The organism is Pseudoalteromonas sp. APC 3358, assembly GCF_030408075.1.
Classification (GTDB): domain Bacteria; phylum Pseudomonadota; class Gammaproteobacteria; order Enterobacterales; family Alteromonadaceae; genus Pseudoalteromonas; species Pseudoalteromonas arctica.
Genome location: NZ_JASDCE010000001.1, coordinates 1 through 115343 on the forward strand (window position 1 = coordinate 1; position 115343 = coordinate 115343).

Below are 115343 nucleotides of genomic sequence, written 5' to 3' on the forward strand. Positions count from 1 at the left end.
TTGAGTTTATGGCGCAAAGTGGGTTCGATACCTACATTGCGGATAACCAATTTAGAAAACGAAATCCGCTGTTTAAAGCCAGCGAAACATACGAAACTGAGCAAGAAAAGCGCCGACTAAAACGCAGTAAAGGCAAGCCTCGGTTATTTACCTCAGACGATTTTCATTATGATGAAGCAACCCAAACATGCCGCTGCCCAGCAGGTAATGATATGTGGCGAAGCGGAGTTAATGTAAACAGCCATAACCAACAATACACACGATTCTGCGGTTACTTAAAAGATTGCAAAGTATGTCCACTACAACAGCAATGTATGCGAAAACCACCGATAGAAAGAGGACGACAAGTACAGTTTATAAATAATAAATCACGCAAAAAGCTGAGCTATGTAGACAAAATGAAAGTAAAAATAGACAGCCCCATAGGTCGACGACAATATAGCAAAAGACTTGGCTGTATTGAGCCAGTGTTCGGGAACATTACAGTGAATAAAGGCATGAATAAATTGACCTTACGGGGTCAAACGAAAGTGAATGCGCAATGGCAACTGTATTGCCTTGTTCATAATATAGAAAAGCTGCAAAACACGATGCATTAAGAAGGGTAAGCCCTCTTACTCTAAATAAAAGCCACTCAAACACCCGTAATCCCTTCCAAAACGCCAATTAAAACAATATCAAACACTTCTATATTCTGCGTAAAAATACAGTAATCAATTGAACCAAAATAGGAACTCAGCTATGGTTTGTTTATCAATAAAAACAAATTTAAAAACGAGTTAATCTACAGGCTCGTTACGAACGTCCGGAGATGGCACAAAGCGGACTATCCCTAAGTCCACTCATTTAACTCCCAGCTATAAAACCCTTACTCAAAACTGATACCTTGTTTTAAAAGGTACTCCACTGCTGCATCAGTATGGGGCTTAAATGCCTTCCAACGGCCTATTGCTTTATTATTAAGTGGTTGGCGTACTTGCACTTTGCTAGCCGTAGAAACTGGTGCGGTGTTTAAGTGAAAATCTATACACTGGGGTTGCCAATCTAAGTTACAAAAGCTGACTAACTCTTTAATTTGTTGCTCGGGCTGTGCGACTAATTCTTCGTATTTTACTAATTTTATATTGCTGTGCAGGGCGCTGAAGTGCTGCATTAGTTTGTAAAAACGGCTGTAAAATTTTGCAGTGTCGAGTAAATCGAGCGAGTAAGCATAGTAGGGGTTATTAATGGTAAATAATTGGCGATAGTTGCCAATACAGGTATCCATTGGATCGCGCAGCATACAAATAATTTTAGCGTTTGGCAGTGCTTTGGTTATTAAATCGATATAAAAAAAGTTAAACGGGAGCTTATCAATAAAGTGTTTATGGCTGCCTGTTATTACGCGTGTTGCGTTTAAATAGGTTGACCCAAGCTGATTAAAATCAAGCTCGTAGGCTTTACTGAGCGTTTGAGTGTCGAGTACATGAGGTGTTTGTGTTTGGCTTAGCTTTTTAACGCTTAGGCCAAAGTCTTGTAATTCACCGGCTGATTGCACGTCGCTGTGGCTCGATAAAATACGCTCAACTAATGTGGTGCCAGAGCGGGGCATACCTAATACAAAAATAGGTTCGGCCGTTGGGTTACCTTGTGTTAGCGCTTGTTTGTGCTGTTCACTTAAGAGTTTAATATGTTCAAATAACTCAGTTGAACTTTTATGATCAAACGGCTGCACAGCACGTTTTGCTACTTTACCTTGCTCTAACGCGTTAAAAGCGTCTGAAAATTCACCAATATCTTGATACTCTTTTGCTAAAGCATGGCCAATATGCAGTTTTGCATCGGGGTGCGTTACTTGCTCAAATACGTTTTTTAAGCGCTCAATATGGTTGTTTTGCTTACTTACTTTAGTTAAATCACTTAATGCAAAATGACTTTGATGATGCAGCGGGTTAAGCGCTATGGCATTTTCAAAAGCGTGTTGGGCTTTATCGAATAATCCTAAAAACTTAGCGCTTACACCGTAGTTATAATAAAACGGTGGTTGAGCTTTGTTAGCTGCTGTAGCCAGTTTAATAGCGCACTCAAAGTAGTTAAGTGCGTGTTCGTGAATGCCTGCTTGAGTAAGTGCAACGCCGAGTGTGTCGGCATCAAGTGCTTTAGTTATTTGCTTTAATGGCACTGATAGCGCGGTATTTTTTGCTTTTTGTAATTCGCCAGTAAGTGCGTAACATTTAGCAAGTTGCGCGGTGTATTCAATACTTTGGCCAAGGGTAAGGGCTTTTTCGATGAGCTTTATTGCTTTGTGTATTTGCCCAACAGTTAAATTAACCATAGCTAACAAAAAATACCCATCAGCAAAGTCTGGTTTGAGTGTAACTAACTCCACTAGGGCTTTGTGTGCTTGCTCTATTTTACCTTGGTTTAGGGAGTGTATTGCGCTTTGATGAAGTTGCTTTAAATTTGGCTGCATGGTTTTGGTAATTATTATTTTGTAAAAGAAAATAAAAAGGCTCAAATAAATTTGAGCCTTAAAACAGTATTTAAAAAGTGAGACTGTTTAAAAGTCGCTTAAATTATATTTCAAATTTGTAGTTAAATTTAACACCTACCGTAAGCGGGCGATTAATGTAATGGCCGTAGTTACGTTGTATGTCGGCGCCATTAGCTGATGTTATATCGGCATCTGAACGACGAACGGATGTAACCGCGTATTTGTTGAATAGGTTATCAACATATAGCGTAGTTGACCATGCATCAGCCGTTAATTTAGCTGATATATTACTTAAGCTGTAACCTGGTAGTGTTTCGCCGTTATCGCGAAGTCCTACTCTTGAAAGCACGTCGCTTTGCGCGGTTAAACCGTAGTTAATATCAAGCGTTTTGTCGTTAAACACATCTGTTTGATAGTTTACACCCATCGAAAATTGGTTTTCAGGTGAACCAGGTAAACGGTCGCCGTCTTCTGCGCCACCGGTACCATCGGCATTAAACAAAAATGGTGCGTCTGATGTTAGTTCTGCTTTTGTGTAAGCGTACGTAGCGTAAACTGAAAACGAGTCAGATAAAATTGCACGAGTCGAAATTTCTACCCCTTTTGCATTAGCGCTGCCTGCGTTTGAAAGGTACGTTAACTGACCTATATCTGTAGCGCCAGTGATTTGCGCATCATCCCAATCTACGTTAAATAACGCGGCGTTAAAGTGTAGTTGGCTTCTAAACCATGTACTTTTAAAGCCTAGCTCGTAGTTTGTTGTGGTGTCGGCTTCATATAATAATTCGTCAGGTTTACCACAACCTGTTTGTTGATCCTCAACAATTGGATCAGGACAAGACACTAAACCGTTTGAGCCGCCAATTCTAAAGCCTTCACTTACTGTTACGTAACCCATTACTGAGTCAGTGAACTGGTATTTAGCATTAAATTTAAATAAGTTACCGTTATCGCCTGCTTCGTCTTTTTCGTATGCAACGGTGGTTACATCAGGATCTACTCCACCATACAATGTATTTGCTAGCGGGAAGTCAAAAGCCGCTTGCGACTCTATATCGTATTTGTAAAAACGGGCACCAATGGTCACATCTAATTTGTCGGTAACTTGGTAGCCAACTTCACCAAATAGTGCAGATTCAGTGACGGTACTTTTTGTAAGCTCTAAGTACTCTAATGAGTCAGGTCTTAGCTGCTCGCCACCAAAGTTATCGATAGCGAATTGGTCAAACCCAGGCGTAAACTCTCGGCTTGACGCTTCGGTTTCTGTTTTGTTGTAAAAGCCACCCACAATCCAGTTAAAGTCGCTGTCGCCTTGCGACACTAAGCGAATTTCTTGAGTGAAGGTATCTTCTTCGTCTATTTCACGGGTAAACGTTGAAAACGAAGGAAATTCTTCATAGCCGTAATCAAGACGAATAAGTAAGTCTGTTTGGTCGCGTTGGCCGTCGGCATCAAAGCTTGAAATACCGGTTGCCGATACGAGCTCTGCAAAACCTAGGTCGGCTTTTAGTTCAAGGCTTAGTAATTGATCTTTTTTCTCGCGAGGCTCTTCAAAGCGATAAGCCGATTCGTATTTACCTATTACATCGCTTAAGCCGTTGTTTGCATTAAGGCTGTTGTAATGAACAATCGAGCGGCCTTCGCTGTCTTGGTTTTGGTAAAAGTAGTTAAGCGTACCTTCAAACGATTCATTTGGTTTAAAGCGTACAGAAATACGACCTGTAGTGGTGGTTTCGCCGTTGGCGTCTTTTACATTTTTAAGGTTGTTATTAACTGCTGAGCTATCGCTCCAATCTGGATCTGGCAGTGATACGCCTGGCTCGCGTACTACGTAGCCGTAATCGATAAAACCAGGGTCTTCATATACATTTAAGCTGGCGCGAACTGCTAATTTATCTTCGATAATAGGAAGGTTAAATATAAAACCGCCTTCGCCACCTAAAGAGTCACTTTCTTTTGTTTGAAATAGGTCGCCGTATACTTCAAGCGATGTAAAATCAAGCTCAGGCTGTTTAAGCATGTAGCGAATTGCACCGCCTAATGTGCCTGCACCATAAAGGGTGCCTTGTGGCCCAATTAATACTTCAACACGCTCAATATCTACTAGGCGCATATCTACCGAAACTGGAATTTCGTTAATGTAAGTAGATACCGTGCCACCATCTGACGATGGACCAGAAGAGTTTGTATTTAAACCACGAACAATAATAGGCGAGCCTGAGCGGCCACCTTGATCGGTAATTGTTAAACCAGGTACCCAGCGTGCTACATCCGCAAGCTCATTGATATTTTGATCTTTCATAATATCTGCATCAAGGGCTGTAATATTTAGCGGTGCATTTTGCACAGAGCCGCTGCGCCTTGTTGCTGTAACTTCGATTACTTCGAGTGATTTGTTTTTAGCTGCAACTTCTTCTTGAGCAAGTGCAGCATTAGGCAATAAAAATACGCTAGAAACAGCGCTCGAAATAGCCAAGGTTAACAAGCTTGGTTTAAACATAAAAAGTGATCCCCAGTTCAAATGTTTTACATTAGTAAATTAAGTTAAGCAGTTTATCAGGGAGTGAAGTAGCTTGGAATATTTAAATTGAATTTTAATTCACTTTTGTAGAATAAATATGGTTAGTATGTAGGGTTTTTATTTAGTTAATAGGCAATACAAGCAATAGCTTAGTGCTATTAGGTACAGTTAGGTTAAAAATCACACCCTTGTTTAAAGGTAAATAGTCATTCATTTTTTAAAGATGGCTTTATGACGCGCTCGTTAAACAAATTATTACATTAAAATTGATAGTTTATAATGTCATTAGTTATGCTTTTATCAGCACTATTAAAGTATGTTTTTATCCCCATTAAGAGTGGTAGTCGTATTTATAAGTAACTGTGTAAGTTATTGAGTGAGCGTGTTTGATTGCCGCTTCGTATACTCTTTTTTGTTTTGTCCGCACTTTTTTGTGCGTGTTTTTAAGGATTAACAATGAGCCAACTATTTTCGCCTTTATCACTTGGGCAAGTAACGTTAGATAACCGTATTATTATTGCACCAATGTGCCAGTACTCAGCAAACAATGGCGCTGCTAGCGATTGGCACACTATTCATTTGGGCCAATTGAGTTTGAGTGGTGCAGGATTGCTAATTTTAGAAGCAACAGCAGTAAACCCAGAAGGGCGTATTAGCTACGGCGATTTAGGGCTTTGGAATAATGAAACCCAGCAAGCACTGGGCAAAAGCCTGAAAGCAGTAAGGCAATACAGCTCTATGCCTATTGGTATTCAGTTAGCGCATGCTGGGCGTAAAGCCTCTACAGGTAAGCCGTGGGAAGATATTGGCGCTATTGCACCTGATGACGTTAATGGCTGGCAAACCGTGGCACCTTCGGCAGTTGCGTACGACGATAGCAGCCCAGTGCCAAAAGCAATGAGCCAAGACGACATAGACTCATTAATTAAAGACTTTGTCAGTGCAGCTAAACGCGCTGATGAACTCGGCCTTGATTTAATCGAGCTACATGGTGCGCATGGTTACCTGTTACACCAGTTTTTGTCGCCACTTTCAAACAAGCGCGATGACAACTACGGTGGTAGCCTAGAAAACAGAATGCGTTTATTGCTTGATGTGTTTAAAGCGGTAAGAGCGGTATTTCCTAGTGAAAAAGCGGTAGGTGTACGTATTTCGGCAACTGATTGGGTTGAAGGCGGCTGGGATTTAGATCAATCGATAGTGCTTAGTAAAGCGCTTGATGAACTCGGCTGTGACTTTATTCATGTAAGTACTGCGGGTTTAAGTCCTGAGCAACAAATACCAGTAAAACCTAATTTTCAGGTACCGTTTGCAACAGCCATAAAAGAAGCGGTTAAAATGCCTGTTATAGCGGTGGGTTTAATTACACAGGCGCAGCAAGCCGAAGATATTATTAGTGAGCAGCAAGCCGATGGTGTAGCGCTGGCGCGTGGCATTTTATATAACCCGCATTGGCCGTGGCATGCAGCTGCAGAGCTTGGCGCTACAGTAACTGCACCTAAACAGTATTTACGCTCAAGCCCACATGGGCAGCCATCACCAATTAAGTAAAACGAAGTTTTTTGTAAAAACCCAACCCGCGTTTGCTGGTTGGGTTTTATTATTTTTATAAAGTAGAGACACACATGACCCAACCAGGCGTTTCACCACAACCACTTAGCAATACACTCGTTACTATTATTGCTTTGTGTTGCGGTCTTATTGTTGCCAATATTTACTACGCTCAACCTATTATTGAGTTGCTTGCCCCAGAAGTTGGATTAAGTGCGCACAGTGCTAGCCTTATCGTATCGCTTACACAAATAGGCTACGCTTTGGGGTTGTTTTTTTTAGTGCCATTAGCTGACTTAATTGAAAATAAGCGTTTAATGCTTATTACTTTAGCTGTGTCGTTTTTGAGTTTAGTGGGGACGGCACTTGCTGATTCACCTAATGTAATGCTTATTTTATGTTTAATGATAGGTATGAGCTCGGTTTCTGTTCAGGTGCTTATTCCGCTTGCTGCGCATTTATCGTCAGACGAGAAGCGCGGACAGGTTCTTGGCAATATTATGGCGGGTCTGTTGCTAGGTATTTTGCTGGCAAGACCTATATCGAGTTTAATAGCCGATCACTTTGGTTGGCGTGCTGTATTTTACTTTGCAGCAGGGTGTATGGTGTTTATTGCAGGCGTAATTTATTTTGCTATTCCAAGCAGGCAACCTACCCATAAAACAACGTATTTTAAGTTATTAAAATCGCTTAAACAGTTAATGATTAGCCAACCAGTGCTGCGCCAACGTTCACTTTTTCAAGCATTAATGTTTGCATCGTTCAGTTTATTTTGGACGAGCGTACCGGTTGTGCTTGCCCGTGAGTATGGTTTATCGCAATCAGAAATAGCATTGTTTGCATTAGTGGGTGCGGCAGGTGCTGTAGCTGCCCCCATTGTTGGTCGTTTAGCCGATAAAGGCTATACGCATCAGTTATCGTTACTGGCCAAAGTAATTGCAGCAGTGTGCTTTTTACCAAGCTTATTTGAGCTACCTTACGGCATTATAGTATTGGCATTAACCGGTGTGTTTATTGATTTTGCTGTGCAGGCCAATATGGTATTGGGTCAACGTGCAGTGTATGCACTAGAGCCGCAAAGCCGTGCGCGTTTAAACGCTATTTACATGACGAGTATATTTGTAGGTGGCGCAGTAGGCTCGCTTATTGCCAGCCCATTATATGAAGCGGGCGGGTGGACAGGTATTGCTCTGGTCGCGACGGGCATGCCGCTTATTTCGTTGATTGGCTATTTGGTTACAACTAAAAAGCAAAGTAAGGCTGTGAGTTAAAAAATTACTGGATACAACACAATAAAGTCACCATGTTGCGTGGTGACTTTATTTAGGTTGTTAAGGTTAGTTTGGTAGTTAATTAAGTAGCCTGTTTTTTTGCGTTTGAAAAAGAGCTACCAACAGATGCAATAATAACAAGTAAAATAGCGAGCCACTGCCATAAAGTAAGTAACTCACCCAGTATAATAAACCCTGCGAGCGAAGCTATTGCAGGCTCTAAACTCATCATTACGCTAAACCCTTGTGAAGGCATGTTACGCAGTGCAACCATTTCAAGTGTGTAAGGCAGTGCGCTTGATAAAATAGCAATACCAATACCCAGTGGGATAATTTCCCACGTAAACGCGGCGCTTTGCAGAATGCCGCCGTAAGGTACTAGCACTATAGCGGCAACGGTCATACCCAACGCAACAGTTGCTCCACCAGAGCTTTGTGTGCCCGTTTTTTTACCAAATAATATATAACCTGCCCAACATGCACCGGCGCCAAGCGCAAGCGCTACACCCAATGGATCAAGGCTGTCTTGGCCGCTCATATCAGGAAGCAGAAGCAAAATACCGGCAATAGCACAGGCAACCCAAAATAAGTCACGTTTGCGGCGTGATGAAAATAAGGCAACAGCAAGCGGGCCTGTAAATTCAAGCGCTACACCAATGCCTAGTGGAATGCGTTCAATGGCGTAATAAAACAAAATGTTCATGCCGCCTAAACTTAAACCATACACAATTATAGGAATACGATTACCAGAAGTAGGTAAGTGTTTCCAAGGTTTAAACACTAAGCAAAGTATAAAGGCAGAAAAACCAAGCCTAAGGGCAGTTGTACCTTCAGGGCCAACAATAGGAAAAAGCTGCTTTGCAAATGACGCGCCCGTTTGAATGGTCATCATAGCAAGCAGTACACACACGATAGCCAGTAAATAACTTTTTGAAGATGCTTGCATTTTTATCCTTGAGTTGAGTAACTCTATCAATTAGTTATGTAATGCAGGGAGTATAAAAGCTAAACCCGCCCGATATTAATGGCGGCATAGTATCTTTTTTTAAATTTATAGGTAAGTGTTTGCGACCAAAAATAGCGCAATTAAAAGTATATTTAATAGGGCAGGTAAATAAAGTAAGAGGTAAAGTTAGCAAACAGGCGTTTGCTAACTTTAATCAGTTGGTTAAAAGGCCTTAGTGAGCACTTTTATTAACTAAGCCATCAAGCGAGTAGAGGCCTCGTTTTTCATCATTTTTGCGTTTAATTTCTTCAAGTGCGCGCGATTCTACAGCGTCAAATAAAGCATTAATTAAGCGGTTAAAATGTTTGTGCATTGCACTGCGCGCTGCATTTGCATCATGCGACTTTAGAGCTGTATAAATAGCGGTGTGTTCGTCCATAACGCACTCGTTATTGTTTTTACACACACTGCCATAGTCAGCAACAATTTGTGGGTTTGTTAAACGTAAATCCCACAAGTTAGACACTGCAAATTCAAGTGCTTTATTGCGTGTTGCTCTAGCTATAATTTCGTGGAACTCACGGTCGGCTTGCTCAACATAAAGGCCTTTTTCCATGGCAATTAATGTTTTATTTAGTTGCTCTAGTTCTTCTTCTGTAATGCTTTGAGCAGCTAAAGCGGCAATTTCGCCTTCAATTAATGCGCGAGCTTGAGTAAGTTCAAATGCACTGATCTCTTTTGATTTTATAGATGCATTTTTTTGTTCTACTACGTAAACACCAGAGCCGGTTTTAACTTCAACTCGGCCACGTACTTCTAATGCGATAATAGCTTCTCTAATGGTAGGGCGACTTACATCAAACATTTCTGCCAGTTCACGTTCAGGTGGTAAACGACTCCCAGCAGAAAATTCGCCTTGATTTATTAAAGACTCAATTTTATCAACTATGCGCCAAAATAAGCGACGATTACCCATACTTTACCTTCATTACCTTAAGGAATAATGGCCTCTGGGGCCTAAAAGTCAAAACCAACTGTTAATACCAGAGGTTACCTCAAAATTCACTATTATGTCAAAATTCTAACGCGATGTTATGGTTAAAAACCACTATACACCAATGGTTGTATTCTTGTATTACCAATTTAGTTTAAAATAATGCAATTGGCTAGCTTGATTGGTAATGTTTTTATGTGTTAGGTTAGTTTTAAGGTTATTGAATAATAAATATTGGTAATAATCCGAATTTGGGTTGTTAGTGTTAAGTTTGCTGTAGAAGTATTTGATTGCCCATGGATGGGGATCGCTATTTTTAAATGTGTTTGTAAAGTGTGTTTTGTAAAATGTGTCGTTGTACGAGAGCTATTTAAGCTTTCTTCTGGGCGTTAACTGTCGTTGGTTAACGCCCATATTTTATTTAGTTAGTCGTTAGGGTACACAACCCCAAGCTGTTTGCGAGCTTCATCAAGTACGCTCATTACGTTACTGGCTAAAATATGTGTATTAACGGGTGACTCAAGAATATTTTGCTTCACTAATGCCATAAAATGTTCAACTTCGTATTTCATAAAGTGCTCATCAAACGGCTGGGATATAATCTCTACCTCACCATTATTAGCAATAAACTCCACCTTTTTGAGTTGCGATACGGCTTCTATACGTATGCGTCCAAGTTCGCCTTGTATTTCGGTTATGTTGTCGCCTTGCGATATTTTAGAGTAACTAATAACGGCTTGTTTATCTGCGTAGTTTAGTAATACATCGCCCGCACCATCTACACCTGTATCAAGTAATACGCCACTGGCACTTACGCTTTGCGGCGCTCCCCAAAGTGCAATTAATAAATACAGTGGGTAAATCCCTAAATCAACTAAAGCACCATTAGCAAACTCGGGCAAAAACGTATTTGGACGTTCGCCATTTTTATACTTATCGTAACGCGATGAATATTGACTGTACTGGCCAATATATTTACGTGGTGTGCCAATTTTTACCATTGCCTGTTGCAGCCGTACAAAGTTAGGCAAGTGAGTGGTCATCATGGCTTCCATGTAAAGGCGCTGATGTTTTTTTGCTGTAGTAATAATGCTTGCAAGCTCTTTAGAATTGGCTGCTGATGGTTTTTCGCCAAGGACATGTTTACCCGCTTCTAGGCACATAACGGCATATTGCTTATGTAAGCTGTTAGGGGCGGCTATGTAGACAGCATCAACATTTTGATCTTGGCATACTTGCTCGATTGAGGTGAAAATTTTTGCTTGTGCATTTTGTGGGTGTTTGGCTAAAAATGCTTCGCCGCTTGATACTGCGCGCGAGCACACCCCATATAAATTAAAATCGTTTAACGTATTTGCAGCGGCTAACAGTGTGTCGCTAATAAAATTGGTGCCAACAATAACAAAGTTCATGCTCACTCCTTAGCTTAAATAAAAATAATAATAAGAGTGTTTAGTTTAACATTTTTTTAGTCCTATATGCTCGAGGAGAACATCCAAACCAGCGTTTAACATTAACACTTAGCGTTGCTTGCTCCTGATACCCTAAAAGCTCAGATATGGTTGATATTGTAAATTGGTTTTGCGCTAAATAGTGTGCAGCTAAAGCGCGACGAGTGGCATCTTTAAGTTTTACAAAGCTCGTATTATGTTTGATAAGTTCTCGATGCAGAGTACGCGGGTGCATACCCAGCGCAGCTGAAATAGTTTGGTTACTACATTGATAAATAGGAAGCATAGGCCTAATTAGTGCACTAACTTGGTTGGGCAATGGTTGTGTGTGTTCTTTGTTTTTTGCCAAGAAGCTTAGCGCCGCTTGTACTTTATTTAGTTCAGGGTGATCAAGCTCAAGAGTTAAATCACTTTTTGAGATTACAATACCAGCGCTGTTGCGATGCTCTATAACGTTACAACCAAAGTAAGTGTTATAGGCACGAGTATTAGTACTTAATTTTTTTGGCAAAAATATATTAATTGGTTTGCAGCGGTTATTACTCAGCTTTTTAATAACAGCCAATGCTAAACCAATGGTTAGCTCAATCACTTGGTTAATGTTCGGTAATGGTTTTAAATTAATTTCGAATGATAAAAACAAGCTTTTATCATTCTCTAAAGGGTGCGAGTTTAAGCTAAGTGCAGGGCTGTGCAAGTGAAGGTATTTAATAACCCAATTAAGTGCATCACCTAAATTAGTACTACTTTTAGCTGCTATTGCAATATGCCCTAAAATATCAAAATTTTGTCTACTTGCGAGCTTAAGGCCAAAACTAGAACAATTGAACTTACAAGCACAGTATTCTAATAGCTCAGCGTAATCTCGATAAGGTAAATATTGGTTATCGAGATTTTTAAAGTCAACGTTATTAATATTATAGTTTTGCATTATTTCATGCGGATCGCCGCCAAATTCGCTAATTAGGGTATCTATACCTTGTAATGACGTGGCTCTGATTAGGCTGCTCATGGTTAACCTCAAATAAATGATGTCTAAAAATATCAAGTTTTGTTGAGTTTTTCTATGCACTATTACTGTTAAAGCCGTTTAAAACTTTTATTAAGGTACACCATGAACAATACAACATTTGATTACATTGTGATTGGCGCAGGTAGTGGCGGCTGCGTTATGGCATCGCGATTGTCTGAGGATAAAAATGTAAGTGTGTGCTTAATTGAAGCTGGCGGCAGTGATAAAAGTGTATTTGTGCAAATGCCAGCAGGCATAGCAGCGAGTGTGCCTTATGGCATAAATAGCTGGCATTACAATACCGTGCCACAAAAAGAGCTTAATAACCGGTGTGGTTTTGTGCCGCGTGGCAAAGTATTGGGTGGCTCAAGCTCGACTAATGCGATGGTTTACATAAGAGGTAATAAGTACGATTACGACCAATGGGCGGCTAATGGCAATACGGGATGGAATTTTGATAGTTTACTTCCGTACTTTATTAAAGCTGAGAACAATAAAGCGTTTATAAATAATGAGCTGCACGGCACTTACGGCCCCTTACATGTACAAGAGCTAAATAACCCAAGCGATGTAAACCAATACTTTTTAAATGCCTGTGCTGAGCAGGGCGTTAATTTAAGCGACGATATAAATGGCAAAGAGCAAAGTGGTGCACGTTTATCGCAGGTAACTCAGCACAATGGCGAGCGTTGTAGTGCAGCAAAAGCATATTTAACACCGCATTTAAACCGCCCGAATTTAACGGTATTAACCCATAGCCACGTTAATAAAATAAATATAACCAATAAGATAGCGCAAGGCGTGCAAATAGAGCGTAATAAAGAGGTTATTAATTTACGTGCTAAAAAAGAGGTAATACTTAGTGCTGGCGCTATTAATTCGCCGCAAATATTAATGCTTTCAGGTATTGGCCCAAAAGAGCAGTTAAGTGCACATAACATTAGGGTTCAGCACGTACTTGAAGGTGTTGGCGCTAATTTACAAGATCATTTAACGGTAGTGCCACTTTATAAATCAAAAACAAATAAAGGCACATTTGGTATAAGCCCGCTAGGCATTGCCAGCATTATAAAAGGCTGTGTTAACTGGTTTAGTAAACGACAAGGGCGATTAACCAGTAACTTTGCAGAGTCGCACGCGTTTATTAAATTATTTGAAGGCTCGCCAGCTCCCGATGTGCAACTAGAGTTTGTAATTGGGCTGGTGGACGATCATAGTCGTAAATTACACACTGGGCATGGTTACAGTATACACAGCAGTATTATGCGCCCCAAAAGCCGAGGTACTATTACATTAGCTGATAACAACCCACGTAGTGCTCCACTTATTGACCCTAATTACTTAAGCCATCCAGATGATTTAACTGTAATGCTTGCAGGCCTTAGAAAAACACTCACTATTATGCAAAGCAAAGCTTTTGATAACATACGCGGTAAAATGCTCTATCCGCTTGATATAAATAATGATGATCAGCTAATTGAGTTTATACGCCAAACTGCAGATACCGAATATCACCCAGTCGGGACATGTAAAATGGGGCAGGACTCAATGGCAGTGGTGGATACTAATTTGCGAGTACACGGGGTAAGTAACTTACGCGTAGTCGATGCGTCGATTATGCCTACCATTATTACCGGCAACACAAATGCACCGGTAATTGCGATTGCTGAAAAAGCAGCTGATTTAATTAAACACGAAAAGGTGTAATTAAATAAACTGTAGTAGGGCTATTTATTAGCTATAAAACTCATTTAGCCATTGTTGCCAATCGCTTTCAAGATGTAGCATTTGCTGATGCTTTTTAGCGTTTAGATGCTTGGTTTCGTCCTCGCTTGCCATATAGGGCCCAACGCGGCAAAGGGGGCAATGGTTAGATGTTAAGTATGCAGGTTTGGTAAGACGTGAGCTTAATTCGCTAGTATGTGTATCAATACTTTTTGGGCTGAAAACGTAAGTTATGCCGCTGGTGTCTTTTACGTGTTTGTCGCGGTCAACATTACGAATTTTATAACCTTCAAAATGGCTAATATCAAATGGGATTTGGCCTAAATAATCAGCGTTTAAACCGTTATTTAAACTCCCTTCTATATTCCATTCTCGATAAGGTTTTACATCCTTTGAAGTGATGTAACACAGCATTGGACCATTTTTATCAAGCGCGTATTCGTTAGCGTATTTAATAAATTGATGCAGCAAAGCGCGGTTTAATACGTTCATACTGGTTTGTCGCGTGTTGTTTTCAAATGCTTCACGGCCAACAAACGCAGGTATAAGCGGAAACTGAAAAATAACCACGTCAAAGCTGTGCTGGTTTTCACTTAGAGTTTGCCAACACGCGGGATTTGTTACATCAAAACTATTAAGTACCTCAACGTTATGCGCTTTTAGGTTACCAATTGCATTGTGCTGGTACTTTTGCTCAATAGTAGTTTGGTCATCGTAAGTGGATGCAAGCAAAGCTTTTGGCGATAGATGAGTGTAAATAGCGTTCGAAAACGATAAATCGCCATCGCCTACGGTGAGTATTCGCCATTGAGGATTTAAATACATATTTTATTTAGCGTTTATGTTTGTAGCAGTATTATTTATATCGCTATTTGTTTGTGAGTCTTTTGCTAGTAAACGATGAAACGCAAGTCTGGTTTTTAACCCTTCAATTGCGATTTGTTTAATAATAAGATTAAAGGTAATTAAAATGGCAAAGGCAATATGAATAGGGCCGTGAGTAAATCCTGCATCTGTATCGTATAGTGTTAAACCAAATAGCAAAAATAAGACGACTAAAAATATTTCGAGTAATTGACTTGAATAAAAGCTTAAACGACCTTCGCTTTTATGATCTTTTTTAATGCGTATAGCACAAAAAAATGGGATCACTTTGATTTTAAATGCAGCGTTTTTTTCTACGTAGTTTTCGCCAAGTTCGTCGAGTTGTTGGCGTAGTTGGTCAATCATGGTGTGTCCTCAAATAGCAGTGCGCGGATATTACCTTATTACCACACAATATTTAAGTTTACAGCTGCTATTTAACCTGAACTCTGGTTAATAAATTCGCTAACGCATTGAATTATGGTGATATTTAAATTTATTTTCTCTAGCCAGAGATTTTCTGTGAGAACAAGGCGAATTTACGCGTCAATAGCGGGCCTATTGCAAGTAAATTCAACGCAGTTAGCGCTGAAAATAGCTGCTTGAGATAGATTTATTATCCAGAGCTCAGGTTACTTAGGGTAAATACTCATACCAATAGTAAGGATATGACACACAAACACAACAGAGGTAAGTACTACACGCATTTTTTGATAATCTTTATGATAGGTTTGCCATTGCGGCGTGGCTTTTTCAAATATAAGTACTAACCAAAAACTAGCACCTAGCCAAGCCAGTGCCCACTCTACAGGTAAAAATGATAAAAATGGAACTGGGATAACAGGTAATATCGCTTTAATTGCATTGCTATAGCTTTGCTCTCCGGCGCGCCACAAGCTACCTGCCATAAATGCTAAAATGGCGATACTGTAAAAAGTAAAAAACTCTAAGTTAAGGCTATTACTGCCAAACATAAGCGGCCAACCCACACACCCTAAAAACGGGATTAAGCCTAAGTAACCTAGTTGTATGTGGTTAACAAATTTTTCCATTACGGTGTGCCTTATATTTAATGACTTATTTGAAGCGCGGCTATTGTAGCAGTATTGGGATTAGCGATCTTAATAATTCGCCAGCTTTACAATCCTAAAAATGGTTACGGTAAAAGGTGTTATAAAGTTCAATCCAAAAAATCGATTGTTTTAATCTAAACAATCAATTTTATTTAATTCCTCATTAGCCGTATTGTACTTATCAAGCCAACGCGACAGGCCACTTTAATTGGCAGCGTTGATTACTTTGTAAATACTTTAAATATAGATGAGGAAATACCATGAGCACTTCATTAATCAATACTAAATTACAACCATTCAATGCAACCGCTTACCACAACGGTGACTTTGTAGAATTGTCTGAAAAAGATGTTCTAGGTAAATGGTCAATCTTCTTCTTTTACCCAGCAGACTTTACATTTGTATGTCCTACTGAACTTGGTGATGTTGCAGATTATTACGCACAACTTCAAGAAATGGGCGTAGAAGTTTACTCAGTATCTACTGACACTCACTTCACTCACAAAGCATGGCACGATACGTCAGACACAATTGGTAAAATTACTTACCCAATGATTGGCGACCCAACAGGACGTATTACTCGTAGCTTTGGCGTAATGATTGAAGAAGAAGGCTTAGCACTTCGCGGTACATTTGTAATGAACCCAGAAGGCGAAATTAAAATTATCGAAACTCACGATTTAGGTATTGGCCGTAGCGCTAAAGAACTTGTTCGTAAAGTACAAGCTGCACAATACATTGCAACTCACGACGGTGAAGTTTGTCCTGCATCTTGGCAGCCAGGTGAAGACACACTTGCACCTTCACTAGATTTAGTTGGTAAAATCTAAGTATAGATTTATTCCTACTATAAGGGCAGGTAACTGCCCTTAAATCAACGAACATCCGTTTGTTGGTGCCTCCTATATCAATATACTTGTTTAAGCACATGCATTATTTGGCATGGGAGGCTTGCTGTTTAAATTTTCCTAAAAGGGTTAAGCCATGTTAGATAACAACATAAAAAATCAATTAAAAAGCCATTTTGAATCGCTTACTCAACCTGTTGAGCTGCTTATTGCCTTGGATGACAGCAAAAAATCAGCAGAAGTAGAAAGCTTAGCGAACGATTTAGCCTCACTGAGCGATAAATTTACGGTAATGAACAACCCAGATACAAGCGCACGTCGCCCGTCAATGGTTGTACATTCACCTATTAAAAACACTCATATTACGTTTGCAGGCGTACCTATGGGCCACGAATTCACAAGTTTAGTGTTAGCTCTTTTACATACTGGCGGACACGCAAGTAAAGCTAAAAGCGAAGACATTGAACAAATACAATCGCTTACTCAAGAACTTAACTTTGAAGTATATATAAGTTTAAGTTGCCAAACGTGCCCGCAAGTAGTCCAAGCACTTAATACTATGGCAGCGACAAACAGCAATATTAAAGCGACCATGATTGATGGCGCATTATTTCAAGATGAAGTAGAAGAGCGAAATATTTTAGCTGTACCGGCTGTATATTTAAATGGCGAACCATTTAGCCAAGGTGCACTAAGCCTTACCGACATACTCAATAAAGTAGATAGCAAAGGGGCACAGCGCCAAGCTGAATCGCTAAGTAAAAAAGATAAATTTGATGTACTTGTAATTGGTGGCGGGCCTGCGGGCGCATCGGCTGCGATTTACTCAGCACGAAAAGGGTTAAATACAGGTATTGTTGCCGACAGATTTGGTGGACAAGTTGCAGATACATTAGCAATAGAAAACTTTATTTCGATTAAGGCGACTGAAGGGCCAAAATTGGTTGCCCAGCTTGAAGAACACGTTAAAGAATACGATGTAGATGTAATGCATAATCAGCGGGCAGCGGCACTTGGTTATAACAATGGCTACGAAATTACACTAGAAAATGGCGCAGTACTTAAAGCTAAGTCGCTCGTACTTGCCACTGGTGCACGCTGGCGCGAAATGAACGTACCAGGGGAGCAAGAATATCGCGGCCATGGTGTGGCATATTGCCCACATTGTGATGGCCCTTTATTTAAAGGTAAACCTGTTGCCGTAATTGGCGGTGGTAATTCGGGTATAGAAGCAGCAATCGATTTAGCTAATATTGTGCAAAGTGTTACGGTACTTGAATTTGCAGACACACTACGTGCTGATGAAGTGCTTATTCGTAAAGCTAAAAGCATGGCTAATATTACCATTATCAAAAGTGCACAAACTACCGAAGTACTTGGTGATGGTAAAAAAGTAACTGGCTTAATGTACACAGATAGAGTGTCGGGAGAGAGCAAAGAGCTTGAACTTGCCGGTATATTTGTACAAATAGGCTTAATACCAAATACCGAATGGTTAAAAGACAGCGACCTTGAATTAAGCAAATTTGGTGAAATACTGATTGATGCTAAAGGCGCAACGTCACTACCAGGAATTTACGGCGCGGGGGATGCAACCAATACTCCGTTTAAACAAATTATTATTGCAATGGGCAGCGGTGCAACAGCAAGTTTAGGTGCATTTGATTATTTAATTCGTCACTCTGAAGAAGCTGATCAAAGCGCTGCTTAATGTAATTAGTAAAAACTCTCTTGATATAACAGCAAGGCTACACCCATAGCTGTTTGTTAACCCAAGCCGCCCTTCTCCAAAGGCGGCTTTTTTAATGCTTAAGAATTAGCACACGATTTAATCGCACCCACCACCAGAATCACCGCCGCTACAATTTGTATGAGAATGCGATGAGTTACTGCTAGAGGAAACTGATGAGTCACTGCCAGTATAAGCTGATGATCCACGTGATGGCTTAGCACTGATAAATGTAACTAACAGCAATACGCCTGATACGATAACTATTGTTATTGATGAGCTCCATTGCCCAGTGGAAACGCCTTTAAATACTGCAACAATAAGTACTGTTAGTAATATAGTTCTAATTATGTTTTTCATTTTATGTTCTTATTTTTTACCAGTGGCAGTGCAGTAAAAATTAGCTGATTTTTACGGTATGCTCAAGCGCATTAATAACCGCTTTTTCAAGTATGGGTAGTTTAAACGGTTTTGATATAAACATATCCATACCGGCTTGTTTGCAGGCAAGTTTGTCTTGTGATGAAGTATTAGCAGTTATAGCCACTATGTAGGTTTCTTCATGCGAGCAGATGTTTTCTGATCTAAGCTGCTTTGTTGCCTCAAATCCATCGAGTATGGGCATTATGCAGTCCATAAAAATAAGGTCATAATGCTTTTGGCGACATTTTAATACAGCATCTTGGCCATCAACTGCTGAGTCTGCTTTAATATTAAGCTTGCCTAAAGAGGCATGAAGTACTAACCGATTGATGTCGTTATCATCGACTACAAGCACTGATAGTTCACTGCCGTTGATATCTAACGTTGATTTAAGGCTTTCTTGTTTTTGTTCTGTCCCTTTCTCAATAGGAATATTTACTAAAAACGTAGTGCCTTTATTAGGTGTACTTTTTACCTTTATTTTTCCGCCCATATATTCAACAAGCTCTTTTACTATTGCAAGGCCAAGGCCTGTTCCACCTTTTGAATTCTTAGCATCTACTTCTTGAGAAAAAGGAGAAAACAGTGATTCTAAAAAGTTTTTACTCATTCCTCGGCCTGTATCAGACACTTCAATATTTAAACTTAGCTTATTTTTTATTTTAGAAAGGCTGGTGTTTAATGTAACTGAACCATTTTCAGTAAATTTAAGTGCATTACTCAGTAAATTAGAAGCAATCTGGCTAAGGCGTGTGTTGTCGCTAAACGCCCAGCAGTTGTCATTAATTGTATTATTTACTTGTAGCGTTACATGCGTGTTTTTAAATAGAGGTGTATACAAAGAAGTTAAATCGGTAAAAATTGTTTTTAGTAAAAAGTCAGTAGGTTCAAGCTTTAGCTCACCATGATTAATTTTAGAAAAATCGAGCACTTCGTTAATAATACTAAGTAAAATATCGGCGCTTCTAAGTCCTATTTTAATTTTTTCAGCGCGAACTTCTTCACTGTGTTCATCAACTAATGTGGTTAGCATACCTGTAATGCCATTCAGTGGGGTTCTTAATTCGTGGCTGATTTTAGCAAATAGCATGCTTCTGTCTTCAAGTAAACGCTCTGCTTGAGCTTGCTTTTGTTTAAGCTCTTCTCGGAGCATTACTGACTCGGTTACATCTTGGCAGGTGCCAAATAATCGGACACATCGGCCTTCATCAAATTCGGCCTCACCAAAGGTAGCCACCCATAAATGTTTATTTTTAGCGGTTACTATTTCTAGTTCTAGATTCCATTTTTTGCCTTTTTCTATGGCTAATTCTACCGCGCGAGTAATGCCTTCACGACTTGGACCTTCTTTATAAAACTCGACTGCAGAATTCATTTGCGGTTGAAATTGTTCATCCACCTCATGTATGAGGTATGTTTGCTCGCTCCAGGTAATTTTATCGGAGATTAGATCAACCTCCCACGTACCTATATTTGCAACGTGTTCTAACTTTAATAAAGTATTACTATTTTTTATGAGTTGTTCTTTAGCTTGGGTGCGAGCAAATTCCGAACCAAGCCATTGTGCAAATAACTCAATATAATCATAGGCTGCATCATTAAAAGCTGGAGAGCTGTTTATGGATGAAAAGTTAACGGTACCAAATATTTTTTCACCAATTTTTATTGGCGCGCCAATATAAGACTCTAACTGAAAGTTTATATAACAGGGGTGGTTTGCAATTGCGCTTTGAGATGCTTTATGAAAGGCAAGTGCAGAGCCTGCAGCGAGCGTATGTACGCAATAGGTGCCTTGTAATTCAAACACGGTACCGGGTAAAAGTGAGTTGTCAGGGGTTTTGGCATATAAAACGGTGTAGCTGTTTTCATCTACTTTACTAATAATACCTAGTTCAAGGTCAAATACTTCTAACCCAAACACTAAGAGCTTATTAATTTTACTTTCAAAATCAAGAGATTGATTAGAAACTATATCGTGAAAACATCGTAAAAAATTCAAAAGAAAACACCCCGTAAGCTTTTGTTCAATTTATATAATACATAGGCCAATTAGGGCATTGGTATTAGTTTAAAATCCAGTTTAGCAGTTTTAATTACTAATAACTAAAATTGATACGTATTAAATTTTATAACCTTATGTTTTTATGAACTAAGTTAGTGGTTTATTAATAGTAGTAGGGCCTGTTGACCTTTCAGGATTAAAATTTGTTCAATCTAGGGGCGATTTAATCGCGGCGCGAGGTTTGTAACCTAGTGGGCTCGATAACTGCTCCTGCGTTATTCTACTGGCTTACATCCATGTAAGAATAAGTAAAAACCGAGCAACAAAGAGTAAATTGTCCCTAGGCAGAACCCAAAGGGCAGCGCATGTTTGGCATTTATGCTGCGTTATCGCCTATTTATGGGGAATAACCACACTACATAGGCTCTACCTTGCCTAAATACCAAACAGTCTGCTGCAAATTTAACCTCGAAAGATAAGCAGGCCCTTGTATATAGCGCAGCATGCCGCCGAGCATATAATACTCAGCGGTATACTTTTAATACGTTGAATTTGGGGTATATTGCGGGTTGATATCGCCGCCTACTTCCTCTGGGTCAACATCGTTAATAAGCAGTGTTTCACGTACAGCTTCAATGTGATCAAGCACGCTTTGGTAGCGCTCGCCATATTCATACTTTGTCACCTCAATCGCTTTAGGCATGTAAGTAAAAGCTATTTTTAGGGCGTGGAGTGCTTCTTCGTTTATTTTTTCGCTCATAATATTCTCTTATGTGTAGGCTATAGTTAGTAAAATAACACCAAATACGATTCGGTAAAGACCAAAACTAACAAAAGTGAAATTTTCTAGAAAGCGTATGAATAGTTTAATAGTAAAATAAGCAACTATAAAAGACGTTAAAAAACCCACAGCAAGGGCAGTTAGGTCATCTAAGCTAAACAGTTGGTAATGTTTAAGTAAGTCGTACCCTGAGGCTGCTGCAAGTACAGGTAAACCAAGTAAAAATGAAAATTCAGCGCTGGCTTTTCGGTTTAAACCACACAACATGGCACCAACAATAGAACTTCCAGCACGACTAGTCCCTGGAATTAACGCAAATACTTGTGCTACGCCAATCCAAAGAGCTTGTTTATAAGTAACTTGGGTTACATCGGTAGTTGTGCAGTGAGTCTCTTTATAACTGCGCTCTAATAGTAAAAAAATCACACCGCCTACAATAAACATAACACCTACTACTGGTACGCTAAACAGTGTTTTTATTACATCACTAAATATAAAACCAATAATACCCAAAGGAATAAATGCAATGGCAACTTTCACCCATAAATTGAAATGTTTAGGGCTAAACTTGTCTTTATAGTTGGCTAGTACCGCTAAAATGGCGGCAAGCTGGATAATTACTTCGAAGGCGAGGTTAGCATCTGTTGATTCAATGCCTAACCACTTTGACGCTACAATTAAGTGCCCAGTTGATGATATGGGTAAAAATTCTGTTATACCTTCAATAATACCTAAAATAATCGCGTTAATTATATCCACGGTTTATTGCTTCCTGAAAAATTAAAAAGCCCGAACTCGGCTTAACTGAAATGACGCATTACTGCGTACCTAAATTGCGAGGCGTAGCATAAAAGCTCTTAAGGTAAACCAACAGTGTTTTTAGACTTAATTTGTTTAATAAATTGCATTAAGTATTAAATGCACAATATAATAGCAATTGTTATCATTTGCATGTGCTGTTTTGTATATGTTTGGGCAAATTTATTGAGCGAATAATGAATAATAAAAAAACGTTTACAGCTACACGGCGAAGGCACTTAATTGCGTGTGTATTAGCGCTAGTTACAGCGGTAATAATGATTCCGGGTATGACAACCTATTTACCGTTTCAAATGAATGAACAAATATTACTGCCTATTTTACTCTTTCCTATTATTTGGACTGCGTTGTTTATTTATGCGTATTTGGCGCAAAAAGTATGGCAACCTTTTGTAGTAATGATTGCATTGTGTGTATTACATGGTTTATTGAGTTTTTGGGCGTTAACGCAGGGGCAGGGATGAAGTCGATTACTTTAAAAAAGCTATTTTTATTACATAGCTGGGTAGGAATTATTACTGCGGTACTGCTATTTATTGTTGCATTTAGTGGGGCGTTAGCAGTTCTGTCGCGACCTGAGTTAAAAATATGGGCTAATCCAGAACTACAATCTAGCCAATACGTTGCCAGCGCGCAAATTAACCGACTAGTAAACGAATACCATAAAAAAGTACCTAGTGAATTTGGCGAAAACATTCATGTGTTTTTACCAAGTGGGCATAACTTTCATTTGTTAACGTTGGTATTTGAATCTCACCATGGCGATGAAAATTACGACCAAGAGGTGGCCAGAGTATTTCAATTTCATCCCGATACGTTGACGCTGGAAAATACTTACTATGGGCCTAGTAAAGAGTTTTACGCCAATAAAAAAACGGATGCGCCAACTTATATAGGTGAGTTTCATGCAGATTTGCATTTAGGGCGACCAATTGGGTTAATACTCACTGGGTTTTTAGGTTTAACGCTTTTAGTAAGTGCAGTGACAGGCTTGTTTATTCATCGCAAATTGATAAAAGAGCTCTTTACGTTTAGGCGAGATAAAGGGTTAGATATTGCAGTAAGCGATGCTCATAAGGTTATAGGTATTTGGGGCAGCGTATTTAATATTGTGATTGGTTTTACCGGATCATTTTTAGGGCTCGCGACCATTATTTTACTACCAGCAGCTGCGTTTGTGAGCTTTGGTGGCGATCAAGATAAGTTAATAGAAACGTTTACCGCTATTCCTGAGCCTGTAGTTAGCCACATTAAGCAACCTACAAAAATAGACACTATTTTAGAGCATGCTCATAGTCGTTACCCTGAAGCAATAATTAGGGATGTCACAATAATGGCGCATAACGATGCGAATGCGCAGGTATATTTGCGTTTGTTAGGTGGCGAGGCTGTTGCTTCTCAGTTACTGCATTATCAGGGCAATGGTGAGTTTGTGCAGTCGATGAGTAGTTTTGGTGACATTTCAGGTGTTTCGATAAAAGTAATTGAGTTGATGTTTCCGCTGCACTTTGGGAACTTTGCAGGAGTGTTTGTAAAATTACTTTGGGTATTGCTTGGCTTAAGTACTGCGCTTTTACCTATTTCGGGCATGATGATGTGGCTAACAAAGCGCACACGTGGCAGTAGCCCTTCACTGAGTATGCAGGCATATGCACGCTGGAATCGTTTTATTATTGGCAGTTGTGGCGGTTTGGTATTAGCAAGCTTTGTGCTATTTCCTGTGCAAGTTTTACTTAATTATAGCGTTGTTGGTGTGGCGCAAAATAGCTTTTTTGGACCCGTGTTCTTTTATACGTGGTTGGCATGGTTACTATTAAGTGTATTGCCCATAGGTTATAAAAACTATTTTAAGCTGACACTTTTACTATGCGGCGCTTCGCTTGCTTTGGTGCTGCCACTTAATATTTTACTTGGCGTTAGCAATGTTATTAACCTTAATTGCTCGCTTGTCGCGGTAGTAGATATAAGCTTTATGGTGGTGGGTATCGTGTGTATGTTTGTTGCCTTAAAAATAAAAAACACACAAAAATTACAAATTGAGGTACAACCCGCATGAACGAGCTACTAATTACAATTGCGATGGTAAGTTTATTATTAATGATGCTCAACCTACGAAAAAACACACTTACATTAGCGACTAAAACATTTTTAAGTGCACTGCTATTTGGTTTAGCGCTGATATGTTTTATGAGTGTTTACGGTATTTTAGGCGGTGCAATATGCACCGTTGTGGGAGCTATGTTAGCTGGTTTACTAACCGCAGTTATTGCGGGTAAAGCACCGCAATTATTAGGTTAAATAATGCAGTTATTTAGCTAAAAAGGCCTTAGCAGTATCAACTCCCATGTTGTAACCACTATTAAGTATTTCAAACTTTTTAGTGGTACGCCCAACTTTAAAATTAGCCGGTGGTGCAATGATATTGATTTTGCAGTCATTTGGTGGATCTATAATAAAATCGATAGACTTATTATAAAAATCAGCCCTATTTAAGGTCGTTTGAATTAATGCGGGATAGTTTTTATACATTTTTTTAGTAAGCCAAGGTGCCTTACTTGGTTTTTTACGATAGCCTAAACATTGAGACAAAATAACGGTGATTTCGCGTGCACCCATTTCGTAAGCTTTTATAACCGGAATTGAATCAGCAACACCGCCATCGGTCATCGCTATGTCATTAATAATAGGGTAGTCACGATATGCAATGGGTATAGCGCATGATGCTTTTAATTGATGCACCATATCGGCGCTGGTGGCTTTTAAATAGTGTGCTTTGCCTGATTCGATTGCCGTAGATACAATATAAAACTCGTGTGGAGTTTGCTCAAAGACCTCCGTATGAAGGCGTATTTCGCGAATTGTTTCTTGCCATAACCAATCTAAATCAAATAAATGACCACCTTTAATAAAGCGCGCTAAATTAATAAATTCAGGACGGCATGAGTAGTCAGTAATCACTTTATAATTTCGCATTGGTTGTTTGCATAAAAATGCGGCTATATTAGTTGCCCCGGCTGAAACACCAAAATAGCGTTCAAACGGCTGATATTGCTGTTTTAAAAACTCATCAAGCACACCTGCGGCAAATATACCGCGCATTGCACCGCCTTCAACGACGAGTGTGTTTTTATTATTGTTGTTCATGGTCAATCCTTTTTATTAAATTTGATGTTATCAACTCAGTCTAAAAAATGCGATAGAGATTACTGAAGGTATTGATAAATTAAAGCCAGGTACACATCGCGAAATCAACTGTTTTCTGGTAAGGTTTGGGTTACAAGGCTTTGTTAATAATAAAGAATAAGTATTTATGTTTGACCCTAACGTAACCATTTTTGAAAGCACACAGAATCAGCTTGCAGAAAGTCCTCTTTGGCACCCTATGCTGAATACTTTTTTTTGGGTCGACATAAATAAAAAATTACTTTTAAGCAAAAAAATACACAGCGAAAGCCAACTAAAAACAGTTAATATGCCTGATACACTCAGTGCAATAGCGTGGATTGATGAGCAGCACTTGTTGCTAGGTACAAGTACTGGTTTATACAAATACCATATTAATTCGAGCACTCGCCACCTTATTCTTAATATTGAAAATACACAACTAAATAGGCGTTCAAACGACGGCCGCGCTGATCCATGGGGTGGTTTTTGGTTAAGTACAATGGACGTAAATGCTAAAAAAGGTGACGGTAAGATATACCGTTATTATAAACACCAGCTTAAAGCCGTTGTAAGTGGTTTGAGTATCCCAAATGGATTGTGCTTTGATAAGCCACGTTTACGCGGTTATTACTGCGACTCTTTAACGAGTTGTATTTATGTATTAGATTTGGATGAGCAAACTGGCGAACCTTGCTCTGAGCCACGTGTTTTTTATCAATTTAATAATACTGATGTTGACCCCGATGGCTGCGTAACCGACCAATTAGGTAATTTGTGGCTAGCTGTGTGGGGAATGGGGTGTGTTATATGTTTATCCCCAGACGGTGAGCTAATTAAAACAATAAAGCTTTGTGCAATAAAACCGACATGCACTTCATTTGGTGGTGAAAATGCTGAATTGTTACTTGTGACATCGGCATTTGATGAATCGATTAATAATACTGTTACTGAACAAGGCGCTGTATTTCAAATCTCAGGCATAAAAAACGGGCAGTTTGAGCCGCCCGTTTTACTGTAATTTATTATACACAGTGCTTGTTTTAAAGTGATGGTTAGCTTTTAGGCTTAACCCACATAACACCCACTTCTTTTTTGGTTACTAAAACCTCAGTACCGGCGCTAATTGGTTGCTCACTTTTGAGTTTCCAGCTAATACCTGAATATTGATGGGTAGTTAAACCTTGCTCTGTTACATCGCTAGTAAGTACAAAAGTAAGTTCAGCAAAATCACTATTCACTTGCTTCTTATCTACGCGATTTTGCATTTGTTTTAATGGTTTCCAAAGTGCAACGGCTAAGCCAGCTGTAACAACTGCATTACTCCAAAGGGCTGTTGCTAATGAGTCAGGTAAAATACCAAAACTCATTAATAATCCTGTAAGGAATAACGATAATCCAAAAAACAACAAAATAAATGTAGAAAGGCCAAGTACTGCTACTTCTATTATTAAAGCAACAATACCAAGTACCATAAGTGTTTGCGGTAAATTTTGCGTAATAAAATCCATACAAACCTCTTTATTTAGTTATTAACCCAAATGCTTTTTATTTAAGCTATTAATGATTGCCATACCTTGGGCAACCATTGAGCTTGCATCTGTCGCGTTGTCTGGCAGTAATACAATTGATGATTCACGAGCAATCGCTTCTTTAGCCGCGATTGCTTTAGTTGCTAAATCTAACTGAATTGCTTTTTGACCTTGCTCTGTATCTGCAGCTTCACCTATTTTAATAAGTGCATTTGCTTGTGCTTCTGCAACCGTAGTAATAGCTGTTGCTTCACCTTCAGCGCGTAAAATTTGCTCGGCTTTGTCGGCTTCAGCAGCAAGTACTTGTGCTTGTTTTTTACCTTCAGCAACGTTGATATTTGCTTGGCGATCACCTTCTGACTCTAAAATTTGAGCTCGTTTAACACGCTCAGCTTTCATTTGTGCTTCCATCGCTTCCATAATAGAGTTAGGCGGCACAATATCTTTAATTTCGTAGCGAAGTACTTGAATACCCCAAGGCTCAGATGCCTGGTTTATAGCTGCAACAATGTTGGTATTAAGTAAATCACGCTCTTCAAATGTTTTATCAAGCTCCATTTTACCTAATTCTGAACGCATTGTTGTTTGTGAAAGTTGTACAACTGCAAACGTATAGTCGTCAACGCCATACGTTGCTTTGTACGGGTCTAGTACTCTAAAGTACAGTACGCCATCAACTATAAGTGAGATGTTATCTTTAGTGATAGCTGACTGCGATGGTACATCTTGAGCTTGTTCTTTTAAGCTACGATCAGCCGAGATTCTATCAATAAATGGAATAATAAAGTTAAGGCCGGCTTCTTTAGTTGATTGGTATTTACCAAAACGTTCGATTAACCAGGCGCGGTTTTGTGGTACAAATTTAACGCTACTTTTTAAAAGCACGATAACAAAAACAAGTAAAAAAGCCTCAACAGTAAAAACCATATCGAGAATTTGTGTGACTGGATCCATTTAAACATTCCTTATAATAATTAAACGCTGAGTGGTTGTATTGTTTATAATTTCAGCGTGTATAGATTATCACTACAGCGAACTTTTAACCACTAAAACTCACTGTAACGCGCCGACTTAGTCGGTTTTTTTAAAACTGGCTATTTTATTTCTGCCTGTTTCTTTTGCGTTATAAAGGGCTATGTCGGCGTTAGTTATAACTTCTTTAGGTGTTGTTTTTTGATTGGGTATAAGGCTATAAAATCCGATACTCAAAGTGAGGTAATTACTAGCACTTGAAAAATTATGTTCAATTGCGAGTTCTGCGATTTTTTCCTGAATAAGAACAGCAAACCTTTGACAATGATCTGTGTCGACTGCAGGTAAAATTATCGCAAATTCTTCACCACCGAAACGAGCGGCTAAATCACCTTCACGTTTACAAAGATCATGCAGCGCTTTGGCAACTTGTTTTAACACTTCGTCACCTAGCTGATGCCCATAGTTATCGTTATAACGCTTAAAAAAATCAATATCACACATTATTAAACTAATGGGTTCTTTATTACGTGCGCCGCGCTTAATTTCGCATTTTAAAGTTTGATCAAAACAGCGTCGGTTAGCAATGTTTGTAAGGCCATCAGTATTAACTTGTTTGTTAAGTTTATGATTGGCATTAATGAGTTGCTGCTGAGCTTGTTGTAGCTCTTGCTTGTAATTTAAATTTTTGAAAGCATTAGCAAGCATTTCACCTACTAACCTTAAGCGAATAAGGTCTAAATCAGTCCAGTTTCGCTTTTGAACAACGCAATCACAGCCTATAAAGCCAACGAGCTCTTTGTCATAACGTAGACCAATGCAAAGTACTGATTTTATTTTTTGTCGCTGGAAAATTGTTTTTTCGCTCATTGCTTGAATGGGTAACGACGTTACATCGTTAACTCTAAATAAGTGAGTACGTGCCATCAAACTAAAAAAATATGGGAGATCGCTTTTCGGAAGGTTTTGTAAGTCCTCTTTAAATGCTTGTATATCATTATTGACCCATTCGTGGGTGTTATTTATGGTTTTACCATCCTCGGCAAACTTAAAAAGATAACTTCTATCTGCGTGGCAAACGGTACCAATAGCTTTTAATGCGTAGTTGATATGCTTATCAACGTCGTCGTTTTGAATATCAATTAAGTCAGTTGATATGTTCGAAATAATATTATCAAAATCATATTGTTCATCTACATTATTATTCAATACATCGATTATAATAATGGAGCTTGAGTTAGGTAATTTTGCAAATTTTACATTGAGTAGCAATTTAGATACCTGTTTTGATAAAACAAACTGGCATTGGTTATTTGCAGTGAAATAATCAAAGAATAGCTCCTCGACTAATAGTTCTTTTTTACTGTGATGATTGGTTAAAGTGATGTGTGAAAAATCAATTTTATTAAAATGTGATTTATTTCTTAAGCCAAACAAGTCCTGTGCTTGGCTGTTAACTTTAAATATATTTTCATTGGCATCATAAAGTAATACACAAAACGGCAGTAACTCCAAGTTTCGCCATATTTCATTTGATAGGTTATTACTCACTCAACTCTCCATGTGTTTAAGCCACAATTAAATTGTTATCTATTGTATTTTTATTGTTTTTACTTGGGCGTGTTAATCGTCCTTAGATCGAGCTCAAAAGGCAGCGCATGTTTGGTATTTATGCTGCGTTATCGCCTATTTATGGGGAATAGCCACACTACATAGGCTCTGCCTTGCCTCAAAACCAAAAATACTGGTGTAAATTCAACCACCGAAGTTCAACAAGCCCTACTAATTATTAGCACATTTTTTTTGATTTACTAAGTTTTTAGTGCGTTTGAGGGCAGTACGTATTATAATTGATACTGTATATCATTACCCTTTTCTACTCTAAGCCATCTTTGGTTTATTTGCACTTTAAGTATAGGTTATTCAAGCATTTCATGACAGAAATCACTACACACCAAGCTTCTCGTCGTCGGTTACTTATTGCGCTAGCAATTACGTGTTCGTTTATGGTAATTCAGGTTATAGGTGCTTATTATTCTAATTCGCTTGCTGTACTTGCCGATGCGGGACATTTGTTTGTTCACAATAGCTCGTTATTCATCGCACTGATTGCATCAAGTCTCGCTATTCATTTTGCTAAAACTTATAACGATGGTCATCAAAGAGCCGAGCTTTTGGGTGGTCTGGTGAACGGATTTTTATACCTAGCAATCAGTTTAATTATTTTGTATGAAGGTGGTGAGCGCTATATACACCAGCATGAAGGAAATGAGCTGGCTATTAATAGTTATTTAATGTCGGTTATTGCTGCTATTGGTTTTTTGTTTCATGGTGCTGCTGCATGGGTTTTATATAAAGGCCGCAAAGCGAGTATTAATGTTTACGCGGTATTTTTACATTCATTCTTTGATTTGATTTCTACCGTATCGACATTTGTGGCTGGTATTCTTATATATTTTACGGGCTGGGTTGTTATCGATATTTTATCGAGCATGTTAATCGCCTCTTTCGTGTTGTTTACCGGTGTTAAGGTCATTATTAGTTGTATAAAAGGTTTACGCTTAAATAAGGCCAAACTTCCTAAAGTTGCAGATATTGAAAGTGAGATTACAGATATGGAGCATGTTCACAATGTCCATAACGTCACTGTAACGCGTAAATATAAGGGTGTAGTAGTCGGGGCGCACGTTGTACTTAAAGAGCATTGTACAATTGAAAAACACGATGAAGCATGTCGTATGAAGGTAGAACAACTGTTAGCTGAAAAATTTAATGTACGCAATAGTGTATTACAAATAGAAAGCCACGAATGCCATCACATCCATTAGTAGCATTTAATTAATATAAAAGCGTGTAAATAATGATTAGCACGCTTTTAATGTTTTAAATCAAATCAAATCAAATCAAATCAATGATATTGCTAAAACAATCGCTTTTACGTAAGTCTTTAGCATCCATTGGCCTTGCAAAGTAATAACCTTGCAGTACAGTACACCCAACCTCGGCTAAAAAGATCATCTGTTCGCGCGTTTCTACTCCTTCTGCAATACAGTAAAGATCTAGGTTTTCGGCCAATAAAAGAATGGTCTTAATAATTGACTCATCCCCTTTATCTATACCAATACTGTTTACAAAGCTTTGATCTATTTTAATAACATTAATAGGAAATTGGCTCAAATAGGTGAGTGACGAGTAACCAGTACCAAAATCATCAAGTAGTAATTTAAACCCAGCAGCTTTTAAGTTTTGTAGCTGCTTGGCTGCTTTGAGTTTATCTTCTAGTAAAATACTCTCTGTTATTTCAAGTCTTAATTGTCTTGGATGAACTTGAGAGTCCGCTAATATGGACATTAACCGCTGGGTTATGTTTGTTTTTAAAATGTGTTTAGGAGATAAGTTTAAAGATATATAAAACAATGGGTTTGCGCTGAGTATAGGTGCAATTTCAATAAGAGCTCGTTGCAATGCTTGCTCAGTAAGGAGTTCTATTAAACCAGTTTCTTCTGCTACCGGTATAAAAAGTGCTGGGGATACCAACTGTCCTTGATTTTTCCAGCGCATGAGTAACTCCACGCCATTTATTGTTTTTTCTTCTATGTCGATAATGGGCTGATAGTGATTAAAAAATCGGTTGTCTTTTACTGCATCTTTTAAATCATTTTCGAGCAGTAACTTTTGTTTTATCAGCTCATTCATTTCATCGCTAAAAAACTTAAAGTCGTTTCTCCCGCCTTGTTTAGCGTGCATCATCGCAACATCGGCATTACGGATAAGTATATCGGTGGTTACAGCATCAAATGGGTATAGAGCTACGCCAATACTTGCTGAAATATTAATAGAGAAGTCTTCAATAATTACTTTATTAGCTAACTCATTACTAATTTTTCTTACTGTATCGCGAAGAGACTGAAGCGATTTTATATTTTGAATCAGCACTAAAAATTCATCACCACTTTGACGGCCAAGTTTTGCGTTTACGCCAAGCATACCGTTTACTCTTTGGGTAATATTACAAAGTAGCTTATCGCCAACTGCGTGGCCAAAAGAGTCGTTAACAGGTTTGAACTTATCTAAATCAATAAATAATAATGCGCATTGTGTATTACTTTCATTGGCATGTTTAATCGCGTCTTCAATATTTTTATACATTAAACTACGATTAGGTAGATGCGTTAGAGGATCAAAATTAGCCAAATAGCGCAGTTCGTTTTCTGCACGTTTTTGCTCAGTTAAATCTGTAATAACAACCACGTAGTAGCTTGCAGTATCTTTTGTTACGGCTGTGGCGCTTATATGTATTGGATGTTCGTTACTTTTTGCTGTTTTTATATAAGCATCACTTTGCCAGTTTTCTGTAGCTTTTAATTTTTTTAAAATATTTGCAAACTCTCTACACTTATCTTTACCAATGGCCCTAATAAATAATTTTGGGCTAATTTTAGTGGCTGCTTGTTCACTTGAAAACGTTTCAATAAAACTGTTGTTCGCAGAAAATGGCATTAAATGCTTATCGAGTATAAGTAACCAGTCGTTTATTTGGCTAAACGCTTCACCTAGAATTTTTGCTTGTTGCTCATTAGCCCGTTGCTCAGTGATATTGGTATATATGCCAGAAACATATAGCGGCTCATTTGTTTGAGGATCGTATATAACTTGTCCTGTATCTTGATACCATAACCAATGCCCATTTTTATGCTGTAGACGATAAGTTGCTTGCCAGTTTTGTTGTTTTTTGTACTTGAAGTAGTTTTCCCATTGGTTTTCAAAACGACGTCGGTCATCTGGGTGTATTAGCGCTAAAAATTGATCTATATGCACGCGTACAGGCAAGCCTGTATAGCCTAATTCACTTCCTCTGAGCGTACTTACGGAAGCATCTTTAAAATTATAATCCCACACGCCACTTTTGTTATTTTTAAGCGCGAGTTCTGTTTGCTTTTGCGAACGAATAGTCGCTCTATGGGCTTGTTCAATTGCAACTTGGCGGCTGCGGTATTGCCAAAAAATGAAAAACAACACGGCAATTATTAAAACTATATAGGCGACAATAGCAAAGGGCGACTTCCATGGTGCGTAGGCTACGTTGATATTGAGTGTGGCAGGTTCGCTTGTAACAATACCATCGCGATTATGTGCTGATATTTTTAGCGAATAACTACCGGGTTGAAGTTTTGTGAAAAACACTTGGTTAGATTGTAAGTCTTCATATGTAAGGGACGTTGGCCCTGAAAGAATTACCTTATAATACGCTTTGTCTATATTGGGGTAAGAAAAGTTAGAAAAACTAACTGTAAGGCCCATGTCTTCATAACTGAGATCAAGTGGTTGGCTAAGGTATTTATGAGGGTAATAATCGAGCTCTTTGGTAAAAAGGTTTATATCGGTAATCGCTACATTATTTTTTTTAAATAATTCTTTTTCATCAAAGTCTAAAGGGTTAAACAGTAGAGCTCCGGCATTGCTACCAAAAATTAACCGGTCATCATTTAATGTTGTTGCTGCTATAGGAGTAAATTGGTTTATATTCAACCCGTCTTTTACTGAATAACTCACCACATTGAGTGTATCTAGGTTTATTTGATATAAACCATTGTCGGTACTTGCCCATAAAAAACCATTTTCATCAGGAAGTAACGAATAGATAGAGTCAGTATTAAATGAATTTTTTAATCCTATGTAGTGTTTTCTCTCATAAGTAACTGGGTCAACACCAAGCAAGCCTTCCTGGGTGGTTGCCAACCATAAAATATTTCGTTTTGAGTCTAAGTAAAAATTTTCTACAGTGTAAAAAATATCTTCTTTAGGATTAAAAGACTGGAATATAGTAGTTAAGGTTTTAGTTTTTTCGTTGTACCTAAAAAAACTTTTTGATGTGCCAAGTACAAACTCTTCAGGATGTGTGTCGAGGGGTTTATAAAAAGCATAAGAAAATAAAGGGTCAACTTGCTCTTTGAGTCCTTTAATAATTCTTGTTTTTCCGGTTGTTTCATTAAAAATATAAAAGTTATCATCAGAAATGAATGCATATTTATTTGCAGCAACTTGGGCAAAACCAAATAAGTTGAGCTGGTTAATTACATTATTGTCTGTGTCTTTATTTTCAATAATTTTACCCATTTGCTTATCGAAAAGTTTAAAACCATCATAAGTAACAAGCCAAAGAAATTGATCGTTTCCAATTGAAGACGCAAAAATATCAAATACCGCAGATGCTCCGTATATTGCTTTTGAGTCGGTCGAGCTCAAATATACTTCACTTTTATTTGTTGCTTTGTCGTAGCGCGCAATTCCATCTTCTGTTCCTAGCCATATAATATTATTTTTATCTTGGTAGGTGGCATGAACAGTATTGTTACCGGGTAAAAAAATGTGTTTAAACCGTCGGGTTTTAATTGGCCAGGTAAACACGCCTTGGGTTCTAGATGCGAGCCAAAGCACGCCGGACTTATCAATCATTAGATCGTTGATTGAGTTTTCATTAATATTAAACTTACTTTTTTCATAATTTAATATGAACTCTAACTCTTTGGTTTCGCGGTGATAACTAAATAATCCACTTTCGGTTGCTACAAACTCGCCGTAAACAGTATTGGCATAATCCCATATATTATAATCAGGAATTAATGTTGTAACATTTGCTGCAGATATATTTTTGCTATTATCAAATGCTAATTGATACATACCTTCGACAGTACCAACAAGTAATCCTAATTCATTATCAACACTTAAAAATTTGACGTTTATATTATCTATCGTATTTTTTTCAGGGGGATGAAGAGGGATTTTTACAAGTTCTGAATTATCTATATTTGCAGTGTATAAACCATCATTTGTACCAATATATAAAGTGTTTTTATATATCGTTAATGACCTAATGTAGTCCCTTTTATTTGGGAGTGCTAGCTTAAGTGTAAAGTGTTTACTCGTCTCATCAAATGTATATATTTGACCATCTATGGCGAAGTAAAAAGTATCTTGTTGCTGAGTCATTGCGGAGATTGGAGAAAACATCTTTTTTTCTTTATCTATTTGACCAGAATAGATTTTTTCGGTTTTTAAAGTGAGGGGATCTATTATATACGCACCAGAAAGATCAGTTGAAACGATAATCTTTCCGTCTTCGGCTTTAAATAATGCATAAATATAGTGTTTATCTAAGCCAAAGCCACCATTAAAAGTTTTTACTTTATAACCATCAAAACGGTTTAAACCCTGTTGGGTTGCTATCCATATGAAGCCAATGTCATCTTCTTGCGACTGCAAAACGTAACTTTGCGAGAGACCTTCGTCAGTAGAAATTCGTTGTAATTGTTGAGCATAGTTTTGTGATGCAAAAGTGCTTTGGATGCATAGTAAAAAAACAATGGTGATATGAAAAAAAAGTTTGCTCAAACGCACTTATAAACACTCTCAGTGGAGGATAGGATGATACTTAGCTAGATAGTAAATATAGCATAAGTTTTTATTTTTTAATTACAAATAATATACGTAAAGTTAAAAGCTCTATTTTCAAATAGTGAGCTAATCTATATAGATAACAGTTAATATTCATAAGGAGAGTATAGTGGTTTTATCTAATATTGATGCAAAAAATAGCGTGTTATTAATAATAGACTTACAAGCGTTGCTTGCTCCTGCAATTAAAGACTTTCCGAATATTTTAAAAAGTACATTGCAGTTAACGCAGGCGGGTATTATTCACGGCGTCCCAGTCTTAATAACCGAGCAATATGTCAAGGGGTTGGGCGAGACTAATCAGCAAATTAAAAATACGTTACCTAATGCTACGTATTTTCATAAAACGTACTTTAGTGCGTGTGCAGAGCCTGGCTTTGTTGATAAGTTAAAAAGCTATGGTAAAAAGCAAGTTGTTGTTGTTGGCACTGAAGCGCATGTGTGTGTTTTACAAACATGCTTAGATTTAATAGAAAATGGTTTTGAAGTTATTATCGTACACGACGGAGTTGGCTCGAGAAATCCGCAACATAAAAATTTGGCGATTGAACAGCTACGCCAAGCTGGTTCGGTAATTTCATGCGCTGAAATAGTTATTTTTCAATGGACAAAAAAAGCAGCAACGCCTACGTTTAAAAAAATACTGCCTATAATTAAGTAGACGGCATGTATATAATGTAAATTAAATGTATTATTTTTTGATGTGTCGGTAGTTTATTATTGTGTTCAGTAAACTGAAACTCGTTTTGATACGTATATTGCAGACTGCTTTATAAAACAACAATGCAAACAACAATTTTAAGGTTCTTATGTCTAGTATTGGCCGGTTATTTACAATTATTTTTAGTCTTTTGTTTGTCGAATCTATCGCTATTGGCTTGTATTTCGACACATTAGCGCAGGCCTTTATGATAGGTTTGCCATTGTGTTTATTACCTATATGGCTTTTAAACACACAAGGGGATAGTCCTGTTACCCCGCATGTGGTAGCTGCCGCTATAATGATGTTTTCTTTTTTGCATATTCAACAAACTTTTGGGTTGATTGAAGTCCATTTTGAAATATTTATTTTAATGCCCATGTTAATTGTTTTTGTACAGTGGCGAGTGTTTATTACTACAATTGTATTTGTAGCTGTTCATCATTTATCTTTTTATTATTTACAAACTCAAAATACAGGATTTTATGTATTTGACCCTGATAGGCTTGCTTTTACTACGGTGCTTATTCATGCTGGATACGCAATAGTTGAAGTGTTAGTTGCAGGCTACATTGCCGTAATGTTGCAACGCGAACGTCGTGCGGGCCTATCTTTAAGTTATGCGACAGAGCAAATCATGCAAGACCCTGAAAATATTAAACTCTCTCTTCGTGCTGATGACACTAAAAGTGAGGCTGTAGCAGGGTTTAACACGTTACTAGATTACTTATCTGATGTTATTAAGCAGGTACAAACTCAATCAGAATCACTGCAAAAAAACTCACAAGAGCTTATTCATGTTCATGATCAGTTGGCGGGTGGCGCAGTACAGCGTACACAACAAACTGATGATATTGCTAATTCTGGTGCTCAAGTTGCTAATGGTTTTAAACTTGTAGAAGAAGAAAGTGAGGTGCTTAAGCGTCAAGTAGACCATATCACACAAGCTGCGAGCGATGCATTAAAAGAAGTACTTCAAACAGATGCTAAGAGTAGAGAGCTGTTAACACTACTTAACCATACCGAAGAAAAAATAAACCACTTAGTGGCAGCGGGCGATGTTATTTCAGGTCTTCTTAATGAGATATCAGGTATTGCCGAGCAAACTAACTTACTTGCTTTAAATGCCGCTATTGAAGCTGCCCGTGCAGGCGAACATGGTCGAGGTTTTGCTGTTGTTGCTGATGAGGTAAGATCTTTGGCTAACCATAGTAAAGCAACAACAGATAAAATTAGTCTAACATTAAAAGATCTTGTTAATAATAGTAAAACGTCAACACAATCAATGAGTCAGTGTGTGAATTTTGTAGTCGATTTAACAAGTATTAGTGCTGCAATGAAAGAGAATATTTCAGCAATGAGCGAGCAAATAGCCGCAGTATCTTCAAGCTCTGACTCAGTTGCACAAGTTGTAGCTGAGCAGGCAGGTAATACTGAATTAATAGCAAGCAGTACTGATACTATGCGCCAAAATCAGTACCAAGATACGCAAATAGTGCAGCAGTTAACCGCTAAGGTGCAGTTAATCGATGTAAGTATTGATGTGTTAGAGCAAAGCATTGCCAAGTTTAAATAAATCTAACACTTTCGTATTTTCGCTTATAGCTACATGGCTTATTTGTGTTGTTGCAGGGTTAGTTTATTTTCAATTAGAGCAGCTTAAACCGTTTGATAGCTCAAAAGTTTTATTGCAAAAACACTGGTTTAATAACTTTAAAAAGCAATTGGATTGGGTTGATACTGGTGAGCCGTCTTTAGTGCTTATAACAGAAAAAAAATGCGGGTGTACTATACAAGCTAAGCCGCATATTTCATCGTTAACCTCTTTTGCTGCCAATAAAGCTATGAAGGTTGTACAAGTTGAATTAACACCAAAGCTTAAACACGTTATTCCGGCAACGCCTGCCGCCGTTATTATTAATAAAGGTGGTGAGTTTGTGTATGCAGGGCCGCTCTCTGAAGGATTAGCTTGTGCGCAAGGAAGTGGTTTTGTTGAAACTGCGGTCACTAATTTAGCTGCAGGTTTTAATTCCAACCTTTTAATTACGCAAACCAAGGGATGTTACTGTGTAAATAATGCATAAATAACGTATCGATAAACTAAAGCTCGCACTTAAATCAACAGTTGCGAGCTTTAACATTGATTAAATTGTAACTAAGCCATAAATACCTAATGACACAAACACACAAGCAGCAATAGCACGTACGGTGTTTAGAGATATTCTTTTTAGTAATGCATTTCCGGCGTATATAACAGGCACGTTAGCAATTAGCATACCTAACGTGGTTCCTACTGTTACCCAAAACACAGACTGATATTGTGCGCCTAATAGTACGGTGGCTATTTGTGTTTTATCACCAATTTCTGCAATAAAAAATAATACAAAAGCGACTAAGAAAGCCCCGTAGCTATCGTATTTACTACTTACAGCTTCGTCTTTGTCTGGAACTAATAGCCAAAGGCCAACAACAATAAAGCTGATGTTTACAAGCCAAGGTAAATATTCAGAAGAAAAACTATTACTTAACCACTGCCCAAACCATGCTGATAAACCATGATTGAGTAAGGTTGCGGCTAAAATACCAAGAATAAGCGCGCCTTTATTACGAAAACGGGCGGCTAACAGGAGCGATAAAAGCTGGGTTTTATCGCCTATTTCGGCAAGTGTGACAGTGACGGTTGAGGTTAAAAAAACTTCCATTATTGATTCTTACAGGCGGGAATACTAAACCAAGGCAAACAACTATCTCCCGCCATGAGGATAGTGTCTACCTAGGTCTCGCCGATAACGCTTGCTACAACATTACAAACTTACCATGCACATGAGGTGCAATTATGTTGATAAGTTTACTCATTACTGAGCGGGCTACTCCCCTAAGAGGCGGGCATTATTCCATAACTTTATTTTTAGGTAAATATAGTTAAGAGAACAAATACCATATTCTAATAAATAATTTATATTTATTAGTGAGGAAGCTATTGATAACAATTGTCGTTTAGATTAGTATGCATCTATTGATTGTAATTAACACGGTTTGTATTGATGTATATTTGTCTTTGTCACGGTGTGACCGATAAAAAAATTGAGCAAACAATTGACGATGGTGCAACGACCATGCGTGAATTAACTAAAGAGCTTAAAGTAGGCAGCCAATGCGGTAAGTGTTGTGGTTGTACTAAAAAGATCCTTAATCGCAGACTTATTCAGATTGCTGATGTAACGGATCAAGTTGCTTAATTACATATAAAAACTTAGATATAAAAAAAGCAGCTTTTTAGCTGCTTTTTTTATGCTTGTTACTATTTACAGTTGAGACTGCAAGTAGTTTTTAATACCCGTATTTTTAATAAGTAATTGTTGGGTTTCTAACCAATCAATTTGCTCTTCTTGTTCATTTAAAATGTGATCAAGGGCTTCTCGGGTAATATAATCTTTTTTGTTTTCAGCCAGTTTAACTGCGCTACGTAACTCATCAATAGTATCGAGTTCAAAACCCATATTAGCTGCAATCATTTCTTCGCTGTTTTCACCAATACGTAATCGGCCTAAATCTTGAAGATTTGGTAAGCCTTCTAAAAACAAAATACGTTCGATTAAACGATCGGCGTTTTTCATTTTTTGAATTGATACTTTGTAATCTGCTTTGTCTAGTTGAGTGAAACCAAAATCTTTAAACATGCGTGCATGTAAAAAGTATTGGTTAATACCAACAAGCTCATTAGCGAGTACTTTATTAAGCGCTGCAATAACGTCTTTATCGCCTTTCATAATATGCTCCTACTAAGCCATTTGTGCTTGATGATAATTTTCAGAACCAATCTTATCAATTAAGCCAAGTTGTTGCTCTAACCAGTAAACATGGTCTTCTTCGGTATCAAATAACAGTTTTTCTAAAATGCTACGAGATTGATAATCTTGTTGTTCTTCACATATTGCGATGACGTCTTTAACACACGCAACTACTTCAAGCTCTAGTGTTAAATCGTTTTGCATCATGCTTTTTACATCGTTACCGATAAGTAAATCACGGCGCTTAGTCATATTTGGTACACCTTCTAAAAACAAGATGCGCTTAATAAGCCAGTCTGCGTGATCTTTTTCTTCTTCCATCTCGTGGTTAAGGCGTTCGTATAGTTTGTTTAAACCCCAGTCGTCATACATGCGCGAGTGTATAAAATACTGATCGATTGCTGCTAATTCGTTAGCTAACAATGTATTAAACGCATCGATTACTTTTTGATTACCTTTCATGATAAATCGCCTTAACTATTTCAATTGTATGCAGTGTAGTACAAATAGCCTATATTGCAAGTTTTCTCTATAAAAATCATTGCGTTACTATTGGTTTTGATTCTTATTTAAGTTTGCGTTACTGCTTGGTTTATGGACAGTTTTTTATTTGCATTAGCATCTAATACAAGATCATGATTGATAGGAAAAAGCGAGACGTTTATTTATGCGGGATTTGTTGAGCATATAGGCATGCAGGGCATGCCTATAACGTGCGCTTATTTGTTAAAATTGATATTTAGCACCCAGCGTTGCGGTTGTGCCTAATCCTTTAATGTTATATCCACCGTAGGTGTAAGCCTGTGCGCGGGCAGGGTAGTAATCACTATTGAATAGGTTTTCTATTCCAAAATACCCACTCCATTGAGCGTTAACATTGTATTGGCCACTTAAGTTGAATGTGTTGTAGCTACTAACAGGGCCCTGATCGCCAGAGTATTGGCCCTGTGCATTTTTATCAAAGCGCTTTCTGTCGCCTACATATAAAAAGCTCATTGCAAGCGATAGCTCGTCATTTGTTTGCCACGTTACATTCGCTGTTGCTTTAGGTGGGCTAATTTGGCTTGCGCCTAGATAGTCATCAGCTTCGGTGTTTTTACCTTCTACGTAACTATATGTGGCGCTTAACTTAAGGTCTTGGGTAATAGTGTAATTAACTAACCCTTCGTAACCCCATATTTCTTGTGGTGCACGCACAGGTTCGTAAACTCCCGTTACTTCATTATACTCATTACTAGTACCAAGCTCTGAGGTACTTCTGTAAAGAGCAAATTCAAAACGTACGTTTTCAAACTGTGAGGTAAAACCAACTTCGTAATTGTCGATTATTGAGGCTTGTGTTTGAATAAGTGCAATGTCGTCAACGGTTGCAGCGCGAAGTAAGCGACCAATATCAGAAATATCAGAGCCCTGTGAGTAGCTAAAAAACGGGCTAAAGGCATCTGTTAAGTTATATTTAATACCGGCGTTATAAGTTGTTGCATCGTAATTAATGGTGTCGCCACGCACATTTAATGGTACTGAACATTGCGATGCGGTTTTGCAAAGTTTTAGCGTTTGGTAGTCACTTACGCTCAAATCAATGCTTTCTTTTCTTACACCCGCTTTTACAATAATGTCGTCGTTTATTACCCATTTGGTTTGTAAAAAGCCTGCGACACTTTCCATGTCCATTTCTGGCACCCACACACGGCCATCTACTAAAGGTTGCGATGTTTTATCGTTTAAGGCATCAATACCGTAGATTAGGGTGGCTGTTACGTTTTCAAAATCAAACTGACTATTAAATGTAGCTCTGGCACCTTGCTTGTCTGATTTAATAACCGATTGACCACCGGTATAACCTTCATCAAGATTGGCTAAAGCGGTTGAGAAAAAGAATACGTTTTCTATATTTTGTTTATACAGATCGAGGGTCATTTGTGTGTTTTCAAACAGCGCGTAATCAACATATTTTAGGGTTATATTTTCGTTGCCTTCTGGGCCTTGCGGCTTACCTTGTTTTTGAAGCTCTAAGGGGACGTGTATAGCGTATGTTTTTTCCCCTATATTGCCATCGCCAGTAACATCGCCTAAATCAGTTTTTTGCTGTGAGCTGTAAAAGTTATAGCTAAACTGCAGTTGCTTTTCGTCGTCAAAATCATAAGTTAGTTTGGTAAAATAGTTTTGAGTTTCAGAATCAGATAAACCATATTGCAAGCCTAAAATATCGCCCTCTGCATCGCGTTGTACGCCGTTTTCTTCATAGCTTGCCGTTAGCAGGTAGCTTAGTTGGTCGAGCTTACCGTTTACTGCGGCTGATACTCTACCGCCGCCACTTTCTGCTAATTTAACAGCGCTAAAGCGGCTTGAAATACTTATTTCACCTTCCGGTTTACCATCACTGCGAGCCTGTTTTGTTATGTAGTTAATAATGCCACCTGAGGCACCATTACCATAAATAGACGTTGCGCCTTTTATGACTTCAATGCGCGCTATGGCACTTGCATCAAGCGTTTTTACGCCTAAAGAACCATTACGAAGAGGTGTTGATTGCGGTACACCATCAATCATTATTAATGGCGCACGGCCGCGTAGTGTTTGCCCTGAATTACTTGAACTGCCAGTATCTGGGGCAAGGCCAGGAACCATTTGCGCGAGTAAGCTCCCCAATTCTGAGCTTACTTTTAAATGCTGTTGTATTTGTTGCTGATTTATAACGGTAATCGAGGCAGGTACTTCGTCAATGTTCTCTGATATGCGGCTGCCAGATACAATGACATGCTCTAACTGATCAGAAGTGTATTCATTTTTATTATTTTCATTTGCTAACGTGTTAGTACTTATTGCAATAGCAATAAGGCAAAGCGAAGTTTTTAACATAGAGTGTCTTAGTTGATAACAATTTACGTAATGGTAATTATTATCAACTAATGACGCAAGTGTTAATGAGATTTATTTCCATTTATGGCGTTTTAACCAAAAATATACACCGCTTACAATAAAAAATGCGAGTGAAAGGGCTATTAATAACCATAAAAACTGCACAATAGGACCTGCAAAATCACCAATGTGAAACTTATACTTAAAGTTCCATGCTTGTGTTGTGAAGTTGGTTTTACTGGCGTCAAATGAGTTTAATACTTTACCAGTAAATGGGTTAATCCAAACCCAGCTGTAAGCGTGGCTTTCGCCAGGGTTTTGCATTCTCAGTGCAATTGCTTCGTCATCTTTTTTAGGTAAGTAAATTCTATATACTTTACCATCTGGAAATACGTTCTCTGCATTTTTAATTGCTTGATTGTAGTTTAACGCAGTTTGAGAAGGGGCTATTATTTTTGGCGCTTCAGGTCTTTGTTCTACTTTATTAAACGTTACAAATTCTAATACAGATTGAGTTTGTGTTTTCCAGTTAAATGCCATACCAGTAAAGGCAATAAGCATAAGGGGTATAAAAAAGTAAACACCAAGCACTGTATGTAATTGATACATGAGCACTCTAAATTTGGCTTTTGGTTTTATAGCTAAACGTTTAACTCTGTTTTTGGGCTTTACCCATAAATAAAAGCCGAGTAATACATTTATTAAAAGTAGCAATGCACATACCGACATCCAATTTCGAAAGGTTTTTTCACTCTTACTGTTTTCAAACAACAGCCAGCGATGCAATCCCATCGCAAACCCATAAATAGTATCTGTTGATTCATACACGTTTAGTACACTCCCTGAGTAGGGATCAACACTGGCGTAGTGTTTATTGGCTAACCTAAACTGCCATGCGGCGCTCGGTGTTTGCTCGGGCATAAAAAAAGTGATTTTTTGCTTAGTTTGACCTTGTACATTTTGTATAAGTTCATCGTAAGGCATTAAATTTTCTTGTGGTGTTACTTGCCATTTTGCGGGTTCTATTAAGTGCTGTATGTCTTTTGCATAAATCATAACAGCACCGGTTAAGCTCACTATTAATAAAAATAGTCCGCTAATAAGGGCAAGGCCTAAATGAATTCTACGTAACCAAAGTTTCAAAAACGGTATCTCATTATGAGTTAATGGCAATATTGTAAATGATAATACGAGCTGTTTTCAATTAAATAGTTATGTATTTGGTTTAGCTTGTTATTAAGAACATTAAATTGGGCTTTAATTTGCGATTGGTCGGATCTCTATTATGCAATTTTCGATATTAAAATTGTCGTGTAAAAAGCTTTTTATTGTTGGCAAATTAATTAAGTGCTGAGTGCTAATAACAAGCTCACAATAATTTTCTTTATCATCTAGTTGCCAAAGCTTAATGCTAACTACCGATTCGATATTAAATTCATTGCTAATAGCATGTGATATTGCGTGTGTATCAATGTTGTTAGGCGCTGCTTGCATTAAAATTTTGCAGCTTTGCTTTAATAGTAAAATGCCATGATAAATTACATAGATAGAAATAAGCACAGTGGCAATTAAATCAACAATATACCATTGGTATAAAATAATTAAGGTGCCTGCAATAATAACAACAATAGATGCCATTGCATCTGATACATTATGAATAAAGGCCGCTTTTATATTTATACTGTGATTTGCTCCCGCTCGGTAGGTTAAATATGCTGTTGCTAAATCAATTACCAACGCTATTGCTGCCACCCACACAACTATCCAGCCATTAATTGGTTGAGGGTTTAAATAGCTCGAAATGGCTTCAAAAATTAAATACACGCCAATTAATATTAATGTACTGCTATTAAAAAGTGTGGCAAGTATTTCAGCGCGTTTATAGCCAAAATGATGAGTGGCGTCAGCAGGTTTATTACCAACTTTACGTGCAACCAAGGCTATAAATATAGCGGCAGCATCACTTAAATTATGAAGGGCATCGGCTATAAGTGACAAACTGCCCGAAAATATCCCGCCAATAACTTGGGCTACGGTTAGCAATACATTAATAACCACAGCGACGGTGAGCTGTTTATTGCTTTGGTTTTCGTCTACATGACTATGTGAGTGATCGTGCGCCATAATGCCCTCAAACGCATTGATTAAATACTGCTTATATCACGAGGGGTTTAAAACAGCTACAGAAGTTGTAGCGTAAGCAAGCGTAATTATAAGTTAGTAATAAAGGCGTATTTTTTAAAAAATGTGAATTTAAGATTGTAACGCTAAATACCCAGTTTTTAAGGAGTTTACCGCTCAAAACTTGCGTCTTTATATATTTAGTGCATTAATGTAAGTAATATTAAATGATTATAAGTTGCTGGATATTAAGCATGGACAAAGGTTTAAATTTTGGTGAATTAACAGGTAAAGGACAGTCTGTTCGAAGTAAGTTAATTATAACCTTTATAATTATAGCCTTAGGGCCACTTTGTATACTTACGTGGTTTAGTCTTGAACATGTAAATAGCACGCTTAAACAAAATGCAGACACTGAACTTAACGAGCTTAATAATATAGGTAAGCAATTTGCTGATATTTGGTTTACAGACCATGTTAAAGATTTATATTTGCTTAGATCACAATTTGATATCAGCCCCAATAAAAAGCAAAAATTAATTAATCAATTTATTGAGCAGTATGACTTTGTTAATCATGTAGAGCTTATTGATGTAAACCGCGTTAATTCACTACCTTCATCACTTTTTTTAAATGTTATTAAAGAGCCGCGCTTTAATAACATACGTTCTGAGATTATAAATACAGGTAAAATCCAATTCCAGTCAATGACTGCCTCAGGGCGTGAATATCATATTATTGGCTTACCGATATTAAATGATGAAAATAAGTTACAAGCAATATTGCTAGCAGATATAAATTTAAATGGCTTATTAAATAATCTAAGTAAAATACACGCTGCTAATAAAGACATAACATTTTATGTTATGCACAATAATAAAATTCAAAAAAGTAATACTTCAGACGATACCCAACCATCATTTTTCTCTCAAAATGGCTCACCAATACAGCGTGTTTTTTCTTATATTGATAAAAATGAAGTCACTTTATATGGGTATATTAATTCATTAGAGTTTTTAAATGAGTCTGGCTGGCAGCTACTTGTATCAAAACCAAAAGAAGTTGCACTACAAGGTGCTAATTATTATAAGCAGCTCGCTGTATTTACTAATTCAGGTGCCTTACTGCTGATATTAACGTTGTCGTGGTGGTTTGGTCGCCGGCTGTCTCAGCCTTTAATTAACTTAGCTAAAATTGTCGAAAATATTACAAAAGGCGATTTAGTTAAAGTTCCAATAATAAACGATAGCATTGAATTTAATCAGCTTTCATTAGGCTTACGTAAGTTAGTAGCCGTAAAAGAAGAACAACAAAGTATATTACAAAAACAACGTTCGGCACTTCAAATTGCATTAAAACAATTAGCAGAACAAAAAAGTGCATTAGATGAACATGCCATTGTTGCGGTAACTGACTTACATGGCACTATTACTTTTGTAAATAAGAAATTTTGTGAGATCAGTGGTTTCGACGAACATGAATTAATAGGCGAAAACCATCGCCTTTTAAATTCAGGTAAACACGAAAAAGAATTCTTTAAAAATATGTACAAAACGCTTAAACGCGGTGATGTATGGAACGGGCAAATCTGTAATAAAGCTAAAAATGGTGGTTTTTATTGGGTAGATACCACCATTGCACCATTTCTAGATGAAAACGGTATACCACAAAACTATATTGCTATTCGTACCGACATTACAGCGCTTAAGTTACAAGAGCTAGAGCTTGAACAGCACAAAACACAGCTACAACTAGTGATTGACTCAACAGCAGTGGGTATTTGGGATTGGTACATTGATACTAAAAATGTGACATTTAATAACCGCTGGGCCGAGATTATAGGTTACAAGCTCAGTGATATTGAACCTTGTACTATAGATACTTGGTATACCTACGCTCACCCAGATGATTTAGCTATGTCGGAGAAAAAACTTCAAGCGTATTTTTTCGGCGAGACTGACTATTATGTTAGTGAAGCCCGCATGAAGCATAAAAATGGTCATTGGATTTGGGTACTCGATACTGCAAAAATAGTTGAGTGGAATACCGATGGCTCTCCAAAACGCATGATCGGTACCCATTTAGATATATCAGATCGAAAATCTACAGAGCTTGAGCTACAAGGAAGCCGAGACAGATTTGCATCTTTGGTATCAAATATCCCTGGCATTATTTATAGATGTAAGTTTGATGACAAATTAAGCATGCTTTACATGAGCGAGCAAGCGAGTGAAATTACCGGTTATTCACCCGATGAGTTGATACACAATGAAGACCTTTGCTTCTTTGATTTAATATGTGAAGACGATTCTCAAAAAATAAAAGATGAAATTGTCCGTTGTGTTAGCGCTAAGCAATCATGGTCTGTTGAGTATAGAATTAAAGCCCGCGATGGCTCTTTGCATTGGGTAAACGAAAAAGGCCAAGCGATTTACGCAGATGATGGCAATATATTGTATTTAGATGGATTTATTTTAGATATTACAGAACGTTACAATACACAATTAAAAATAAGCCGTCAGCAAAGCCTGCTTGAATCAATGAGTAAGCAAGGACAGATTGGTGCATGGGAGATGGACCTAGATGCGCATACGCTTTATTGGTCTGATGAAGTTAAAGTTATCCACGAAGTACCAGAGGGATTTGAGCCGAGGATAGATACTGCTATTGATTTTTATAAACCAGGAATACACCGAGACACTATAAGTACCTTATTTGAATGCGCTGTGACTTTAGGTGAAAGCTGGAGTGTAGAGCTTATTATTTTGACCTATTCGGGGCAAGAGCGTTGGGTTAAATCAATGGGCCAAGCAGAGCTTAAAGATGGTAAATGCGTACGTGTTTTTGGCTCATTTCAAAGTATTGATGCACATAAGCGCCTTGAACTCGAAAGCGAAAAAGCAAACCGCTATAACAAAAATTTAGCCGCGCTTACAGTCGCACCTGAAGTGCAAAATAGTGATGTAGAGCAAGTTAAAAAGCTAGCGGTTAAATCTATGTGCGAAGTGCTAAATGTTGCACGTGCGTCGGTATGGATTTTTAACGATCAACGAGATGTAATGACATGTCATAGTTTATACATAGATGGACAAGGGTTTGTAGATACAGATGCCGTTTTAACTGCTAAAGACTACCCTGCATATTATAGCGCCATTTATAAGCAAAACTTAGTAGCCATTGATGATGTTTATACGCACCCAGCAACTGTTGATTTTATAGAAGCGTATACAAAGCCATTAAATATTAAATCGATGCTTGATGCAGTAATAGCAACTGGTGATGGTAATTTAGGTATTTTGTGCGCTGAAACGGTAGGCGAGCATCGCAATTGGACACAAAGTGAAGAAACGTATCTTCGATCATTGGCTACTTTAGTGGGAAGTACTTTAGTTTCTCAGCAACGTAAAGTAATCAGTGAGGAGCTTAAAGTAGCGCTTGTAAAAGCAGAAGATGCAGCCATTGCCAAGAGCCAATTTTTAGCAACCATGAGCCATGAAATAAGAACGCCAATGAATGGTGTACTCGGTATGCTAGAACTTGTTCAATTAGAGTCACTCCCTAAACCAATAGAAACAAAAGTAGGTATAGCCAAAACAAGTGCGCATTCTTTATTGGGTGTAATTAACGATATTTTAGATTTCTCTAAAGCCGAAGCGGGTAAAATTGAACTTGAAGAGATTAACTTTAATGGACGTGATTTAATTGGCGAAGTTGCTGCCGCACAAGCATTGACTGCTCAAGAAAAAGGTATAGAAATAATTTTAGATTTGGTAGCGCTAGAGCCTTCGCAGTTATGCGGAGATCCTGGGCGCATTCGACAAGTACTTACTAATTTGCTGAGTAACGCCGTTAAGTTTACGAGTAAGGGCGAGGTTGTGGTAAGCGCCAAAATTAATAAAGTGGCTCAAGGTTTAGAATTTGTTGCAAGTATAAAAGATTCAGGCATAGGAATAAGTGAAGAAAAGCAACAGCAGTTATTTACCCCTTTTTCTCAGGTAGATGCATCAACAACGCGTGAATACGGGGGCAGTGGCTTAGGGCTGGCTATTTGTAAGCAGCTTTGTGAGTTAATGGGAGGAGCAATTTCTCTTACAAGTGAAGCAGGTAAAGGGAGTACCTTTACCGCCACTATAATGTTAACTCCGGGAGATCAAAAAGAGCGTTATATTCCTAATATTAATATGGAAGAGCTAACAGTTTTAGTTGTTGACGATAACGAGACAAATCGAATTGTAATTTCACAACAGCTTGAACATTGGGGCGCTAAGGTTGCACTCGCATGTGATGCACGCGAAGCACTTGATATGTGCGCGCAGCAATATAAAGATAAAAGTTGCATGTACGACATTGCAGTGCTTGATATGCAAATGCCAGGAATGGATGGCATAGAGCTGTGTAAAGCACTAAAAGCACATGAACATTATAAATCAATGCCACTTGTAATGATGACTAGTATTGCAGGTATGGAAGGCGCGCAGCGTTATTCTGATGCTGGCTTTCAGGCATATTTTCCTAAACCAGTAACCACTGCCGATTTAATTTCTGCACTGTCGGTTATAACGAGTAATGATGCAGGCGAGACGCTCCCACTTGTTACGTCAGGCTATATTTCGTCACTTAAAAAAGAAAAGATGCAGGAGTCTTCCCAAATACTACTGGTAGAAGATAATCCAATTAACCAACAGGTGGCTAAATTAATGCTCAAAAAGCTTAATTGTGACGTTACTATTGCTGGGAATGGCCAATTAGCGATTGATATATTAGAAGCGCATGATTCAGGATACTTTAAGCTCGTACTTATGGATTGCCAAATGCCAGTTATGGATGGTTTTGCAGCAACCGCTGCTATTCGTAAAGGCGTGGCGGGCATACAGCATAAAAACATTAAAATAATCGCTATCACCGCAAATGCAATGAACTCAGATAAAGAGCGTTGTATAACAGCTGGAATGGATGATTACTTGAGTAAACCTATTCAATTAGATATTTTAAAAGATAAATTAGAACAGTATATTTAAGGTAAAAATACAATGAGCCAACCCGTTACAATACGTGATGCAAAACCAAGTGACGCAAAAACAATTTTGCACTTTATTACCGAACTTGCCATATATGAAAAAGAACCAGATGCAGTAAAAACAGACGAGCAGGCAATTTTAGATACTCTGTTTAGTGAAGGTGCAACTGCGCACAGCATAATTTGTTTAGAAGGTGATGAGCCAATTGGTTTTGCGGTATATTTTTATAATTACTCTACCTGGTTAGGTAAAAATGGCCTATACCTTGAAGATTTATACGTAAGCCCAGATAGCCGTGGCAATGGCGCAGGTAAAGCCATTATGAAGCACTTAGCTAATAAGGCGATTAGTAATAACTGTGGGCGTTTTGAATGGGTAGTGCTTGATTGGAATAAACCCGCTATCGATTTTTACAATAGCATTGGTGCAAAGCCTCAAAACGAATGGATTATATATCGCTTAACAGAGCAGGAATTATTAGACTTCGCCAAATAGTTAATGAAAATCATTTGCATTTAGTTTTGTGGGTGTGTAAGTTAAATACACACTCATAAATAAACGTGCAGATGATTATATGATCTCAAGTCAAAAACAACCCCACTCAGATTTACTTTATCTTGATCAAGCATTGAGCCCTTGGCAGTCAAATATAATGCAAGGTAATTATGCATTTGAACAAGGTGCACTTCTCGAAGCCCGCGATAAATACTTATTAGCTAAAACACTTGCAGATCATCTTCTTCAGCAATTTTTATATGCTCAGATTAATAACACTGTCATTCATGCTATTGAGCACTGTATACCCGCACTTGTTGTTGCGTCACATAATTTAGCTGATACCTATATAGCTATGCAACAGCCTGAAAATGCATGCAAATGGCTATGCGAAGTACACTTAACACTCTCTTCATTAATTAAGCATACTCATTACGATATACAAAAAGTGAGTAAGCATCATTACATTAAAACTTCCTCTGAACTTGTATCATTTGCAAGACGCTATCATTTTTTACCTGAGCTAATAGAGCAAGTGAATTTTTGCTTATGCTCTAAAGATTCAACAAACAGCCTGCTACATTAAAATAAAGGAGTAATTTATGGCGTTTACATTGCCAGCACTTGATTATGAATATGATGCGCTTGAGCCTCATTTAGACAGCAAAACTATGCATATTCACCACACATTGCATCATCAAACGTATATCAATAAAGCCAATGCTGCTTTAGCAGATACTGTATATGCAACCGCAAATGCTGAAAAATTACTTAAGGGAATAAACAGCCTGCCTAGTAATTTGCAAAAAGCAGTACAAGAGCATGTAGGAGGGCATTTTAATCACAGCTTATTTTGGCAGATAATGAGCCCACAAGGAGGAGGTGAACCTGAAGGTATTGTGGCTCAGGTTATTAATGAGCAACTAGGCAGTTTTGATAAATTTAAAGACCAATTTACAGCCGCGGCAATTAGCCAATTTGGTAGTGGTTGGGCGTGGTTATGTGTAACGCCGGATGAAAAGCTGATTGTAGAAAATAGTGCTAATCAAGATTGCCCTTTAATGCAGGGAAATATCCCTATTTTGGGACTTGATGTATGGGAGCATGCCTACTATTTGAAGTATCAAAATAAGCGTCCTGACTATATTGCTGCATTTTATAATGTAATTAATTGGCAAGAAGTACAAAGGCGTTATTTATTGGCTATTGGTTGAGTGCCGAATATGGCTAGTAATGTGAATTTTTTTGTATAAGCTAGGCTCTATTAGGTTAATTTATAGAGCCGTTTATGGACACTTCACATTGGCAAAAAGCACGTCAGAGTCGCGATCCTCGTTTTGACGGGCTTTTTTATGTTGCGGTTAAAAGTACGGGTATATATTGCAGACCAATATGCCCAGCTCCTACCGCACACGAAAAAAACGTCACGTATTATCAGTTTGCCCATAACGCGGCGCAAGATGGTTTTAGACCCTGTATACGATGCAGACCCGATAGTGCCCCAGGCAGCGCAGCATGGCAGGGTACAAAAACGACTGCACTTAGAGCAAAACAGTTAATAGATCAAAATGACGAGCACGACTGCGAAAAATTAGCAGCTCGTTTAGGTGTAAGTAGTCGTTATTTAAGGCAGTTGTTTAAGCAGTATTTTGGCGTGTCGATTACGCAATATCGATTATTTAACCAATGTCACTTTGCTAAAAAGCTGATTCAAGAAACACATTTACCCCTTACCGAAATAGCGTTTTCCGCAGGCTTTAAAAGCATTAGGCGCTTTAATGATGCATTTTTACAGCAGTTAAATATAGCTCCCTCGAAGCTGCGCAGTGGCGATAAAAAACCAACGTCAACACTCACTTTAACCCTGCCATTTAGGCCGCCTTATAATTGGCCTGCTTTGCAGGGTTTTTTACAAAGGCGCTTGATAAAACCAATGGAGTGGATAACACAAACGAGCTACGGACGCACTTTTGCAAGTGAGGAATATAAAGGAAGCTTTACCGCTGAATTTATAGCGAGTAAAAACCACTTTAGTGTGTCTATCAATATAGACAATACGTTGTACTTACAACCTGTTATAAATAATATACGCCGTGTGCTTGATTTAGATGCCGATATTAATTTAATTGAAACGCATTTAAGCGCCAATATAAACAATGCGTTTACAGTGTGTGAAGGGCTCAGACTTCCAGGGATTTGGTCAAGTTTTGAAGCTGGTATAAGGGCGGTACTCGGACAACAAGTGAGTGTTACTGCGGCGCATAATTTAGTAACAAAGTTAGTTGACGAATTAGGCGAAAAAGAGGGCGATGCCGTTTATTTTCCTACGGCTAAAATTGTTGCTAATAGTGATTTTGCATTTTTTAAAATGCCACAAGCACGCAAAAATGCGCTACACAACTTAGCCCAGTTTTGTGCACTAAATCCTGAAAATGACGATTTAGACGAATGGCTTAATTTAAAGGGAATTGGTCCTTGGACGGTAAATTATGCAAAGTTGCGAGGGCAAAGCCAGCCCGATATATTACTTGATGGCGACTTAGGTGTTAAAAAAGCTCAAGCGGCGGCAAACCCTTTCGTACCTGCTAACAGCGCTCCTTTTCGCTCTTACTTAACTTTTCAACTTTGGCAGCAATTATAATGATCATTCAAACATCAATTTCGAGCCCTATAGACGACATAATTATTCAAGCAACCGATAAAGGTGTGAGTTATGTTGGGTTTTATCCACCAGTTGAGCACTCTCATACGCCATTTGAGCAAGTTACTAACAAAGCGGTGCTTATTTGCGCTGCGCAGTTAAATGAGTACTTTGCAAAAAAACGCACTACTTTTGATGTACCACTTGATACAAACGGTACAGCATTTCAACAAAGCGTATGGCAAGCACTATTAACGGTACCTTTTGGACAGTCGCAAACATACGGCTATATTGCAAACCAACTCAATAACCCAAAAGCAGTGAGGGCAGTAGGCGCTGCGAATGGTAAAAATCCGATTAGTATTATAGTGCCTTGCCACCGAATTATTGGCGCAAATGCAAAGTTAACGGGCTATGCTGGTGGGCTTGATAGGAAACTTTGGTTGCTGAAACACGAAGGATTAATGTAAATTAATTTAACGAATATTTTGTATGTTTAGTTCTACATACTACACTGTAGATTTAGTTTATAAATAAAAATCACTATGAAAATTAGAACGTTACTTTATATTTTTGTTTTGAAGTGTATTGTTTTTTGCGATGGCGTTACGGCCAAAGAATTACTTTTTTGTTATGAAGATAAAAACGCAGCACCACTATTTTTAGGTGTTGATAAGGCTATACCTATTGATCAACCTGATGCCTCAGTTGAGGTTTTAAGTTTATTAGATAAAGCGATTGATGGTGTTGAGATTAAGTTTGTTAGAAAACCATGGCGTAGATGCTTAAGCGATTTAGAATTTAATCGAGTTAATGCTGTTATTGCCAGTTACCGCAAAGGACGAGAAAACGTTGCTGTTTACCCTGTTGATGAGCAAGGTAAGTTACAAGATGACTATGCAGTAAGTGAATTTAGTAGCTGCCTTATAGGGCGTTATAAATTTCATAAAGAATGGGAGACTCGCGAAGTATTTCAAAATAAAGCATTTACGATAGCTATTCCTAATGGCTATGGACTAAATAGCGCGTTAAAAGAAGAGCCATTTTTTATTCATAATACGTTTTCTAAAAGCAAAGCTTTTGAGTTGCTAGATAAGGGCGTGGTGCAGGCGAGCGTTGATCTATGCCAAGTTGATGGCTTAAAAGTGTCGAGTTATCCGTATGAGGGTAATAATGTCAAACCTATTTATCCCCCTTACGAAACCAGCCATGGTTACCTTGTTTTTTCAAAAAAATTCTACGAAGAAAATAACGATCTAAGCTTGGAAATGTGGCAATGGTTATCAAAGTTTGAAAGTGCACCTATCTATATTAAATATTTACAAACACTTAAATAACCTCATTAAATTCGCGTTTGTAAATTGGTATTAATTTAATATTAAGGTAGCATAAGCGCACTTTTTATAAAATGGCACCGCAATGGCTCAATTATACTTTTACTACTCTGCAATGAATGCAGGTAAATCAACCACGTTATTACAATCTGCATTTAATTATAAAGAACGTGGCATGGAACCTGTGATCCTTACTGCTGCCATTGATGATAGACAAGGCGTGGGTAAAGTATCGTCTCGTATTGGCTTGCAAGCAGATGCGCATGTATTTGATGCTAGCAAAGATGTTTTTGATCTTATTCAATCACTCAATAATGAAAAAAAACGCCATTGTGTGTTAGTTGACGAGTGCCAATTTTTATCAAAAGAACAAGTAATGCAATTAACCGATGTGGTTGATGAATTAGGTATACCGGTATTGTGTTATGGCTTGCGTAACGACTTTAGAGGCGAGCTATTTATAGGGTCGCAATATTTGCTTGCGTGGGCTGATAAGTTAGTTGAGCTTAAAACTGTATGCCACTGTGGACGTAAAGCAAACCATGTACTGCGTACCGATGAAAATGGTGAAGCAATAGCCGATGGTAACCAAGTAGAAATTGGCGGCAATGACCGATACGTTTCGGTATGCCGCAAACATTATAAAGCCGCGTTAAATATGGGCCGACAAAGCATTTAAAAATGTATCAATATCTTCGCGCGTAATATCTAAATGCGTTACTAGCCTAAGCTGCTTGCTTGGGCTAAATAGTATACCTTGTTGTTTAAGTGCCTCAGCAATCTCTTCAATGTTTATACTGCTAGTGTATGTTGCGTAAACCATATTAGTGGTGTTACTCATATCTACAGTAAAGCCACTGATTTCACTTAATTGTTGAGCCAAATAGCGTGCATTTTCATGATCGTCTTTTAAGCGCTCTACATTGTGCTCAAGTGCAAACTGCCCGGCAGCTGCAAGCATTCCGGCTTGGCGCATACCGCCACCAAGTACTTTTCTCCATCGTCTTGCTTTATTAATAAGTGCTGGTGAGCCTAATAATAAAGAGCCTACGGGCGCCCCCAAACCTTTAGATAAACAAATAGAAATTGAGTCAAAGTGCTTTGTGATTTCAGTGATATCAATATTTAGCTCAACAGCGGCATTAAAAGCACGTGCGCCGTCTAAGTGCAGCGCTAAATTATGCGTATTAACAAAGTCACGAGCTTGGGCTAAGTACTCAACCGGGAGCACTTTTCCGCCTATGGTATTTTCTAAGCTAAGTAATCGCGTTTTTGCAAAGTGGCAATCGTCTGGTTTTATAGCCATCGCTATTTTACTAAAAGGAATACTGCCATCAGCATCGTTTTCGATAGGCTGTGGTTGCACAGACCCTAAAACAGCTGCTCCGCCACCCTCAAACTTATAATTGTGAGCATTTTGGCCACAAATGTATTCGTCACCTCGCTCACAATGCGCCATTATTGCAAGTAAGTTGGCTTGTGTACCTGAGCTACAATAAAGTGCGGCTTCAAAATTAAAACGCTCACACGCATAAGCTTCTAGCTGGTTAACGCTTTCATCATCGCCATATACATCGTCACCAACCGGTGCGTTGTGCATAATATCGCGCATTGTGTTTGTTGGTTTTGTAACTGTATCAGAGCGAAAATCTATCATGATTGCCTTATCCTTTTTATTGTTTTTAATAAAATTGGTATTAATCAAGCTCGCTACAAATTTGTTCACGAGTTTCTTTATCAAAGTAGCTCCATGCAATAAAGCGGCTAATTTTTTGACCTTGTGCCATATCAACTATTTTATATTGTGCTATTGGGTGGGCTTTTAATACTTCTTCAAGGGCTGCAATATTATCTTTTTTAGAGACTAACGACGTAAACCACAGTACTTGCTCTGCAAAGTCTTCGCTCTCTTTAATCATGTTAGAGATAAACTGTACTTCACCGCCTTCACACCATAATTCATTATTATGACCACCAAAATTAAGTGCGCTACTGGGTGTTTTTCCTAGGTTTTTCCACTTACGTTCACTGCCTTTACTCGCCTCTTCTTCGCTTGCATGAAACGGAGGGTTACAGAGCGTTAAATGATATAGATCTTTTTGATTTATAACGCCTTTAAAAATATGTGATGCGTTTTTTTGTTGTTTTAGGGTTATTTTTAAACCATTAAACTGAGCAATTTGTTTTGCTATTTTTACTGAGGCTGCATCAATATCAGTCCCTGTAAAATGCCATTTATATTCACTTGTACCAGTAAGCGGATAAACTAAGTTAGCGCCAGTGCCAATATCAAGCACTTTAATTTGCTTACCTAAAGGTATTTGTTGTTGGTTATCGTCACTTAATAAGTCGGCTAAGTAATGAATGTAGTCAACACGCCCAGGTATAGGTGGACATAAATTGTGCTCAGGAATATCCCAAAAATCAATATTATAATGTGCTTTTAAAAGAGCTTGATTGAGTGTTTTAACGGCTTTGTTATCACTAAAATCAATACTTTTAGTACCTGCAGGTGTGGTTATAACAAAAGGCAGTAGAGCAGGGTGCTCTGTTGTTAATAAATCGAAGTCGTACCCATTTTTATGTAGGTTACGAGGGTGTAATTTTGAACGTGCTTTATTTTCTTTCATGGCTTCATTTTAACAACAGATATGATGTGGTGATTGTAACAAATGCTGATGAGTAAAGTGCAGACATTTCCTTTGGTATATTTAATATTGCTGGTAGGATGAGTTGAAAATAATAAAAAGGAATAACTGTGGCGATTTCTCAGCAATCAATAATTATCAATTTAGACGCTCACCAAACACTTCATTTACGTCGAATCAGCGATGATAATCAGCAAGGGCCTGTCGTATTTTTTATGCATGGAGCTGTAGAAAACGGTAAAATTTTTTACACCCATTCTAATAAAGGGCTTGCCCCTTTTTTGGCTGAGCATGGGTACCGATGCTATGTGGCTGATTTACGTGGACGAGGTGATAGTAAGCCAATTATTTCGAGCGAGTCCGAATATGGACAAACTGAGTCTATCCTAGAAGACATTCCTGCCTTTATTAAGCAAATAGAGTTGATTGAAGGCAAGAAGCCTGACTACTGGGTCGCTCACTCTTGGGGCGGGGTATTGATGAACAGCGCGTTTGCACGTTTTCCAGAATATATTAATGATGTAAAAGCGTGTGTGTATTTTGGCTCTAAGCGTTCTTTATTTAATAACCATCCTCAAAAATTATTACAAGCCAATTTAATTTGGTATTTTATGGCACCTTTACTTGCTAAAAAACACGGCTATTTAAATGCTAAAGGTTATAAGTGGGGAAGCGATAACGAAACTCAAAAGTCGCATTATCAAAGTATGCAATGGGCTAAAAAGAAGCCATGGATAGATTCTGATGATAATTTTGATTATGCAAAAGCGCTAAACAACCTGCATTTACCGCCAACGCTTCATATTGCTGCGGTAAAAGATAAAGCATTAGCGCAACCAATCGATATTCAAAAGTTTATGGACGAATCAGGGCCTGGCATTCAACAAATGCGAATTTACGGTCGTAAACACGGTCATAATTTTGATTACGATCATATTAATATGCTTACCCACCCAAGTGCGCGTGATGATCAATTTAAAGATTTACTTAATTGGTTTAAAGCACGTCCGATTAATTAATTCTCATCAAGTAACTTTAAAAGAGGTGTTTTGTAACGCTCCCACTTAGCGATTGCGGCGTTATTAATAGGTTGGCGAATAGCATGTTTACTCAACGTGGTTACCGGTGTTTTTTGTTTATAAAACGCTAAGCAGCGCTCTTCAAAATGACAGTTTAAAAAGCCAAGTAACTGCGTTAGCTGCTCTTTTGGGTTGCTCACTAAATCTTCGTAACTGACATCATAAATTGGCATACCTTTAAAGGAGTACCAATGGCTCATCAGTTTTTCATACACACTATGGTAAAGCTTAAACTCAGGTAGTGAGCAAAAATAAGGCTCGTTTTCGGCAAAGTAATTAGTGAAAATAGAAAACGCAGTAGCATTAAAGTTACGACTTAAGTTTATAAATTTGGCATTTGGAAATAGGATATATATTAGTCCGAGCGACTGATAATTACTCGGCAGTTTATTTATTATAAAAGGTCTGATGGGCGATGCTGTTTTTAATGTTGTGATATAAAGCTCGCGGGCTTTTTTGATTAAGTCAGGCGTTAAATGCGCTAAACATTGCGGGTAAGTCACTCCCGTTTTTTGTTCGATAAAAGCAACCGCGTTATTACTAATACTCGTACTTTCTCCTAGGCTCGAAAACTGACTATGGCTTGCCAATATTTGCTCCAGGAGGGTAGAGCCACTACGAGGCATACCAATAATAAAGACAGGTGTAATATTACCTGTAAATTTTTTATCGGCAGAGGCAATAAATTCCTCGGTGTTGTATTTTATTATTTCATTGTAAAAAGGGATTAAATCTTTAGTGTTAAATTCACTTAATTTTCTTTGTAATTTATTCGCCAATATAAAATAATTAAATGCTTGCTCGGTATCTTCAAGTGCATCGTAACTGTTTGCTAATGCGTAGTAACACACCATTTTTAAACGTAAATTGCTCGTTTGAGTTAATAAGTGATGCAAATTACTTACATAATTATGCTCTTTATCAAAGCGGCCTAACTGCACAAGTTCAAATAAAATATAAGCTGTTACAGGGTATACCCCAATACTGAGTGCATGAGCAAAGGTTGTATGAGCTTTATCTAACTCGCCATGTGTTAAATAGTGCTGTGCTAAGTAATAATGAGGCTCTGGGTTATGACTTGCTAATTTTTTTGCGTATTCGAGCACCGTTAACGCATCGTTTGGCGAATTAACACCGTTAAATGCATCAGCAAGGGCATGTAATGGTTCAAGCATATGAGGCATGCGCTCACACGCTTTTTGGAGTAAGTATACGGCAGCGTCATAACGCTCTAGTCGTAGGGCAATTCTGCCTAAGCCAAATAAAGCTTCACCATTTTCGGGATTACTATTTAATAGCGTTTTAAAATGAAACTCAGCTTCTTTGAGTTTATTTTGTTGCAGTAGTTGGTTGGCTTTATTAAGTAGCATAGTTATACCAATTTTATTAAAAAAATAATCATTCTATCGTATTAAATAGCGTACTCACTGCGTTAAAAATTATTCATATAGAGCAACTATATATCATAGTTTTCGCCTTGTTATTACGCTATTTTCTGAGCGCTATAATAGAACACTTATTCAATGCAATTGGTATTGTTCACTATTATTTTTATTAACTATAAAATTAAAAAGGCGAAATGTCTTCAACATTTCGCCTTTGGTTCTTCATGAAAATAGTTTAAAAAGTATATGTTGCTTTAGCGTAGTAAAAGCCACCGTTAATACCAAACGGAGATGTTTCGTAGAACTGACCACCCCAGTTGTTATTAGGGATACCCGTTGCATCTGCAAAATCAAGTTTTTCAGCATCTTGGTCGAATAAGTTTTGAGCGCCTACAGAGAAGCTAACTGATTCATTTAAGAAGTAAGTTACTTCAGCATCAATAGTGACTGCAGCATCTGCTGTTTTAGCTGTTGCATCATAATCAACGTGAACACCTTGGTATTCGCCGTAGTAGTTTGCACGAGCAAATGCAGAAACTGATTCCCATTGTTGAGACAATGTGAACGTTGCACGATGGTTAGGTAAATCTTCTTCTAAGCGTTTAACTTTAAACGCACCTGTAATTTCACTAAATTGAGTTACTTCAGTATCATTCCAGTTATAAGCAAGGCTAAATGTAGAGCTACCGCCCATTAGTTCAGCAGTATAGTTTGCAACTAAATCGATACCTTGAGTTGTTGTATCAAAGTCATTTGTAAAAAAGCTTACCTGAGCAAGACCTTGTACATTAGGAACTCCAGCGGCTGTAAGTGTATCTTTATCTGCTTGGCTTAAATTGATTTTATCTGATTGGCTAATACGGTCATCTACTTGAATGTTGTAGTAATCAAGCGTTAAAAATAACTCGCCGATTGTGTATACAGCACCAAGTGTATAGCTTTGTGATTCTTCCGGCTCAAGCTCTGTACCACCTAATTGCACTGCAATAGGGTTTGTTGGTGGAAGAAGCGCTGAATCTTGTAACACGCCGCTGTCTAAGCTTGTTTGTACGTTACTTACGTTAGCTTGACCAACTGTAGGTGCACGGAAACCGCTACTTACAGAACCACGAATATTTAAATCTTCAGTTAAATGGTATTGAGCCATTACTTTGTAGTTAGTTGTAGTACCAAAGCTGTCGTAGTCTTCAAAGCGAAGCGCTACGCCCATTAAAAAGTCTTCAGTAAATGGTGCTTCAACATCAACATACGCTGCATAGTTACGACGAGAAAACTCACCTGCTTGTGATGGTTTAAAACCAGGGAAGCCGTTAGAGCCAATACCAAAACCTTGTGCTGTTAAAGGGCCTGCTGTGTAAGATTCTTCATCACCAGAAATGATAGTGAATGTTTCTTCATGCCATTCAAAACCACCGGCAATGTTTACATCATAAGCTAAACCAAAGTCGACACCCTTTGATAAATCAAAGTTAAAGTTTTTCTCTAGTTGTTCATATTTACCCGGACTGAAGTCACGTGGCGTATCTGCACCTAAAGAAGCATTAACCGTGTCATAGATGAAGTAACGTGATTCATTTAAACCCACAGTACCGCTTAAGTCATAGTAAGTATCTTTTAAGAAACCACCAGTGAATCGCCCTTTAGTACCAATAGTTAAAGAAGTATCAGTAATGTTGCCGCCAAAGTTAGGTGTAAAGCCACCTGGAAGCGTTTCATTAAAGGCAAAACAATCTGGGTTGTTCGCTACACCATTTATATAAGCAGGTTCATCTAATACGTTGCCATCTGTTATTGCAATAGTAGGACAGTTAGCGCTCATATCAGGTGTTAAATCTGCAACAAGTAGTGTTTCGCCACCATCATTTGAGTAAACGCCAGAACGTGTTTGCGGGTTACGGTAGTAAAAGCCACCACGTACATCACGTTCAGAGTAATTACCAAACATGTAAAATTCAGAATCGTTTGTTAGCTCTAAACCTACGTTACCAAAAATTGTAATATCGTCGTTTACTTCTGGTGCGCCCCATACTTGTGCAAGAGAAGATACATCAGGAACACCTGCAGCTGAAAGTGCTGCGGCATCGGCACGTTGAACTGAGCGGCTTGTTGCATCAGCTGTTTTATATTGAAAGCTTAAATTAGCAAAGCCATTGTCGGTAAACGGTAAACCCACGTTACCCGACACTTGTGTTGTATCGCCATCACCTTCATAAAATTGACCATGGCGGATTTCTAATTTGCCACCTTCAGAAGCGTCTTTTAGTTGGAAGTTCATTACACCGGCTATTGCATCAGAACCATATTGTGCAGCTGCGCCATCACGAAGTACTTCTACTTGTTTAATAGCAATGCTTGGAATAACTGAAATATCTGCGCCTTGCGCGCCATCGTTAATACCACCGCCTAAAAATGCAATTACAGAAGCACGATGACGACGTTTGCCGTTTAAAAGAACCAATGTGCTGTCTGATGGTAAACCACGTAAGTTAGCTGGGCGAACAAGAGAGGCCGCATCACTAATAGGATTTTGATGTACGTTAAAAGATGGCACGGCACCTTTTAAAAGCTCAAGCATGTCGGTATTGCCTGATCTTTCTAATTCTTCGCCGCCAATAATATCGATTGGAACTGGTGAGTCACCGATTGAACGTGGAGCTGAGCGCGTACCTACTACGGCAATTTTCTCTACGTTTTTATTTACTTTAGTTTGCTGTTGCTCGTCTGCTGCAATAGCAGAACCCGAAAAAAACAACCCTGCAGTGGTTGTAGCTAAAGCAAATTTGATTGCTTGGTTTAGCGCATTATTTTTTAATTTCATTCTAATTTTCCCCAGTTAGAATAATTCTTATTTTTGATGCTAATTTCACATCATTTATTTTTAACTTAATTTTTTGTTTCACATAAGTTTGAGGGTTTAGCTCAAAAGCCTAATCAATTAAGCTTACTTTTTGTGAAGTCCTATTTACAGACTATAGGTAAAAAACGGGAAGGGCAATTACTAATTAACCATTTGATAACAAAAAGATTCAATTCAAGAAAAAATGCAACAATGGTGCAAAGTAAAGCTAAAATGAACTAAATAAGTGCAAATAGGGTTGTTGAGAGGAAAATTAATGCGTTATCAGTATTTAAATGTTATTTATTTGTTTCTTTTTGGTGGGGTTTTCAATGTTTTGTGCGCATCGCCAAGTTGCTAATTTTTCTTTATATTCATCCCACACGCAGGGGCAGCAACTGCCACCACCACAACATTCATCAGATTTTGGTTTTTCAGGTTTTTGCGGTAGTTGGTTTGTCATATTCAGTGTTGTTGTATGTATTTAATACTAATTTGGTGCAAAGGATAAGTTAAAGGATGTTGTAAGTAAATTATTCTTTGTGAACCCGTGCTGCTGTGTGAAAATAAAAGTTATGCGATTATATAAAGTTATTCACCGTGCACCTTGGCGGGTAGTTAAAATTAGTAAAAAACGCCAACAGCTGCGTTTTCGCCGTGCTATGGTGGCGCTTAAAATTGCACTTGCGCAAGAAAAACAAGAAACCAAAGAAATGCTCTCTATTTATAGGCGCTACACTCAAGGTCAAACAAGTAAAGAGGAGTTAAAACGCGCTAATGAACAGTTTGTTGATATTTTAAAAGGGTTAGGGCTCGGTGTGTTTGCAGTATTACCTTTTGCCCCGCTTACAATTCCTTTAGTTGTTAAATTAGGGAGTTTAGTGGGAGTTGATGTACTGCCAAGTTCGTTTAATATGAACAAATCGATTAAAGAACTTGATGCTAAAATAGATCAAGAAAATCAAAAGCAAGAATCTAAAAATAGCTTAAAAAAGTAGCTAAAATCCCTTCAAATTAGCGATACCTTTTAGGTGCGCTTATTGATATGCTCTTAAGTACCATTTTTATATTATATGAGCTTTTTAATGAGTGCATTACTACGTCATACATCTTCTGGTATTCCTTTATCTTTTATTCTTAAAAACGAATTATCTGACTGGCAAGCACAGCAGCCTGCATTTATACAAAATTGGTTAACTAATACAGGTTTCGAAAAGCAAGGTGTTGCTTTAATCCCTGATGCTAAAACGGGCGAGTTAAGCCAGGTATTTTGTTTAATGCAAAGTAGCGATGATTTTTGGGCTGCGGGTAATTTAGCAAACACACTGCCTACTGGTACTTATCAAATTCAAGGCGACAGCGCTTTTGTAGAGCAAGTTGCTTTAGGGTTTGTACTTGGTGGTTACGAATTTAGTGAATATAAAGAAAAACCAACAGCAAAAGCGCAATTAGCCATTAGCGATAAAGCGTTATATGAACGCATTAGCCAACAAGCTGATGCCATTACACTTGCACGTGATTTAGTTAATACCCCAGCGGTAGATATGATGCCGCAACATTTATCACAAGTAATGGAAGATTTAGCTGCAACTTACAATGGCGAATTTTCACAGTGGATTGGCGATGAGTTACTAGAGCAAAACTACCCGACTATTCACATGGTGGGTCGTGCAAGCGAAAACAAACCGCGTTTACTCGATTTAAAATGGGGTGCAACAGATGCTCCATTAATTACACTAGTAGGTAAGGGCGTATGTTTTGACTCGGGCGGACTTGATTTAAAACCAAGCTCTGGCATGCGTAACATGAAAAAAGACATGGGCGGCGCAGCACATGTTATTGCACTAGCACAACTTATTATGGCCGCTAACTTACCAATTAGATTACGAGTGCTTGTACCCGCGGTTGAAAATGCAGTATCGCGCAATGCATTTCGCCCTGGCGATGTTGTTAAAACACGCAAAGGCATTATGGTCGAAATTGATAATACAGACGCAGAAGGGCGCTTAGTATTGTGTGATGCATTAAGCGAAGCACAAAACGATAATCCTGAGCTAATTATTGATTTTGCTACCCTCACGGGTGCATGTCGTGTTGCGTTAGGCACGGAGCTTCCGGGCTTTTTCTCAACAGAGCGCGATGTAGCAAACGGTATTATTGATGCAGGTTTAAGTGTACATGATCCTGTTTGGCAACTTCCGCTGTTTGAGCAATATAAAAACTTACTAAAAAGTGATGTAGCCGATATGGCAAATTGCGCAAGCACACCGTTTGGTGGTGCTATTACTGCGGCGCTTTACTTAAAAGAATTTGTTGAACCAACAACACCGTGGGTACACTTTGATGTAATGGCATGGAACTTACGTGCATTACCAGGTCGTCCAACGGGTGGGGAAGCGTTAGGTATTCGCGCGGTGTTTAATTACCTACAAAATCGTTTTAATAAGTAAATTTTTGATTCAATAGTAAGTGAATAACTTGAGCTTATGAGTGTTAAACCTCATAAAGCTCAAGTGGCAAGTTATCTGGATCGGCAAAAAAGGTAAACTTTTTGCCGGTTATTTCATCCACTCTAATATCCTCAACGTTTACATTACACGACTCTAAATACGTTTTTGAAATCTGTACATCAGCTACCTTAAAAGCTAAATGTCTTAAGCCTTGTGCTTCGGGATAGCTTGGTCTTGCGGGCGCTCCATCAAACGAAAATAGCTCTATTTGGCTACCATCGGGCATGGCTAAATCTAATTTATATGAATTACGATCAGCTCTAAAGTGCTCATTAATAATGTTAAGTTTAAGTACATTGCTATAAAAGTGTTTAGAACGTGCATAGTCACTGCAAATAATGGCAGCGTGGTGAATACCTAAAAGTTTCAAATTTAATTCCTTAAAAAGCAAAAACGCACTTAATTAAGTGCGTTTTATATGTGACTTATTACATGTTGTGTTAGCTTGGCTGCGCTTCTTTACATGCTTTAACGGCCGGTGCTACAAGTTCTAAACCGGTTTTATCACATGGCGGTAAAGCGGCATCGCTTACACTAATAGGCGTTACGCGTTCGCCCCATTTTATGTAACTTGCAGCCCAGGTAAGGCCTGCACCAAATGCAGCAGACATAATGTTTGAATGCGGTTTAATTAACCCTTGCTCAACGGCTTCACATAACGCAATAGCAATCGTAGCAGCAGAGGTATTACCATACTCACCAATGTTAACCATTACTTTTTCGTCAGGTACTTTTAAACGATGTTGAATAGCCTGAATAATACGTAAGTTAGCTTGGTGTGGAACGAGTACATTAATGTCATCAAGGCTCAAATCGGCTTGTTTAAGTACGTCGTCGCACGCTTCGCTCATGCCTTTGACAGCACGTTTGAAAATTTCACGACCTTCAAATAATAAATCAGATGGACCAATTGGCTCATATTTATTTAAATCACTACCAAAGTTAGTGATGTGTAAAATATCGCGGTCTTCACTGTCACAACCAGTTTTGGTTGCTAGTAAACCAGCTGGCGTATCTGCCGCTTCAAGTACTACTGCACCTGCGCCATCGCCAAATAAAACAGCGCTATCGCGACGTGCCCAGTTTACGTACCAGGTCATACGCTCAGCGGCAATGACCACTGCTTTTTTGATCATACCCGCTTGAATTTGCGCTGTAGCAGCTTGCAATGCATATAAAAAGCCCGAACATGCCGCGTTTGTATCCATTGCGGCAGCGCCTGTTGCACCAATATTTTTTTGCACTTGTGAGGCAGTATTTGCCACAACTGTAGAAGGTGTACAGGTTGCTAATATCACTAAATCAATATCTTCAGGATCAACGCCTGCGCACGCAATAGCATGCTTAGCTGCAACGGTTGCCAGCTCGGCGGTACTTACATGGCTCACTCGGCGAGATTTAATGCCTGTACGCGAGGTTATCCACTCGTCGGTGGTATCAACTATTTCACTAATTTCATCGTTGCTAATGCTTGCTGGTGGAATGCATTTACCCCAACCAGTGATATGTGCGTAAGGCATAGTATGTTCTCTTAAGGTGGTCTGACATGTATTACTAATGGGTGAGTTATACCAAAAAACGGCTTTCAAGACTAGTTTATAGCATGCTTTGTGTCGTAAATATTCGCAATTACAGGTTATTTAAGGTAATGCTAGTATAAAAAAGGAGCAAGTATGAAAACAACACTAATAACAACATTCACTGCAATAACGCTGGCATTAATAGCAAATGGGGCTTTTGCTCAACAACATAAAATTATTTATGCGGGCAGTTTACTTGCATCCGAGGATCAAAAAGTAAAAACAGAGCAAACGTTAGTCATAACAGATAATACAATAACAGCCATTAAAAACGGCTACCTCACAAAAGCAGAACTTAACCTACCTGATGCCGATATTATCAATCTTAAAAATCAATTTGTAATGCCTGGCTTTATTGATATGCATGTTCACGTTACGTTTGAGCGAGATGCTAAAGCAAACCCTCACCGCTGGGCAACAGAATATGACGCCGATTATGCTTTGCGCTCAATTAAATATTTACAACGTACGCTCGATGCGGGTTTTACATCAGTGCGAGATTTAGGCAGCGATCACAAAGTTATATTTCCGCTAAAACGTGCTATTGAGCGAAATGATATTAACGGCCCTCGCATTTTTGCAGCGGGTAATACAATATCGCCTACCGGTGGACACGCAGATATGCACGGTTATCGAAAAGATATTACAGATGCGGTTACAGGCGGGATTGGTATATGTAATGGCGCGGATGATTGTAGCCGTGCGGTACGCGAGGTAATTAAAAGTGGCGCTGATGTAATTAAAATTACTGCCACGGGTGGAGTACTAAGTAATACCGCTGCTGGTGTTAACCAACAACTTACAGATGCAGAGCTGATTGCAATTGTTGATACTGCTCATCACTTGGGGCGTAAAGTTACAGCGCATGCACACGGTACACAAGGTATAAAAGCGGCCTTAAAAGCCGGTGTAGATTCTATTGAGCATGGCTCTTATTTAGATAAAGAGGCAATAAAGTTATTTAAAAAAACGGGAGCTTATTTAGTACCGACGCTTTTAGCGGGTGCAACGGTAAGTGAAGAGGTGCTTACAAATCCAAATATGCCACCGGCAATAGCCGACAAAGTGCGTGAAGTAACTCCAAAAATGCAGGCTTCGTTTAAGCTTGCACTGAAAAACAAGGTTAATATAGCTTTTGGAACAGACTCTGGGGTGTCTCGTCATGGGCTCAATGCTAACGAATTTAGTTTAATGGTAAACAATGGTATGAGCGAAGCCCAAGCTATTAAATCAGCAACCATACATGCAGCTAAACTGCTGGGGAAAAGCGCACTCATTGGCGACTTGAGTGTTGGTAAACAAGCAGATATTATCAGTGTGAATGGCTCACCGCTTAAAAATATCGACGTACTTAAAAACGTGCAATTTGTTATGAAAGCCGGGCAAGTTTATAAACAATAGGGAAGGTTATGAGCAGCAAGATAAAAGTGTCGTTGTTTAATCATTTGATTGACGCTGAGCGCCAGTTACTAGACCCAGAAGTTCGCCAATCTGAGCGCGCATTAGACGCTTTACTCGATGATGAATTTATCGAAATTGCTGCCAATGGCACTACATTTAATAAATACCAAGTACTTACCCGCTTACCTACCGAGGTTGTGCCACAGTTTTATAATCAGCATTTTAAGGGCCGAATGCTAAGTGATGACGTAGTGCAACTTAGTTATCAAGCAGCTTATAGGCGCTCTGCTCGCAGTGAATTTAATTATTCATTGCGTATGTCGCTTTGGCGCCAAACTAGTGGGCAATGGAAAATGGTGTTTCACCAAGGAACGCCTTGTGCACCGTTTTCAATTTCGATGGATGATGATTAAAAACCATATAACCGTTAAAATAACCTTATTAAACATTTGATTGGGCAATTACCTCTTGTTAATGCGTACCGACCCCACCATTAGTCGACTATTAATGCTGCGAAGCGGCGCTATTGCGGTGCAATTAATCGCGGTGCTTAGCGTTTATTTTTTACTAGAACATCAAATTGCATTACTGCCTTTACTGATTGTTATTGCCGTTGAGGCTGTGTTTCAGCTTATTAGCCTGTTTGCCTATCGTAATGTAAGCCGCGCTAAACCTTTGGGTATGTTGATGCAGTTAACCGCTGATGTATTATTTTTAACGGTTTTGCTCTCGCTAAGCGGTGGTGCAACCAATGCATTTGTATCACTGTTATTGCTCCCAATAATGATAGCCGCTGTTACGCTGCGAGAAAAAGGATTAGCTTATATTGCGGTATTAGCCATTGCCGCATACAGTTTTCTACTGATTAAGATGCCCGATCACAGTATGCATCAAATGAATATGAGTGGTCACTTTATTGGCATGTGGGTTAATTTTGTTTTAAGTGCTAGCGTAATCGCATTAGTGATTGGCGCAATGAGCAGGGCACTTAAAGAGCGAGAGCGAATTATTGCAAACGTGCGTGAAAAACAATTACGTAATGAACAGCTTGTTACCCTTGATGGGGCCGCTGCACAAATAACCCATCAACTAGCGACCCCAATTGCAAATTTACAGCTATTGTTTGAAGAGTTATTAGAAGACCAACCAAACAACCCCATTGTTAAGCACATGCAAGCGCCGCTTACTCAGTGTAGTACGCAACTTAACGACTTTAGAAAACTCTCAGAGCAGCTACGCCTCAAAAATTCGCAAGAGCATACCAGCGTAAAGCAACTGCAGACACAAATTACAGACACACTTCTACTGCAATACCCTGATCAGCAAATTAAATGGATTACGCCACCTATTGCAGCAACATTGATAAGTGATGCCATGTTATTGCCTGCTATTTTAAATTTATTGCAGAACGCCGCGCTCGCTAATCAAAAACAAGGCCAAACTCAATTAGAGCTGAGTTGGCAGCAAGATAACTTACATAGTGAATGCGTTTACTTGTTAATTCGTGATTTTGGCCCTGGCTTTTCATCATCGCAATTAGCAGAGCTGGGCGGGCAACTTATGCCAAGCGATCAAGGAATGGGGCTTGCTGTGCTTTTATCAAATGTTACTTTTGAGCGTTTGAATGGCTCACTTACCTTGTTTAACCATGCAGATGGCGGCGCTGTCGCCAAAGTTAAACTCGCTATTGTAAACACTGAGAATAACGCCTCATGAAGTTACTTATAATTGAAGACGACATAAATTTAGCCAACACCCTGGCAAGGCGTTTAACTAAACAGGGCTTTACCTGCGAGGTGGCGCATAACCAAAGTGATGCGTTACTTACCGCGCGTAAACTATTGCCTGACTTTGTTTTATTAGACATGAAACTAGGTGACGACAACGGACTTGCACTCATAAAGCCGCTGCGTAGTTTGCTCACCCAAGCTCATATTGTTTTACTAACTGGGTTTGCAAGTATTGCAACTGCAGTAGAAGCAATGCGTTTAGGCGCAAACGACTACCTTACTAAACCGGTTGATATGGCAACATTATTAAAAGCGCTTAACACCGAGCCTGTGTCATCGGCATCGAGTGCTATTGATGATGCGGTTATGTCGCCGGAGCGCTTAGAGTGGGAGCATATTCAACAAGTACTGCACAGTAATAATGGCAATGTGTCGGTTACCGCGCGGCAACTTAATATGCATAGACGTACTTTGCAGCGCAAGTTACAAAAAAAGCCGGTGCAGCAGTAAAAAGTACTTAATTTAAGGAAAGTGTTATGAGCGATGATGCAGCGACAATAATACAAAATCAAAAAATTATATTATTTGATGCGCAATGTAAGCTTTGCAGCGCGTGGTGTAACTTTATTATTGCTCACGACACTAATACTATTTTTAAATTATGCAGCGTGCAATCTCCAAAAGGGGAACTGTTGTTAACGCATTTTGGTTTTTCAACAAGTGAATATGCCTCAATGGTGTTTGTTGAAAACGGTAAAGCGTATACACAAAGTCATGCTTTTTTTAACGTTGTTAAGCAGCTAGGTTACCCATACAAGCTAGCAAACGTATTCAGTATTTTGCCAAATAGGTTTAATAATTGGTTATACGATAGGGTTGCTTTAAATAGGTATTCGTTATTTGGAAAATATCAGTATTGCAGAATTCCCAACCCAGAGGATGCTAAACATTATTTAACCTGAACGCAGGTAAAGAAATTTACTAATGTTTTGAATCATAGTGCTCCATTAGACAAATACTTTAAGCAGTGGAATAACCGCAATGATGCAATATAAGCTGCTTATGCATCGGTCAGCTGTTAGGGTTTTTTCTTCTTGCCTTTGGTTGATTACTGCTAATCTTGAGGTATTAATTTATACAAATTGATAGGTTATAAAATGGCTAGGCCTCTCAGGTTAGAGTGTACGGATGCGTTATAGGGCTATCCTCCCCGAAAATTAATAGAAGCCAAATGTATAATTTTCTTATTGTAAACATAGGAGGAAAATATGAAAAAATTTATATCTATGTCTAAATTGTTATTTTTAATAGTAGCTGTTTTTTCTGTAAAAGCATTTCCTTTACAGGAAAATATTGAATGTAAAAAAGTATCATGGGGTCAACTGTTTAAGAATCAAAGTGAGCTGATTGGAACTAAAGTGTGCTTAGTTGGATATTATGGACACCTTGATTTTTATGAAGATCGTGCAGCTTTAGAGAATATGTCAAAGCAATACTTAGTATTCCCATTTTACGGTGATTTAACGGAGGGGTTTGTTAAGCGTTGTAGCAATAGAATGCTTTTAGTGGAGGGCGTTATTTCCAGCCATGAAAAAAGTAAAGCACCACGAATAAGGAAAGTAACTAGGTTAAGCCCATTCTCAGACCCTGAATATAGCTGCTTAGATCAAATATCAGGTTTCGTGAATTAAAGTGTACTATTGAGTGTTGCCAATTATTAGATTGGTTAGCTATAAGTAGATGCTAGGTTTAGGTGGCTGTGCTAAAATCGCCGCGTTTAATTTTAGCTAACGGTATAAAAGGCTTTTTTAATGGCAAACACAGCACATGCACTTCACATTTTGGTTAAGCACAAAGAAATTGCAGAAGATATTATTAAGCAATTGGGTAAAGGTGCAAAGTTTCAAACCTTAGCTAAAAAGTATTCGTCATGCCCATCGGGCAAAAAAGGCGGGGATTTAGGTGAATTTGGACGCGGGCAAATGGTCCCACAGTTTGACAAAATTGCATTTAAAGGTGCAATTTTAGAACCCCACCTAGTTAAAACAAAATTCGGCTGGCATGTTATTAAAGTGCTTTATCGTACTTAGTTTACTTTTTAGTAAGAAGTAACCTTCGCTATATAGAAAAAGGCTGCAATGTGCAGCCTGTTTTAGTTAGTTATTATTTTGCTAAATTAAAATCTATAGTCATTTCTAAATTCTCATCAACTACCGCAATACCATTAACTACTTTAGGTGCGTAACGCCATTTAGAAAGAGAGCGAATCGCTGCTTTATCAAAAATTTTCACAGGCTCAGCTTTAATCACTTTAATATTAACTGGCTTACCAGATGCATTTACATCAAAAGACATTGTCACACTACCTTCAATTTTTTCACGGACACTTTTAATTGGATACTCTGGAGGGCTGGGCATTATTAGCGTAGAGTTAGGGCTATCAGGTAGAGGTGTTGTCGAACATGCGGTTAAAAGAAACAGTGAAGTTAATGTTGTAATTATATATTTCATTATAAATCCCTTTATAGGTATTGTTATCGATTAGTTAGATGTAGTTTCTATAATGACACCAAAAGAGATTTAAGGTGAATAATAAATTTGTATTGTTTTTGAACTGATGAATATACGAGAAAGGCTGCAATGTGCAGCCTTTCTTAATTTTAAACTTTATTTGTATATTAAGCGTCTTCCTTGGCTTCTTCTTCACTAATTTGTTTTAGTGCTTGAATGAATGAGTCGCTTGGTTGTCCGCCAGTAAGTGCATATTTATCGTTTATGATAAACGTAGGTACTGAAGTAATACCCATCTGTTTAAAGTTGTCTTGCTCTTGGCGTACGTCTTGTACGTATTTGTCTGAATGTAGAATACCGCGCGCAGTTTCTTTATCAAGACCCACTTTTTCAACAACGTCGAGCAACGCTTCTTCTTGATTTAAGTATTTTAAATCTGTGAAGTGCGCTTCAAAAAAGGCGAGTTTAAGCTGCGTTTGCTTACCTTCTTCACGTGCCCACATTAATAAACGATGCAAATCAAAGCTGTTGATCATGATGCGTTTACCATCAAAATTAAAGGTAAACCCAGCACGCTGACCGGCTTCGAACATGTTTTTACGATTTTCGTCGCCTTGTTCTTCACTTAGGTTGTACTTTTGCATTAAATGTTCGTTTAAGTCTTGACCTTCAATTGGCATATCTGGGTTTAGTTCAAAAGGATGCCACGTAATATCTGCGCTCATTTCGTCTTTAAGTTGCTCTAGTGCAGTTTCTAGGTTTTTATAACCCACTACACACCAAGGGCACATTACGTCTGAAACGATATCAATTTTAAAGTTTTTCATATTTATCCTTTTGAGGATTGCTTATAACTAAGTATAAAAAAGGATATTGGGATTAATTTAGCTTTATCAATACCAAACTAAAAAGAGCAGCTAAACAGCTGCTCTTGAAGGTATTCAGTTTTAGGCGCTAAGCCCAAATGGGTCGTCAATGCTATAACTTGGTTGTGTAAACCAATGAGGGCCGTTGTCGGTCATGTAAAAATGATCTTCTAAACGCACGCCAAATTCATCGGGTATAACTAACATTGGCTCGTTACTAAAGCACATGCCTGGGGCAAGTGGGGTTTTATCACCGCCAACTAGGTATGGCCATTCATGAATGTCTAGCCCAATGCCGTGACCAGTTCGATGCGGGCAACCCGGTGTTTGGTAATGCGGACCTAGCCCTTGCGCCGCTAAATAAGTACGTGCGCCAGCATCTACGTCTTCGCAGGTGGCACCGATTTTAGCTGCATTAAATGCCGCCATTTGCGCTGCTTTTTCATGATCCCAAAACATCCGTTGGCGCATTGTAGGTTCGCCAAATACATAGGTACGGGTAATATCAGATAGGTAATCGTGTACTTTACAGCCGGTATCAATTAATACCATATCGCCTTTTTTAAGTACTTGGGCGTCTTTAACACCGTGCGGAAAAGACGTTGCAATACCAAATAAAACAATACAAAAATAGTTACCTGGCGCGCCTACTTTTTGATGTGCTTGCTTGATAAAGGCTTCTACTTCGGTGGTGGTTATTCCCTCATAAAGCATGCTTGCTGTGGCTTGATGTACGGCTAAGGTCATATCCATCGCGCGCTGCATCAAGCTAAGCTCGTGAATTGATTTATGCATACGGCAATGCGCCGTTACAGGTTGTGCGTTTATGAGTGTTAAACCCGTTTGCGCTTTATTAATGCCGTCGAATATAAAAAACTGCGCGCTTTCATCAATGCCAATGGTTGCGTTTTCATTAATGTTTAGTTTTTTTAATACTTCGACAAAAAGTGCATAAGGATTTTCGTGCTCTTGCCACCCATGGATAGGTCCCTCTATTACTTTAAAGCCGTTTAGTGAACCAATTTCGAAATAAGGCGCAATGTATTGTACTTCACCAAGGGCGGGTAATATCGCGCCAACCATGCGCTCGCTCGCGTACCATTTCATACCTGTAAAGTAGGTTAGGTTGGTGCCAGCGTTTAAATAAATTGCATCTATGTTGTTTGCAAGCATATAAGCTTGCGCTTTGGCTATGCGCTCTAAATGTTCGTCAGCTGCAATAGGGGTTAGCGTTAGCGTCATATTACTTAAGCTTGCCAACGCTTGTTCGCTTGATTGTGTACCTATACCTATAGTGGTCATGTTTTTCTCCTTGGATTTTTAGCTAGTGTGATTAATACCAAGGTAAAATTCAATGTTATGCGATAAGAGGCTAATAGTTTATAGCCTCTTAAATGGTCATATTATTTTTTAGCGTAAGGTAAACGCGTGAGTTTATTGCTTGTGTGGTAGCTATCAAGCCCGGTTACTGCGACTGTTTCTATTGCTTGTAAATCTAGGAAACCATCGCTTTGCAGCGCGGCTTTATCAACAAAAACATCCATAATTTCGCCAATAACGAGCTCAGTCCCATTGATGGCTAAATGTTGATTTTCTACAAATTTAACCGAGTACTTTAAGCGGCTTTCTTTTACAAAAGGGGCTGCAAAGTCGTTTAAGTATTCAGGTGTTAAGCCTGTAGCATCAAACTCAGACTCGTCTTTATCGTACCGAGCTGAAGTTTGATGAGCTTGTTTGTAAATTGACTTATTAACTTGGTTAATGGTGTAAGTGCCCGTTTGTAAAATGTTTTCAAATGTATGACGCGGCACACTATGAGGGCGCATAATCATGGCGACTAAAGGTGGGTTAGCCCCAAGGTGAATAACCGAGCTTACAATCGACAAGTTGGTATTGCCGAGTAAGTCTTGCGTGCCAATTAAATTAGCGCTTTTAAAACCCGAAAGAGAATTAATTAAATGTGTACGGGTATGTTTTTCAAGTGCGTCTATACGCGCTTTAGTAAAATGCATTAGAAGTCCTTACCACGGTATTGTAGAGCCTTGCCAATCTAAGTAAGCAGGCTCACCGTTTAGTTTTAAATCAGGGTTATTATTTGTTAATTCAAATAGTTGCTTGGCTACAAATTCAGGCGTAAATAATTTGCCTTCGGGTACATTTTTTTGAAAGGGCTTTGAAAGTGCTGTATCGGTAGTGCCAGGGTGAAAGAGAATGAGTTTGGTATTTTTAGCACGACGAGCAAGCTCTATAGCAGCGGTTTTAAATAGCATGTTAAGCGCCGCTTTAGATGCGCGGTAAGTATACCAACCACCTAATTTATTGTCGTTTATGCTGCCTACGCGCGCACTGAGTGCTGTAATAGTACACTGCGTTTTGTGGGTTAACAGCGGCAATACGCTCTGCAAGCAAAGTAGGGGAGTTAGGGTGTTTGAATTTAGAAGTTGGCTAAAATACTCAGCGTCTAAATCCTCCATCTTTTTTTCAGGCATATGGGTTTCGTTGTGCAGTGTACCATTGAATATAATAACTTGTTGTATATCGGCATTTTGCTCTTTTAGGTAATTAGTAACGCGCGCTAAACTTTGTTTTGTGTAGTCAGTATGCAGGTGGACAACACTTGAGCCAGATTCAATACTTTTTGAACTAATACAAACGATCTGATGAGTAGGCGTGTTTATTTGTAGATGTTCTATATATGCATTTGCTATGGCACTGCTTGCGCCGAATAAAACAATAGTTTTCATTTATCACCTTTTGCTTTTAGTCCACATTGGCCGTTACTGCACTGAGTATTTGGCATTAAAAAGCGACTGATGGGGTGCCGATACTTAGCAAATAATAGGTATCCGCAGTCAGCGAAAAAGCGAATTATTGGCAAGCGAAAAATTTTCAACCAGCTGTGTTTACCCACTATTTTCCATGCTTCGTAAGTTACATCAAGCCCATAAATCATTTCACCTGATTGCTTTTGAGCTTGCAGGTAGTTCATTGCTTTGTCTTTATCAATATACGGGTAGCGCTCACTGAAGTCGCTCGCGTTAAGATCTTCAAGCGTAATTAAGTTTTTGTTATCAGCGTGTTTTAGTTGCTGCATTTCGGTGCTACAAAGAGGGCAGTTACCATCGTAAAAAATGATCATGTGAATGCTTTGTGATTATTTTATATATACTTTTTTACGACAAGACATTGCAAATGGATCTATTAAATATCTCTTCATGATGATATTAATAGTGTCCTACGAAAAAATGGAGACTGATAAATGAGTGAACAATACGCCGCCTTGCGAGGTAATGTAAATTTACTAGGGCAACTACTAGGACAAACAATCAAAGATGCCCAAGGTCAAGCGATTTTAGATAAAGTGGAAGAAATTCGTGCTTTATCAAAATCATCTCGCAGTGGTAACGAAGACGACAGACAAGCGCTAATAGATGTTTTACATGCGCTTAGTGATGAAGAGCTTTTACCGGTTGCCCGTTCATTTAATCATTTTTTAAACCTTGCTAATGTAGCAGAGCAATTTCATACCGTTTCGCGTTTTAATGACGTTGGCCTTGGCCAACAAAACCCTCTCACTCAAACATTAAAAACGTTAGCTACAAAAGCAGAACAAGGCCAGTTAGACAGTAATCATTTGGCCGAAACACTCTCAAAACTCCACATAAACTTAGTATTGACTGCTCACCCAACCGAGGTTACGCGCCGTACTATTATTAACAAACACGTTGAACTAAGTGATTGCTTAGCGTCATTAGAGCGAAAAGATAACTTAGTGCAAGAGCGGGACAATATTTTAAATCGTATTGAACAACTGATTAGCCAAGCTTGGCATACCGACGATATTCGTCGCTCTCGCCCAACGCCAGTTGATGAAGCCAAATGGGGCTATGCAGTAATAGAAAATAGCCTGTGGCATGCGGTTCCGCGCTTTTTACGTGAATTTTCAGCGAATGTTAAAGACCAGTTGAGCTTAGAGTTGCCAATAGATTACAGCCCAATTGAGTTTACATCGTGGATGGGTGGAGACCGTGATGGTAATCCATTTGTAACATCGCAGGTAACAAAAGAAGTGCTTGATCATGGTCGTTGGATGGCACTTAACTTATACATTCAAGATTTAAAAACGTTGTGCGCTGAACTCTCTATGTCAGATGCCAGTGATGAGCTTGTTGAGCTTGCAGGGCAAGAGTTTGAACCATATAGAGCAGTAATCAAAAAGCTTAAAAATCAGGTTGCGGAAACAGTGGCGCACTTAGGTGCTAAAATTAAAAATAAGCGCAGCGATTCACAAGATTTAATTACTAATATTAATCAGCTTAAGCACCCAGTTGAAGTGTGCTATCGCTCGTTATTAAAGTGTAATATGAAAGTAGTTGCGGATGGCTTATTACTTGATTTACTTCACCGTATAAATAGCTTTGGTTTGCGTTTAGCCAAACTTGATGTGCGCCAAGATTCATCTCGCCACGGCGATGTGTTTTCAGAACTGACTCGTTATTTAGGTTTAGGCGACTACAACCAATGGCAAGAGCAAGACAAACAAGCATTTTTACTTGCAGAGCTTAACTCGCGCAGACCGCTTATTCCAAAACATTGGCAACCAAGCCCAGATGTACAAGAAGTACTTGATACCTTTGATGTAATTGCCAAGCAAGACGAAGCAACATTTGGTTTGTATATTATTTCGATGGCACGAACAGCGTCAGACATTTTAGCAGTACAACTATTGCTAAAAGAAAGCGGCTGTAGCTTTGATTTACCAGTAGCACCGTTATTTGAAACACTCGACGATTTAAACGCAGGCAGTGATGTAATTACCACATTGCTTGATAATGTTTGGTATCGCGGGCACATTAAAAACACCCAAAACGTAATGATTGGTTATTCTGATTCAGCTAAAGATGCCGGCATGATGGCAGCAGGTTGGGCGCAGTACGAAGCAATGGATAAACTAGTACAGCTTGCTGATGCACGCGGTATTGAGCTTGTTTTATTCCATGGACGCGGTGGTACAGTAGGACGTGGTGGTGCACCCGCTGCACAAGCGCTGCATTCACAACCACCAGGTTCATTAAAAGGTGGCTTGCGTGTAACCGAGCAAGGCGAGATGATTCGCTTTAAATTTGGTTTACCCGATGTAGCACTGCAAAGCTTAAATATTTACGCAGGCGCAGTTCTGCAAAGTAACTTATTACCGCCACCGGAGCCAAAACCGCAGTGGCGCGAAGTAATGAAGCTAATAAGTGAGGAGTCATGTGAGCATTACCGTAATGTAGTTCGTCATGATGAAAACTTTGTACCTTACTTTAGAATGGCAACACCTGAGCTTGAACTGTCTAAGTTACCGCTTGGCTCTCGCCCTGCAAAACGTAACCCTAATGGCGGCGTTGAAAGCCTGCGTGCTATTCCATGGATTTTTGCGTGGAGCCAAAACCGTTTAATGCTTCCTGCATGGCTAGGTGCGTTAACAGGCTTAAAAGCTGCGCTTAATAAGTACGGCGCAGAAACCCTAAACGAAATGAGCTTACAGTGGCCGTTCTTTAGATCGCGCCTAGAAATGCTAGAAATGGTATTTAGTAAAGCCGATTGTTGGTTGAGTGAGCATTATGATAATGCGCTGGTGGAAGATATGTACAAACCACTGGGTGTAACACTTCGTAAAGAGCTTCAAGAAGCCATTAGCTTAGTGCAATCACTTAGCCCGCAAAAAAGCCTATTAGCCGAACAACCTTGGATTAAGGAGTCGATTAGTTTACGTAACCCGTACACCGATCCACTTAACTTACTACAGGTTGAGCTTTTACGCCGTGCTCGCTCAGAGGAAAAACGCAACGAAGGTGACATTGATAATGCATTAATGATCACGATGACAGGTATTGCAGCAGGTATGCGTAATACCGGCTAACATGTTATTTTGTTAGGTATACCTATTGGTATTAAAAGGGAGCACGCGATGTGCTCCCTTTTTTTGCGTTAAATAGGCTGGTATTTAACACCTTAACCTTTTAAACTACTTAGCCATTGAATAATTAAAAAATGTTATGGCTTCAGCAACTTTTACTGTACAGCAAGATACAGCACTTACAAATTCGCACATCACATTAAACGTAGCGCAAACAGCGTCATTACGTAGTCAATTAAAATCACAACGTGGCATATTAAATTCTAATAATATTAAGCAGTTATGCGCACAACTCAATGTGTCTGATGATGCATTATTACAAGGTTTAGTACCTTTGGCTTCTGAGTATGCTGTTGCGCCGATATCAGATTTTCATGTAGGCGCAATTGTTAAAGCACTTGATGAAAACGATGAGGTAAACTTTTACTTTGGTGCAAATGTAGAGTTTGATCATCAAGCATTGAGTTTAGTGGTTCATGCAGAGCAATCGGCTATAAATAACGCCTGGTTAAACGGCGCCAAAAAAATAGTTAAAATAGCGATTAGCGATGCACCGTGTGGGTATTGTCGTCAGTTTATGAACGAACTCGCTGATGCGAAAGAGTTTGATATTTTATTGCCAGAGCAACACTTTAAATTGGCAGAATTACTGCCGCACTCGTTTGGGCCGACTGATTTAGGTAACGCGTTTAGCTTGTTTAATCCAGAGCCTCACCAGCAAGTATTTGCAAATGATCAACTAGATGAAAAACTAGCAAGTACAGCATTAAACGCATACGTACCCTATAGTAAAAACTTTAGTGCAGTAAAAATTAGTACATTTAAAAATGGTGATTTTTACGGAAGTTACGCAGAAAACGCAGCGTACAGCCCAAGCTTGTCGCCACTGCAAAGTGCGCTTAGCCAATTATTTATCGCAGGGCTTAGCTTTAACGAAAGTACAGTAAAATCAATTACACTTTTAGAAACCGCAGGCCATGAAAACCAAGCGGGTGTAGCACGTGCTGTACTTGCAAGTTTTAAAAATCTACCGGCAATAGAAGTAATTAGCGCTCAGCTAAAATAACCTCTTAAAAACAATAAAGCACAGCCAGAGCTGTGCTTTATAATTTTATCTATTGAGTTTACTTGGTATTAATCAAGTAATACTTTTGCAGCCTCTAATACAACCGCTACAGATTTACGCTCAATTTCACCATGGTCAACATTTGGTATTTCTTGGCGAGTACGATTAACAAGTACGCCAGCTACACATGCTGCTTGTAAGCCAAGGGCTGCACACATAGTAAATAATGTTGCTGATTCCATTTCGTAGTTCATCACGCCCAGTTTTTGCCACTCTTCGCAGCTACCTTGTAGTGATTTAGGAACGTAACCAGAATGCGTATCGTAACGCTCTTGTCCTGGATAAAATGTATCGCTTGATGCAGTAATACCAATATGAAAATCGATATTTAAGTTTTTACATGCTTGTACCATAGCTTGTGTTGCATAAAAGTCAGACACAGCAGGGTAGCTAAGAGGAGCAAAATGCTGGCTTGCACCGTCTAAACGTACAGACGCTTGGCTAATTAAAATTTCGCCTTCGTTGATATGTGGCTGAATCGCACCTGTTGTACCAATACGTAAAAATTTACGCACGCCAAGTTGTGCTAATTCTTCTACTGCAATCGACGTAGATGGACCACCAATACCCGTAGAACAAACAACCACCGAATGGCCGTTTAGTTGACCTAAGTAAACATGAAACTCACGAGTTTGAGCAAGGCAGGTTGGGTTGTCTAGGAATTGTGAAATGCGTGCAGCACGATCTGGATCGCCCGGTACAATCGCAAGTTTTGCACCTTTAAGATCGTCAATACATAGTCCTAAGTGAAATACCTTTTCCATAGCTAAGCCTTTTTATAATAAATTGTGTCAATCTAGCATCATTGCTAGAAACGTTTATCAAGTACAGGACGATTGTCCGTTTTATCTTAACTCCTCCAATTAAGTCTTAATAATTTTAAGAACTAATTTGATTTATTCATCAACTATGAATATTCAATCAAGTGCTTATACAAGTAGCCTTGTTGTGCTGTTGACATGTTCAAGCAGACATAATAAGTATCAACCAAGCGCGTAACTACAATTAAATAGTTTATGGAAAATATTCATTAATATTAAATAAATTCAATGGCTTAAGTTTGTATTAAGCACGTAAAAGATAACGTGTTTATTTATATTAGGCACAGACTTATTTAGCAAAGTGGAATTTATTTGAAGTTTAGGCACTTTTGGTGTTTTTGCATAACTAATCAAAAGTAATTAGCTACGTACAGAATAAAAATCGAAGGAGTTTATTATGAGCACACAATTTGAAGCATTTAAAAACAAAGTTGAGCACTGTTTGTGCGCACCGGGTGATGGCGTATACACAGTAAATACTGCAAAGGAGCGCAAAGCCGCACTGCGTAATAAACTTTATGGACAAACTGAAAACGTTGATAATTTGTGGCGCGAGTCTTTAAATGAATTACCAAATTCTCCGCATAAAGCCGTTATGCTAGGTATTAGCTCAGACTGTGGCGGTGGTATTTTACGCGGTGCAAACTGGGGGCCACTGTTTGTGCGCTCAGCTTTAATTGATCAGCAACCGCAGTGTCACTCGTTTGATTTAGGCGATGTACGTGTAATCCCACATTTACTTCATGATAAATACCTAAATGATGCAACCATTTCTAATTGCCAAAAAGCCCTATACGGTAATGAAGATAACGACTACTACGTAAGCCCATTATCAATCACTGAGGATGTATGCGACAGTTTTTACGCAACATTTAAAGATAAAGGGATATTTGGTATTGGTGGCGATCACTCAATTAGTTACCCACTTACCAAAGCCTACTTAAAAGCAAAACGTGAGCAAGGTAAGCGTACCGCTATTATTCACTTTGACGCGCATACCGATTTACTTGTTGAGCGCCTAGGCATAGATTTATGTTTTGGCTCGTGGTGTACGCATATTTTAGAGTTTTTACCGGCACCACATCATTTAATACAATTTGGTATACGCTCAAGTGGCAAGCCTAAAGCGCACTGGGAAAGTACCTTTGGCGTTAAGCAACATTGGGCACATGAAATCATTGAGCGCGGCGCAGCAGCGGTTGCTGCCGACGCTATTGCACAATTAAAAGCTGATAACGTTGATGAAGTATACGTAAGCTTTGATATTGATGCGCTTGATGCAGAGTTTGCATCTGCCACAGGTACGCCAGAGCATAACGGTTTAACACCACAGCATGCGCTTGATATTTTATCAGCCATTGCGGATGAGTTTCCGATTACGGGTGCTGATATGATGGAAATAGCGCCATTTACCGACAGCTCTTTAGTGGGTCAATCAAGCTCTGAAACGACACTTAGAGAAGGCGCTAAAATTTCAGCCTTTTTAATTAGTGCGATGAACAAGTAAGCTGTAGGAGCTATAAATATTAGCACTATCAGCGTATAAGTGTGCATTACATGACTAAAAACTAGCAGTTCATAAAGCCTCAGCTATATTTATTAAATACTTATAATGAGTTAGTTGAGGCCTTGCTAAATGAAATTATTGATCTTTTTATTGTTCATTAGCTGTATTAAAGTTGATGCAACTGAAATCACAATAGTAACGGAAGTATTTCCGGACTTTCAGTATCTCAATGAAGATAATAAACTCGTTGGCCGTTCTGTCGATAAAGTTCATAAAGCGCTAGAAGGCACTGGTATAAAATACACTATGTTGGCGCATAGTTGGGCCATATCTTACAATGCAGCGCTACGCGATAAAAATACCTGTATATTTTCAATTGTTCGATTACCTAATAGAGAAAGTAAGTTTAACTGGGTAGGTGAACTGGAAAGCTTTGATTCTGCTATTTATGGTCTAAAGTCCAGAGGTATAAAGTTAAATACTCTCAATGATGCTAAAAAATATAAAATAGCAGTACTGCGTGATAACTTTAGTCATCACTATTTGCTTGAGAGAGGCTTTAGTGAGAACAAGCATTTATTACTCATCGATAGCCTAGATAAAATAGATAAACTTATAAGCACTCGTCACGATATTCTTGATTTTGTTGTTCTTAGCAAAAAGCAATTTAGCTATCGAATAAAAACTGAGCCTAGGCTTGAGCTACTCGAGCCATTACTAAATCTAAATACAGCTCAATCTCCATTATTTTTTGCTTGTAATATAAATATGGATCCGGCCTTAGTTGTTCAATTAAAAGTCGCCTTTAAAGGCAATTAAACAGTTTAAAAAACAGTTTAATCAATGTAACCTCATGAAATTAAATTACTTTAATATATTTTATAAATATAAATTGCCGCATTTTAAAAACCGATTATAATCCAGCTGCTTTTTGTTTAAAAAAGCACTAACTTTTTGGAGCGTTAAATGGGTGATTTAATCGGGATTAGCTTATTGATCTTGATCAGTGCGTTGTTTGCTATGTCAGAAATAGCAATTGCAGCGTCGCGTAAAATAAAACTGCGAGTAATGGCAGATGAAGGGAATATAAAGGCAGCAGCGGTACTAAAGCTACAAGAAAATCCAGGGGCTTTTTTTGCCATGATCCAAATAGCACTCAACGCGATAGCGATATTGGGTGGTATTGTGGGCGAGCAGGCCTTATCGCCTTATGTTGAAAGTGTGTTGGTATTGTTTTATCAAGGTGCGCATTTAGAAAAAATTAGCTTTTTATTCTCGTTTTTTACTATTACATCCTTATTTATATTATTCGCCGATTTAATGCCAAAGCGTTTAGCGATGATCATGCCTGAAGCGGTCGCTGTTAGAGTGGTTACAATAATGCGCTGGGTTACCTTTGCATTAACCCCGCTGGTAATGTTTTTTAATGGTGTCACTAACTTTGTGTTGCGCTTATTTAAAGTACCCGCTGAGCGAGAAGACAATGTGACAACTGAGGACATTGTTGCCATGATGGAAGCAGGTGCTGCATATGGCAGTTTACAAAAGCAAGAGTATGAACTCATTGGCAATGTGTTTGACCTAGAAGCACGATTTTTATCAAGCGTAATGACGCCACGCGACCAAATTGTATATTTTGATTTAAACGAATCTAGCCATGATATTGCGACTAAAATTATTGACCATCCTCATAACCACTTTTTAGTGGTGTCAGGAAATTTAGATAAGTTGCATGGCTCTGTTGAATCTAAAGATATTTTACGACAAGTACTAAAGGGCGAAGCCGCCAATATAAACGATGATCTCATTGATAAAGATGTTTTTTACTTACCCGAAACATTAAGCTTATCTGAAGCTTTAAATGCGTTTAAAAGTGCAGCAAAACCATTTGCTGTTGTCGTAAACGAATATGCGCTTTCGGTGGGCATTGTAACGGTAAAAGATTTAATGAAAGGGTTTATGGGTGATTTAATCACTCATCAAGGCGACGAATTAATCATAGAACGCGATAAAAATTCATGGCTTGTAGATGGCTTAACCCCAATTACCGATTTAGCAAAAGTACTTGATATAGAAGAATTTCCCGATCAGATGCACTATGAAACGGTCGCTGGCTTTTTAATTTACAATATGAAGCGAATACCTAAACGCGCGGAGCATTTAACTTTTTCAGGCTTTAAGTTTGAAGTTGTTGATGTAGAAGGAATTAGGGTAGAGCAGTTGTTAGTTTCAAGGGTTATTAACCCGCAGAGTGCTAATATCCTTTAAAATAAGGTGTGTGCTTTAGTTTTTATATAAATAGCCAAGCTGTATTTGCTTGGCTTTTTTGTGTCTGTTAAAAACTTCGTTTCTAAAATGAGATATTATTTCAATATGTTAAGTTGTTTTATTTTCATACAGTCTTGATTCTATTTTCATCTAATTAACATTAAATGCAACCTAAGACGTATATTGTACTGAGGAGTGTAAGTTTGTGTAAATTTCTTCTAATTAAGATTCATTATCAGCGCGTTTTAATTTAGAATGATCGTTCACTCTAAACTAAAAGGTATTTAACATGCAGCGTTCCCGCATCGCTTTATTTGTATTGTCAGCCCTCGTCGGTTCTGTTGCTTTAACTGGTTGCGATCAGGCTGCTGAGCAGTCACAAGCTTCAGCTCCTAAAGCTGTACCAGTGGGTGTACTTACATTAAAAAGCCAAGCGCTTACTCTCAAAAAAGAACTTCCTGGTCGTATCAGTGCATTTCAAATTGCTGAAATTCGCCCACAAGTAAGTGGTATTGTGCAATCTCGTTTATTTGTTGAAGGTAAAGAGGTTAAACAAGGCCAGGCTCTGTATCAAATAGACCCTGCGACATTTGAAGCAGACTTAGCAGCAAGTGAAGCAAGTGTTGCACGTGCTCAGGCGAGTATTTCAAGTAGTAAAGCTAAAGCATCTCGCTTTAGCGAGCTTTTAAAAATAAAAGCGGTAAGTCAGCAAGACTTTGATGAAGCAGATGCTGCATACAAACAAGCAAAAGCAGAATTATTAACGGCTAAAGCGCAGTTAAAATCGGCGCAAATTAACCTTGATTACAGCCATGTGTCGTCACCAATTAGTGGTCAAATTAGTAAATCAAGCGTAACAGTAGGTGCATTAGTAAGTGCCAATCAAAGTACTGCACTTGCTACAGTGACTCAGTTAGATCCAATTTATATCGATTTAACACAATCAAGTAATGAGCTTACCAAACTTAAAAAAGCAATATCATCAGGTGCTCTAAGTGTTGATTCGACTAGCCAAACTGACGTTGAACTTATTATGGAAGATGGTTCTGTTTATCCTCATAAAGGCACATTGCAGTTTTCTGAAGTGACAGTTGATCCAAGTACTGGCTCAGTAATACTACGTGCTAAATTTTCAAACCCAGAAAAATTATTACTGCCAGGCATGTATGCTCGAGCTTCTATTGTGGAAGGTGTTAAGGCGGGTGCTATTTTAGCTCCGCAACGTGGTGTTAGCCGTAATTCAAAAGGCGAACCAACAGCAATGGTTGTCAGTAAAGACAACACAGTAGAAAGCCGCGTATTAAAAGTAGATAGAACTATTGGTTCTGATTGGCTTGTTACTGATGGCTTAATGGATGGCGATAAGTTAATAGTTGAAGGTTTACAAAAAATCCGCCCTGGTGCACCAGTGAATCCATCTGAAATTCAATCGTCTACTAAAGCCGATCAAGCGCAATAACGGAGAGTTTTAATGTCACGATTTTTTATCGATAGACCGATATTTGCTTGGGTACTCGCTATTGTAGTGATGCTTGCAGGTATTTTGGCGATTAGGAGTTTACCTATTTCGCAGTATCCTTCAATTGCACCACCTGCAGTGAGTATTACTGCAACGTACCCTGGTGCATCTGCACGTACACTTGAAGATACGGTAACGCAAGTTATTGAGCAAAAAATGAAAGGACTTGATGGCCTGCTTTATATGTCATCTACGTCTGAGTCGAGTGGTTCTGCTACGCTTACACTTTCGTTTAGCGCTGAAACAGACCCTGATATTGCACAAGTCCAAGTGCAAAATAAACTAGCAACAGCGACTCCACTATTACCAGAAGCCGTGCAAAGGCAAGGTGTGGTAGTTGCAAAGTCAGCGCGTAACTTTTTAATGGTTTATGCTTTTGTGTCTAAAGATGGCAGCATGACCAATATTGATATTGGCGATTATGTTTCATCAAACGTGCAAGATATTGTCTCACGTGTTGAAGGCGTAGGTGAAGTGCAGCTGTTTGGTTCTCAGTACGCGATGCGTATTTGGTTAGACCCTTCAAAGTTACAAAATTATAAGCTGACACCTGCTGATATTAGTGCATCAATTAGTGCGCAAAATGCACAAGTATCTGCTGGTCAACTTGGCGGTATGCCTGCCGTTGATGGTCAGCAACTTAATGCAACAGTAACGGCTCAAAGTCGATTACAAACGCCAGAGCAATTTGAACAAATATTGGTTAAAACCAATCCAGATGGCTCTTTTGTACGTCTAGAGGACGTTGCTAGAGTAGAGCTTGGCGGTGAAAGCTACCGCGTTGTTGCTCGTTACGATGGGCAACCTGCATCAGGATTAGGTATTAAATTAGCCAGTGGTGCTAACGCACTTGATACTGCCGCTGGAGTTAAAAAAGCAATTGAAGAGCTAAAACCGTTTTTCCCTGAAGGGTTAGATGCTGTTATACCTTACGACACAACGCCGTTTGTATCGTTATCTATTGAAAAAGTTATTCACACCTTAATTGAAGCTGTTGTACTTGTTTTTGTAGTTATGTATTTGTTCCTACAAAACTTTAGGGCAACACTTATACCAACAATAGCAGTGCCAGTGGTTTTACTAGGTACGTTTGGTATTTTGTACACCTTTGGTTATTCAATAAATACGCTAACGATGTTTGCGATGGTACTTGCCATAGGCTTATTGGTAGATGACGCAATCGTTGTGGTAGAAAACGTTGAGCGCTTAATGACCGAGGAAAAACTCTCGGCACTTGAAGCTACGCGTAAATCGATGGATGAAATTAAAGGCGCGCTGGTAGGTATTGCCATGGTGCTTTCTGCGGTATTCATCCCAATGGCATTCTTTAGTGGCTCTACCGGTATTATTTATCGTCAGTTTTCTATAACACTGGTATCGGCGATGGGGTTATCTGTTTTAGTTGCTCTTATTTTAACGCCTGCATTGTGTGCAACGCTTTTAAAACCAAGCCATGTACATAACAATGAGACGTTATTTGGCCGATTTTTTACAGGCTTTAACCGTGGTTTTGATAAAACAAATTCAGGTGCACAAAGCTTTGTAGGCCGTATGCTTACACACTCTAAACGCTACTTACTTATTTATGGCGTGATTGTGGGCGGTATGGTTTATGTATTCTCAAGCTTGCCAACGGCATTTTTACCTGACGAAGATCAAGGTATTTTGTTTAACCAAGTATCATTACCGGCAGGCTCTACAACACAACAAACGCTTGAGGTTGTTAAGAAGGTAGAAAATCACTTTTTAAACGATCAATCTGAAGCTGTGAATGGTATTTTTACCGTTACTGGTTTTAGTTTTGCAGGCTCTGGCCAAAACTCAGCAATTGCCTTTGTTAACCTTAAACATTGGGATGAGCGTCAGCGTGACGAGTTATCTGTTCAAGGTGTTGCAGGTAAAGCGATGGGCTACTTTTCAACGATAAAAGAAGCGTTTGTGTTTGCATTCCCGCCACCTGCAATTGTTGAACTGGGTACTGCTAATGGCTTCAATATTTTCTTACAAGACCGTGTAGGCCTAGGGCATGACGCACTTTTAGCTGCGCGAAATCAGTTATTAGGTTTAGCAAGCCAAAGTCCAATTTTAGCGGGCGTACGTCCAAATGGACAAGAAGATATGCCAGAGCTGCAACTTGATACAGACCTTGCAAAAGCCGAAGCGCTTGGCGTGTCGCAAAACGATATTAACAGTACACTTTCGACAGCATGGGGTAGTAGTTATGTGAATGACTTTATTGACCGTGGTCGAGTTAAAAAAGTGTATATGCAAGGTGACGCACAATCTCGCATGGTGCCTGAGGACCTAAATAAGTGGTATGTGCGCAATGATAATGGCGATATGGTGCCGTTTTCAGCGTTTGCTAGTGCCTACTGGACGTATGGTTCGCCACGTTTAGAGCGTTACAATGGTTTTTCAGCAATGGAAATTCAAGGTAGTGCAGCGCCGGGTTACAGTACAGGCCAAGCAATGGATGAAATGGAGCGTTTAGTTAAACAGCTGCCTAATGGTATTTCGTCTGAGTGGACCGGTATTTCATTCCAAGAGCGCTCAAGTAGTGGTCAAGCACCTTTACTATATGGCTTATCGCTGTTGTTTGTATTTTTATGTTTAGCTGCACTTTATGAAAGTTGGTCGGTACCGTTTGCGGTAATGATGATTGTGCCACTGGGTATATTTGGTGCAATTATGGCAGCGCTAGGCGGTGGCTTATCTAACGATATTTACTTGCAGGTAGGCTTGTTGACCACCATTGGTTTGGCATCTAAAAATGCGATACTGATTGTAGAGTTTGCAATTCATAAAATGGATGATGGGCTTGGCTTAGTTGATGCGGCTATTGCAGCTGTACGTTTACGTTTACGTCCAATACTCATGACTTCGATGGCCTTTATTTGTGGTGTTTTACCGCTTGCTATTGCCTCAAGTGCGGGTTCTGGTGCGCAAAATGCGTTGGGTATTTCGATTATTGGCGGCACACTCGCATCATCAATATTAGTTGTTGTATTTGTACCGTTGTTCTTTGTGTTAGTTCGCCGTGTATTCCCTGGTAAAACTAACGAGACAACAAAGGAGAGCGCAGAATGAGCATTAAAACATTCAGCCTAAGTGCAATTGCTTTATTGGTGCTAAGTGGTTGTCAATTAGCGCCAGAGCAAAAAGACCTTGCTCTACCAGTATCTGATGCTTATGCATCAGATACTGGGCAAAGCGCTGCGCAGCAATTAAATTGGCAGCAGTTTTTTAATGATGAAAAACTACAAACCTTAATTACGCAAAGCCTTGAGCACAATAAAGACATGCAAATTGCAGTGCTTAATGTGCAGCGTGTTCGTGGTTTGTATCAAATCGAAGACTCTGCTTTGTATCCGTCGCTTGATTTAAATGCTTCTGGTACGCGCCAGCGTTTACCGGCTGATTTGTCGGGTACTGGCGATGCAGCTATTAGCTCGCAATACAGTGCAACAGTGGGCATTACGTCTTACGAGTTAGATATTTGGGGCAAAGTACGCAATCAATCAGCGCAAGCACTCCAAAATTTATACTCTACAGAGCTTAGCCAATACAGTACGCAGGTGTCTTTAATTTCAGAGTTGGCAAATGCGTGGCTTAGTTACGCGACGGACTTACAACTGCTAGAGCTTGCAAAAGAAACGCTCACCTCTCAGCAAGAGTCATTATCGCTTACGCAAAAAAGTTTTGATTTAGGTGCAACTTCTTCAATTACCCTTGAGCAGCTTAGAAGTACAGTTGCTACAGCAAAAGTAGACATAGCAACGTACAAACGTTTGTTAAAGCGTGATAAAAGTGCCCTAGATTTATTAGTGGGTAAATCTGTTTCAGCTGATTTACTGCCTAGTAAAGACCTGACTAACTTGATCAGCATGCCAGAAGTGCCGGTTGGTATACCGTCTGACCTGTTATCGCAACGCCCTGATATTAAAGCCGCTGAGCATTTAATGCTTGCTGCAAATGCCAATATTGGTATTGCACGTGCAGCGTTTTATCCAAGTATTAGCTTAACAGCCAATGCCGGGTCTGCTTCAAGTGATTTAAGTGGCTTGTTTGATTCAGGCTCGGGTACATGGAGTTTTGTGCCGTCAATTAGCCTACCTATTTTTAATATGGGACGTAACCAAGCAAATCTTGATGTAGCAAAAGCTGATCAAGAAATTGCAGTGGCTACTTATCAGCAAAAAATTCAAAATGCGTTTCGCGAAGTTGCCGATGCACTTGCTGATAGAGAAGGTTACCAAGAGCAATTAAGTGCCCTTGATATGCTTATAAGTAGCCGACAAATCACATTTGATTTATCAAAAATGCGTTACGAAAAAGGCGCAGATAGCTACTTGCAAGTACTTGATGCTCAGCGTACATGGTACGGCGCGCAGCAACAGTTAATTTCGGGTCAGCAAGCGTATCTTGCAAGCCAAATTAACTTGTACAAAGCGCTTGGTGGCGGATGGAACGTAACCAGTGAAACAGCTCAGGAAGAGAAATAATATTTGCGGCTTTTAAAGCCGCATTACATATTTATATAGCGAGACTATTTATAGCTCTTGCTTTACTGAGTTTATGACTTGGTAGTGGAGTTGAACATGAAGCCTAAAGCAAAAAGGCAAACAGATCCCGCGATAGCACTGGCTAGGCGCGAACAAATACTAACAGCTGCTGCAGAGTGTTTTCGCCGAAAAGGTTACCACGGTGCAGGCATGGCTGAAATATCTAAAACGGCAGGGATGAGTGCGGGCCATATTTATAATTACTTTGAAAGTAAAGAAGCCATTATAGAAAGCATTATTGAAAAAGACATGGAAGAAATGTTTTCTATCTTCCAACAGTTTGAAGATCACCCAGGTGATGTTTTAGCAGCTCTTTTAGATGGCTTAAACATTGGTGTGCAAAGGCACATGGACACAGGGGCATGTGTAGTTGATTTAGATATGATGGCTGAAGCAGGTCGAAATGTTAAAGTAGCTTCATTGCTACGTGATATGGATACTCAAGCACGCGGGCGCATGAGACAGCTTTTAACTAGCGAGCGAAGTGCGCTCAAAGACATTGATGAGCTTGAACTTGAAAGTCGAATTAATGTTATTTTTTCGATGATGGCAGGGTTATTACTTAGAAAGTTACTCTACCCAGAGTTAACCGAAGAAACAGTACTAATAGCGCTTCGCCCGGCGATGAAAACATTACTGATGCCATTTGATAAAGCGCAGTAACGCTCAAAATAAATAACCAAAAGTAAGCTAGCCAATACTTTGGCTAGCTTTTTTATTTTAGTCTATTTAAAATCGCTCGATTGACCACTGAAGTGCAATGATTGCGATAGCAACGGAGCCCATTGGCATTAACCACTTTTTATACCAAGTGTAGTGTCGTACATAAATGAGTATTGGTAAGGCTACTAGTAAGATACTAAGTTGACCGATTTCGACGCCTAAATTAAACGCCAATATACTAAGCAGTTGATAGTCGCTCGACAAGCCAAGCTCGCCAAGTACGCTCGCAAATCCCATCCCATGTAGTAAACCAAAAGCAAAAGTAAGCCAACCTAAACGAAGTACCAACGGCCACACATTATTTAATGCTGCAAATAAAACCGATATAGCAATTCCAAGCTCTACCCAGCGGCTATTTGGTGAGACTAAGTTCATAGCTGTTGCGGTAAGCGTAATAGAGTGCGCAAGCGTAAACGCGGTTACTATCCATGCTGTGTGTTTAATAATTTGTTTTTTAGAGCTAATACCTTGCCATGCTTTATCGCTGCGTTTTAAAACACAGGTAAGTAACAGGGCGATTAAAAATAAAATATGATCAATACCAATCCAAATATGTAAAACACCCTGATACACGTATTGATTAAACGTACTTAAATAACTTGTTTGCTCAAAGCTGAACGTTTGTTGTGCCTCGTTGATATTAAATACACGAGATACACCGTTTATATTTACGATGGATTTATGATTGGCATCGGTATTAAAAAAAGCAGAATAAGAAAGAGAAATTGCTTCATTGTCATCACAACTAAACAGCAGCGGAATAACCAAATAAGGCTGATTAAAATGGTTATCTAGCTGATAGATACCTTCACTTTTTAAAGGGCATGATTGCGCGTTTTGCGTGATATTTAAATTTTCTTCAATGAAGTTATTAATTGAGCTGCGTTTTGCTTTTATTTCTGTCCACGAAATTTGCCCGTTTTTATCTAAATCCAGAGGAACTGCGTGCTCTAAGTCGGCTATATTAATTTGCCAGGTACCCGTGTATTGGTTTTTGTTGGTGTCGTTATTGTTCTCGCTATTTAAGGTTATATAACTTGTACTTAGTTGATGGGCAAAGCTGTAAGTTGAAAAAATGCACAGCATTAAAGTGAGTATAAATAGATAAGGCGTTTTCATAGTGTGTCTCGTTGCATCGCTTTTGCTTGAATAAGTAATTGCTCATCGGTGCTCATTTTAGCCTGTTGCCAATTAATATGAGCCCAGTAAAGTGCTTTTTCGCGATTTGGTTGTACATCAAGGTAATATTTAGCTAAGTCACTTGCATGAAAAGAATCTTTGCGAAGCTCTCGTAGTGTAACTCTTTGCGCCATTGTATTTTGCCATTTTTTATCGCGTTTATTTAGTTTTTTTTCTGCGATTGAAAGTCTTAGCAAAATAGCATCCTCTAAATTACTTTTATCAGGAAGCAGTACGCTTAATGTATTTAATACTTGTTGTGGTTGATTTAGAGCAATTTGAATATCGGCCCATAAAACAATTAGGCTCACAGGGGCTTGAACTAAATCTACACTTTGTAAGTGAGACAATGCTTGTTTGTAGTTATTTAAACGATAGCTCATTTCACTTAAAACATGGTTTGTAGCTAGGCTAGTTTGATTATTATTTATAATTTTTACTAATGCTTGGTAGCTGTCTAAAACGCTTTCATGTTGGCTTTGTACATCGAGTACACAGGTGCTAGCAGTAATAGTGCTTACTTGCCCAATTAAGGCTACGCAGTGTTTTTTTGCTTGTGCGAACTTACCTTGAGTCATAAATATATTGGCTAGCAATAAATGGCTATTACTATGCTGTGGCTCTTTAATCAAAACGTTGTTAGCAATATCAATAGCTTCGTTGAAAAGGTGCTCTTTTTGTAAAACGCGAGCATATAAGTAACCAATTTGAGATGAGGGTGTTTGTTTATATAGCTGGGCTAAACGGGTTTTAAGTAGCCCCTGTAAGCGCTCTGTTTGGCCGGCATATTGGCTGTTAGTGACTAATGTATTTATCTCGTCAACAGAGAGGGAAGCACTAAGCGTTGAATTACTTTTAGCAATAACTGCATCATCTTTTGGGGTAAAAGGCGCAGCGCTTAACGCAAGGGGTGTTAGGCATAAAGTAATAAATGCGACGGACTTAAAAATTGATAAATGCATTATAAATATCCTTTGAAAAAAGCCATCCATGGCCTGTCAGCTTAATTACTTGGTTAGTTACCGTTTGTTGAAATTAATCCATCAACATCGGTATCGGTGTTTGTAAACACCCGACCGTTAACAGTTAACGGCTCTGCATTTGGGGCTTGAATAAATGCATCGGTTGCAAATTGAGCAAAGTCGACTTGTAGTGCGTCAATTGTAATGTTCACTGTTGCAGTTACTTGCGAATTAACGCCATCACTTACACCAAACATAAAACTATCTGAACCTGTCACTTCTTTATTCGGTGTGTAGGTAAAGTTACCATCGCTATTAACGGTAACAGTTCCAAGAGTTGGCTCACTTGTTAACGAGTAAGTCAGTGAATCGCCATCATTGTCGGTTGCGCTAAGCATATCGGTAATGCTTACTTCAGTTTGTGTAGTTAGTATTGCATCACTTGTGGTAGGCGCTGTGTTTACAACCGGAGTAGGCTGTTTTTTATCATCATCGCTACTACATGCTCCCAATGTTAATGCACTGAGGAGAACACAAATATGGGTAGTTTTTAAATTACGCATTATTTTACTCCTTATTTAGAGCCAGCAAGCGGTGTTGCAAGGTATGGGAATGATGAATCCATCATTGTTGCATCAATAGGTGCGCCGTCTGTAAATGGCACTGTGCCTGTATTAGCATCCTCTGGTGCACAAAGTCCTAAATCAGTGTCTTCACCATTTACAGGAATAGGATGACATAAACGACCCATCACAACACGAAGTGCAATATCAACCACATCATCACCCGGGCGACGACCATTTGGGAAGCCGGCTAAATCATTACCCGCTACACCAAATGCAGATTGATCAGCTTGCGCTGTTGCTGCAATGCCTGTATTTAAACGTAGCATTTCTGAAGGTGTTACAGTTGCTTGTTGATTAACGCCTGCAAAACCTGTTAAAAATGCAGTGATTAAATCAGTACGCGGGAAGTTTGTGGGTGCCAGTGTTTCTAAGTTTGCGCCAAGGGTCGTATTAACAGCATCTTTAAACAAAATGTTTAATAACTCTGGTAGTGCTGGATGAGATACATAATCTAAAAATTGTGCATCATCTTTAGGGTGAGCAGTAGAGAATGTGTCTTTGTCTTTAATGCCAATTACAAGCTCGTTTACAAGCGGGCTACCCAAGCGTGAAACTTGTGTTAAAGCACCACCATTAACGGCGTTATTAGCAAATTTAGCATTAGGGTTTAATACGCGAGCTTGAGGTAGGCTTGCTGTTGTCCACGAACCTATTACGCCGTTACCTTCACCAACAATACAGCTCTTAGGTATTTCGATAGCAATTGATGTTACGTTTTTATCTGCAAGGTCGTCGTTATCAGCTGATTGTGTTATACCACCTGGAAAACCACCGCCGTCACCAGCACCAGGGGCGCTATCACCCTCTACAGGTACATAGTTAACTAAATCAAATGTTTTACCTAGGTTAACTACAAATGGGTCTTTACGTTGTCCTACAAAAACTTGTGCCATGCTTTCACAGTTAGGAATTGAAACCTGATACACAAATTGGTCAGCGTAAGTTTGGTAATCGCTCATTGAACCAAATGTTTTATTGCCCACATAATCAAGTGGTTTAGAAAATGTACTTAAGTTTGATGCTGTGTTGTTTAATACCGTTGTTTCGCCAGTACGCTGCGCGCCGCTAATCATGCTCATTGTGTATGATTCACTAAAATTTGCAGCGCTGTCATCACCGGCAGATACACCGCCTACATTTTTAAGCGGTACAGACACGGTGCGTTGATTACCTTCAGGTCCAACAGTTAATTGCACACCTTGGTTATCATTAGGAAGCATGCTTTTAAAGTTAAACGCAAATGTAATATCTTCAACAGCATCGCCGTCGTTATCTATATGAATGCTGTAGGTAGCATCTGGGTCCATTGCAAAGTAATTAGGACCGCCGTATGCGTCTTGCAGTGGGATATAGTTAGCAATTAATGTTACAAAATCATCACGACCTTGCTCGTAACTATTAAATACATAAAAATCGGTTGAGTCTAAAGTCGGGAAACGGCTTATATTTGGCGCTTCTCTGTGGCTTGATGCTTCACTTGGTGCACTTACAAACGTACTACATATTACTACTGCGAGTATTGATGGAGTTAAAGCTTTCATGACTTTGTCCTTTAGTTTTGATTGAAGTCATAGCTAATAACGGGGCAGGATTTAAATTGGATGCAAAAAAGTTAAATTATTTTTATTTTTTGTTAAAAAAGTTTTGAAGAAGGTTGGCTGCTTTATTTAAGCAGCCAACTTTGGTCATAATAGTAGGGTTATAAAAGTACCAGCTCTGTGGTGTATAGTACCTCAGTAGGAGATCCATTTGGTGAGCCGCCAATAGGTTCTAAGCTTACGGCTAGCAATGCAATATCACTTGCGTTAAAACGGTTATCTTTTAATAATATTTTACTGCCTTGCTTGGGAAGTAAACCCAGTGAAATAGGTGCATCTTGCCCTTTTAAAATCATCCACAACTCATAATCTTTATTAGTTTGGGCAACCAATTGGCTACTGGCTTTAATTGAGAGCCCTTGCTCGTTAACATCAATAAACCATAATGATTGTTTATCTTGATTTTGAACCAAAGCAATTTGTTGAGTGTGCATAACATTGGTACTAGGTTGAATAACCAAAAAGGCTAAAACAATACACGCAGCAGTTGCCACAAAAGACCATGTACGCCAAATTGAAGGCTTGGTATGTATGACTGTTTTACTTGTTTGTGGCCTGTTTTCAATACGCTGTAGTATATTTACCCATACATCGTCACGTGGCGTTTGCGGTGTAATAGCACTCGCTAAGCTGTTTAGGTTTTGCTCCCATAGACTTGTTGCTTCACGTGCTTGATTTGAGTTAAGTAACAGACGCTGAAAACGCTTACGGGCAAGCCCTCTAAGTGTGCCAAGCACGTACTGCCCAGCAAGCGCGTCTAATAGTTCGGGTTTATTATAATTCATAATGTTAAACACCTTTGTAGCTGCATAAGCCCACGCCTGATCCAGCTTTTAACTGTACCTAACGGCGTTTCTATATGATCCACTAACTCGCTATGACTCAGCCCCTTATAATAAGCTAAGTGAATAGCTTGTTTTTGTTGCGGCTCAAGCTGTTTGATACAATTAACCAGTTTTGTTTCTTCATCGTAATTAACGTCAACACTTTCATTTTCATATTCGTCATCGCCTAACGACTGCTCTTTTCGTACTTTGTGATAGCGCAGTGAGTCAAGACTTCTATACCTAACTATACTTATCATCCAACTAATAACGGTGCCTTTAGAGGCGTTATATTCAGATGCGTTATGCCAAATTTTTATAAAAGCGTCTTGTAGTGCCTCTTCCGCATAAGCTCTGTTAGTGAGCATATTTAAACTAATAGCAAAAAGTTTGCCGCTAGTTTGTTGATATAAACTTGAGAAAGCATTTTTGTCTCCTTGTGCTGTTGCGCACAAAAGAGGGAGTAAATCATCGTTATCCATAGGGGTCCTGTTTTTCTTATTATCATTGAGTAAACGGTTGAGAGTGTGATTTGGATGCAAAAAATTTAATTGATTTTTAGATTAGCTGCTTTATACGTTAGTACAAGCAATAACCGATCAGTGTTTGAAATTTAGACGTGTAAGTATAATTTATTCACATGTTTGTAAAAAATGCACAAAGAGCAGATTGCACTTAAATTTATTTTATTATTAACATTACATATCAATAGCTTATGATTTTAATTTGAATTTGAAATGCCATTTATATGGCGTGATATTTGCAAAAGAGTACATAAAGCCGTTTAAATTAAAATTAGAAAATCGGAATTATTTACACAAAGGAGAGACTATGTGGGCTGCAATTGGTTATTCACTTTTAGCATTACTACTTATTTTTATTGGTTGGGAAGTAAACTCTGTTTACTTTGCTATTGTTTTTTATTGGACTGCACTGTCACTTTTATTGGTGAGTACCGCATATATTTTTAATACAGCAAAAATATTTAGAAAACGTGAAAATGGGGTGATCCCATTTTATATACGTTGGGCGTTTGTGCCATTTTTATTTGGTGTGCAAATTTATAATGCCTGGTCACGTAAGCGCGATAAAGTGCCGCCAATTCAAAAAATAAACGAAAACCTATTTTTAGCTTGCCGATTATTTCCCTCAGACATAGACACATTAAAAGATAACGGAATTACTGCAATTTTAGACGTTACGTGTGAATTCGACGGACTCGAGTGGAGTTCAACACAAGAGAATATAAATTACTTAAACATTCCGGTGCTCGATCATAGTATTCCTACCCATTCTCAGTTAAATCAGGCTATTAATTGGATACATCATCATATTAAAGAAAACCGTCGCGTAGTTGTACATTGTGCTTTAGGCCGTGGGCGGTCTGTTTTTGTAATGGCGGCTTATTTATTGAGTCAAAACAAAAATGCAGATGTACATGAAGTACTTGCACAAATAAAGGAAACCCGCGAAACCGCAAACTTAAATAAGCATCAGCTTCGTCATTTAGCTAAGCGTCATAAAAAAGGCGAGCTGCTGATTAAAAACAAAGCAGTTTTAATTGCAAATCCAGTATCTGGTACACGATTATGGCAAGAAAAAGAGCACTTAATTGTTGCGCGGTTATCGGCCTATTACGATTTAAAAGTACTTACTACTTCACAAGACGTAAACGGTATTGAGCTTGCTAAACAAGCGATTACGCAAAAACCAGACATGATAATAGCGTGTGGAGGCGATGGTACAGTGGCCGAAGTTGCAAGCGTACTTGTAAATACAAAATGTAAGCTAGGTATTATACCAATGGGGACTGCAAACGCACTTGCGCATGTATTGATGGGGATTAGCTCTAAATTTATTCCTGTTGAACAAGCTTGTGACTTAATTATAGATGGTCAAACAAGCACAATAGATACCGCTTATTGTAATAACGAATTAGTACTACTACTCGCGGGTATTGGTTTTGAGCAATCTATGATAGAAAAAGCAGATAGAGAGTCGAAAAATAAGTCGGGGCAACTTGCCTATTTAAATGGCTTTTTTGAAGCGTTTGGCGAGCAAAAATCACAGTTACTTAGTGTGAAACTCGATGATAATGAGCCGAAAGAAATATGTACAAATAGCTTTATTGTGGCTAATGCTGCGCCTTTTACAACGTTATTGGCTCAAGGTGGTGGGCAGCCAAATCATAGTGACGGGCTTCTTGATGTGAATTGGCTAACACCAAATAATGAAAATTCTACGACAATATTGAGTATTGCAGAACTGATGTTTAGCAGTTTAACGCAAACACATTTAGCTATAAATTCGCATCATACAAATGCTAAAAGAGTCGAGGTGACAGGCGAAGGAGAGCTTAAGTACGTACTTGACGGTGAAGTTAAAACTGCTCACAAACTCGTTATTACTATTGAGCCGGCCTCATTAAATGTGATTTGCAAAGAGCAATAAATCGCGCTAATTACAATCAAAAAAGGAGCTAAATTAGCTCCTTTTTTACATCATTTTTTAATTGATGGCCAAACAAACCCTGTTGTATCCGGCGCTTGAGAAGATGTTTCTCTCGGCGCACTTTTTGGTCTACGAATAGGTTTGTTATTTATAGTGTGAATATAAAGTGCTTCCACTTTATCGCGAGCCCAAGGCGTTTTACGCAAAAACTTTAAACTCGATTTAATGCTCGGTTGATCAGTAAAGCATTTGATTTTTACTTGCTCGCCAAGTGTTCTCCAGCCAAGTCGCTGTTCTAACTCAACAAGTATTTGTTCTAACGTTACCCCATGTAAAGGGTTTTTAGGTTGATTATCCATAGCCATACTACTTATTTAAACTGCGTGCATTGTAGCTCAAATCATCTTTTAGCGCTAATTCACAGTGATTGTTTTAGGAGCTGTTGGGTAAATAGCATTACCCTGTTTATCTATTTTAAGCCAAATGAGTTGGCTGTTACTGTGCTGGGGTGTTTTAGCACCGCACAAAAGTGTAAATGAGTGAATTTGTATTAATGCGCCTTCGCTATAGCGTTTGTTGTCGTACCAACAGTTTGATTCTTCATTTACAAACTGGTTTGCATCAATAATTGAATGGGTTTTAAGGGTTGTTGCTTCACTAAGTATTGAATACGATAAGCTGCTAAAACAAAAGCATAGAATTAAAAAGTTACGCATTAGAGGCCTTTAAATAGGGAGGGTTAAAAATAATACATTAAGCTAAAAAACGTGCTAGTGTAAAGTACACAAAGTGATTTTAATTATAAACTTAGTTACTCACAGAACAACTTGGATTCAAATAAAAAGGTGCACACAATGCAATTTAATCAAACAATGATCGAAGAATTCACACTATTAGCGAAGTTTCCTCGCGACAGTAAAATGCAGGGTATTAAATTACACTCAGACGCAGAGCCAAGCTTACTTAGTGCAGCGCAACGTTTATTTGAAAAAGGGATTATAGATAGCCCAGATGGCGGATATTTAACTGATCTGGGCTTAGATTTAATTGAGCACATTACGGTTATTCATAGTGCGCTACAAAGCTAGCTAACCTGAACTCTAGTTAGTTACTGAACTAGCTTAATTTGCATCGGGTTGATTTTGCGGTGCAGCATCATTAAATGCAGCTAATTTATTACAGTGTTCGTAAATAGCTGCAATTTTTGGATAAGCGCTCATATTTACGTTAAAACGAATTGCATTAAATACTTGCGGCACTAAACAAATGTCAGCAAGTGTTGGTTGATTACCAAAACAGTAGTCATCATTTTCGTTTAGCATCAGTTCTATTTTTTCAAAACCAACTTCTATCCAATGTCGATACCACTTATTTTTAGCCTCGTCATCAACACCTAATTCGTTCGATAAATACTTCAGCACGCGTAAATTATTAACAGGATGAATATCGCAGGCAATGGCAAAGCTTAAATTTCTTATTTGTGCTTTTTGCCACGCAGTTCCTGTAATTAATGGCGATTGCGGATAAGTTTCATCAAGCCATTCCAGTATTGCAAGCGATTGTGCTAAAACACCATCATCGGTTTCAAGTGCAGGTAGTAACCCTTGCGGATTAGTCGCTAAGTATTCTTCCCCAAGCTGCTCTGATTTTAAAAGGTTAACAATAGCAAGTTCATGATCGATTGCTTTTAAGTTAAGCGCTATACGCACTCTATAAGCCGCTGATGAGCGAAAGTAGCTGTATAATTTCATAATTAACCCTGTGAACCTGTAAATTGTTTTTTAATAGTACGCCAGCAATCGGTGTAATTTGGTTGGCGCTCTTGTCCTTCTAATGCATATTTTGTCGGTGAAATTATATAGCGCGACTCAAACATAAAGGCCAATGTGTTTTCGTATTTTTGTGGTGTAAGCTCAGCGTTTGACGCTTTTTCAAATACGTCGGCTTCAGGCCCATGTGGCGACATACAATTGTGTAAACTTGCGCCACCAGGTACAAAGCCGTGCTCTTTTGCATCATACACACCTTCAATTAAGCCCATAAATTCACTCATAATATTGCGGTGATAATAAGGCGGGCGAAATGTATTTTCGGCTACCATCCAACGCGGTGGAAATATCACAAAATCGACATTTGCCATACCCTCTGTAGCAGAAGGGGAGGTTAGCACGGTAAATATAGACGGGTCGGGGTGATCAAAGCTCACTGTATTTATTACATTAAAACGCGATAAGTCGTATTTATAGGGTGAGCTATTACCGGTCCATGCAACCACATCAAAAGGAGAGTGCTTTATTTCACAGCTAAATAAATTACCGTTGAATTTAGAAACAAGTTCAAAGTCACCCTCTTTATCTTCAAAGGCAGCTACAGGGTATTGAAAGTCTCTGTCGTTGGCGTAACCGTTTGCACCAACAGGTCCTCGCTCTGCAAGCTCTAACGCATGGCCATAATTTTCACAAATATAACCACGGGCTGTATCATCAATTAAATCAACAGAGAACTTAATTCCTCTGGGTATAACAGCAATTTCACCTGGTTTAATACTTAACTTGCCGCACTCGGTGTGAATTAATAACTCACCTTGCTGAGGGACAAACAGCATTTCTCCATCAGCATTGCAAAAGTAACGCCCTTGCATTGACTGATTAGCGACATATACATGAATGCCAATACCTGATTGCCCATTAGCGCTGCCATTAGCTGCCATCGTTACCAAGCCATCAATAAAATCAGTAGGTTGCGAGGGCATATCAATAGGGTTCCAACGTAGCATTGTTGGTGGTGTTACGGCTTCAGTGATTGGGGCTGTTCTTATTAGGCCGTTATCAATTGCTTGGTAATCACCTTGCACTACAGACGGACGAAGGCGGTAAAACCAAGTGCGGCGATTTGAAGCGCGAGGAGCTGTAAATGCAGTCGAACTAAATTGCTCGGTGTATAAATCGTATTTAACCTTTTGTGGGCTAAATTGTCCTATTGGCAATGCACCGGGTAGCGCTTGTGTTTCAAATTCATTACCAAAACCTGTCATATAACTTAATTGTGTCGCCATTACTGACTCCTGTGAGAGGGGGGTTGGTTTAATATTATTTTTATTTCAGTTAAGATACTCTCAAGTGAGACTAATATCAAATGTGCAACTATGCATCTGCGTAAATATTAATGAACACCAAAGTAAACCTTACAAAGCTGGGATAAACAATAATGAAAATTGATTTAGCAACGTTTTTACCTTATCAATTAACGAATGTAGCAACACGTGTAAGTAACGACTTTGCCGAGGTTTATCAAACTAAGTACGGTTTAAATATTCCCCAGTGGCGAATACTTGCTAATTTAGCGCAGTATGGCCAAAGCAACGCAAAGGATTTATGCACGCAAGCAAATATGGACAAGTCGACAGTGTCGCGCGCGGTAAAAGTTTTAATAGATAAAGGTTTAGTTAGAAGTGAGCTAAATGAGCAAGACAAACGCGCAGCATTACTTGTGCTGAGCCAAGCAGGGCAAAGCTTATATGAAAATATAACGCCCGATGCACTGAATTGGGAAAAACAATTACTGAGCACTTTAACCAACGAAGAATACGAAGTGCTAGTTAGTATTTTTGAAAAGTTAAATAACAAATTAAAGGCATAAAAAAAGCCCACCAAAGTGGGCTTTTAAAAGATGTTTTAGGTTACAGTTCTAAATTAGAAAGTGTAACGAAGACCTACACGCATTTGCCATACAGATGCATCTGATTGCACTGATGTATTTGCATTATTTCCGTTAAAGCCTGAGTAAACGTAACGGCCTTGATCATCAATTGACGTTTTAATCATGCTAGCGCCTACGAAAGGACCTTTTTTAAGTACGCCCCAATCATCGTTTAACAGATTTGTAAGGTTATCAATTACAAAGAACGCTTCACCTTTATGACCTTCCATAAAACCAGGAAGCTCTTGCGTTAACTTAAAGTTAAACTTAACAAACCAATCAGAGTTTTCTGCGTTACGGCTAGTCGTTTGACCACGTTCTAAACCATTTGATGCAATAAACTCATTGAATTCATTGATATCAGCAGCACTCATGTCGTAAACAACGTTAGGATCGTTTTCAAGTGGAACATACAATAGCTGGCGGTTACCATTCCAGTTGTTGTCACCAAAAGTATCTTTATCACTATCATCAAACGTGTAGCTGTAAGGTAGGCCTTTATATGCTTCACCGAATAGGTTAAAGCGAGTAGCAAACCCATCAACAAACTCATGGCTATAACCAAGAGTCATAGTAAAGCGATGTGGAATTTCGTAATCAGATGAAGCAACACCTGGATTACCCGGATCTGTTAGGGCAATGTTACCGTAGTTTGAACCAGCTACAGAGCTTGTCATTGGGTTAACATCATCAGAATCTGTGTAGGCATAACCAAAGTTAACGCTTACACCATTATCAAACATCTTGCTAACCGCTAATGAGATAACTGATGAATCACCGCTATCACCACTTACATTTGTTAGTAAGTATTCGTTTGAACGACCTTCAATTGATTCGTAAATAGGGCGGCCGTCAAACGTAGTTTCGCCAGAATCTTGAAGTGCGATGTCACGCATTAACGCAGCATCTTTTTTCTTCGAATATAAGTAATCAAGAGAGATTACATATTCATTTTCTGTTGTGTACGTTGCACCAAGTGAGTATTTCCACTCTGATGGGATTTCAAAGTCTGGGTCAACAGCGTTTGCTTGTGAATCGCCTGAGCCGATTACAGTGTCAGCTACTGCATCAAATTGAGACTGAGGTATTTCAAATCCTGGAGTACCATTATTTACATTAGGTGTTGCGAACAAGTCGATAGAACCAAACTGGTTTGCACTAATGTTAGTAATGCCGTCGTTTGAGTAAGAGTTAGATAACCAAACGTTAGGGTTACCGCCTGAAAACAAGCCAACACCTGCACGTACTTCAAGTGCATCTGTCGCGTACCATTGGAAGCCTACACGAGGTTGAATTAAATCAATACCATCAAATGTACTTTGGTTACTGTAGCCATAGCGATCAGTAAAGTTTTGATTTAAGTTAGGTACATCATCACTGGTGTATTTATCGTAACGTAAACCAAACGTAATATTTGCGTCTAAGTCAGTAAACGAATACTCGTCTTGCACGTAAAATGTATGCTGAGCGTACGAAAAACTCGCAGCAGCATCGTTTGGATCATTTGTAGCAGCAGCATTGTTGTAGTAAACAGCACTTGCAATACCATTTTCAAAATCATCAACATTGTTGAAACGGTATTCACCTTCAGTATGCTGAACGAATAAGTTAAATACATCTAACTCTTCGAACTCGTAACCAGCAGTAATTGTGTGCTGATCAAGGTAGTAAGTACCTGCAACTTTAAATGTAGTTGTATCGTAGTCTAAGTCATTAGATTGACGTGAGTCATCTGGACCAATATAAACTGTACCACCATCTTCGGTACGAATTTGCATTTCACCAAAGCTGCTTGCTGCATCTAGTGATTGTACTGTTGCATCTAGCTCAGACTTACCAATACGAACTTCAGTAGAGAAGTCATCTGACCAATCAGAGTAAACAGATGCAATGATTGAAGTGAATTCTGCACTTTGGTCATAAAAGTGATTAGATAGTGATACACGGCTAGAGCCAGTATCTGACTGTGAAACAGTATTACCATCGTTGTAGTTATAGATTAAGTTTGCACGGTGATCTTCGTTGATGTTCCAATCTAGTTTAACTAAGATTTTTTCATCTTCAACAGGCATACTTGAAGGCATTCCGCCTACATCGTAACCATATACAGTTTGAGCAACGCTTGTGATACGCGAGATATCATCAGCAGTTACACTGCCGCTGCTTAAACCATCGTAGTTAAACTGTTGAACACCTTCAAGTTTTTCATATGAAGTAAATAAAAATAGTTTATCTTCAATTAGTGGAAGACCTACGTTGAAGCCGTAACGTTTTTCGGTGTAATTACCGTTATCAACGTCATCACCTTCAATTTTATCACCCTTGAAAGAGTCGCTAGTGTAATCGTAGAAAACAGCGCCATGAACATCATTGCCACCAGATTTGGTTACAGCGTTAATGTTACACGATGTAAAACCACCGTATTGAACGTCAAACGGTGCAAGTTCAGCTGAAACTTGTTCAATTGAATCAAAAGAGAAAGGGGCGCGAATAGTAGGGTAACCATTTGAGCTTAAGCCGAAGTTATCGTTCATACGAACGCCGTCTAGCGTTAAGCTATTGTAGCGAGGGTTACCACCACCACAGTTAATTGAACCACGGCTATCATCAATTGTGATACGCGGGTCGATACGAATAATGTCTTTTAAATCACGGTTAATAGCTGGTGTATTTTCAAGATCAGTTAGCGTAAATGTAGACGCCGGACCAGTACCACCAGACATAGAGCTAATTGGCGCGCCAGAAACTACAATTTGTTCCATGCTTGATTGTGACTCAAGAGAAACGTTTACTGGGTAATCGTTACCAATATTAAGAATAATGTTATTGAATTCTTGGTCTGCATATACATCTGAATCAACAACTACTTTATAAGGACCGCCAACTCGCAGGCCTTTAGCTGTGAAATAACCAGCGTCATTTACTTCAGTTGTTTTTACTGATCCAGAAGGTACGTGTAAAATTGTTACTTTAGTGCCGGCTGCTGGGTTGCCGTTAGGCCCCATTACTTGACCTTTAATTGCAGAGGTCGTTTCGTTAGCCATTGCAGCGCCACTTACACCAACACATGCTGCAATAGCAAGTGAAAGAGCTGTTTTGCGTAATTGAGTTTTCATTTAATTTTCCCGTGTAGTTATTAATTAAATTTTTATATTTTTATTTTAAATTTTGCAAAATAAACAGTTGAAGTTCATTTATTCAAAATCCTTTACTAGTGTACCTTATTTATTCGTTACAAATAAAATACAACTGCAATATATTTTTAATAAATAGTACTATTTTTGTCTATTTGAGTGTTTTTTTGAGCAATAACTCTATATCGGGGTATATATTACGTGGGCTTTATGACAAACATGTGAAATTGGGGTGTGAAAAACAAAAAACCCATTACAATTTTGCAATGGGTTTATTGTAACTTACAAATAACTTAACAAGTTATTGATGCAGTTTTAAGACTTAAAACTTGTAGCTAATGCCAACTTTAGCCTGCCAAGCTGATGACGATGAACTGATTTGCGAGTAATTACGCACATCCGCACCACCAAAGCTGTTGTCTATTTTATATCTACCTTGGTCATCAAGACCACCAAAGTCATAAATAGTTTGGTTAGAGTAACCTAAGCGTTTTTCTACACCCCAATCGCTGTTTAGAAGGTTTGCGAAATTATCAATCATTAGATAAACCTCACCAGTGTGACCTTCAGCAAAGCCAGGTATTTCTTGCTTAATGCTAACGTCCATTGTAGTAACCCAAGGTTGCGTTGCTGTATTTTTACCTAAGACCCCACCACGTTGAGATATACCAGCACGCTCTAATAACGGTTCTAACTCAGCCCAAGTCATTTTAGAATCAGCCCAATTTACATTCGGATCATCAGCACCTGTAGGGATATAAGGTAAGTAAGCACCATTAGTGAATAAAGAGCTAGTATCACCTAAGTCTTCATCTTTATACATATTCATTGTGTAACTAAATGGGCGACCTGAACGACGTTCAAAATAAACATTGAACTTGGTTGCATATCCTTCAAAAAATTCAGTGTTATACGCTAAGTTAATTTTAAAGCTGTGCTCAACTTCGTAAAAGCCACGTGCTGCAATATCTTCATTACGATTTACTGTAATATTGTGCTTATAGTTACCTTCTGCCTGAGAAGCTGAACCTGCTGATGATTCTGTAACATCTTGGTGAGCATAGCTTGCCGATACAAACAGGCCATTGTCCCATTGTTTAGCAATACCCGTTGAAATAATAATTGAACGACCATCATCCGATGAATTAGTCATTTCTATGTCAACATTATCGCCACTGTAAATACTTTGATTGATAACACGTTCGCCGTCCGCTGCTAAGCCTACTGGGTTAATAGACGAATTATGCCATACCGCTTCATTCTCTTTTTTATGGTAAGCAATTTCAGCTTGCCATTTAAAGCCATCACCTAATAGTTCAGAATCAAACTCATATTCAAAACCTATTTGAGTACGAATGCTTGAAGGCAATTTAAAGTCAGGGTCGATATACGCAACGCTACCAGCACCTTGCTCTAATGTATTTTTTATTTCATCAGGAACCTGAGTAATATCAGCTGTGTTATTTGCATAGTAATCATTAATTACATCGTTTTGTGCTGATACTAAAGTAATGCCATCACTTTGGAATGAATTGTTATACCAAACATTTGGAATGCCGCCTTGGAAACGACCAATACCACCATTAATAGTAAGCGCTTCTGTTACGTAGTACTTAAAGCCAACACGAGGAAGTATAATATCTAGGCCATCAAGATTTTCTTGGTTAGTAAAGCCATACGTATTAGCAAAGTTTTCATTTAGAGTTGGTTTATCATCAGATGATAAGCGCTCATAACGAATACCTGCTGTAACTTCTAAATCGTCACCTACATAAAAAGTATCTTCTATGTAAAGCGCTAGCTGGTTACGTCTTACATCATATGCTGTATCAGCTGAATCATTAGTGTAAGCATTTTGATAAGAGAAATCATAAGAACCAATCTCACGGTTTTCAAAATTTTCTAAGCTATCAAACTTCCACGTTCCAAGAGAGTTTTGAGCAAACAAGTTATATAAACGAAGTGACTCGTACTGAGCTCCAAAGTTTATTTCATGCTCATCCATTAAATACGTAGCGTCTAACGTAAAAGTTAGATTTTGTGTTTCTGAACGGTTTGCATGGCGGTATTGATCTGTACCAAAGTTGTAAGAAGGACCATTTCGACCGTCTTCCTCAACAGTAATGCTTCCTAAGTTAGAGCGAGTTGCGCTATCAGAGGTAACATCTTTATACGACACACCAATTTCTGTTGAAAAGTTTTCAGTCCAATCAGAGTAAAGCTTAGATGAAAAGTTATTAAACTTAGTTACGTATGCATAAGTACTTGAAACTAAGGCTATATTATCACCGCCTGTGCTAGAATTACGCTCATCTTGGTCGTCTTGCCATTGATAAGTGAAATCTAAACGATGGTCATCACTTGCGTTCCAGCTTAATTTAACAAGCAAGTTTTTGTTTGTATCTTCTGGCGCACCGGCTAATGAATCAGTTAAGCCGTATTCATTATTTAAGATAGAAATGAAACGATTATAGTTAGCTTCAGAAGTATTAAATTCATTTGAAGCACCAGAACCGTCAAAGCCGTAATCTAGATCTAATTCACTTGACCATTCTGCATAGTTAACAAAATAAAACAGTTCATCTTCAATAATCGCTCCACCGACATTAAAACCAAATCTTTCTTCAGTTTTAATCGGCTCTACTTTATTTGTAGAGTAAGTTTTATGACCTAGCTCATCAAGATCGTCTTCTTGTACAATATTATCAACATCGCCAGCTATCTCAGGAGTAGATATTTCATAAAAGCCAGAGAATTTAAACTCATTCGTACCAGACTTTGTTACTGCGTTAATAGTACCGCCACCAAAGTTACCTTTAGAAGCTGAGAAAGGAGATACATCAACAGAAACTTGTTCAATAGCGTCAAGTGCTACTGGAGGCTGAGAAGTCGGGTAGCCACCAAAGTTCAAGCCAAAGTCATCATTTTGACCAATACCGTCAACTGTTAAACCGTTGGTACGAGGGTTACTACCTGCAAACGTTAGCTCACCATTACCATTAATACTGGCAAGTGGATTTAAGCGCGCAATATCTTTAATGTCACGATTAAAGCTTGGCATATTTTCAATAGTGTCAGAGCCAAATGTACTGCTAGAGCCACCTGATTGTTGAACAATCTTATAACCAGACACTTCGATCTTTTCGATGTTTAGCGGAGCAAGCTGCGAGCTTAAACGGTAAGTTTCACCAAGGTTCAAGTAGATATTTTCAACAGTGGTATCGTTAAACGTATCAGAATCAATGATAACCATGTAAGGACCACCTACACGTAAACCATTAGCGATAAACGTACCACTTTCGTTTGTAGTTAGTTCGCTAATAGTTCCCGTTGGTTGGTGAATTACTTTGATTTTAACGTTTGCAGCACTGCCACCTGAAGGCGTTGTGATTTTACCACGCATTGCAGATGAAGTATCAGCAGCCATTGCGCTTGTAGAAACACCTAGAGCTAAAATTACCGCTCCAGTTAATTTCGAAAGGCGAAGCTTAGTCATAATGTTGATTTCCCGTGTGTAGGTTATATAAATTTAATACAGTTTATTTGTCAGTCGTCATTTTCAGTGCCGTTTCTAACTCTTTTGCAGAAGGGTCAAATAGGGCATTTAGTAATCCAGCTAATCGAATACCCGCTTGTTGTAAGCGCGTCTTTATAATTGGAGTATTGTTATATATGTAGCTATAACCAATTTCGTTGTTGGTATATTTATAAATTTTTGTGGCTAAATTATGAGATTCTTCAACCCATGTCATAGGTGAGCTTTGTAAATACTCAGCAATTAACTCGCTGTTATTTGTATCAATAAATTGTGCGTACTCAGTAAACGATAAATTCTCGTTCTCAACTAACTTTGTATCCCAAAGGCTATGAAGATTTGTTTCTTCGTTAAAAAATGAAACCTTAATACGGTTGCCACCTCTATCTTCACTTCGACCAGCATGAAATGGTTGGTGACTGTCGCCCACCAAATGTACTAAAAAACGTAAACTGAACTGTTTAGCATCTAAGGTGCTATTTTTATCAGTGAGCGTTTGCATTGAATAGTGAATGCCTTCTAGGATATTACTTACAGATTCTTTGTTTTTAGTGTGATCGTGATTGAAGCTGAAAGATTTTCCTGGTGCTGCATTAATATAATGCCAACGAGATGATTGCTTTTGCCAAAACTCGCCAGGGGCAGAGCGCATTTCATCAGGCCACGTTGATATTTGTGCAAGTGATTCACCATCAAGGTAGGGTTGTATCGCCGCTTTAGTTGTTTCGCTTATATGAGATTCTGCAATCTTACCTACAATGCGGTGGCCATTTTGACCCCAAGCATGTGAGTCAGTGCTTGTAAATATTGCACTAATCAAAAGCGCAGAAGATATCGAGTACTTTATATTGCTATGCATTAGAACTTCCTTAATGAATATTTCATGGCGTTGCTACAGGCTAATGCGGTCAATTGTCCTTACTTTTGGTGTTGATAGGAAGGACTCATTAAAATTCATAGTTTCTTATTCACATTGCTTTTAAATCAATAGTTTATGTTTAACAGGTAAAATTACTTGTTGTAATAAGTAAGCGAAATTGTTCAAATGCACTATATCGTCTATTTTTGAGTGGCATTGCTTTGAATTTTAAAAATATCGTGTTGCACAAAATGTTAATTGTTACATTTTTGTTTCTATTGTTGGTCGTTACGTGGGTTTGCGGTCAAGTTAGTGTATACAATGATGAATTACACTTTCCAGTTATGATCGAAACCTCAACAGAGTGTCAAACAACTGCAACAAGTAACAAAGGCCAATTAATTGTTTTTACGCAATCAAAAAAAATAGCTAAGTTATTAACACAAAAGTTATGCTCTGATAACGTGGTGGCTAAGCAATATGGCTCTGTAAAAGGGTATTGGGGGTATAGAACGGCAGACAGCTTTGAGTTTGTGGGTAAAGGAATTGCTGACTTAATTTTGGCTAAAAACAATATTATGGCAGCCTTTAAAGCAGAGTCGACCTATAACTACCAGCCCGTTGTTGGTTTTTCTGACTACACGGCTTTTTTTATATCTTCTAAAGAAAAACCTCGAGTCACTAAACAATACTTTTTAGATAAGCGCATAGGTTTGCTTGATTATCCGACCAGCCGATCAGGGCATATTTTACCAAAGCAAACGTTTAAAGAGTTGGATATTAATTTAGCCAATTTGAAAATCACTTATGCTAGCTCTCATAACGAATTACGTGATTTACTCGCTAATGGAAAAGTAGATATTATTGCTTCGTTTTGGAAAGAGAGCGACGAAAAACGTTTTTCAAAAAACTATATTACGCCATTGAGTAATAATATTTCTGGAACAAGATGGTATTTAAAAATGCAGCAAAACAACACTGATTTATTATGCGCAGTGCAGGAAAATTTGCTTGATATGTCTAAAGATCAAAGTTTGCATTACTATCAAAACGTCCAGCCATTTTGGCGCTGTGGCGCCAGCTTAGTAGGCTTAAAAGAGGAGGCTGGTGATGAGTAAGTATAAGCAATTACTTGTTATTATAAGTTTGTTTTTTATTTTGTCGTCTGTCTTTTATATTTCTGTAACTCAAAAAAGCCAGCAAGTAGCTAAACAAAAAATTACGCAGATAGAGAGGCAAATAGCACTCGACTTACCATTACTCGATTTATCGAATGAGCTGCTAAAGCATTCAGGTAATAAAGATGCAGTTAACAGCTACATTAAAACTTTAAACAGCTACATTAATTCGAACGAGCTCAAAGTTGTTGCTATTGCACCAAAAAACGAGATGGTAACACCTGTAAACTCACACCAAATAATACGTAGTTTGAGCACTAGTAATGGGTTCGTATTAGTTGTATTTAACGTCCAACAAACCCACTTTGCATTGAGTCATTTTATTTACTATTTTATATTTTTAGTATTAAGTGTGTTGATTAGTTTTTGGGTGAAATTTGCGTTTATTAAACAGAGCAATAAGCAGTTTAATAATGCACAGCATCAATCAATTGCAGAGCCTACGCCGTTGATACTTATTGTTGACCTTAATGATAAAACATTATCAAGTAGTTGTAATACAGAACAAAAAATGTGTTTAGCCAATAAGCCATTGTGCTTTTATTTAGCACTTGTAGAGTATTGTACAAATAACGATGATGTAGCGCTTAGTCATAATAAAGATGTGCCAGAGGAGCTGCTAGAGCTTGCTAACAAGTATTTTTATAGGTTGGTCGAACTCGGCCATACAGTTAGAAAAAGGCCTAACTTTAATAATAGCCTAGAAAAAACCCTGAGCGAAGTACGTGCTGCATTAGATGAAGTACTCAGCGAGTATCCCGACGAAAAAGAGTTATATTATCCACCTAAAGCCTATGGAGAAGGCTCTCGTTCTCGTTTGCATAGTTATGGGCTGGCAAATATTAAAAAGGGCAGTATTGAAATAATAGGAAAGTAACAAGGTTACTTTCCTATTATTAGAGGCTATTTAGGAGTAAATTCAGCCGTTTTAAGAGGGCTGTTTTTTGATATAAAATCTTGAAGTGCTTGGGCATCTGTTTCGTCTGTACTAACAAAGCCTTTTTTATTTGTAAGCGCAGGATAGCCATCACCGCCTGATGCGTTATAGCTATTTAAGCTCATACGGTAAGTTTTATTTTTGTTCAAAGGTTGGCCGTTAATAACAACATTAACTAACTGATTATTTTTACGCTCAAACGATAGTTTATGGTATTGCAAATAAGCGCCAGCATCCGGTGGGAAGCTCGTTACTGTATTTAAATAGTCCCATAAATCACTGCCTTGCCAATCCATGTAAGTAATACGATTTTTAAAAGGATGTACTTTTAAAATATCTTTATAGCTCACTTCACCAGCCTCTATTGAGCTGCGAATACCACCACCACTTATTAGTCCAAAGTCTGCACCCACTACATCCATTTGAGCTTGAATAATTACGCGTGCAAGATTTGTTTGTTGGTAGCGAACTTTGTTTCTGTCACCTTCTAAGCGAGCATCTACTTCACCAATGGTACCTTCAATTTGTTTAGCGCCTTTAGCTTGGTATACCGCTAAATAAGATTCAAGTTTTGAGTCTGGTTTAATGTACTCGTTTGCTAATACTTCTTTAGTTGAGCCATCAGCTTGTACTTTATCTACATACAAATTAACTGGCATCAGTTTGTAGTCTAGTAACGTTAATTTTCCGTTTTCAAGCTTAAACTCAGCTTTACCAACATACTTACCCCATTCATGGGCTTGCATAATGTAAGTACCGTTTTGTTGGTCTGGTTTACAGGCAAGACCTGGTTTAAAGCTATCGTCATTTACATTTGTATCGCTCATACATACAGGTTCTTGAGAGTGGCCACCAATGATCATATCAAGGGTGTTTGCAGGAAGTGAGCGAGCAAGTGTTACATCACCGGGTGCGTTAATACCAAAGCTAGCATCAACATAATGACCCATATGAGTCAGGGCGATTGTAATGTCAGGGTTATACTTAGCTTTTATTTCTTTAGCTAGTTTTGCTGTAACGTCAACAGGGTCTTTAAACTCTAAGTGCCCAATATACTGAGGATTACCAATTTTAGCTGTGTCGGTTGTTGTTAAACCAATAACAGCAATAGTTAATCCATTCTTTTTGAATATTTTATAGCTATCAAACGCGTGTTCGCCTGATTCCTTTTCAAATATATTGGCTGATAGAAAAGGAAAGTTCACCCATTTTTGCTGTTGCTTCAATACATCAATAGGGTTGTCGAATTCGTGATTACCCAATGCCATTGCATCGTAACCAATCAGCGACATTCCTTTAAAGTCAGGCTCTGCTTTTTGTAAGTCTGACTCAGGAATACCTGTATTTATATCACCACCAGAGAGTAGTAATACTGCATGACCTTGCTTTTGAGCTTTATTGCGTAAAGAGTCAATTAACGTTTTGCGAGCGGCCATACCGTATTCGCCTTTTTCGTTTTGCCAAAAACGCCCGTGGTTATCATTAGTATGAAGAACAGTTAAATATTTAGTCGGGGTAGCGCTAAACACGGATTCAGGAGCAGGAGATGTGCATCCGAGTACACTAAAAATAACCGAAAATAAAATAATTATACGCATAAAATACCTATGGATTAAGGTCTACTTAATTTATCAGGCAGCTAGTTTAAACTAGTTCTATGCTAAAAAAACGTACTTATTTACATTTTATTTGGAAGGGGCTGTTAATTGGTTTGTGGCAGCACGTTCACGACGCTTCAACTCCGTATTCGCATACTCTCGCTTGCGGTGATTAGTACCTATCATCCAGGTTAAAAAGCTTGCTGGCAGTTTTGTATAGGGTTCGCCTTTGTGTAAACCAAAGTCGCAAATTGCATGTTTAGTGTGTGGCATTATAAGATCCTGTTGTTTTGTGTTTTTTAAAGGTAACAAAAAGTAGCCATACTCTTAAGATGATTTAATTTTAAATAATTAGATTTATATAGCTAAAAAGAATATAAGTAATGGTATATGTAATTAATTTGTTATCAACACGGTCTAATTTGTATCAACTCGCACTTTAGAATCGATTTTAATCGCCTATGGCATTAATGTGTTAACGCATTAACAATTATCTAAAAATATAACAACAGGAATACAACATGAAAAAACTTTTACTTGGCTCAGTACTCGCCGCAGCAAGCTTTACAAGTGCTGCCACTATTGTCGAAATGAACACGAGCCAAGGTGTCATAGAAATTAACTTGTTTGATCAACAAACACCTAAAACAGTTGCAAATTTTTTAAGTTACGTTCAAGACGATTCATATAACGAAACAGTAATTCACCGCTCTGTTAGTAACTTTGTTATTCAAGGGGGAGGATTTACATTTTCTGACTCGCTAGATGCGATTACCACAAAGCCTGCTGTAGAAAATGAGCCTGTTTTTTCTAATGTTAAGGGCACCATTGCGATGGCTAAACTATCGGGTGATGCTAATAGCGCAACAAGCCAGTGGTTTTTTAATATTACAGACAATAGTGCAGCACTTGATACGCAAAACGGTGGCTTTACTGTGTTTGGACAAATTACTGCAGCAAGCCAATCAACGTTAGATAAAATTGCAGCATTAGTACACTGTGGTGAAACACCCGTTGTTGGTATTACTGCTGAACAATGTGCAAGCACTGATGTAACAATTAGCAGTGCTAATTTAGTGACTATTCAAAACGTGGCGGTAATGGATGATGATCCTAATTCAGCCGCAGGTCTTACTGTTACTGAAAATACGCTAATTGATTCTGACACATCAACAGATTCAGGTAGCAGTTCTGGCGGCGGATTAATTTGGCTTTTAGGTGCT

General features: G+C 38.6%; 101 protein-coding genes (1 of these 101 running past the window's edge). 48 read left to right on the top strand and 53 right to left on the bottom strand.

The genetic code is table 11. The features are described from left to right. Window positions 1-599: transposase (locus QL995_RS00005; RefSeq protein ID WP_290291347.1), on the top strand; the 599-nt coding region annotated here is incomplete at its 5' end. 269 nt (window positions 600-868) lie between these two features. Here QL995_RS00005 and QL995_RS00010 read toward each other — a convergent pair. After that, window positions 869-2452, bottom strand: a complete 1584-nt coding sequence (locus QL995_RS00010) for a tetratricopeptide repeat-containing sulfotransferase family protein (protein ID WP_290291350.1) — start codon at window positions 2450-2452, stop codon at window positions 869-871. A 103-nt stretch (window positions 2453-2555) separates the two neighbouring features. Then, a complete protein-coding gene (locus tag QL995_RS00015) occupies window positions 2556-4973 on the bottom strand; it encodes a TonB-dependent receptor (RefSeq protein ID WP_290291352.1) in 2418 nt (805 codons plus the stop codon). 477 nt (window positions 4974-5450) lie between these two features. Here QL995_RS00015 and QL995_RS00020 point away from each other — a divergent pair, with 477 nt between their 5' ends. Both QL995_RS00020 and QL995_RS00025 read left to right on the top strand, forming a co-directional pair. Beyond that, window positions 5451-6545: an NADH:flavin oxidoreductase/NADH oxidase gene (locus QL995_RS00020; protein ID WP_290291356.1), complete on the top strand. Its 1095-nt coding sequence runs from the start codon at window positions 5451-5453 to the stop codon at window positions 6543-6545. Between the two features lie 74 nt (window positions 6546-6619). Beyond that, window positions 6620-7816 (top strand): MFS transporter, encoded by a 1197-nt coding sequence (locus QL995_RS00025; protein WP_197117162.1) that lies wholly within the window; start codon window positions 6620-6622, stop codon window positions 7814-7816. 82 nt (window positions 7817-7898) lie between these two features. Here the strand turns inward: QL995_RS00025 and QL995_RS00030 are convergent, their stop codons facing one another. From QL995_RS00030 to QL995_RS00045, 4 genes are all read right to left on the bottom strand, one after another. Then, window positions 7899-8762, bottom strand: a complete 864-nt coding sequence (locus QL995_RS00030) for a DMT family transporter (protein ID WP_101216422.1) — start codon at window positions 8760-8762, stop codon at window positions 7899-7901. A gap of 232 nt (window positions 8763-8994) precedes the next feature. Further along, window positions 8995-9738: a FadR/GntR family transcriptional regulator gene (locus tag QL995_RS00035; protein WP_002960591.1), complete on the bottom strand. Its 744-nt coding sequence runs from the start codon at window positions 9736-9738 to the stop codon at window positions 8995-8997. A 443-nt stretch (window positions 9739-10181) separates the two neighbouring features. Further along, on the bottom strand, window positions 10182-11168 hold the full coding sequence (locus tag QL995_RS00040; protein ID WP_290291366.1) for a Gfo/Idh/MocA family oxidoreductase: 987 nt from the start codon (window positions 11166-11168) through the stop codon (window positions 10182-10184). A gap of 40 nt (window positions 11169-11208) precedes the next feature. Continuing rightward, window positions 11209-12219 (bottom strand): AraC family transcriptional regulator, encoded by a 1011-nt coding sequence (locus QL995_RS00045; RefSeq protein ID WP_290291367.1) that lies wholly within the window; start codon window positions 12217-12219, stop codon window positions 11209-11211. Between the two features lie 102 nt (window positions 12220-12321). Here QL995_RS00045 and QL995_RS00050 point away from each other — a divergent pair, with 102 nt between their 5' ends. Beyond that, window positions 12322-13926 carry a GMC family oxidoreductase N-terminal domain-containing protein gene (locus QL995_RS00050; RefSeq protein WP_290291369.1) on the top strand — a complete coding sequence of 535 codons (1605 nt, stop codon included), beginning with the start codon at window positions 12322-12324 and terminating at the stop codon, window positions 13924-13926. A 27-nt stretch (window positions 13927-13953) separates the two neighbouring features. Here QL995_RS00050 and QL995_RS00055 read toward each other — a convergent pair whose 3' ends face one another. The 3 genes from QL995_RS00055 to QL995_RS00065 form a co-directional block, all read right to left on the bottom strand. Next, on the bottom strand, window positions 13954-14769 hold the full coding sequence (locus QL995_RS00055) for a class I SAM-dependent methyltransferase (protein WP_290291372.1): 816 nt from the start codon (window positions 14767-14769) through the stop codon (window positions 13954-13956). 3 nt (window positions 14770-14772) lie between these two features. Next, complete coding sequence (locus QL995_RS00060) at window positions 14773-15174, bottom strand: hypothetical protein (RefSeq protein WP_002960599.1); 402 nt, start codon at window positions 15172-15174, stop codon at window positions 14773-14775. Window positions 15175-15440: 266 nt separating this feature from the next. Then, window positions 15441-15860: a DUF3429 domain-containing protein gene (locus QL995_RS00065; RefSeq protein WP_290291374.1), complete on the bottom strand. Its 420-nt coding sequence runs from the start codon at window positions 15858-15860 to the stop codon at window positions 15441-15443. Window positions 15861-16141: 281 nt separating this feature from the next. On the opposite strand from QL995_RS00065, the gene ahpC reads away from it, so the two are divergent. Then, entirely contained in the window at window positions 16142-16711 is a 570-nt protein-coding gene (gene ahpC, locus QL995_RS00070) for an alkyl hydroperoxide reductase subunit C (RefSeq protein WP_007581822.1), read from the top strand. A 154-nt stretch (window positions 16712-16865) separates the two neighbouring features. Then, window positions 16866-18440, top strand: a complete 1575-nt coding sequence (ahpF, locus tag QL995_RS00075; RefSeq protein ID WP_024593080.1) for an alkyl hydroperoxide reductase subunit F — start codon at window positions 16866-16868, stop codon at window positions 18438-18440. Between the two features lie 117 nt (window positions 18441-18557). On the opposite strand, the gene QL995_RS00080 is transcribed toward ahpF, so the two are convergent. The 4 genes from QL995_RS00080 to QL995_RS00095 all read right to left on the bottom strand — a co-directional run bounded on the left by QL995_RS00080 (window position 18558) and on the right by QL995_RS00095 (window position 22423). Next, window positions 18558-18818 (bottom strand): hypothetical protein, encoded by a 261-nt coding sequence (locus tag QL995_RS00080; RefSeq protein WP_033026456.1) that lies wholly within the window; start codon window positions 18816-18818, stop codon window positions 18558-18560. A gap of 40 nt (window positions 18819-18858) precedes the next feature. Next, the gene (locus tag QL995_RS00085) at window positions 18859-20880 is read right to left on the bottom strand and encodes an ATP-binding protein (RefSeq protein WP_290291387.1); all 2022 of its coding nucleotides are present in this window, start codon (window positions 20878-20880) and stop codon (window positions 18859-18861) included. A gap of 541 nt (window positions 20881-21421) precedes the next feature. Then, the gene (locus QL995_RS00090; RefSeq protein ID WP_007581825.1) at window positions 21422-21643 is read right to left on the bottom strand and encodes a hypothetical protein; all 222 of its coding nucleotides are present in this window, start codon (window positions 21641-21643) and stop codon (window positions 21422-21424) included. A gap of 9 nt (window positions 21644-21652) precedes the next feature. Next, window positions 21653-22423, bottom strand: coding sequence for an undecaprenyl-diphosphate phosphatase (locus tag QL995_RS00095; RefSeq protein WP_010555290.1), 771 nt, complete (start codon window positions 22421-22423; stop codon window positions 21653-21655). A gap of 236 nt (window positions 22424-22659) precedes the next feature. Here QL995_RS00095 and QL995_RS00100 point away from each other — a divergent pair, with 236 nt between their 5' ends. The 3 genes from QL995_RS00100 to QL995_RS00110 are packed head-to-tail and all read left to right on the top strand — an operon-like array spanning window position 22660 to window position 24781. After that, window positions 22660-22947, top strand: a complete 288-nt coding sequence (locus QL995_RS00100) for a hypothetical protein (RefSeq protein WP_024591874.1) — start codon at window positions 22660-22662, stop codon at window positions 22945-22947. Further along, a complete protein-coding gene (locus tag QL995_RS00105) occupies window positions 22944-24539 on the top strand; it encodes a PepSY-associated TM helix domain-containing protein (protein ID WP_290291391.1) in 1596 nt (531 codons plus the stop codon). Before QL995_RS00100 ends, QL995_RS00105 begins: the two co-directional genes overlap by 4 nt. After that, window positions 24536-24781, top strand: a complete 246-nt coding sequence (locus tag QL995_RS00110) for a hypothetical protein (RefSeq protein WP_007581829.1) — start codon at window positions 24536-24538, stop codon at window positions 24779-24781. The genes QL995_RS00105 and QL995_RS00110 overlap by 4 nt, the downstream gene beginning before the upstream one ends. A gap of 9 nt (window positions 24782-24790) precedes the next feature. On the opposite strand, the gene QL995_RS00115 is transcribed toward QL995_RS00110, so the two are convergent. Next, complete coding sequence (locus QL995_RS00115; protein WP_290291394.1) at window positions 24791-25627, bottom strand: patatin family protein; 837 nt, start codon at window positions 25625-25627, stop codon at window positions 24791-24793. Window positions 25628-25793: 166 nt separating this feature from the next. Between QL995_RS00115 and QL995_RS00120 the strand changes: the two genes are divergently transcribed. Next, window positions 25794-26666, top strand: coding sequence for an SMP-30/gluconolactonase/LRE family protein (locus QL995_RS00120; RefSeq protein ID WP_290291396.1), 873 nt, complete (start codon window positions 25794-25796; stop codon window positions 26664-26666). Between the two features lie 34 nt (window positions 26667-26700). On the opposite strand, the gene QL995_RS00125 is transcribed toward QL995_RS00120, so the two are convergent. The 3 genes from QL995_RS00125 to QL995_RS00135 all read right to left on the bottom strand — a co-directional run bounded on the left by QL995_RS00125 (window position 26701) and on the right by QL995_RS00135 (window position 29700). After that, window positions 26701-27156, bottom strand: a complete 456-nt coding sequence (locus tag QL995_RS00125) for an NfeD family protein (protein ID WP_024605673.1) — start codon at window positions 27154-27156, stop codon at window positions 26701-26703. 21 nt (window positions 27157-27177) lie between these two features. Further along, complete coding sequence (locus tag QL995_RS00130) at window positions 27178-28131, bottom strand: slipin family protein (protein ID WP_007581832.1); 954 nt, start codon at window positions 28129-28131, stop codon at window positions 27178-27180. Between the two features lie 117 nt (window positions 28132-28248). Further along, window positions 28249-29700, bottom strand: a complete 1452-nt coding sequence (locus QL995_RS00135) for a diguanylate cyclase (protein WP_290291399.1) — start codon at window positions 29698-29700, stop codon at window positions 28249-28251. Between the two features lie 383 nt (window positions 29701-30083). On the opposite strand from QL995_RS00135, the gene QL995_RS00140 reads away from it, so the two are divergent. Beyond that, window positions 30084-30977, top strand: a complete 894-nt coding sequence (locus QL995_RS00140) for a cation diffusion facilitator family transporter (RefSeq protein WP_007581834.1) — start codon at window positions 30084-30086, stop codon at window positions 30975-30977. Between the two features lie 70 nt (window positions 30978-31047). Here QL995_RS00140 and QL995_RS00145 read toward each other — a convergent pair whose 3' ends face one another. Further along, window positions 31048-35547: an EAL domain-containing protein gene (locus QL995_RS00145; RefSeq protein WP_290291402.1), complete on the bottom strand. Its 4500-nt coding sequence runs from the start codon at window positions 35545-35547 to the stop codon at window positions 31048-31050. Window positions 35548-35713: 166 nt separating this feature from the next. On the opposite strand from QL995_RS00145, the gene QL995_RS00150 reads away from it, so the two are divergent. The 3 genes from QL995_RS00150 (at window position 35714) to QL995_RS00160 (ending at window position 38388) form a co-directional block, all read left to right on the top strand. Further along, complete coding sequence (locus tag QL995_RS00150; protein ID WP_290291405.1) at window positions 35714-36265, top strand: isochorismatase family protein; 552 nt, start codon at window positions 35714-35716, stop codon at window positions 36263-36265. A gap of 148 nt (window positions 36266-36413) precedes the next feature. After that, the gene (locus tag QL995_RS00155) at window positions 36414-37880 is read left to right on the top strand and encodes a methyl-accepting chemotaxis protein (protein WP_007581837.1); all 1467 of its coding nucleotides are present in this window, start codon (window positions 36414-36416) and stop codon (window positions 37878-37880) included. Continuing rightward, a complete protein-coding gene (locus tag QL995_RS00160; RefSeq protein ID WP_290291411.1) occupies window positions 37864-38388 on the top strand; it encodes a DUF6436 domain-containing protein in 525 nt (174 codons plus the stop codon). The genes QL995_RS00155 and QL995_RS00160 overlap by 17 nt, the downstream gene beginning before the upstream one ends. Before the next feature lie 60 nt (window positions 38389-38448). Here the strand turns inward: QL995_RS00160 and QL995_RS00165 are convergent, their stop codons facing one another. Next, window positions 38449-39006, bottom strand: a complete 558-nt coding sequence (locus QL995_RS00165; protein WP_076924201.1) for a TMEM165/GDT1 family protein — start codon at window positions 39004-39006, stop codon at window positions 38449-38451. Window positions 39007-39348: 342 nt separating this feature from the next. Here QL995_RS00165 and QL995_RS00170 point away from each other — a divergent pair, with 342 nt between their 5' ends. Next, the gene (locus tag QL995_RS00170; protein WP_002960627.1) at window positions 39349-39543 is read left to right on the top strand and encodes a (2Fe-2S)-binding protein; all 195 of its coding nucleotides are present in this window, start codon (window positions 39349-39351) and stop codon (window positions 39541-39543) included. Between the two features lie 66 nt (window positions 39544-39609). Here QL995_RS00170 and bfr (QL995_RS00175) read toward each other — a convergent pair whose 3' ends face one another. From bfr (QL995_RS00175) to QL995_RS00195, 5 genes are all read right to left on the bottom strand, one after another. Further along, window positions 39610-40074, bottom strand: a complete 465-nt coding sequence (bfr, locus tag QL995_RS00175) for a bacterioferritin (RefSeq protein ID WP_010554007.1) — start codon at window positions 40072-40074, stop codon at window positions 39610-39612. A gap of 12 nt (window positions 40075-40086) precedes the next feature. Then, window positions 40087-40557, bottom strand: a complete 471-nt coding sequence (gene bfr / locus QL995_RS00180; RefSeq protein ID WP_002958985.1) for a bacterioferritin — start codon at window positions 40555-40557, stop codon at window positions 40087-40089. Between the two features lie 264 nt (window positions 40558-40821). Then, window positions 40822-42957 carry a TonB-dependent receptor gene (locus QL995_RS00185; RefSeq protein WP_290291418.1) on the bottom strand — a complete coding sequence of 712 codons (2136 nt, stop codon included), beginning with the start codon at window positions 42955-42957 and terminating at the stop codon, window positions 40822-40824. Between the two features lie 72 nt (window positions 42958-43029). After that, window positions 43030-44100: a PepSY-associated TM helix domain-containing protein gene (locus QL995_RS00190; protein ID WP_290291421.1), complete on the bottom strand. Its 1071-nt coding sequence runs from the start codon at window positions 44098-44100 to the stop codon at window positions 43030-43032. A 114-nt stretch (window positions 44101-44214) separates the two neighbouring features. Then, entirely contained in the window at window positions 44215-45081 is an 867-nt protein-coding gene (locus QL995_RS00195; RefSeq protein WP_290291425.1) for a cation diffusion facilitator family transporter, read from the bottom strand. A gap of 251 nt (window positions 45082-45332) precedes the next feature. Between QL995_RS00195 and QL995_RS00200 the strand changes: the two genes are divergently transcribed. The 8 genes from QL995_RS00200 (at window position 45333) to QL995_RS00235 (ending at window position 55245) form a co-directional block, all read left to right on the top strand. Next, a complete protein-coding gene (locus tag QL995_RS00200) occupies window positions 45333-50096 on the top strand; it encodes a PAS domain-containing protein (protein ID WP_290291427.1) in 4764 nt (1587 codons plus the stop codon). Between the two features lie 12 nt (window positions 50097-50108). Continuing rightward, window positions 50109-50591 (top strand): GNAT family N-acetyltransferase, encoded by a 483-nt coding sequence (locus tag QL995_RS00205; RefSeq protein ID WP_290291429.1) that lies wholly within the window; start codon window positions 50109-50111, stop codon window positions 50589-50591. 79 nt (window positions 50592-50670) lie between these two features. Beyond that, window positions 50671-51177, top strand: a complete 507-nt coding sequence (locus QL995_RS00210) for a hypothetical protein (protein ID WP_007582333.1) — start codon at window positions 50671-50673, stop codon at window positions 51175-51177. A 16-nt stretch (window positions 51178-51193) separates the two neighbouring features. After that, window positions 51194-51805 (top strand): superoxide dismutase, encoded by a 612-nt coding sequence (locus tag QL995_RS00215; RefSeq protein WP_290291433.1) that lies wholly within the window; start codon window positions 51194-51196, stop codon window positions 51803-51805. 74 nt (window positions 51806-51879) lie between these two features. After that, window positions 51880-53232, top strand: coding sequence for an AlkA N-terminal domain-containing protein (locus tag QL995_RS00220; protein ID WP_290291435.1), 1353 nt, complete (start codon window positions 51880-51882; stop codon window positions 53230-53232). After that, complete coding sequence (locus QL995_RS00225) at window positions 53232-53702, top strand: methylated-DNA--[protein]-cysteine S-methyltransferase (RefSeq protein WP_290291439.1); 471 nt, start codon at window positions 53232-53234, stop codon at window positions 53700-53702. Before QL995_RS00220 ends, QL995_RS00225 begins: the two co-directional genes overlap by 1 nt. A 75-nt stretch (window positions 53703-53777) precedes the next feature. Further along, window positions 53778-54569, top strand: a complete 792-nt coding sequence (locus tag QL995_RS00230; protein WP_290291442.1) for an amino acid ABC transporter substrate-binding protein — start codon at window positions 53778-53780, stop codon at window positions 54567-54569. A gap of 82 nt (window positions 54570-54651) precedes the next feature. After that, window positions 54652-55245 carry a thymidine kinase gene (locus QL995_RS00235; RefSeq protein ID WP_010553997.1) on the top strand — a complete coding sequence of 198 codons (594 nt, stop codon included), beginning with the start codon at window positions 54652-54654 and terminating at the stop codon, window positions 55243-55245. Here QL995_RS00235 and ltaE read toward each other — a convergent pair. Both ltaE and rlmF read right to left on the bottom strand, forming a co-directional pair. Next, window positions 55219-56223, bottom strand: coding sequence for a low-specificity L-threonine aldolase (ltaE, locus tag QL995_RS00240; protein WP_290291445.1), 1005 nt, complete (start codon window positions 56221-56223; stop codon window positions 55219-55221). The genes QL995_RS00235 and ltaE overlap by 27 nt on opposite strands. Window positions 56224-56263: 40 nt before the next feature. Beyond that, window positions 56264-57196: a 23S rRNA (adenine(1618)-N(6))-methyltransferase RlmF gene (gene rlmF, locus QL995_RS00245; RefSeq protein ID WP_290291448.1), complete on the bottom strand. Its 933-nt coding sequence runs from the start codon at window positions 57194-57196 to the stop codon at window positions 56264-56266. A gap of 128 nt (window positions 57197-57324) precedes the next feature. On the opposite strand from rlmF, the gene QL995_RS00250 reads away from it, so the two are divergent. Further along, on the top strand, window positions 57325-58233 hold the full coding sequence (locus tag QL995_RS00250; protein WP_290291451.1) for an alpha/beta fold hydrolase: 909 nt from the start codon (window positions 57325-57327) through the stop codon (window positions 58231-58233). Here QL995_RS00250 and QL995_RS00255 read toward each other — a convergent pair. From QL995_RS00255 to QL995_RS00265, 3 genes are all read right to left on the bottom strand, one after another. Further along, a complete protein-coding gene (locus QL995_RS00255) occupies window positions 58230-59663 on the bottom strand; it encodes a tetratricopeptide repeat-containing sulfotransferase family protein (RefSeq protein ID WP_290291455.1) in 1434 nt (477 codons plus the stop codon). The two genes, QL995_RS00250 and QL995_RS00255, sit on opposite strands and share 4 nt — an antisense overlap. A 250-nt stretch (window positions 59664-59913) precedes the next feature. Beyond that, a complete protein-coding gene (locus QL995_RS00260; protein ID WP_290291456.1) occupies window positions 59914-62496 on the bottom strand; it encodes a TonB-dependent receptor in 2583 nt (860 codons plus the stop codon). A 310-nt stretch (window positions 62497-62806) separates the two neighbouring features. Beyond that, window positions 62807-62977 carry an oxidoreductase-like domain-containing protein gene (locus QL995_RS00265; RefSeq protein WP_010553991.1) on the bottom strand — a complete coding sequence of 57 codons (171 nt, stop codon included), beginning with the start codon at window positions 62975-62977 and terminating at the stop codon, window positions 62807-62809. 112 nt (window positions 62978-63089) lie between these two features. Here QL995_RS00265 and QL995_RS00270 point away from each other — a divergent pair, with 112 nt between their 5' ends. Continuing rightward, a complete protein-coding gene (locus QL995_RS00270) occupies window positions 63090-63512 on the top strand; it encodes a hypothetical protein (RefSeq protein WP_007582356.1) in 423 nt (140 codons plus the stop codon). Between the two features lie 87 nt (window positions 63513-63599). Further along, complete coding sequence (locus QL995_RS00275) at window positions 63600-64964, top strand: leucyl aminopeptidase family protein (protein ID WP_290291460.1); 1365 nt, start codon at window positions 63600-63602, stop codon at window positions 64962-64964. 43 nt (window positions 64965-65007) lie between these two features. On the opposite strand, the gene QL995_RS00280 is transcribed toward QL995_RS00275, so the two are convergent. Continuing rightward, complete coding sequence (locus QL995_RS00280; RefSeq protein WP_290291462.1) at window positions 65008-65394, bottom strand: VOC family protein; 387 nt, start codon at window positions 65392-65394, stop codon at window positions 65008-65010. A 70-nt stretch (window positions 65395-65464) separates the two neighbouring features. After that, on the bottom strand, window positions 65465-66544 hold the full coding sequence (locus tag QL995_RS00285) for a ketoacyl-ACP synthase III (RefSeq protein ID WP_290291465.1): 1080 nt from the start codon (window positions 66542-66544) through the stop codon (window positions 65465-65467). 153 nt (window positions 66545-66697) lie between these two features. On the opposite strand from QL995_RS00285, the gene QL995_RS00290 reads away from it, so the two are divergent. From QL995_RS00290 to QL995_RS00320, 7 genes are all read left to right on the top strand, one after another. Further along, on the top strand, window positions 66698-68005 hold the full coding sequence (locus tag QL995_RS00290) for an amidohydrolase family protein (RefSeq protein ID WP_290291467.1): 1308 nt from the start codon (window positions 66698-66700) through the stop codon (window positions 68003-68005). Between the two features lie 8 nt (window positions 68006-68013). Next, entirely contained in the window at window positions 68014-68418 is a 405-nt protein-coding gene (locus tag QL995_RS00295) for a DUF4440 domain-containing protein (RefSeq protein WP_007582361.1), read from the top strand. Between the two features lie 61 nt (window positions 68419-68479). Then, on the top strand, window positions 68480-69721 hold the full coding sequence (locus tag QL995_RS00300; RefSeq protein WP_290291469.1) for an ATP-binding protein: 1242 nt from the start codon (window positions 68480-68482) through the stop codon (window positions 69719-69721). Next, window positions 69718-70245 (top strand): response regulator, encoded by a 528-nt coding sequence (locus QL995_RS00305; RefSeq protein WP_290291472.1) that lies wholly within the window; start codon window positions 69718-69720, stop codon window positions 70243-70245. Before QL995_RS00300 ends, QL995_RS00305 begins: the two co-directional genes overlap by 4 nt. Window positions 70246-70271: 26 nt before the next feature. Then, on the top strand, window positions 70272-70697 hold the full coding sequence (locus tag QL995_RS00310) for a DCC1-like thiol-disulfide oxidoreductase family protein (RefSeq protein WP_169060822.1): 426 nt from the start codon (window positions 70272-70274) through the stop codon (window positions 70695-70697). 306 nt (window positions 70698-71003) lie between these two features. Further along, window positions 71004-71426 (top strand): hypothetical protein, encoded by a 423-nt coding sequence (locus tag QL995_RS00315; RefSeq protein WP_290291478.1) that lies wholly within the window; start codon window positions 71004-71006, stop codon window positions 71424-71426. A 120-nt stretch (window positions 71427-71546) separates the two neighbouring features. After that, window positions 71547-71825 (top strand): peptidylprolyl isomerase, encoded by a 279-nt coding sequence (locus QL995_RS00320; RefSeq protein ID WP_008171402.1) that lies wholly within the window; start codon window positions 71547-71549, stop codon window positions 71823-71825. Window positions 71826-71898: 73 nt separating this feature from the next. Here QL995_RS00320 and QL995_RS00325 read toward each other — a convergent pair whose 3' ends face one another. The 6 genes from QL995_RS00325 to QL995_RS00350 all read right to left on the bottom strand — a co-directional run bounded on the left by QL995_RS00325 (window position 71899) and on the right by QL995_RS00350 (window position 76251). After that, window positions 71899-72246 carry an energy transducer TonB gene (locus QL995_RS00325; protein WP_165722616.1) on the bottom strand — a complete coding sequence of 116 codons (348 nt, stop codon included), beginning with the start codon at window positions 72244-72246 and terminating at the stop codon, window positions 71899-71901. A gap of 167 nt (window positions 72247-72413) precedes the next feature. Further along, window positions 72414-73073: a DsbA family oxidoreductase gene (locus QL995_RS00330; protein WP_290291487.1), complete on the bottom strand. Its 660-nt coding sequence runs from the start codon at window positions 73071-73073 to the stop codon at window positions 72414-72416. Between the two features lie 120 nt (window positions 73074-73193). After that, window positions 73194-74414, bottom strand: a complete 1221-nt coding sequence (locus QL995_RS00335) for a Xaa-Pro peptidase family protein (protein WP_290291489.1) — start codon at window positions 74412-74414, stop codon at window positions 73194-73196. A gap of 101 nt (window positions 74415-74515) precedes the next feature. Continuing rightward, entirely contained in the window at window positions 74516-75124 is a 609-nt protein-coding gene (locus QL995_RS00340; RefSeq protein ID WP_024605704.1) for a flavin reductase, read from the bottom strand. A gap of 9 nt (window positions 75125-75133) precedes the next feature. Further along, the gene (locus tag QL995_RS00345) at window positions 75134-75856 is read right to left on the bottom strand and encodes an SDR family NAD(P)-dependent oxidoreductase (protein ID WP_197150626.1); all 723 of its coding nucleotides are present in this window, start codon (window positions 75854-75856) and stop codon (window positions 75134-75136) included. After that, entirely contained in the window at window positions 75853-76251 is a 399-nt protein-coding gene (locus QL995_RS00350; RefSeq protein WP_010553974.1) for a DUF393 domain-containing protein, read from the bottom strand. The genes QL995_RS00345 and QL995_RS00350 overlap by 4 nt, the downstream gene beginning before the upstream one ends. A 120-nt stretch (window positions 76252-76371) precedes the next feature. Here QL995_RS00350 and ppc point away from each other — a divergent pair, with 120 nt between their 5' ends. Beyond that, a complete protein-coding gene (gene ppc / locus QL995_RS00355) occupies window positions 76372-79017 on the top strand; it encodes a phosphoenolpyruvate carboxylase (RefSeq protein WP_007582382.1) in 2646 nt (881 codons plus the stop codon). 136 nt (window positions 79018-79153) lie between these two features. Next, the gene (gene cdd, locus QL995_RS00360; protein ID WP_197100654.1) at window positions 79154-80080 is read left to right on the top strand and encodes a cytidine deaminase; all 927 of its coding nucleotides are present in this window, start codon (window positions 79154-79156) and stop codon (window positions 80078-80080) included. A gap of 68 nt (window positions 80081-80148) precedes the next feature. Here the strand turns inward: cdd and udp are convergent, their stop codons facing one another. Then, entirely contained in the window at window positions 80149-80904 is a 756-nt protein-coding gene (gene udp, locus QL995_RS00365) for a uridine phosphorylase (protein WP_007582384.1), read from the bottom strand. A 454-nt stretch (window positions 80905-81358) separates the two neighbouring features. On the opposite strand from udp, the gene QL995_RS00370 reads away from it, so the two are divergent. From QL995_RS00370 to QL995_RS00400, 7 genes are all read left to right on the top strand, one after another. Then, entirely contained in the window at window positions 81359-82468 is a 1110-nt protein-coding gene (locus QL995_RS00370) for an arginase family protein (protein ID WP_007582386.1), read from the top strand. A gap of 129 nt (window positions 82469-82597) precedes the next feature. Continuing rightward, the gene (locus QL995_RS00375; RefSeq protein ID WP_024591832.1) at window positions 82598-83287 is read left to right on the top strand and encodes a transporter substrate-binding domain-containing protein; all 690 of its coding nucleotides are present in this window, start codon (window positions 82598-82600) and stop codon (window positions 83285-83287) included. 147 nt (window positions 83288-83434) lie between these two features. Beyond that, window positions 83435-84736, top strand: a complete 1302-nt coding sequence (locus QL995_RS00380) for a hemolysin family protein (RefSeq protein WP_007582388.1) — start codon at window positions 83435-83437, stop codon at window positions 84734-84736. A gap of 289 nt (window positions 84737-85025) precedes the next feature. Then, window positions 85026-86195 (top strand): efflux RND transporter periplasmic adaptor subunit, encoded by a 1170-nt coding sequence (locus QL995_RS00385; RefSeq protein WP_010553970.1) that lies wholly within the window; start codon window positions 85026-85028, stop codon window positions 86193-86195. A gap of 12 nt (window positions 86196-86207) precedes the next feature. Further along, complete coding sequence (locus QL995_RS00390) at window positions 86208-89342, top strand: efflux RND transporter permease subunit (RefSeq protein ID WP_007582390.1); 3135 nt, start codon at window positions 86208-86210, stop codon at window positions 89340-89342. Continuing rightward, window positions 89339-90757, top strand: coding sequence for an efflux transporter outer membrane subunit (locus tag QL995_RS00395; RefSeq protein ID WP_290291509.1), 1419 nt, complete (start codon window positions 89339-89341; stop codon window positions 90755-90757). The genes QL995_RS00390 and QL995_RS00395 overlap by 4 nt, the downstream gene beginning before the upstream one ends. 96 nt (window positions 90758-90853) lie before the next feature. Beyond that, entirely contained in the window at window positions 90854-91480 is a 627-nt protein-coding gene (locus tag QL995_RS00400; RefSeq protein WP_007582392.1) for a TetR/AcrR family transcriptional regulator, read from the top strand. A 66-nt stretch (window positions 91481-91546) separates the two neighbouring features. On the opposite strand, the gene QL995_RS00405 is transcribed toward QL995_RS00400, so the two are convergent. The 6 genes from QL995_RS00405 to QL995_RS00430 form a co-directional block, all read right to left on the bottom strand. Then, window positions 91547-92659 carry a HupE/UreJ family protein gene (locus QL995_RS00405; protein ID WP_007582393.1) on the bottom strand — a complete coding sequence of 371 codons (1113 nt, stop codon included), beginning with the start codon at window positions 92657-92659 and terminating at the stop codon, window positions 91547-91549. Next, on the bottom strand, window positions 92656-93681 hold the full coding sequence (locus QL995_RS00410) for a hypothetical protein (protein WP_007582394.1): 1026 nt from the start codon (window positions 93679-93681) through the stop codon (window positions 92656-92658). Before QL995_RS00410 ends, QL995_RS00405 begins: the two co-directional genes overlap by 4 nt. Before the next feature lie 53 nt (window positions 93682-93734). Continuing rightward, entirely contained in the window at window positions 93735-94244 is a 510-nt protein-coding gene (locus tag QL995_RS00415; RefSeq protein WP_290291516.1) for an Ig-like domain-containing protein, read from the bottom strand. A gap of 11 nt (window positions 94245-94255) precedes the next feature. Then, entirely contained in the window at window positions 94256-95848 is a 1593-nt protein-coding gene (locus tag QL995_RS00420; protein ID WP_290291519.1) for a DUF4331 domain-containing protein, read from the bottom strand. 158 nt (window positions 95849-96006) lie between these two features. Further along, the gene (locus QL995_RS00425; RefSeq protein ID WP_290291521.1) at window positions 96007-96690 is read right to left on the bottom strand and encodes an anti-sigma factor; all 684 of its coding nucleotides are present in this window, start codon (window positions 96688-96690) and stop codon (window positions 96007-96009) included. Continuing rightward, window positions 96687-97211, bottom strand: a complete 525-nt coding sequence (locus QL995_RS00430; RefSeq protein WP_290291524.1) for a sigma-70 family RNA polymerase sigma factor — start codon at window positions 97209-97211, stop codon at window positions 96687-96689. The genes QL995_RS00425 and QL995_RS00430 overlap by 4 nt, the downstream gene beginning before the upstream one ends. Before the next feature lie 349 nt (window positions 97212-97560). On the opposite strand from QL995_RS00430, the gene QL995_RS00435 reads away from it, so the two are divergent. After that, complete coding sequence (locus tag QL995_RS00435) at window positions 97561-99180, top strand: diacylglycerol kinase family protein (RefSeq protein ID WP_290291526.1); 1620 nt, start codon at window positions 97561-97563, stop codon at window positions 99178-99180. Between the two features lie 50 nt (window positions 99181-99230). Here QL995_RS00435 and QL995_RS00440 read toward each other — a convergent pair whose 3' ends face one another. Both QL995_RS00440 and QL995_RS00445 read right to left on the bottom strand, forming a co-directional pair. Continuing rightward, on the bottom strand, window positions 99231-99539 hold the full coding sequence (locus tag QL995_RS00440) for a VF530 family protein (RefSeq protein WP_010553962.1): 309 nt from the start codon (window positions 99537-99539) through the stop codon (window positions 99231-99233). A 54-nt stretch (window positions 99540-99593) separates the two neighbouring features. Continuing rightward, window positions 99594-99896: a DUF1496 domain-containing protein gene (locus QL995_RS00445; RefSeq protein ID WP_008134362.1), complete on the bottom strand. Its 303-nt coding sequence runs from the start codon at window positions 99894-99896 to the stop codon at window positions 99594-99596. 138 nt (window positions 99897-100034) lie between these two features. Between QL995_RS00445 and QL995_RS00450 the strand changes: the two genes are divergently transcribed. Then, window positions 100035-100268: a TIGR02647 family protein gene (locus QL995_RS00450; RefSeq protein WP_007582405.1), complete on the top strand. Its 234-nt coding sequence runs from the start codon at window positions 100035-100037 to the stop codon at window positions 100266-100268. A gap of 33 nt (window positions 100269-100301) precedes the next feature. Here QL995_RS00450 and maiA read toward each other — a convergent pair whose 3' ends face one another. Beyond that, window positions 100302-100931 carry a maleylacetoacetate isomerase gene (gene maiA / locus QL995_RS00455; RefSeq protein WP_197150548.1) on the bottom strand — a complete coding sequence of 210 codons (630 nt, stop codon included), beginning with the start codon at window positions 100929-100931 and terminating at the stop codon, window positions 100302-100304. A 2-nt stretch (window positions 100932-100933) separates the two neighbouring features. After that, window positions 100934-102235, bottom strand: coding sequence for a homogentisate 1,2-dioxygenase (gene hmgA, locus QL995_RS00460; RefSeq protein ID WP_290291534.1), 1302 nt, complete (start codon window positions 102233-102235; stop codon window positions 100934-100936). 152 nt (window positions 102236-102387) lie between these two features. Between hmgA and QL995_RS00465 the strand changes: the two genes are divergently transcribed. Next, window positions 102388-102819: a MarR family transcriptional regulator gene (locus QL995_RS00465; RefSeq protein ID WP_165728353.1), complete on the top strand. Its 432-nt coding sequence runs from the start codon at window positions 102388-102390 to the stop codon at window positions 102817-102819. A gap of 53 nt (window positions 102820-102872) precedes the next feature. Here QL995_RS00465 and QL995_RS00470 read toward each other — a convergent pair whose 3' ends face one another. The 3 genes from QL995_RS00470 to QL995_RS00480 form a co-directional block, all read right to left on the bottom strand. Beyond that, a complete protein-coding gene (locus QL995_RS00470; RefSeq protein ID WP_290291539.1) occupies window positions 102873-105995 on the bottom strand; it encodes a TonB-dependent receptor in 3123 nt (1040 codons plus the stop codon). A 340-nt stretch (window positions 105996-106335) separates the two neighbouring features. Beyond that, a complete protein-coding gene (locus QL995_RS00475; protein ID WP_290291541.1) occupies window positions 106336-109509 on the bottom strand; it encodes a TonB-dependent receptor in 3174 nt (1057 codons plus the stop codon). 43 nt (window positions 109510-109552) lie between these two features. Then, window positions 109553-110407 (bottom strand): S1/P1 nuclease, encoded by an 855-nt coding sequence (locus QL995_RS00480; protein ID WP_007582418.1) that lies wholly within the window; start codon window positions 110405-110407, stop codon window positions 109553-109555. A 251-nt stretch (window positions 110408-110658) separates the two neighbouring features. On the opposite strand from QL995_RS00480, the gene QL995_RS00485 reads away from it, so the two are divergent. Continuing rightward, window positions 110659-111525, top strand: coding sequence for a hypothetical protein (locus tag QL995_RS00485; protein ID WP_029751213.1), 867 nt, complete (start codon window positions 110659-110661; stop codon window positions 111523-111525). Next, the gene (locus QL995_RS00490) at window positions 111518-112462 is read left to right on the top strand and encodes a hypothetical protein (RefSeq protein WP_290291552.1); all 945 of its coding nucleotides are present in this window, start codon (window positions 111518-111520) and stop codon (window positions 112460-112462) included. Before QL995_RS00485 ends, QL995_RS00490 begins: the two co-directional genes overlap by 8 nt. A gap of 26 nt (window positions 112463-112488) precedes the next feature. On the opposite strand, the gene ushA is transcribed toward QL995_RS00490, so the two are convergent. Next, entirely contained in the window at window positions 112489-114120 is a 1632-nt protein-coding gene (ushA, locus tag QL995_RS00495; RefSeq protein WP_121953579.1) for a bifunctional UDP-sugar hydrolase/5'-nucleotidase UshA, read from the bottom strand. An 87-nt stretch (window positions 114121-114207) separates the two neighbouring features. Then, window positions 114208-114393 carry a hypothetical protein gene (locus tag QL995_RS00500; protein WP_169045135.1) on the bottom strand — a complete coding sequence of 62 codons (186 nt, stop codon included), beginning with the start codon at window positions 114391-114393 and terminating at the stop codon, window positions 114208-114210. A gap of 248 nt (window positions 114394-114641) precedes the next feature. Between QL995_RS00500 and QL995_RS00505 the strand changes: the two genes are divergently transcribed. Next, a protein-coding gene (locus QL995_RS00505; RefSeq protein WP_101163565.1) for a peptidylprolyl isomerase crosses the window boundary here: on the top strand, window positions 114642-115343 show its 5' portion. The gene runs 39 nt beyond the window's last position; only the first 702 of its 741 coding nucleotides appear in the window; it begins with the start codon at window positions 114642-114644; its stop codon lies beyond the right edge, outside the window.

Excerpts from the sequence above, each read along its gene's own strand:
- QL995_RS00485 (WP_029751213.1), top strand. The coding sequence starts at position 110,659 with ATGTTAATTGTTACATTTTTGTTTCTATTGTTGGTCGTTACGTGGGTT.
- QL995_RS00345 (WP_197150626.1), bottom strand. The coding sequence starts at position 75,856 with ATGAAAACTATTGTTTTATTCGGCGCAAGCAGTGCCATAGCAAATGCA.
- QL995_RS00185 (WP_290291418.1), bottom strand. The coding sequence starts at position 42,957 with ATGTTAAAAACTTCGCTTTGCCTTATTGCTATTGCAATAAGTACTAAC.
- QL995_RS00020 (WP_290291356.1), top strand. The coding sequence starts at position 5,451 with ATGAGCCAACTATTTTCGCCTTTATCACTTGGGCAAGTAACGTTAGAT.
- QL995_RS00350 (WP_010553974.1), bottom strand. The coding sequence starts at position 76,251 with ATGATCATTTTTTACGATGGTAACTGCCCTCTTTGTAGCACCGAAATG.
- QL995_RS00425 (WP_290291521.1), bottom strand. The coding sequence starts at position 96,690 with ATGAATTATAATAAACCCGAACTATTAGACGCGCTTGCTGGGCAGTAC.
- QL995_RS00040 (WP_290291366.1), bottom strand. The coding sequence starts at position 11,168 with ATGAACTTTGTTATTGTTGGCACCAATTTTATTAGCGACACACTGTTA.
- QL995_RS00170 (WP_002960627.1), top strand. The coding sequence starts at position 39,349 with ATGTATATTTGTCTTTGTCACGGTGTGACCGATAAAAAAATTGAGCAA.
- QL995_RS00335 (WP_290291489.1), bottom strand. The coding sequence starts at position 74,414 with ATGACCACTATAGGTATAGGTACACAATCAAGCGAACAAGCGTTGGCA.
- QL995_RS00115 (WP_290291394.1), bottom strand. The coding sequence starts at position 25,627 with ATGAACAACAATAATAAAAACACACTCGTCGTTGAAGGCGGTGCAATG.
- QL995_RS00050 (WP_290291369.1), top strand. The coding sequence starts at position 12,322 with ATGAACAATACAACATTTGATTACATTGTGATTGGCGCAGGTAGTGGC.
- QL995_RS00490 (WP_290291552.1), top strand. The coding sequence starts at position 111,518 with ATGAGTAAGTATAAGCAATTACTTGTTATTATAAGTTTGTTTTTTATT.
- QL995_RS00165 (WP_076924201.1), bottom strand. The coding sequence starts at position 39,006 with ATGGAAGTTTTTTTAACCTCAACCGTCACTGTCACACTTGCCGAAATA.
- QL995_RS00060 (WP_002960599.1), bottom strand. The coding sequence starts at position 15,174 with ATGATTGACCAACTACGCCAACAACTCGACGAACTTGGCGAAAACTAC.
- QL995_RS00130 (WP_007581832.1), bottom strand. The coding sequence starts at position 28,131 with ATGGATCCAGTCACACAAATTCTCGATATGGTTTTTACTGTTGAGGCT.
- QL995_RS00030 (WP_101216422.1), bottom strand. The coding sequence starts at position 8,762 with ATGCAAGCATCTTCAAAAAGTTATTTACTGGCTATCGTGTGTGTACTG.
- QL995_RS00380 (WP_007582388.1), top strand. The coding sequence starts at position 83,435 with ATGGGTGATTTAATCGGGATTAGCTTATTGATCTTGATCAGTGCGTTG.
- QL995_RS00110 (WP_007581829.1), top strand. The coding sequence starts at position 24,536 with ATGAACGAGCTACTAATTACAATTGCGATGGTAAGTTTATTATTAATG.
- QL995_RS00430 (WP_290291524.1), bottom strand. The coding sequence starts at position 97,211 with ATGGATAACGATGATTTACTCCCTCTTTTGTGCGCAACAGCACAAGGA.
- QL995_RS00220 (WP_290291435.1), top strand. The coding sequence starts at position 51,880 with ATGGACACTTCACATTGGCAAAAAGCACGTCAGAGTCGCGATCCTCGT.
- QL995_RS00385 (WP_010553970.1), top strand. The coding sequence starts at position 85,026 with ATGCAGCGTTCCCGCATCGCTTTATTTGTATTGTCAGCCCTCGTCGGT.
- QL995_RS00400 (WP_007582392.1), top strand. The coding sequence starts at position 90,854 with ATGAAGCCTAAAGCAAAAAGGCAAACAGATCCCGCGATAGCACTGGCT.
- QL995_RS00325 (WP_165722616.1), bottom strand. The coding sequence starts at position 72,246 with ATGAAATATATAATTACAACATTAACTTCACTGTTTCTTTTAACCGCA.
- udp (WP_007582384.1), bottom strand. The coding sequence starts at position 80,904 with ATGGAAAAGGTATTTCACTTAGGACTATGTATTGACGATCTTAAAGGT.
- QL995_RS00270 (WP_007582356.1), top strand. The coding sequence starts at position 63,090 with ATGCGATTATATAAAGTTATTCACCGTGCACCTTGGCGGGTAGTTAAA.
- QL995_RS00480 (WP_007582418.1), bottom strand. The coding sequence starts at position 110,407 with ATGCATAGCAATATAAAGTACTCGATATCTTCTGCGCTTTTGATTAGT.
- QL995_RS00195 (WP_290291425.1), bottom strand. The coding sequence starts at position 45,081 with ATGGCGCACGATCACTCACATAGTCATGTAGACGAAAACCAAAGCAAT.
- QL995_RS00435 (WP_290291526.1), top strand. The coding sequence starts at position 97,561 with ATGTGGGCTGCAATTGGTTATTCACTTTTAGCATTACTACTTATTTTT.
- QL995_RS00370 (WP_007582386.1), top strand. The coding sequence starts at position 81,359 with ATGAGCACACAATTTGAAGCATTTAAAAACAAAGTTGAGCACTGTTTG.
- QL995_RS00415 (WP_290291516.1), bottom strand. The coding sequence starts at position 94,244 with ATGCGTAATTTAAAAACTACCCATATTTGTGTTCTCCTCAGTGCATTA.
- QL995_RS00255 (WP_290291455.1), bottom strand. The coding sequence starts at position 59,663 with ATGCTACTTAATAAAGCCAACCAACTACTGCAACAAAATAAACTCAAA.
- QL995_RS00390 (WP_007582390.1), top strand. The coding sequence starts at position 86,208 with ATGTCACGATTTTTTATCGATAGACCGATATTTGCTTGGGTACTCGCT.
- QL995_RS00260 (WP_290291456.1), bottom strand. The coding sequence starts at position 62,496 with ATGAAATTAAAAAATAATGCGCTAAACCAAGCAATCAAATTTGCTTTA.
- QL995_RS00200 (WP_290291427.1), top strand. The coding sequence starts at position 45,333 with ATGGACAAAGGTTTAAATTTTGGTGAATTAACAGGTAAAGGACAGTCT.
- QL995_RS00305 (WP_290291472.1), top strand. The coding sequence starts at position 69,718 with ATGAAGTTACTTATAATTGAAGACGACATAAATTTAGCCAACACCCTG.
- QL995_RS00055 (WP_290291372.1), bottom strand. The coding sequence starts at position 14,769 with ATGTATTTAAATCCTCAATGGCGAATACTCACCGTAGGCGATGGCGAT.
- QL995_RS00120 (WP_290291396.1), top strand. The coding sequence starts at position 25,794 with ATGTTTGACCCTAACGTAACCATTTTTGAAAGCACACAGAATCAGCTT.
- QL995_RS00080 (WP_033026456.1), bottom strand. The coding sequence starts at position 18,818 with ATGAAAAACATAATTAGAACTATATTACTAACAGTACTTATTGTTGCA.
- QL995_RS00065 (WP_290291374.1), bottom strand. The coding sequence starts at position 15,860 with ATGGAAAAATTTGTTAACCACATACAACTAGGTTACTTAGGCTTAATC.
- ltaE (WP_290291445.1), bottom strand. The coding sequence starts at position 56,223 with ATGATAGATTTTCGCTCTGATACAGTTACAAAACCAACAAACACAATG.
- QL995_RS00315 (WP_290291478.1), top strand. The coding sequence starts at position 71,004 with ATGAAAAAATTTATATCTATGTCTAAATTGTTATTTTTAATAGTAGCT.
- QL995_RS00500 (WP_169045135.1), bottom strand. The coding sequence starts at position 114,393 with ATGCCACACACTAAACATGCAATTTGCGACTTTGGTTTACACAAAGGC.
- QL995_RS00300 (WP_290291469.1), top strand. The coding sequence starts at position 68,480 with ATGCGTACCGACCCCACCATTAGTCGACTATTAATGCTGCGAAGCGGC.
- QL995_RS00140 (WP_007581834.1), top strand. The coding sequence starts at position 30,084 with ATGACAGAAATCACTACACACCAAGCTTCTCGTCGTCGGTTACTTATT.
- QL995_RS00310 (WP_169060822.1), top strand. The coding sequence starts at position 70,272 with ATGAGCGATGATGCAGCGACAATAATACAAAATCAAAAAATTATATTA.
- QL995_RS00395 (WP_290291509.1), top strand. The coding sequence starts at position 89,339 with ATGAGCATTAAAACATTCAGCCTAAGTGCAATTGCTTTATTGGTGCTA.
- QL995_RS00470 (WP_290291539.1), bottom strand. The coding sequence starts at position 105,995 with ATGAAAACTCAATTACGCAAAACAGCTCTTTCACTTGCTATTGCAGCA.
- QL995_RS00045 (WP_290291367.1), bottom strand. The coding sequence starts at position 12,219 with ATGAGCAGCCTAATCAGAGCCACGTCATTACAAGGTATAGATACCCTA.
- QL995_RS00285 (WP_290291465.1), bottom strand. The coding sequence starts at position 66,544 with ATGCCTTACGCACATATCACTGGTTGGGGTAAATGCATTCCACCAGCA.
- QL995_RS00265 (WP_010553991.1), bottom strand. The coding sequence starts at position 62,977 with ATGACAAACCAACTACCGCAAAAACCTGAAAAACCAAAATCTGATGAA.
- QL995_RS00025 (WP_197117162.1), top strand. The coding sequence starts at position 6,620 with ATGACCCAACCAGGCGTTTCACCACAACCACTTAGCAATACACTCGTT.
- QL995_RS00205 (WP_290291429.1), top strand. The coding sequence starts at position 50,109 with ATGAGCCAACCCGTTACAATACGTGATGCAAAACCAAGTGACGCAAAA.
- QL995_RS00475 (WP_290291541.1), bottom strand. The coding sequence starts at position 109,509 with ATGACTAAGCTTCGCCTTTCGAAATTAACTGGAGCGGTAATTTTAGCT.
- QL995_RS00210 (WP_007582333.1), top strand. The coding sequence starts at position 50,671 with ATGATCTCAAGTCAAAAACAACCCCACTCAGATTTACTTTATCTTGAT.
- hmgA (WP_290291534.1), bottom strand. The coding sequence starts at position 102,235 with ATGGCGACACAATTAAGTTATATGACAGGTTTTGGTAATGAATTTGAA.
- QL995_RS00295 (WP_007582361.1), top strand. The coding sequence starts at position 68,014 with ATGAGCAGCAAGATAAAAGTGTCGTTGTTTAATCATTTGATTGACGCT.
- maiA (WP_197150548.1), bottom strand. The coding sequence starts at position 100,931 with ATGAAATTATACAGCTACTTTCGCTCATCAGCGGCTTATAGAGTGCGT.
- ahpF (WP_024593080.1), top strand. The coding sequence starts at position 16,866 with ATGTTAGATAACAACATAAAAAATCAATTAAAAAGCCATTTTGAATCG.
- QL995_RS00440 (WP_010553962.1), bottom strand. The coding sequence starts at position 99,539 with ATGGATAATCAACCTAAAAACCCTTTACATGGGGTAACGTTAGAACAA.
- QL995_RS00410 (WP_007582394.1), bottom strand. The coding sequence starts at position 93,681 with ATGCATTTATCAATTTTTAAGTCCGTCGCATTTATTACTTTATGCCTA.
- bfr (WP_010554007.1), bottom strand. The coding sequence starts at position 40,074 with ATGAAAGGCGATAAAGACGTTATTGCAGCGCTTAATAAAGTACTCGCT.
- ahpC (WP_007581822.1), top strand. The coding sequence starts at position 16,142 with ATGAGCACTTCATTAATCAATACTAAATTACAACCATTCAATGCAACC.
- QL995_RS00035 (WP_002960591.1), bottom strand. The coding sequence starts at position 9,738 with ATGGGTAATCGTCGCTTATTTTGGCGCATAGTTGATAAAATTGAGTCT.
- QL995_RS00105 (WP_290291391.1), top strand. The coding sequence starts at position 22,944 with ATGAAGTCGATTACTTTAAAAAAGCTATTTTTATTACATAGCTGGGTA.
- QL995_RS00235 (WP_010553997.1), top strand. The coding sequence starts at position 54,652 with ATGGCTCAATTATACTTTTACTACTCTGCAATGAATGCAGGTAAATCA.
- QL995_RS00125 (WP_024605673.1), bottom strand. The coding sequence starts at position 27,156 with ATGGATTTTATTACGCAAAATTTACCGCAAACACTTATGGTACTTGGT.
- QL995_RS00465 (WP_165728353.1), top strand. The coding sequence starts at position 102,388 with ATGAAAATTGATTTAGCAACGTTTTTACCTTATCAATTAACGAATGTA.
- QL995_RS00100 (WP_024591874.1), top strand. The coding sequence starts at position 22,660 with ATGAATAATAAAAAAACGTTTACAGCTACACGGCGAAGGCACTTAATT.
- QL995_RS00155 (WP_007581837.1), top strand. The coding sequence starts at position 36,414 with ATGTCTAGTATTGGCCGGTTATTTACAATTATTTTTAGTCTTTTGTTT.
- ushA (WP_121953579.1), bottom strand. The coding sequence starts at position 114,120 with ATGCGTATAATTATTTTATTTTCGGTTATTTTTAGTGTACTCGGATGC.
- QL995_RS00340 (WP_024605704.1), bottom strand. The coding sequence starts at position 75,124 with ATGCATTTTACTAAAGCGCGTATAGACGCACTTGAAAAACATACCCGT.
- QL995_RS00015 (WP_290291352.1), bottom strand. The coding sequence starts at position 4,973 with ATGTTTAAACCAAGCTTGTTAACCTTGGCTATTTCGAGCGCTGTTTCT.
- ppc (WP_007582382.1), top strand. The coding sequence starts at position 76,372 with ATGAGTGAACAATACGCCGCCTTGCGAGGTAATGTAAATTTACTAGGG.
- QL995_RS00445 (WP_008134362.1), bottom strand. The coding sequence starts at position 99,896 with ATGCGTAACTTTTTAATTCTATGCTTTTGTTTTAGCAGCTTATCGTAT.
- QL995_RS00090 (WP_007581825.1), bottom strand. The coding sequence starts at position 21,643 with ATGAGCGAAAAAATAAACGAAGAAGCACTCCACGCCCTAAAAATAGCT.
- QL995_RS00215 (WP_290291433.1), top strand. The coding sequence starts at position 51,194 with ATGGCGTTTACATTGCCAGCACTTGATTATGAATATGATGCGCTTGAG.
- QL995_RS00230 (WP_290291442.1), top strand. The coding sequence starts at position 53,778 with ATGAAAATTAGAACGTTACTTTATATTTTTGTTTTGAAGTGTATTGTT.
- QL995_RS00330 (WP_290291487.1), bottom strand. The coding sequence starts at position 73,073 with ATGAAAAACTTTAAAATTGATATCGTTTCAGACGTAATGTGCCCTTGG.
- QL995_RS00375 (WP_024591832.1), top strand. The coding sequence starts at position 82,598 with ATGAAATTATTGATCTTTTTATTGTTCATTAGCTGTATTAAAGTTGAT.
- bfr (WP_002958985.1), bottom strand. The coding sequence starts at position 40,557 with ATGAAAGGTAATCAAAAAGTAATCGATGCGTTTAATACATTGTTAGCT.
- cdd (WP_197100654.1), top strand. The coding sequence starts at position 79,154 with ATGGCTTCAGCAACTTTTACTGTACAGCAAGATACAGCACTTACAAAT.
- QL995_RS00450 (WP_007582405.1), top strand. The coding sequence starts at position 100,035 with ATGCAATTTAATCAAACAATGATCGAAGAATTCACACTATTAGCGAAG.
- rlmF (WP_290291448.1), bottom strand. The coding sequence starts at position 57,196 with ATGAAAGAAAATAAAGCACGTTCAAAATTACACCCTCGTAACCTACAT.
- QL995_RS00275 (WP_290291460.1), top strand. The coding sequence starts at position 63,600 with ATGAGTGCATTACTACGTCATACATCTTCTGGTATTCCTTTATCTTTT.
- QL995_RS00010 (WP_290291350.1), bottom strand. The coding sequence starts at position 2,452 with ATGCAGCCAAATTTAAAGCAACTTCATCAAAGCGCAATACACTCCCTA.
- QL995_RS00290 (WP_290291467.1), top strand. The coding sequence starts at position 66,698 with ATGAAAACAACACTAATAACAACATTCACTGCAATAACGCTGGCATTA.
- QL995_RS00320 (WP_008171402.1), top strand. The coding sequence starts at position 71,547 with ATGGCAAACACAGCACATGCACTTCACATTTTGGTTAAGCACAAAGAA.
- QL995_RS00420 (WP_290291519.1), bottom strand. The coding sequence starts at position 95,848 with ATGAAAGCTTTAACTCCATCAATACTCGCAGTAGTAATATGTAGTACG.
- QL995_RS00405 (WP_007582393.1), bottom strand. The coding sequence starts at position 92,659 with ATGAAAACGCCTTATCTATTTATACTCACTTTAATGCTGTGCATTTTT.
- QL995_RS00225 (WP_290291439.1), top strand. The coding sequence starts at position 53,232 with ATGATCATTCAAACATCAATTTCGAGCCCTATAGACGACATAATTATT.